At 30.1% G+C, this 114,862-nt stretch carries 121 protein-coding genes and 4 pseudogenes (1 of these 125 cut by a window edge); 77 read left to right on the top strand and 48 right to left on the bottom strand.

What is annotated here, in order from left to right:
- Positions 1–147: the final stretch of an adenosylmethionine--8-amino-7-oxononanoate transaminase gene (locus tag AJ932_RS01285; RefSeq protein ID WP_070233672.1), read on the top strand. The gene continues 1,137 nt to the left of window position 1, outside the view; 147 of the gene's 1,284 nt are visible here — the last part of the coding sequence; its start codon lies off the left edge, out of view; its stop codon occupies positions 145–147.
- Here AJ932_RS01285 and AJ932_RS01280 read toward each other — a convergent pair.
- The 3 genes from AJ932_RS01280 to AJ932_RS01270 are packed head-to-tail and all read right to left on the bottom strand — an operon-like array spanning position 134 to position 1,404.
- Entirely contained in the window at positions 134–739 is a 606-nt protein-coding gene (locus tag AJ932_RS01280) for a dethiobiotin synthase (protein ID WP_070233671.1), read from the bottom strand. The two genes, AJ932_RS01285 and AJ932_RS01280, sit on opposite strands and share 14 nt — an antisense overlap.
- Positions 740–748: 9 nt before the next feature.
- Positions 749–1,063, bottom strand: a complete 315-nt coding sequence (locus AJ932_RS01275) for a DMT family transporter (RefSeq protein WP_002794052.1) — start codon at positions 1,061–1,063, stop codon at positions 749–751.
- A 2-nt stretch (positions 1,064–1,065) separates the two neighbouring features.
- The gene (locus AJ932_RS01270; RefSeq protein ID WP_002892867.1) at positions 1,066–1,404 is read right to left on the bottom strand and encodes a DMT family transporter; all 339 of its coding nucleotides are present in this window, start codon (positions 1,402–1,404) and stop codon (positions 1,066–1,068) included.
- 131 nt (positions 1,405–1,535) lie between these two features.
- Between AJ932_RS01270 and AJ932_RS01265 the strand changes: the two genes are divergently transcribed.
- From AJ932_RS01265 to AJ932_RS01185, 17 genes are all read left to right on the top strand, one after another.
- On the top strand, positions 1,536–2,072 hold the full coding sequence (locus tag AJ932_RS01265; RefSeq protein WP_002791314.1) for a 50S ribosomal protein L25/general stress protein Ctc: 537 nt from the start codon (positions 1,536–1,538) through the stop codon (positions 2,070–2,072).
- The gene (gene pth / locus AJ932_RS01260; RefSeq protein ID WP_002892865.1) at positions 2,069–2,614 is read left to right on the top strand and encodes an aminoacyl-tRNA hydrolase; all 546 of its coding nucleotides are present in this window, start codon (positions 2,069–2,071) and stop codon (positions 2,612–2,614) included. Before AJ932_RS01265 ends, pth begins: the two co-directional genes overlap by 4 nt.
- A gap of 1 nt (position 2,615) precedes the next feature.
- Complete coding sequence (locus AJ932_RS01255; protein ID WP_070239976.1) at positions 2,616–3,674, top strand: LptF/LptG family permease; 1,059 nt, start codon at positions 2,616–2,618, stop codon at positions 3,672–3,674.
- Positions 3,675–3,717: 43 nt separating this feature from the next.
- On the top strand, positions 3,718–4,926 hold the full coding sequence (lysA, locus tag AJ932_RS01250; RefSeq protein ID WP_070278322.1) for a diaminopimelate decarboxylase: 1,209 nt from the start codon (positions 3,718–3,720) through the stop codon (positions 4,924–4,926).
- 1 nt (position 4,927) lies between these two features.
- On the top strand, positions 4,928–5,689 hold the full coding sequence (locus AJ932_RS01245; protein ID WP_070239980.1) for an HAD-IIA family hydrolase: 762 nt from the start codon (positions 4,928–4,930) through the stop codon (positions 5,687–5,689).
- Positions 5,683–6,756, top strand: a complete 1,074-nt coding sequence (gene pheA, locus AJ932_RS01240; RefSeq protein WP_070239982.1) for a prephenate dehydratase — start codon at positions 5,683–5,685, stop codon at positions 6,754–6,756. Before AJ932_RS01245 ends, pheA begins: the two co-directional genes overlap by 7 nt.
- Positions 6,746–7,840 carry a histidinol-phosphate transaminase gene (gene hisC / locus AJ932_RS01235; RefSeq protein WP_002922251.1) on the top strand — a complete coding sequence of 365 codons (1,095 nt, stop codon included), beginning with the start codon at positions 6,746–6,748 and terminating at the stop codon, positions 7,838–7,840. The genes pheA and hisC overlap by 11 nt, the downstream gene beginning before the upstream one ends.
- Before the next feature lie 53 nt (positions 7,841–7,893).
- Positions 7,894–9,576 (top strand): flagellar basal-body MS-ring/collar protein FliF, encoded by a 1,683-nt coding sequence (gene fliF / locus AJ932_RS01230; protein ID WP_002861099.1) that lies wholly within the window; start codon positions 7,894–7,896, stop codon positions 9,574–9,576.
- Positions 9,576–10,604, top strand: coding sequence for a flagellar motor switch protein FliG (gene fliG / locus AJ932_RS01225; RefSeq protein ID WP_002854670.1), 1,029 nt, complete (start codon positions 9,576–9,578; stop codon positions 10,602–10,604). The genes fliF and fliG overlap by 1 nt, the downstream gene beginning before the upstream one ends.
- A 7-nt stretch (positions 10,605–10,611) precedes the next feature.
- Positions 10,612–11,442: a flagellar assembly protein FliH gene (gene fliH / locus AJ932_RS01220; protein WP_070233667.1), complete on the top strand. Its 831-nt coding sequence runs from the start codon at positions 10,612–10,614 to the stop codon at positions 11,440–11,442.
- Complete coding sequence (gene dxs / locus AJ932_RS01215; protein ID WP_070233666.1) at positions 11,435–13,282, top strand: 1-deoxy-D-xylulose-5-phosphate synthase; 1,848 nt, start codon at positions 11,435–11,437, stop codon at positions 13,280–13,282. The genes fliH and dxs overlap by 8 nt, the downstream gene beginning before the upstream one ends.
- 85 nt (positions 13,283–13,367) lie before the next feature.
- The gene (perR, locus tag AJ932_RS01210) at positions 13,368–13,778 is read left to right on the top strand and encodes a peroxide-responsive transcriptional repressor PerR (RefSeq protein ID WP_070233665.1); all 411 of its coding nucleotides are present in this window, start codon (positions 13,368–13,370) and stop codon (positions 13,776–13,778) included.
- Between the two features lie 45 nt (positions 13,779–13,823).
- Complete coding sequence (locus tag AJ932_RS01205; protein ID WP_070233664.1) at positions 13,824–15,020, top strand: hypothetical protein; 1,197 nt, start codon at positions 13,824–13,826, stop codon at positions 15,018–15,020.
- 2 nt (positions 15,021–15,022) lie between these two features.
- On the top strand, positions 15,023–15,730 hold the full coding sequence (gene ubiE, locus AJ932_RS01200) for a bifunctional demethylmenaquinone methyltransferase/2-methoxy-6-polyprenyl-1,4-benzoquinol methylase UbiE (RefSeq protein ID WP_070233663.1): 708 nt from the start codon (positions 15,023–15,025) through the stop codon (positions 15,728–15,730).
- Positions 15,727–16,890, top strand: coding sequence for an exodeoxyribonuclease VII large subunit (xseA, locus tag AJ932_RS01195; RefSeq protein ID WP_002859429.1), 1,164 nt, complete (start codon positions 15,727–15,729; stop codon positions 16,888–16,890). The genes ubiE and xseA overlap by 4 nt, the downstream gene beginning before the upstream one ends.
- 9 nt (positions 16,891–16,899) lie before the next feature.
- A complete protein-coding gene (gene serC / locus AJ932_RS01190) occupies positions 16,900–17,976 on the top strand; it encodes a phosphoserine transaminase (RefSeq protein ID WP_002858670.1) in 1,077 nt (358 codons plus the stop codon).
- A complete protein-coding gene (locus tag AJ932_RS01185; RefSeq protein WP_002854323.1) occupies positions 17,973–18,323 on the top strand; it encodes a RidA family protein in 351 nt (116 codons plus the stop codon). Before serC ends, AJ932_RS01185 begins: the two co-directional genes overlap by 4 nt.
- Here the strand turns inward: AJ932_RS01185 and AJ932_RS01180 are convergent.
- The 6 genes from AJ932_RS01180 to AJ932_RS01155 form a co-directional block, all read right to left on the bottom strand.
- Complete coding sequence (locus AJ932_RS01180) at positions 18,320–19,294, bottom strand: beta-ketoacyl-ACP synthase III (RefSeq protein ID WP_002858639.1); 975 nt, start codon at positions 19,292–19,294, stop codon at positions 18,320–18,322. The genes AJ932_RS01185 and AJ932_RS01180 overlap by 4 nt on opposite strands.
- Positions 19,287–20,273, bottom strand: a complete 987-nt coding sequence (plsX, locus tag AJ932_RS01175; RefSeq protein WP_070233661.1) for a phosphate acyltransferase PlsX — start codon at positions 20,271–20,273, stop codon at positions 19,287–19,289. The genes AJ932_RS01180 and plsX overlap by 8 nt, the downstream gene beginning before the upstream one ends.
- A 5-nt stretch (positions 20,274–20,278) precedes the next feature.
- Positions 20,279–20,425, bottom strand: a complete 147-nt coding sequence (rpmF, locus tag AJ932_RS01170; RefSeq protein ID WP_002858674.1) for a 50S ribosomal protein L32 — start codon at positions 20,423–20,425, stop codon at positions 20,279–20,281.
- Positions 20,426–20,448: 23 nt separating this feature from the next.
- Positions 20,449–20,802: a hypothetical protein gene (locus AJ932_RS01165; protein WP_044780420.1), complete on the bottom strand. Its 354-nt coding sequence runs from the start codon at positions 20,800–20,802 to the stop codon at positions 20,449–20,451.
- On the bottom strand, positions 20,803–21,216 hold the full coding sequence (gene ndk / locus AJ932_RS01160; RefSeq protein WP_044780421.1) for a nucleoside-diphosphate kinase: 414 nt from the start codon (positions 21,214–21,216) through the stop codon (positions 20,803–20,805).
- A 112-nt stretch (positions 21,217–21,328) separates the two neighbouring features.
- Positions 21,329–21,613 (bottom strand): DUF362 domain-containing protein, encoded by a 285-nt coding sequence (locus AJ932_RS01155; RefSeq protein WP_002854354.1) that lies wholly within the window; start codon positions 21,611–21,613, stop codon positions 21,329–21,331.
- Positions 21,614–21,817: 204 nt separating this feature from the next.
- Here AJ932_RS01155 and AJ932_RS01150 point away from each other — a divergent pair, with 204 nt between their 5' ends.
- Together AJ932_RS01150 and flhB are read left to right on the top strand one after the other, a co-directional pair.
- A complete protein-coding gene (locus AJ932_RS01150) occupies positions 21,818–22,414 on the top strand; it encodes a peroxiredoxin (protein ID WP_002854219.1) in 597 nt (198 codons plus the stop codon).
- A 118-nt stretch (positions 22,415–22,532) separates the two neighbouring features.
- On the top strand, positions 22,533–23,621 hold the full coding sequence (gene flhB, locus AJ932_RS01145; RefSeq protein WP_002861110.1) for a flagellar biosynthesis protein FlhB: 1,089 nt from the start codon (positions 22,533–22,535) through the stop codon (positions 23,619–23,621).
- A 5-nt stretch (positions 23,622–23,626) separates the two neighbouring features.
- Here the strand turns inward: flhB and motB are convergent, their stop codons facing one another.
- The 3 genes from motB to polA are packed head-to-tail and all read right to left on the bottom strand — an operon-like array spanning position 23,627 to position 27,805.
- Entirely contained in the window at positions 23,627–24,370 is a 744-nt protein-coding gene (gene motB, locus AJ932_RS01140) for a flagellar motor protein MotB (RefSeq protein ID WP_070278320.1), read from the bottom strand.
- A 2-nt stretch (positions 24,371–24,372) separates the two neighbouring features.
- Positions 24,373–25,149 (bottom strand): flagellar motor stator protein MotA, encoded by a 777-nt coding sequence (gene motA, locus AJ932_RS01135; RefSeq protein WP_002854170.1) that lies wholly within the window; start codon positions 25,147–25,149, stop codon positions 24,373–24,375.
- 16 nt (positions 25,150–25,165) lie between these two features.
- On the bottom strand, positions 25,166–27,805 hold the full coding sequence (gene polA / locus AJ932_RS01130; protein WP_070278318.1) for a DNA polymerase I: 2,640 nt from the start codon (positions 27,803–27,805) through the stop codon (positions 25,166–25,168).
- A gap of 161 nt (positions 27,806–27,966) precedes the next feature.
- On the opposite strand from polA, the pseudogene AJ932_RS01125 reads away from it, so the two are divergent.
- Together AJ932_RS01125 and AJ932_RS01120 are read left to right on the top strand one after the other, a co-directional pair.
- Positions 27,967–29,329, top strand: a pseudogene (locus AJ932_RS01125) (MFS transporter).
- Positions 29,326–30,333 (top strand): nucleoside hydrolase, encoded by a 1,008-nt coding sequence (locus AJ932_RS01120; RefSeq protein WP_070278317.1) that lies wholly within the window; start codon positions 29,326–29,328, stop codon positions 30,331–30,333. Before AJ932_RS01125 ends, AJ932_RS01120 begins: the two are co-directional and overlap by 4 nt.
- Here the strand turns inward: AJ932_RS01120 and AJ932_RS01115 are convergent.
- From AJ932_RS01115 to AJ932_RS01090, 6 genes and pseudogenes are all read right to left on the bottom strand, one after another.
- Positions 30,289–30,732 (bottom strand): YqaA family protein, encoded by a 444-nt coding sequence (locus AJ932_RS01115; RefSeq protein WP_002870753.1) that lies wholly within the window; start codon positions 30,730–30,732, stop codon positions 30,289–30,291. The two genes, AJ932_RS01120 and AJ932_RS01115, sit on opposite strands and share 45 nt — an antisense overlap.
- Entirely contained in the window at positions 30,732–31,325 is a 594-nt protein-coding gene (locus AJ932_RS01110; protein WP_002870754.1) for a hypothetical protein, read from the bottom strand. The genes AJ932_RS01115 and AJ932_RS01110 overlap by 1 nt, the downstream gene beginning before the upstream one ends.
- Positions 31,306–32,018, bottom strand: a pseudogene (locus AJ932_RS01105) (hypothetical protein). Before AJ932_RS01105 ends, AJ932_RS01110 begins: the two are co-directional and overlap by 20 nt.
- Before the next feature lie 19 nt (positions 32,019–32,037).
- The gene (locus AJ932_RS01100) at positions 32,038–32,589 is read right to left on the bottom strand and encodes a hypothetical protein (RefSeq protein ID WP_070278315.1); all 552 of its coding nucleotides are present in this window, start codon (positions 32,587–32,589) and stop codon (positions 32,038–32,040) included.
- Between the two features lies 1 nt (position 32,590).
- The gene (gene uvrA / locus AJ932_RS01095) at positions 32,591–35,413 is read right to left on the bottom strand and encodes an excinuclease ABC subunit UvrA (protein ID WP_070278313.1); all 2,823 of its coding nucleotides are present in this window, start codon (positions 35,411–35,413) and stop codon (positions 32,591–32,593) included.
- A 73-nt stretch (positions 35,414–35,486) separates the two neighbouring features.
- On the bottom strand, positions 35,487–36,272 hold the full coding sequence (locus AJ932_RS01090) for a sulfite exporter TauE/SafE family protein (protein WP_044778483.1): 786 nt from the start codon (positions 36,270–36,272) through the stop codon (positions 35,487–35,489).
- A 123-nt stretch (positions 36,273–36,395) separates the two neighbouring features.
- On the opposite strand from AJ932_RS01090, the gene AJ932_RS01085 reads away from it, so the two are divergent.
- From AJ932_RS01085 to AJ932_RS01045, 9 genes are all read left to right on the top strand, one after another.
- Positions 36,396–36,521 (top strand): hypothetical protein, encoded by a 126-nt coding sequence (locus AJ932_RS01085; RefSeq protein ID WP_044778484.1) that lies wholly within the window; start codon positions 36,396–36,398, stop codon positions 36,519–36,521.
- A 167-nt stretch (positions 36,522–36,688) separates the two neighbouring features.
- Positions 36,689–37,939: an anthranilate synthase component I family protein gene (locus AJ932_RS01080; protein WP_070278311.1), complete on the top strand. Its 1,251-nt coding sequence runs from the start codon at positions 36,689–36,691 to the stop codon at positions 37,937–37,939.
- The gene (gene trpD / locus AJ932_RS01075; protein WP_070278309.1) at positions 37,936–39,537 is read left to right on the top strand and encodes an anthranilate phosphoribosyltransferase; all 1,602 of its coding nucleotides are present in this window, start codon (positions 37,936–37,938) and stop codon (positions 39,535–39,537) included. The genes AJ932_RS01080 and trpD overlap by 4 nt, the downstream gene beginning before the upstream one ends.
- Complete coding sequence (locus tag AJ932_RS01070; protein WP_002854429.1) at positions 39,524–40,123, top strand: phosphoribosylanthranilate isomerase; 600 nt, start codon at positions 39,524–39,526, stop codon at positions 40,121–40,123. Before trpD ends, AJ932_RS01070 begins: the two co-directional genes overlap by 14 nt.
- Positions 40,120–41,298 carry a tryptophan synthase subunit beta gene (gene trpB, locus AJ932_RS01065; RefSeq protein ID WP_070243294.1) on the top strand — a complete coding sequence of 393 codons (1,179 nt, stop codon included), beginning with the start codon at positions 40,120–40,122 and terminating at the stop codon, positions 41,296–41,298. The genes AJ932_RS01070 and trpB overlap by 4 nt, the downstream gene beginning before the upstream one ends.
- Positions 41,291–42,040 carry a tryptophan synthase subunit alpha gene (gene trpA, locus AJ932_RS01060; RefSeq protein ID WP_070233655.1) on the top strand — a complete coding sequence of 250 codons (750 nt, stop codon included), beginning with the start codon at positions 41,291–41,293 and terminating at the stop codon, positions 42,038–42,040. The genes trpB and trpA overlap by 8 nt, the downstream gene beginning before the upstream one ends.
- Before the next feature lie 70 nt (positions 42,041–42,110).
- The gene (locus tag AJ932_RS01055; protein WP_002854524.1) at positions 42,111–42,533 is read left to right on the top strand and encodes a chemotaxis protein CheX; all 423 of its coding nucleotides are present in this window, start codon (positions 42,111–42,113) and stop codon (positions 42,531–42,533) included.
- Positions 42,533–42,841: a flagellar motor switch protein FliN gene (gene fliN, locus AJ932_RS01050; RefSeq protein WP_002824739.1), complete on the top strand. Its 309-nt coding sequence runs from the start codon at positions 42,533–42,535 to the stop codon at positions 42,839–42,841. The genes AJ932_RS01055 and fliN overlap by 1 nt, the downstream gene beginning before the upstream one ends.
- Positions 42,842–43,639, top strand: coding sequence for a hypothetical protein (locus tag AJ932_RS01045; RefSeq protein ID WP_070278307.1), 798 nt, complete (start codon positions 42,842–42,844; stop codon positions 43,637–43,639).
- Here the strand turns inward: AJ932_RS01045 and AJ932_RS01040 are convergent.
- The 5 genes from AJ932_RS01040 to plsY all read right to left on the bottom strand — a co-directional run bounded on the left by AJ932_RS01040 (position 43,636) and on the right by plsY (position 47,114).
- Entirely contained in the window at positions 43,636–45,096 is a 1,461-nt protein-coding gene (locus tag AJ932_RS01040) for a Ppx/GppA phosphatase family protein (protein ID WP_002857605.1), read from the bottom strand. The genes AJ932_RS01045 and AJ932_RS01040 overlap by 4 nt on opposite strands.
- On the bottom strand, positions 45,096–45,341 hold the full coding sequence (locus tag AJ932_RS01035) for a YfhL family 4Fe-4S dicluster ferredoxin (RefSeq protein WP_002854647.1): 246 nt from the start codon (positions 45,339–45,341) through the stop codon (positions 45,096–45,098). Before AJ932_RS01035 ends, AJ932_RS01040 begins: the two co-directional genes overlap by 1 nt.
- Before the next feature lie 112 nt (positions 45,342–45,453).
- The gene (gene hsrA / locus AJ932_RS01030) at positions 45,454–46,125 is read right to left on the bottom strand and encodes a homeostatic response regulator transcription factor HsrA (protein WP_070239998.1); all 672 of its coding nucleotides are present in this window, start codon (positions 46,123–46,125) and stop codon (positions 45,454–45,456) included.
- Positions 46,126–46,203: 78 nt separating this feature from the next.
- The gene (locus AJ932_RS01025; RefSeq protein ID WP_002857609.1) at positions 46,204–46,521 is read right to left on the bottom strand and encodes a dihydroneopterin aldolase; all 318 of its coding nucleotides are present in this window, start codon (positions 46,519–46,521) and stop codon (positions 46,204–46,206) included.
- Positions 46,506–47,114: a glycerol-3-phosphate 1-O-acyltransferase PlsY gene (plsY, locus tag AJ932_RS01020; RefSeq protein ID WP_002860289.1), complete on the bottom strand. Its 609-nt coding sequence runs from the start codon at positions 47,112–47,114 to the stop codon at positions 46,506–46,508. The genes AJ932_RS01025 and plsY overlap by 16 nt, the downstream gene beginning before the upstream one ends.
- A 199-nt stretch (positions 47,115–47,313) precedes the next feature.
- On the opposite strand from plsY, the gene AJ932_RS01015 reads away from it, so the two are divergent.
- The 4 genes from AJ932_RS01015 (at position 47,314) to hemJ (ending at position 50,670) form a co-directional block, all read left to right on the top strand.
- Entirely contained in the window at positions 47,314–48,339 is a 1,026-nt protein-coding gene (locus AJ932_RS01015; protein WP_070278305.1) for a cytochrome-c peroxidase, read from the top strand.
- A gap of 94 nt (positions 48,340–48,433) precedes the next feature.
- Positions 48,434–49,771: a phosphoglucosamine mutase gene (glmM, locus tag AJ932_RS01010; protein WP_070233651.1), complete on the top strand. Its 1,338-nt coding sequence runs from the start codon at positions 48,434–48,436 to the stop codon at positions 49,769–49,771.
- Positions 49,764–50,234, top strand: a complete 471-nt coding sequence (gene lspA, locus AJ932_RS01005; protein WP_070233650.1) for a signal peptidase II — start codon at positions 49,764–49,766, stop codon at positions 50,232–50,234. Before glmM ends, lspA begins: the two co-directional genes overlap by 8 nt.
- Positions 50,218–50,670 carry a protoporphyrinogen oxidase HemJ gene (gene hemJ, locus AJ932_RS01000; protein WP_070233649.1) on the top strand — a complete coding sequence of 151 codons (453 nt, stop codon included), beginning with the start codon at positions 50,218–50,220 and terminating at the stop codon, positions 50,668–50,670. Before lspA ends, hemJ begins: the two co-directional genes overlap by 17 nt.
- Here hemJ and AJ932_RS00995 read toward each other — a convergent pair.
- Positions 50,667–52,013, bottom strand: a complete 1,347-nt coding sequence (locus tag AJ932_RS00995) for a coproporphyrinogen III oxidase family protein (RefSeq protein WP_070278303.1) — start codon at positions 52,011–52,013, stop codon at positions 50,667–50,669. The genes hemJ and AJ932_RS00995 overlap by 4 nt on opposite strands.
- 127 nt (positions 52,014–52,140) lie before the next feature.
- Here AJ932_RS00995 and cmeU point away from each other — a divergent pair, with 127 nt between their 5' ends.
- Positions 52,141–52,392, top strand: a complete 252-nt coding sequence (gene cmeU / locus AJ932_RS00990) for a CmeU family protein (protein ID WP_002861128.1) — start codon at positions 52,141–52,143, stop codon at positions 52,390–52,392.
- Positions 52,393–52,414: 22 nt separating this feature from the next.
- Here the strand turns inward: cmeU and cmeC are convergent, their stop codons facing one another.
- The 5 genes and pseudogenes from cmeC to ccoG all read right to left on the bottom strand — a co-directional run bounded on the left by cmeC (position 52,415) and on the right by ccoG (position 60,202).
- Positions 52,415–53,893, bottom strand: a complete 1,479-nt coding sequence (cmeC, locus tag AJ932_RS00985; protein ID WP_070233647.1) for a multidrug efflux transporter outer membrane subunit CmeC — start codon at positions 53,891–53,893, stop codon at positions 52,415–52,417.
- Positions 53,886–57,008 carry a multidrug efflux RND transporter permease subunit CmeB gene (gene cmeB / locus AJ932_RS00980; protein ID WP_074470127.1) on the bottom strand — a complete coding sequence of 1,041 codons (3,123 nt, stop codon included), beginning with the start codon at positions 57,006–57,008 and terminating at the stop codon, positions 53,886–53,888. Before cmeB ends, cmeC begins: the two co-directional genes overlap by 8 nt.
- Positions 57,008–58,111 carry a multidrug efflux RND transporter periplasmic adaptor subunit CmeA gene (gene cmeA / locus AJ932_RS00975; protein WP_070278299.1) on the bottom strand — a complete coding sequence of 368 codons (1,104 nt, stop codon included), beginning with the start codon at positions 58,109–58,111 and terminating at the stop codon, positions 57,008–57,010. The genes cmeB and cmeA overlap by 1 nt, the downstream gene beginning before the upstream one ends.
- 94 nt (positions 58,112–58,205) lie before the next feature.
- Positions 58,206–58,838 carry a multidrug efflux system transcriptional regulator CmeR gene (gene cmeR, locus AJ932_RS00970; protein WP_002861132.1) on the bottom strand — a complete coding sequence of 211 codons (633 nt, stop codon included), beginning with the start codon at positions 58,836–58,838 and terminating at the stop codon, positions 58,206–58,208.
- A pseudogene (gene ccoG / locus AJ932_RS00965) lies at positions 58,825–60,202 on the bottom strand (cytochrome c oxidase accessory protein CcoG). Before ccoG ends, cmeR begins: the two are co-directional and overlap by 14 nt.
- A 159-nt stretch (positions 60,203–60,361) precedes the next feature.
- On the opposite strand from ccoG, the gene rpsU reads away from it, so the two are divergent.
- The 8 genes from rpsU to AJ932_RS00925 all read left to right on the top strand — a co-directional run bounded on the left by rpsU (position 60,362) and on the right by AJ932_RS00925 (position 66,927).
- Positions 60,362–60,574 carry a 30S ribosomal protein S21 gene (gene rpsU / locus AJ932_RS00960; RefSeq protein WP_002780697.1) on the top strand — a complete coding sequence of 71 codons (213 nt, stop codon included), beginning with the start codon at positions 60,362–60,364 and terminating at the stop codon, positions 60,572–60,574.
- Positions 60,575–60,690: 116 nt separating this feature from the next.
- Positions 60,691–61,296, top strand: a complete 606-nt coding sequence (locus AJ932_RS00955; RefSeq protein ID WP_002870776.1) for a UPF0323 family lipoprotein — start codon at positions 60,691–60,693, stop codon at positions 61,294–61,296.
- A 9-nt stretch (positions 61,297–61,305) separates the two neighbouring features.
- Positions 61,306–62,475 carry a glutathionylspermidine synthase family protein gene (locus AJ932_RS00950; protein ID WP_070278294.1) on the top strand — a complete coding sequence of 390 codons (1,170 nt, stop codon included), beginning with the start codon at positions 61,306–61,308 and terminating at the stop codon, positions 62,473–62,475.
- Between the two features lie 3 nt (positions 62,476–62,478).
- Complete coding sequence (locus AJ932_RS00945) at positions 62,479–63,414, top strand: D-2-hydroxyacid dehydrogenase (RefSeq protein WP_070233642.1); 936 nt, start codon at positions 62,479–62,481, stop codon at positions 63,412–63,414.
- The gene (locus AJ932_RS00940; protein WP_002854188.1) at positions 63,404–63,895 is read left to right on the top strand and encodes a YajQ family cyclic di-GMP-binding protein; all 492 of its coding nucleotides are present in this window, start codon (positions 63,404–63,406) and stop codon (positions 63,893–63,895) included. The genes AJ932_RS00945 and AJ932_RS00940 overlap by 11 nt, the downstream gene beginning before the upstream one ends.
- 8 nt (positions 63,896–63,903) lie before the next feature.
- Positions 63,904–64,380 (top strand): hypothetical protein, encoded by a 477-nt coding sequence (locus AJ932_RS00935; RefSeq protein WP_044778510.1) that lies wholly within the window; start codon positions 63,904–63,906, stop codon positions 64,378–64,380.
- Positions 64,381–64,390: 10 nt separating this feature from the next.
- Positions 64,391–65,215: a hypothetical protein gene (locus AJ932_RS00930; protein WP_044778512.1), complete on the top strand. Its 825-nt coding sequence runs from the start codon at positions 64,391–64,393 to the stop codon at positions 65,213–65,215.
- Positions 65,215–66,927 (top strand): AAA family ATPase, encoded by a 1,713-nt coding sequence (locus tag AJ932_RS00925; RefSeq protein ID WP_044778513.1) that lies wholly within the window; start codon positions 65,215–65,217, stop codon positions 66,925–66,927. Before AJ932_RS00930 ends, AJ932_RS00925 begins: the two co-directional genes overlap by 1 nt.
- On the opposite strand, the gene AJ932_RS00920 is transcribed toward AJ932_RS00925, so the two are convergent.
- From AJ932_RS00920 to AJ932_RS00890, 7 genes and pseudogenes are all read right to left on the bottom strand, one after another.
- On the bottom strand, positions 66,892–67,464 hold the full coding sequence (locus AJ932_RS00920) for a ferric reductase-like transmembrane domain-containing protein (protein WP_044778515.1): 573 nt from the start codon (positions 67,462–67,464) through the stop codon (positions 66,892–66,894). The genes AJ932_RS00925 and AJ932_RS00920 overlap by 36 nt on opposite strands.
- Positions 67,464–68,357 carry a protein-methionine-sulfoxide reductase catalytic subunit MsrP gene (gene msrP, locus AJ932_RS00915; protein WP_044778516.1) on the bottom strand — a complete coding sequence of 298 codons (894 nt, stop codon included), beginning with the start codon at positions 68,355–68,357 and terminating at the stop codon, positions 67,464–67,466. The genes AJ932_RS00920 and msrP overlap by 1 nt, the downstream gene beginning before the upstream one ends.
- Before the next feature lie 57 nt (positions 68,358–68,414).
- Positions 68,415–69,092: pseudogene (gene pyrF, locus AJ932_RS00910) on the bottom strand (orotidine-5'-phosphate decarboxylase); the annotation flags it as partial.
- The gene (gene nusB / locus AJ932_RS00905) at positions 69,089–69,487 is read right to left on the bottom strand and encodes a transcription antitermination factor NusB (protein WP_002854405.1); all 399 of its coding nucleotides are present in this window, start codon (positions 69,485–69,487) and stop codon (positions 69,089–69,091) included. The pseudogene pyrF and the gene nusB, both read right to left, overlap by 4 nt.
- Positions 69,487–69,951 (bottom strand): 6,7-dimethyl-8-ribityllumazine synthase, encoded by a 465-nt coding sequence (gene ribE / locus AJ932_RS00900; protein ID WP_002870785.1) that lies wholly within the window; start codon positions 69,949–69,951, stop codon positions 69,487–69,489. Before ribE ends, nusB begins: the two co-directional genes overlap by 1 nt.
- The gene (gene kdsA, locus AJ932_RS00895) at positions 69,948–70,763 is read right to left on the bottom strand and encodes a 3-deoxy-8-phosphooctulonate synthase (protein ID WP_053872456.1); all 816 of its coding nucleotides are present in this window, start codon (positions 70,761–70,763) and stop codon (positions 69,948–69,950) included. The genes ribE and kdsA overlap by 4 nt, the downstream gene beginning before the upstream one ends.
- A complete protein-coding gene (locus AJ932_RS00890) occupies positions 70,760–71,692 on the bottom strand; it encodes a DMT family transporter (RefSeq protein ID WP_002861143.1) in 933 nt (310 codons plus the stop codon). Before AJ932_RS00890 ends, kdsA begins: the two co-directional genes overlap by 4 nt.
- A 100-nt stretch (positions 71,693–71,792) precedes the next feature.
- Here AJ932_RS00890 and der point away from each other — a divergent pair, with 100 nt between their 5' ends.
- From der to pflB, 5 genes are read left to right on the top strand one after another with little or no spacing between them, the layout of a single operon-like run.
- Positions 71,793–73,175 carry a ribosome biogenesis GTPase Der gene (gene der, locus AJ932_RS00885; RefSeq protein ID WP_002861144.1) on the top strand — a complete coding sequence of 461 codons (1,383 nt, stop codon included), beginning with the start codon at positions 71,793–71,795 and terminating at the stop codon, positions 73,173–73,175.
- Positions 73,162–73,659 carry a shikimate kinase gene (locus tag AJ932_RS00880; protein WP_002861145.1) on the top strand — a complete coding sequence of 166 codons (498 nt, stop codon included), beginning with the start codon at positions 73,162–73,164 and terminating at the stop codon, positions 73,657–73,659. Before der ends, AJ932_RS00880 begins: the two co-directional genes overlap by 14 nt.
- Complete coding sequence (gene trpS / locus AJ932_RS00875; RefSeq protein WP_070233641.1) at positions 73,656–74,615, top strand: tryptophan--tRNA ligase; 960 nt, start codon at positions 73,656–73,658, stop codon at positions 74,613–74,615. Before AJ932_RS00880 ends, trpS begins: the two co-directional genes overlap by 4 nt.
- 10 nt (positions 74,616–74,625) lie before the next feature.
- Positions 74,626–75,861, top strand: a complete 1,236-nt coding sequence (gene serS / locus AJ932_RS00870) for a serine--tRNA ligase (protein WP_070233640.1) — start codon at positions 74,626–74,628, stop codon at positions 75,859–75,861.
- Between the two features lie 9 nt (positions 75,862–75,870).
- Complete coding sequence (pflB, locus tag AJ932_RS00865) at positions 75,871–78,333, top strand: motility protein PflB (RefSeq protein ID WP_070278293.1); 2,463 nt, start codon at positions 75,871–75,873, stop codon at positions 78,331–78,333.
- 30 nt (positions 78,334–78,363) lie between these two features.
- On the opposite strand, the gene AJ932_RS00860 is transcribed toward pflB, so the two are convergent.
- The 7 genes from AJ932_RS00860 to AJ932_RS00830 form a co-directional block, all read right to left on the bottom strand.
- Positions 78,364–78,999, bottom strand: a complete 636-nt coding sequence (locus tag AJ932_RS00860; protein WP_070276415.1) for a hypothetical protein — start codon at positions 78,997–78,999, stop codon at positions 78,364–78,366.
- 97 nt (positions 79,000–79,096) lie between these two features.
- Positions 79,097–80,539, bottom strand: a complete 1,443-nt coding sequence (gene pyk / locus AJ932_RS00855; protein WP_070276417.1) for a pyruvate kinase — start codon at positions 80,537–80,539, stop codon at positions 79,097–79,099.
- A 48-nt stretch (positions 80,540–80,587) separates the two neighbouring features.
- Positions 80,588–81,934, bottom strand: coding sequence for an FAD-dependent oxidoreductase (locus AJ932_RS00850; RefSeq protein WP_070276419.1), 1,347 nt, complete (start codon positions 81,932–81,934; stop codon positions 80,588–80,590).
- A 118-nt stretch (positions 81,935–82,052) separates the two neighbouring features.
- Entirely contained in the window at positions 82,053–82,682 is a 630-nt protein-coding gene (locus AJ932_RS00845; RefSeq protein WP_070276421.1) for a type III pantothenate kinase, read from the bottom strand.
- Positions 82,669–82,959: a hypothetical protein gene (locus tag AJ932_RS00840; protein ID WP_002859475.1), complete on the bottom strand. Its 291-nt coding sequence runs from the start codon at positions 82,957–82,959 to the stop codon at positions 82,669–82,671. The genes AJ932_RS00845 and AJ932_RS00840 overlap by 14 nt, the downstream gene beginning before the upstream one ends.
- A complete protein-coding gene (locus tag AJ932_RS00835; protein WP_002869933.1) occupies positions 82,956–83,954 on the bottom strand; it encodes a hypothetical protein in 999 nt (332 codons plus the stop codon). Before AJ932_RS00835 ends, AJ932_RS00840 begins: the two co-directional genes overlap by 4 nt.
- Complete coding sequence (locus tag AJ932_RS00830; protein WP_002895444.1) at positions 83,951–84,529, bottom strand: hypothetical protein; 579 nt, start codon at positions 84,527–84,529, stop codon at positions 83,951–83,953. The genes AJ932_RS00835 and AJ932_RS00830 overlap by 4 nt, the downstream gene beginning before the upstream one ends.
- 143 nt (positions 84,530–84,672) lie before the next feature.
- Here AJ932_RS00830 and gatC point away from each other — a divergent pair, with 143 nt between their 5' ends.
- The 8 genes from gatC (at position 84,673) to AJ932_RS00790 (ending at position 90,988) form a co-directional block, all read left to right on the top strand.
- Entirely contained in the window at positions 84,673–84,957 is a 285-nt protein-coding gene (gene gatC / locus AJ932_RS00825) for an Asp-tRNA(Asn)/Glu-tRNA(Gln) amidotransferase subunit GatC (RefSeq protein ID WP_002858734.1), read from the top strand.
- Between the two features lie 68 nt (positions 84,958–85,025).
- Positions 85,026–85,589 carry a CvpA family protein gene (locus tag AJ932_RS00820; RefSeq protein WP_002869932.1) on the top strand — a complete coding sequence of 188 codons (564 nt, stop codon included), beginning with the start codon at positions 85,026–85,028 and terminating at the stop codon, positions 85,587–85,589.
- A gap of 1 nt (position 85,590) precedes the next feature.
- Positions 85,591–86,064 (top strand): Fur family transcriptional regulator, encoded by a 474-nt coding sequence (locus tag AJ932_RS00815; RefSeq protein ID WP_002854230.1) that lies wholly within the window; start codon positions 85,591–85,593, stop codon positions 86,062–86,064.
- The gene (lysS, locus tag AJ932_RS00810) at positions 86,065–87,570 is read left to right on the top strand and encodes a lysine--tRNA ligase (protein WP_002869930.1); all 1,506 of its coding nucleotides are present in this window, start codon (positions 86,065–86,067) and stop codon (positions 87,568–87,570) included.
- Complete coding sequence (locus AJ932_RS00805; protein ID WP_002870802.1) at positions 87,567–88,811, top strand: serine hydroxymethyltransferase; 1,245 nt, start codon at positions 87,567–87,569, stop codon at positions 88,809–88,811. The genes lysS and AJ932_RS00805 overlap by 4 nt, the downstream gene beginning before the upstream one ends.
- Positions 88,808–89,353 (top strand): DUF1882 domain-containing protein, encoded by a 546-nt coding sequence (locus tag AJ932_RS00800; protein ID WP_002870803.1) that lies wholly within the window; start codon positions 88,808–88,810, stop codon positions 89,351–89,353. The genes AJ932_RS00805 and AJ932_RS00800 overlap by 4 nt, the downstream gene beginning before the upstream one ends.
- A 13-nt stretch (positions 89,354–89,366) precedes the next feature.
- Positions 89,367–90,203, top strand: coding sequence for an SPOR domain-containing protein (locus tag AJ932_RS00795; protein WP_004313898.1), 837 nt, complete (start codon positions 89,367–89,369; stop codon positions 90,201–90,203).
- Positions 90,200–90,988, top strand: coding sequence for a shikimate dehydrogenase (locus tag AJ932_RS00790; protein WP_070233630.1), 789 nt, complete (start codon positions 90,200–90,202; stop codon positions 90,986–90,988). The genes AJ932_RS00795 and AJ932_RS00790 overlap by 4 nt, the downstream gene beginning before the upstream one ends.
- 51 nt (positions 90,989–91,039) lie before the next feature.
- Here the strand turns inward: AJ932_RS00790 and AJ932_RS00785 are convergent, their stop codons facing one another.
- The gene (locus AJ932_RS00785; protein WP_070233629.1) at positions 91,040–91,939 is read right to left on the bottom strand and encodes a membrane lipoprotein lipid attachment site-containing protein; all 900 of its coding nucleotides are present in this window, start codon (positions 91,937–91,939) and stop codon (positions 91,040–91,042) included.
- An 89-nt stretch (positions 91,940–92,028) separates the two neighbouring features.
- On the opposite strand from AJ932_RS00785, the gene lgt reads away from it, so the two are divergent.
- The 10 genes from lgt to AJ932_RS00735 all read left to right on the top strand — a co-directional run bounded on the left by lgt (position 92,029) and on the right by AJ932_RS00735 (position 104,605).
- Positions 92,029–92,844 (top strand): prolipoprotein diacylglyceryl transferase, encoded by an 816-nt coding sequence (lgt, locus tag AJ932_RS00780; RefSeq protein WP_070233628.1) that lies wholly within the window; start codon positions 92,029–92,031, stop codon positions 92,842–92,844.
- Positions 92,845–92,911: 67 nt separating this feature from the next.
- Positions 92,912–93,694: a fumarate reductase cytochrome b subunit gene (locus AJ932_RS00775; protein WP_002854660.1), complete on the top strand. Its 783-nt coding sequence runs from the start codon at positions 92,912–92,914 to the stop codon at positions 93,692–93,694.
- On the top strand, positions 93,678–95,669 hold the full coding sequence (locus tag AJ932_RS00770) for a fumarate reductase flavoprotein subunit (RefSeq protein WP_002861159.1): 1,992 nt from the start codon (positions 93,678–93,680) through the stop codon (positions 95,667–95,669). Before AJ932_RS00775 ends, AJ932_RS00770 begins: the two co-directional genes overlap by 17 nt.
- On the top strand, positions 95,662–96,387 hold the full coding sequence (locus tag AJ932_RS00765) for a fumarate reductase iron-sulfur subunit (RefSeq protein ID WP_002938180.1): 726 nt from the start codon (positions 95,662–95,664) through the stop codon (positions 96,385–96,387). Before AJ932_RS00770 ends, AJ932_RS00765 begins: the two co-directional genes overlap by 8 nt.
- Before the next feature lie 27 nt (positions 96,388–96,414).
- Positions 96,415–98,601: a dynamin family protein gene (locus AJ932_RS00760; RefSeq protein ID WP_070278291.1), complete on the top strand. Its 2,187-nt coding sequence runs from the start codon at positions 96,415–96,417 to the stop codon at positions 98,599–98,601.
- The gene (locus AJ932_RS00755) at positions 98,591–100,420 is read left to right on the top strand and encodes a dynamin family protein (RefSeq protein ID WP_044780456.1); all 1,830 of its coding nucleotides are present in this window, start codon (positions 98,591–98,593) and stop codon (positions 100,418–100,420) included. Before AJ932_RS00760 ends, AJ932_RS00755 begins: the two co-directional genes overlap by 11 nt.
- The gene (locus AJ932_RS00750; protein WP_044780457.1) at positions 100,420–101,124 is read left to right on the top strand and encodes a tetratricopeptide repeat protein; all 705 of its coding nucleotides are present in this window, start codon (positions 100,420–100,422) and stop codon (positions 101,122–101,124) included. The genes AJ932_RS00755 and AJ932_RS00750 overlap by 1 nt, the downstream gene beginning before the upstream one ends.
- 135 nt (positions 101,125–101,259) lie before the next feature.
- Positions 101,260–101,988 (top strand): gluconate 2-dehydrogenase subunit 3 family protein, encoded by a 729-nt coding sequence (locus AJ932_RS00745; RefSeq protein WP_002857555.1) that lies wholly within the window; start codon positions 101,260–101,262, stop codon positions 101,986–101,988.
- Position 101,989: 1 nt separating this feature from the next.
- A complete protein-coding gene (locus AJ932_RS00740; protein ID WP_044780459.1) occupies positions 101,990–103,711 on the top strand; it encodes a GMC family oxidoreductase in 1,722 nt (573 codons plus the stop codon).
- 207 nt (positions 103,712–103,918) lie between these two features.
- On the top strand, positions 103,919–104,605 hold the full coding sequence (locus AJ932_RS00735) for a hypothetical protein (protein WP_070278289.1): 687 nt from the start codon (positions 103,919–103,921) through the stop codon (positions 104,603–104,605).
- 115 nt (positions 104,606–104,720) lie between these two features.
- Here the strand turns inward: AJ932_RS00735 and AJ932_RS00730 are convergent, their stop codons facing one another.
- A complete protein-coding gene (locus tag AJ932_RS00730; protein ID WP_070278287.1) occupies positions 104,721–105,425 on the bottom strand; it encodes a putative metalloprotease CJM1_0395 family protein in 705 nt (234 codons plus the stop codon).
- A gap of 106 nt (positions 105,426–105,531) precedes the next feature.
- On the opposite strand from AJ932_RS00730, the gene AJ932_RS00725 reads away from it, so the two are divergent.
- On the top strand, positions 105,532–105,894 hold the full coding sequence (locus AJ932_RS00725; RefSeq protein WP_070278285.1) for an HIT family protein: 363 nt from the start codon (positions 105,532–105,534) through the stop codon (positions 105,892–105,894).
- A 74-nt stretch (positions 105,895–105,968) separates the two neighbouring features.
- Positions 105,969–106,541 (top strand): YceI family protein, encoded by a 573-nt coding sequence (locus tag AJ932_RS00720; RefSeq protein ID WP_070278283.1) that lies wholly within the window; start codon positions 105,969–105,971, stop codon positions 106,539–106,541.
- Positions 106,542–106,546: 5 nt separating this feature from the next.
- Here AJ932_RS00720 and AJ932_RS00715 read toward each other — a convergent pair whose 3' ends face one another.
- Together AJ932_RS00715 and AJ932_RS00710 are read right to left on the bottom strand one after the other, a co-directional pair.
- Positions 106,547–107,503: a membrane protein gene (locus AJ932_RS00715; RefSeq protein ID WP_044780463.1), complete on the bottom strand. Its 957-nt coding sequence runs from the start codon at positions 107,501–107,503 to the stop codon at positions 106,547–106,549.
- A gap of 60 nt (positions 107,504–107,563) precedes the next feature.
- A complete protein-coding gene (locus AJ932_RS00710) occupies positions 107,564–107,773 on the bottom strand; it encodes a transcriptional regulator (protein ID WP_002778401.1) in 210 nt (69 codons plus the stop codon).
- Positions 107,774–107,939: 166 nt separating this feature from the next.
- Between AJ932_RS00710 and AJ932_RS00705 the strand changes: the two genes are divergently transcribed.
- From AJ932_RS00705 to AJ932_RS00680, 6 genes are all read left to right on the top strand, one after another.
- Positions 107,940–108,362, top strand: coding sequence for a hypothetical protein (locus AJ932_RS00705; protein WP_044780464.1), 423 nt, complete (start codon positions 107,940–107,942; stop codon positions 108,360–108,362).
- Positions 108,363–108,613: 251 nt separating this feature from the next.
- The gene (locus tag AJ932_RS00700; RefSeq protein WP_002783105.1) at positions 108,614–108,967 is read left to right on the top strand and encodes a hypothetical protein; all 354 of its coding nucleotides are present in this window, start codon (positions 108,614–108,616) and stop codon (positions 108,965–108,967) included.
- Between the two features lie 49 nt (positions 108,968–109,016).
- Positions 109,017–109,484, top strand: coding sequence for a hypothetical protein (locus tag AJ932_RS00695; protein WP_002866020.1), 468 nt, complete (start codon positions 109,017–109,019; stop codon positions 109,482–109,484).
- A 77-nt stretch (positions 109,485–109,561) separates the two neighbouring features.
- Complete coding sequence (locus AJ932_RS00690; protein WP_044780465.1) at positions 109,562–111,139, top strand: ABC-F family ATP-binding cassette domain-containing protein; 1,578 nt, start codon at positions 109,562–109,564, stop codon at positions 111,137–111,139.
- Positions 111,129–111,464 carry a hypothetical protein gene (locus tag AJ932_RS00685; protein WP_002859498.1) on the top strand — a complete coding sequence of 112 codons (336 nt, stop codon included), beginning with the start codon at positions 111,129–111,131 and terminating at the stop codon, positions 111,462–111,464. The genes AJ932_RS00690 and AJ932_RS00685 overlap by 11 nt, the downstream gene beginning before the upstream one ends.
- A 73-nt stretch (positions 111,465–111,537) precedes the next feature.
- Entirely contained in the window at positions 111,538–111,921 is a 384-nt protein-coding gene (locus AJ932_RS00680; protein ID WP_002860258.1) for a hypothetical protein, read from the top strand.
- Between the two features lie 43 nt (positions 111,922–111,964).
- Here AJ932_RS00680 and AJ932_RS00675 read toward each other — a convergent pair whose 3' ends face one another.
- Entirely contained in the window at positions 111,965–112,549 is a 585-nt protein-coding gene (locus tag AJ932_RS00675) for an IMPACT family protein (RefSeq protein WP_070278281.1), read from the bottom strand.
- Positions 112,550–112,676: 127 nt separating this feature from the next.
- Here AJ932_RS00675 and AJ932_RS00670 point away from each other — a divergent pair, with 127 nt between their 5' ends.
- Positions 112,677–113,903: a membrane protein gene (locus tag AJ932_RS00670; protein ID WP_002866017.1), complete on the top strand. Its 1,227-nt coding sequence runs from the start codon at positions 112,677–112,679 to the stop codon at positions 113,901–113,903.
- Positions 113,896–114,633: an ATP-binding protein gene (locus tag AJ932_RS00665; RefSeq protein WP_070278279.1), complete on the top strand. Its 738-nt coding sequence runs from the start codon at positions 113,896–113,898 to the stop codon at positions 114,631–114,633. Before AJ932_RS00670 ends, AJ932_RS00665 begins: the two co-directional genes overlap by 8 nt.
- Positions 114,634–114,862: the final 229 nt, after the last annotated feature.

Here is a 114,862-nt window from a genome sequence, read left to right as displayed (position 1 = left end):
CTTTTTGTATTTCAAAAAGCCTTAGAAAAAGGTTTGCTTTTAAGACCTTTGGCAAATACGATTTATTTTATGCCTCCTTACATCATCACAAAAGAACAAATCGTTTATGTAGTAGAGAGTTTAGAGCAGATTTTTAAGGAATTTTAAGTTGTAAAATTTCTTGCATTTGTTCTTTAAAATCTTTATTTAAAATACTATTTTCATCAAAAAAATCAAGATTGATTATAGGAATTTTTGCATAATTTTTTATAAAATCATCTTGTAAGATATCTTTTTTACCCATCATCACAAGGGCTAAAATATTGATATTTCTTTGCTTTAAAGCTTCAATGCTAAGCAAGATATGATTAATACTTCCAAGATAGTATTTTGCTACTAAAATCGTAGGGTGTTTAAAAATATTCATAAAATCAATCATAGTGTAATTTTCATCCATAGGAGAAAAAAGCCCACCCGCAAGCTCAATAAGTAGGTTTTTGCTTTTTGGTAAAATGATATCTAAGGCTTTATAATCAAGCTTTTCTTTGATTTTTCCAAGATGAGGAGAAGCTGGAGTTTGCAAAAAAATACCTTCTTTAAAAATCTTTGTTTTTGGGCTAAATTTTGCAATAAAATCGCTATCTGTTGGAGTTCCTGCTTGAATGAGTTTAAAATAGTCATAGTTAAAATTCGCGCAAAAAGCTGCACTAAAATGTGTTTTTCCTACATCAGTATGTATTCCACTCACATAAATTTGCACAAAAAATCCTTAAGAAAGAAATTTTAAACCTACTGTACAAGCAATAATCACAGCGATTAAAAAAAGTTTTAAAAAACTTTTACTTTCTTTATAAAAAAGTACTCCTATCATTACCCCACCAGCAGTTCCAGCTCCTGTCCATATAGCATAAGCAACACTCATAGCGATATTTTGCATACTTAAGCTTAAAAAAGTAAAAGAAAATCCAAAACACACAATCAAAGCCAAAAGGTAAAGCTTGTTTTTAGTGCTTACAAGTTCTTTCATGATCACCACACCAAAAATTTCACAAGCAGTAGCTAAAAACAAATAAAACCATTCCATAACTAAGCTTCCTTGCTTACCCATTTAAGGGCTATAATGCTTAAAAGTAAAATCGCTATAAGCACAAGTTTAACTATAGAAACAGCCTCGTTAAAAATAAACATTTCATTTAAAACCACCCCAACAGTGCCAATGCCTACAAAAACACTATAAGTAATACTTACTTCAAGTCTTTCACAAGCTTTTAAAAAGCAAGTAAAAGAAATACAAACCCCAATGGCTGTTAAAATATAGTGCCAAATTTCTGTAGAATACTTAAGTCCGCTTACCCAAAAGCATTCTATAATCCCACCTAAGATTATTAAAAACCAAGCTATATTGATATTGAATTTTTCATTCACATGAAGCCTTAAATTAACATAATTTATAAAACAAATTATATCTTAAAGAAATTAAAAGAAGCTATAAATTTACTTTTCCATAAGCCAAAATTAGATATAATCAAAGCTCATTTTTTAAGAAAGGACAAAAGATGTTAGAAGGTATCGTTAGAGAGAGTATCGGTAGAAAAGCTGCTAAAGCTTTAAAAAGAGATGGTTATCTAATCGCAAACATCTATGGAAAAGGATTAGAAAACATCAATGCCGCTTTTAAAGTAAATGAGTTTATTAAGGAAGTTCGTAAAAAAACTACTTTAATTTTTGATGTAAAAGTAGGTTCTCAAACTTTAAGCGTTGTAGTTGTGGATTATCAAAAAGATCCTGTAACTGCAGAACTTAAACATGTGGATTTAAAAGTTGCACAAAAAGGTGTGATTTCTAAATACATGGTTCCAGTTAAAATCACAGGAACAGCTATAGGTCTTAAAAATAAAGGTGTTTTAATCCAATCAAAAAGAAGATTAAAAGTAAAATGTGCAGCTGAAAATTTGCCAAATTTCTTCGAACTTGATGTAAGTAAGCTTGATGTGGGTGATGCTTTGCTTGTTCGTGATATTGTAGTTCCTGCGGGAGTAACTATGATTGATGCTGATAGAGTAGCGGTTGTAGGTGTAGAAAAAGCTAGATGATTTTAGTCGTAGGGCTTGGCAATATAGGCGTAGAGTATGAAAATACCCGTCATAATGTCGGTTTTATGCTAATTGACTTGCTTTTAAAAGAAAGCAATTTTACAAATCTTACAAACTCTAAATTTAAAGGAGAACTTTTTAAAATAGGTTCTTCTTTGCTTCTTCTTAAACCTAGTACTTATATGAATAATTCAGGACTTAGTGTAAAAGCAGTGAATGATTTTTATAAATGCGAAAGAATGATAGTTATCCATGATGATATAGATATAAATTTAGGAGCCTTGCGCTTTAAAAAAGGCGGTTCAAGTGGTGGACATAATGGGCTTAAAAGCATAGATACTTTATGTGGAAATGATTATGAAAGAGTGCGTATAGGAGTGGGAAAGGGTGAAAATGTGATTTCCCATGTTTTGGGCAAGTTTAAAGCCGAAGAAGAAATAACTTTAAGCAAAGTTTTAGAGCATACAAAAAAAGCTTTGCTTGAGCTTATTGAAAATGATGATTTGTCTGCTATATCATCTAAATACAGCCTAAAGGCTTAAGATGTGGATATTTTTTCGTTTTATTTCAGGGATTTATCTAAAAAATTTTTTTATTATATTTTTTTCTTTACTTGGTTTTTATTGTGGTATTGATTTGCTCTTAAATTTTAAAGATCTACCAAAAGCCGCAAATCTTGATTTGCTTTATATTATGTTTTTATCTTTCTCGGCAGTACCTTATGTATTACCCATTTCTTTGATTTTTGCCTTGGTAGTTTCTTTGATTTCCATGATCAGGGCAAATGAATTTGTAAGTCTTTATGCATTAGGACTGAGCAGAAATTATGTTATTTTATTTCCTTTTTTATGGGCTTTATTTTTTTGTTGTATTTATATAGGATTGAATTTTACTTCTTTTGCTTATGCAAATGATTATAAGAGAAATATTTTAAAAAATGGCACTATTATGAATCAAAGTGGAGAAGTGTTTTTGAAATTTAACAATAATTTTGTTTATATTTCAAAGATAAATCATGGACAAAATAGTGCTCAAAATATAAAAATTTTTAATATCAATGATTTAAATTTAAGCTCTTTTGTAAGTGCTAAAAATGCCCATTTTGAAGGTGAAAGTTGGATTTTGCGAGATGGTAATATTACATTATTACCTAAAAATTATGAACTTGCTAATGATGGTTTAAAGATACAAGATTTCTCCGAGCTTAAATCACTTGAGGGTTTTAAACCAAAGATTATAGAAGGGGTTGCTAGTAATAGTGATTATTCAATATCTGACGCACTTGAAAGTTTTGAGCTTTTTAAGGCGCAAAATGTCAATACAGATGCTCTTAAAATCAATCTTTATAAATTTGTTTTTACTCCTTTTTTTGCACCATTTTTAATGCTTATTATGTATTATTTTTTTCCTGTAATAGCAAGATTTTTTAATCTTGCTTTTGTAACTTTTATAGCTTTTGTAGTGACTTTGATGATTTGGGGAGTCTTGTTTTTGCTTACTAGATTAAGCGAAAATAGTGTGATTGCAAGTGAAATTGGCATTGTAGTGCCTATTATAATTTTGGGTTGTTTAAGTGCTTATATGTATTATAAGCATCGATAAATTAAGCTTTGTGTAGTAAAATTATAAAAATTAAAGGTTAAATATGGATTATAAACAATTAAAGCAAGAATTTAATACTCCTTTTTATATTTACAATTTTGATTTCATAAAAGAGCGTTTTTTAAATCTCAAAGAGGCTTTTAAGGCTAGAAAATCTCAAATTTTTTATGCTGTAAAAGCCAATTCAAATTTAAGTTTGTTGCAAATGCTTGCAAATTTAGATAGTGGATTTGATTGTGTGAGTATAGGCGAGGTAAAGCGTGCCTTAAAAGCAGGGGCAAAAGCTTATAAGATTATTTTTAGTGGAGTAGGAAAAACCAAAGAAGAGTTAAGACAAGCTTTAGAATATGATATTTTATATATTAACCTTGAAAGCGAAGCTGAAATGATGCTTTTAGAAAGTGTGGCTAAAGAACTTAATCTAAAGGCAAGAATTAGTATTCGTGTTAATCCAAATGTTGATGCAAAAACTCATCCTTATATTTCTACAGGATTAAATGAAAATAAATTTGGTGTTGAAATTGATATAGCAAGAAAAATGTATCTTTATACAAAAAATTCATCTTTTTTAGAGCCTGTTGGAGTGCATTTTCATATAGGTTCGCAACTTTTAGATATTTCTCCTATTCATGAAGCAGCAGCCATTGTCGCAAAACTTGTAAGAGAGTTAAAAGCCTTGCAAATCGATCTTAAATTTTTTGATATAGGCGGTGGCTTGGGTGTGGCTTATGAAAAAGATGAGTGTGAAGTTGATCTTTATAATTATGCACAAGGTATATTAGCACAACTTCATGGGCTTGATTTAACCATAGGAATGGAGCCTGGAAGGTATTTAGTTGCTAAAAGTGGAGAATTTGTTTGTTCAGTACTTTATGAAAAACAAAATAAAACCAAGCGTTTTGTTGTAGTAGATGGAGCGATGAATGATCTTATACGCCCAAGTTTATACGAGGCTTATCATGAAATAATCTTACCTTATACTCAAGCCCAAGAGAGTTTATGTGATGTTGTAGGTGGAATTTGTGAGAGTGGAGACTTTTTTGCTAAAGCAAGGTCTTTACCTAGCACTCAAAGTGGTGATATAATGGTTATTAAAAATACTGGAGCTTATGGTTTTAGCATGGGTAGTAACTACAATACTCGTAATAAAGTTTGCGAATTAGCCCTTGAAGAAGGACAGGTAAGATTGATCCGTCAAAGAGAAAATTTTGAAAATCAAATCGTTTTAGAAGAGAAATTTTTAAAGGCTTAAAATGTTTTTTTTAGATGTTCAAGGGACTTTAATTTCTGATCATGATAAGAGTTTAATCCATGGTGCTAAAGAATTGATCGATTTTTTAAATGCAAAAAATCTTCCTTATGTTATTATTACTAACAATACAAAAAAACTTGATTTTTTAGAAAAATTACAGCAAAAAGGATTGGCTATAAAAGAAAATGCTTATATTGATCCTTTTAGCGTTTTAAAACACCTTTTAAAACCTTGTAAAGTTGTGGCTTTTGGTGCAGATGAGTTTGTAAAAAGTCTTGAAAATCTTGGTTTTGAACTTGATTTTGTAAATCCTAGTGCTGTGCTTGTAGCTAGTTATGATGATTTTAAATTTAAAGATTTTGCTAGTATGATAGAATTTGCTAGAAGAGAAGTTAGGTTTATAGCTATGCACGAAACTAGCATTTATAAAAAAGATGGCAGGCCTTATCCTGGTGTAGGTAGCATTATGGCTATGCTTAAAAATGCTATTGATTTTAAATACGAGGTTGTGGGTAAGCCTAGCATTGCTTTTTATAAAGAAGCTTTAAATTTGATAAGAAGACAAAATTCAAAAATCGATTTTGAAGATATTAAAATCATTAGTGATGATTTTAGAGGAGATTTGCTTAAGGCAAAAGAACTCGGCATGAAAACCTTGTTAGTTTTAAGCGGCAAAATAAGCGACACAAAAGGGCTTGATACGGATTTGCTTGATGGAGTTTATCCTAGTGTTTTTGAGTTTTTAAAGGAGCTAAAATGCTAAATTTAGAAGAATTTAGAAATAAAATCGATGCGGTTGATGATAAAATTTTAGAACTTTTAAACGAAAGAATGACTTATGTTAAAAGCATAGGCGAGCTTAAACAAAGTAGCGGGGGAAGTATTTATCGTCCTGAGCGCGAAAGAGCCATTATCAATCGTTTAAAAAATGCAAATTTAGGACTTTTAGATCAAAATGCCATAGAGGCAATTTATCAAGAAATTTTTGCAGTTTCAAGAAATTTAGAAATGCCTCAAACTATAGCTTATTTAGGGCCTGAAGGAACTTATACTCATCAAGCAGCAAGAAGTCGTTTTGGAGCGATGAGTCGTTATATAGCCTTGGCTAATATCGAAGATGTTTTTAAAGAGTTAAGCAACAAAGAAGCAAAATACGGTGTTGTGCCTATAGAAAATAATACCGAAGGTGCAGTAGGTATTACTTTAGATTGTCTAGGTAGGTATAATGAGCTTAAAATTTTTGGTGAAATTTATATGGATATTCATCATTCTTTTGTGGGAATTAATGAAAATTTAAAAGAAATCAAACGTATTTATTCGCATCCACAAGGTTATAATCAATGTCGTAAATTTTTAGAAAGTCATGAACTTAGTGCTATAGAATTTGTTCCTTCAAAATCTACAGCTAATGCGGCTTATCTAGCTTCGCAAGATAAATATGCAGCAGCAATTTGCTCTAAAATAGCGGCTAAGCTTTATAATGTGCCTGTGCTTTTTGATAAAATAGAAGATAATGCAGCCAATAAAACAAGATTTTTAATTTTAAGCGATATTAAAAATCCTAAAATGCCAAATTGTAAAACTTCTATTTTAGCACACACAGCACATAAACCTGGGGGGCTTAGCTTTTTATTAGAGCAGTTTAAAAAAGAAAATATCAATCTTACCAAGCTTGAATCTCGTCCTGTAAAATCAAAAGAATTTTTACACAGTTTTTATATAGATTTTGAAGGGCATATTGATGATGAAAATGTAAAAAAAGCTTTAAAAGATATACAAGAGATTGTTTGGCTTGGATCTTATTTATCAGGAGAGAAAGATGAAATTTAATGAATTTTTAAATCATTTAAGCAATTATGAACCCGGCAAAGATATAGAAGTTATTGCTAAAGAATATGGCGTTAAAGAAGTGATAAAATTAGCAAGTAATGAAAATCCTTTTGGCACGCCACCAAAAGCTATAGAATGTTTAAGACAAAATGCAAACAAAGCCCATCTTTACCCTGATGATAGTATGATAGAACTTAAAAGCACATTGGCTCAAAAATACAAAGTTCAAAATGAAAATATTATTATCGGTGCAGGCAGTGATCAAGTGATTGAATTTGCTATACATGCTAAGTTAAATTCTAAAAATGCTTTTTTGCAAGCTGGAGTTACCTTTGCTATGTATGAAATTTACGCCAAACAATGCGGTGCAAAGTGCTATAAAACTCAAAGCATTACTCATAATTTAGATGAGTTTAAAAAGCTTTATGAAACGCACAAAGATGAAATTAAACTCATTTTCTTATGCTTGCCAAACAATCCTTTAGGCGAGTGTTTGGATGCAAGTGAAGTGACCAAATTTATTAAAGGTGTGGAGGAGGATTGTTTAGTTGTGATTGATGCAGCTTATAATGAATTTGCAAGTTTTAAAGATAGCAAAAAACATTTAGAACCTTGTGAATTGATTAAAGAATTTGACAATGTACTTTATTTGGGAACTTTTTCTAAGCTTTATGGATTAGGAGGCTTACGCATTGGTTATGGCATAGCTGATGCTAGTATTATTAGTGCATTTTACAAGCTTCGTGCGCCTTTTAATGTGAGCAATCTTGCTTTAAAAGCAGCAGTTGCAGCAATGGATGATGATGAATTTACTGAAAAAACTTTAGAGAATAATTTTTCTCAAATGGAGCTTTATAAAGAATTTGCTAAAAAACATAATATCAAAATCATTGATAGTTATACAAATTTCATCACTTATTTTTTTGATGAAAAAAATAGTACAGATTTGTCTGAAAAATTGCTTAAAAAGGGTATAATAATAAGAAATTTAAAAAGCTATGGTTTAAATGCTATACGCATTACTATAGGAACATCTTATGAAAATGAAAGATTTTTTACAGAATTTGATAAGATTTTAAGATAGATATAAATCAAATAAAAATATGTAAAATTCGCCAAACTAAGGGATGAGAATTAATGGATTTTAAAAATATGTTTCATCAAATTGGGCAACTTTATCAAAATTTAACTCGCAAGCAGCGTATAGTGATTGCTGCATCTATTGTAGTGGTGGTTGGGTTTTTGGTTTTTTTAGCTTTATTTCGCGGAAGTGGTAGTAATGCAAATAATGGATATGCAGTTTTAGTTGAAAATGTAAGTCCAAGTTCTTCTGCTGCAATTGTAGCTAAACTTGAACAAAATAATATTCCCTATAAATTAGAAAGTGAAAATAAAATTTTAGTTCCACAAGATCAGGTTTATCGTCAAAGAATGTTTATTGCAAGCGAAGGTCTTATAAAAGATAGTCGCGTGGGTTTTGAAGCTTTTGATACTCAAGCTTTTGGAGCTACAAATGAAGAACAAAAGGTAAAATACCAAAGAGCCATAGAAGGCGAACTTGCAAGAACTATTGAGACTTTAGAACCTATTCGTAGCGCTGTTGTACACATAGCATTTCCTAAAGATAGTGTTTTTACCGAAAGGCAAATTCCGCCTACAGCTTCAGTTGTTGTTAATGTTCGCGAAGGCTTAAAGCTTACTAGAAAACAAATTGATGGTATAAAAAATATTGTTTCAGCGGCGGTTCCAAAACTTACTAAAGAAAATGTTAAGATTAGTGATCAAAGTGGTGTGCCTTTAGATGAGCAAGAAGCATATGAAGATGATTTGGTTCGTGCGCAAATTAAATTTAAAAGTGATCAAGAAAAAGCTTTAGAAGATAAGATTATAGAAAATTTAGCTCCTTTTGCAGGTGGTATGGATAAAGTAAAAGTGAGTGTAAATATAGATTTTGATTTTTCCAAGCAAGAATCTCAAAGTGAAATTTATGATCCAAATCCTATAGTGCGTAGCGAGCAAACTTTAAACGAGGAAAGAACAGGTAGAAAAGATCCAGAAATTCAGGGTGTTCCAGGTGCTGTTTCTAATATAGGTCCTGTTGAAGGACTTGACAATAAGGGTCAAATTGACACTTATAAAAAAAATCAAGTTACTACGAATAATGAACTTTCTAAAACTATTACAAATACCAAAAAACAATTTGCAACAGTTTTACGCACTTCAGCAGCTGTTACTATAGATGGAAAATATCAAGATGTGGTTGATGAAAATGGGGATGTGAAAAGCGAATATGTTCCATTAACCAAAGAAGAGCTTGCAAGTGTTGAGAGTATAGTTAAAAATACTATTAATTTTAGTGCTACTAGAGGTGATAGTGTTGTAGTTCAAAATTTACCATTTCATCGTGAGTCGATTAGAGTTGAGAGTAAAGTTAAAACTTTTTATAATCGTTTTATTGAGCCGTTTATTCCACCGGTTAAGTATTTTATTGCAGCGATTTTACTTTTTATTTTTTACAAAAAAGTTATTACTCCATTTACTCAAAAAATGCTTGAAGATGTCGCAGCGCAAGAAGAAATGCAGCAAGGTCCAAATGCTGTTTTAGATGATGTTGAAGATACTTTGGAAAAAATGAATGCAGCAAGGAAAAAAGTTGAAGAACAACTTGGTTTTGGAGATAATTTCAATGAAGATTCTATCCAGTATGAGGTTTTGCTTGAAAAATTGCGTGGTTTGGTAAGTGATAAAAGCGAGGAAATTGCTGCACTTTTGCAAAATTTAATTCAAAACGATAGTGAATTTGGTGAAAAGGATATGTGATGATAAAGCTAAGTGAAGAACAAAAAATGGTCTATGATGATTTATCGATGCCTGAAAAGGTGGCGATATTTCTTATACAACTTGGCGAAGATGCAACAACTTCTGTGTTTTCACATATGGAAATTGATGTAATTACAGAAATTTCACGTTATATTGCTATGGCTAAAAATGTTGATAGATCCGTAGCTACTGCAGTTTTAGAAGAATTTTACACTCTGCTTCAATCAAATCAATATATTAAAAGCGGTGGTTTGGAATATGCTAAAGAAATACTTTTTCGTACTTTTGGACCAGAGATTGCAAATAAAATTCTTGAAAAACTCACTAAAAGTATGGAGAATAATCAAAATTTTGCTTATTTGGCGCAAATTAAACCACAGCAACTTGCAGACTTTATTACCAAAGAGCACCCACAAACCATCGCTCTTATTTTGGCACACATGGATTCTATTCATGCGGCAGAAACTTTAGAGTATTTTAGTGATGAATTAAGGGCTGAGGTGGTTATAAGAATGGCAAATCTTGGCGATATTTCTCCAAGTATTATTAAAAGAGTTTCTGCAGTGCTAGAAAGCAAGCTTGAAAGTCTTACCTCTTATAAGGTTGAAGTGGGCGGCCCAAGAGCAGTAGCAGAAGTGCTTAATCGTTTGGGTCAAAAAGCAAGCAAATCAACCATTACTTATATTGAACAAAGTGATGAACGCTTAGCAGAGACTATTAAAGAGCTTATGTTCACTTTCGATGATATACAAAAACTTAGTACTCAAGCTATAAGAGAAATTTTAAAAGTAGCTGATAAGCGTGATTTAATGATAGGTTTAAAAGGCGCAAGTGAAGAGTTAAAGCAAAAATTCTTAGCCAATATGTCTACGCGTGCAAGCGAAGCTTTTCTTGAAGAAATGGGTTTTTTGGGTGCTGTGCGTGTTAAAGATGTTGAAGATGCACAAAGAAAGGTTGTTGAAGTGGTGCAAAAACTTGCAGAACAAGGTCTTGTTCAAACAGGCGATGCGGATGAAATGATAGAGTAGGTGAGAGATGGTTAATCGTAGCAATGTAATTTCTGGTGGGGCTTCTGATCAGCATGTTGTTGAAGGATATCGTTTTAAAGTTATTTCAGAATTTGATAATCATATAGGTGAAAAAAAACATACTCAAACTCCAGATGAAGAAAATGCTAATATATCTTTAAATGATGAAAAACCAGTCGAAGAAAATCATGCTATTGCCCCTACGCAAGCTGTTATGGAAACTCAAATTCCAACATTTCAACCAAGTTTTGTTGAAGATTTGCTTAAAAAAACAGATGAAATGTCAAGCAATATTATTAAACTTCAAATGCAAATAGAAAGTCAAGAGAATGAATTTAATAACCGCTTAAATTCAGAACTTGAAAATGCTAAAGAAAAATTTGCCAAAGAAGGTTATGAGAAAGCAAAAGAAGAATTTCAAAAGGAATTGAGTGATTTTAAAGATAAGTATTTAAAAAGTATAGCCAAGCTCGATAATGCTTGTGAAAATCTTGAAAATTTTATAGAAAAAAACGAGAAAGAATTAGCAGATACTGCTATAGATATCGCTAAAGAAGTAATCTTAAAAGAACTTGAACTAAATTCAAGTAAGATAGCTTATGCTTTGGCCAAAGATTTAATCGGCGAGCTTAAGGGTGCTAGTGCAATTGAGCTTAAGGTTAATGCAGAGGATTATGAGTATTTAAAAGAGCAATTTGATCAGAATGCTCATATTAAAATAAGTCTTGATGATGCAATTAGCAAAGGAAGTGTTATTATTATAAGTGACGCAGGCAATATAGAATCCAATCTTAACTCTCGTCTAACTAAAATTAAAAAAATGGTGAATAATGAGTAAAAAATTTGCCCATACTCAAGAAGAGTTAGAAAAGCTAAGTTTAAAAGAATTAGAAAATTTAGCAGCATCTATACGTGAAAAAATCATACAAGTTGTGAGTAAAAATGGTGGACATTTAAGTTCAAATTTGGGTGCTGTAGAACTTAGTATAGCAATGCATTTGGTTTTTGATGCAAAAAAAGATCCTTTTATTTTTGATGTGTCACATCAATCTTATACACACAAGCTTTTAAGCGGAAAAGAAGAAATATTTGATACTTTAAGACAAATCAATGGTTTAAGTGGTTATACAAAACCTAGCGAGGGAGATTATTTTGTAGCAGGGCATTCTAGCACCTCTATTTCTTTGGCAGTAGGTGCTTGTAAGGCCATTGCTTTAAAGGGTGAAAAACGTATTCCTGTTGCTTTGATTGGAGATGGTGCTTTAAGTGCGGGTATGGCCTATGAGGCTTTAAATGAATTGGGTGATTCTAAATTTCCTTGCGTAATACTTTTAAATGATAATGAAATGAGTATTTCAAAACCAATTGGAGCAATTTCAAAGTATCTTTCTCAGGCTATGGCAACGCAGTTTTATCAAAGTTTTAAAAAGCGTATTGCTAAAATGTTGGATATATTGCCTGATAGTGCTACTTATATGGCCAAGCGTTTTGAAGAGAGTTTTAAACTTATTACTCCTGGGCTTTTGTTTGAAGAATTAGGGCTTGAATATATAGGGCCTATTGATGGACATAATTTAGGTGAAATTATTTCTGCATTAAAACAAGCAAAAGCTATGCAAAAGCCTTGTGTGATACATGCTCAAACCATAAAGGGTAAAGGCTATGCTTTAGCTGAAGGAAAACATGCTAAATGGCACGGGGTGGGAGCTTTTGATATAGATAGTGGAGAGAGTGTTAAAAAAAGTGATGCTAAAAAATCTGCTACTGAAATTTTTTCTAAGAATTTGCTTGATTTAGCCTCAAAATATGAAAATATTGTTGGGGTTACGGCGGCTATGCCAAGTGGAACAGGTCTTGATAAGCTTATAGAAAAATATCCAAATCGTTTTTGGGATGTGGCTATTGCAGAACAGCATGCAGTAACTTCTATGGCCGCTATGGCAAAAGAAGGATTTAAACCTTTTATTGCAATATATAGCACCTTTTTACAGCGTGCTTATGATCAAGTGATTCATGATTGTGCGATTATGAATTTAAATGTGGTTTTTGCTATGGATAGAGCAGGGATAGTAGGCGAAGATGGGGAGACGCATCAAGGTGTTTTTGATCTTAGTTTTTTAGCTCCTTTGCCAAATTTCACTCTTTTAGCTCCAAGAGATGAACAAATGATGCAAAATATAATGGAGTATGCTTATTTACATCAAGGACCTATTGCTTTTCGTTATCCTAGAGGGAGTTTTATTTTGGATAAAGAATTTAATCCTTGTGAGATAAAACTTGGTAAGGCGCAATGGCTTGTAAAAAATAGTAGTGAAATTGCTTTTTTAGGTTATGGACAAGGTGTGGCAAAAGCGTGGCAAGTTTTAAGAGCCTTGCAAGAAATGAATAATAATGCTAATTTGATTGATTTAATTTTTGCTAAACCTTTAGATGAAGAGCTTTTGTGTGAGCTTGCTAAAAAAAGTAAAATTTGGTTTATTTTTAGTGAAAATGTTAAAATTGGCGGTATAGAAAGTTTAATTAATAATTTTTTACAAAAATATGATTTGCATGTAAAAGTTATTAGCTTTGAATATGAAGACAAATTTATTGAACATGGAAAAACAAGTGAGGTGGAAAAAAATCTAGAAAAAGATGTCAATAGTTTGTTGACGAAAGTTTTAAAATTTTATCATTAAATAATAAAAAATATTATTTAATATAAACTTCTTTTAATAAAAATTTTATTATTATTTCCACTTAAAAAAGCAAGGAATAAATACAATGGAATTACTACAAATGCTTAAAAAACATGAGTTAAAAGCTACTCCGCAAAGACTATGTGTTTTAAAAATTTTAAAAAGACATGAGCATCCTAATATTGATGAATTATATACAGAAATTAAAAAAGAATACCCTTCAATCTCTTTAGCGACGGTTTATAAAAATCTTAATACTTTACAAGAACAAGGTTTAGTTGTTGAAATCAATGTTTTAAATCAAAAAACTTGTTACGATATCTATGAAGAAGAACATATTCATGTTGTTTGCGCCAAATGTGGTGGTATAGAGGATTTAAGTTTTAAAGATGCTAAGCTTTATGAATATCAAGAGCATTTAGAAAAAAAGATAGGCAATCTCATCAATCATCTGTCCGTTTGTGCTTATGTTGATAGTTGTAAAAAGTGTCATTAAGCAAAATAAGGTTAAAATAACCCATATATTTTAAGGGTTATTTTAATGGTTTATGAAATTCAAAAAAACTTTTTACTATCTGATTGTACTCTTTTAGGGAATTTAAAAAAAGATAATATACCTTTTCGAAATTCTAAATTTGAAACTTTTTATACTCAAATAACTTCAAATCATAGTGTTAAATTTCAAAGTTTTTGCAATGAATTTTATAAAATTACAAAATTTAATAATTCAATTTTAGAACAGAATCAAGAAGAGAAAATTTCTAAAAAAAAATTTGAAAAAGCTCGAAAAAAGATTATAGGAAAGAGTATTAAAAAAGAACGCTTCGAATTTAAATTTTGCTCTTTAAAAAGTTATATTGATATGTATGAAGAGCCTAAAATTTGTATTTTAAAAATATTTTTTCCAACATTGGATAGTTCCAATGAATTTAAAATTCCTAAAGATTTTAAAATTCAAAAAGAATTACATCATGATTTAAATTCTAAACATATCGTTTTATATGGTTTTGAATATCAAAAGTTTGATATAGAGAAATGTTTTAAAATTATAGAAAAAAATCAGAATTTTAGCTTGGATTTTCCAAATTATATTAATGCTTATGATGGATTTAGGATTTTTTTATTTTATTTATTTAAAAAATTAAAATTTTATTGGACTTTATCTTTAGAGAGAAAAGATAAGCAAAGTTTATGTGAATTTTTATTTTGTTCAAGAAGTTTGTATATAGTTTTATCAAGCATGAATACTATTTTAGATAAAAATTTGAGTAATATTTTGGCTTTAAAGTTTAAAGATATAACGAAAAAAACTCAAGATATTTTAGCAAGTGAAAATTCAAATCAAGATTTATTGCTATTTTTAAGCGATGAAAAAATCCAAGATTTGTTTAATGATTTTGATTTTTTCATAAAGGAAAATTCTTTTTATGAAGGCGATTGCAAAGATAGGTTTTTTAAACAACTTGTTGCGTTAGAACTTAGAAAAAAAATTATTTTATTTAGAAAAAATATACTAAAAAATTTTGATTTAGAGCTTTTTGAAAATAGTTTTTTTGAATTGGCAATATTTTTAGAATATTTTTATCGTTTTTTAGAGATAAAAAATTTAAACAAACTTTATGAAAAATATTGCAAAGATAGAGATAAAAATATTTTTTCGAAAATAATCAATAATAAAAATAAATTTTGCAAATTGCTTAAAAAATCAAGTAAAAATTTGAAAATTTACAAAGGATAAAAATGCAAAAACAAGAAAAAATTATAGAAATGTTTAATCAAATTGCACCTACTTATGATAAGGCGAATAGAATTTTAAGCTTTGGAGCTGATGTAGCGTGGCGCAAAAAAGCTTGTCAAAGAGTGATGAGTTTGTATTTAAAAAAAGATTTAAAAATCGCTGATATTGCCTGTGGCACAGGGGATATGATAGAGATTTGGCAAGAGAGTGCTTTAAAAATGGAAAAAAATATTTTAAATATTAAAGGTATTGATCCAAGTAGTGGCATGCTAAATATTGCAAAAGAAAAATTTCCAAATGTCGAATTTATAGAAGCAGGGGCGCAAAATTTACCTTTAGAAAGTCAAAGTTTAGATATTTTAAGCATTAGTTATGGCATTCGCAATGTTGTAGAAAGACAAAAAGCCTTAAGTGAATTTGCTAGAGTACTTCAAAAAGATGGTATTTTGGTAGTTTTGGAATTTACAAAAAGAGAAAAGGGTGGATTTATAGCAGCTTGTAGAGATTTTTATCTTAAAAATATTTTACCAAGTATAGGTGGGATAATCAGTAAAAATAAAAGTGCTTATGAGTATTTGCCAAACTCTATTGAAGGATTTTTAAGTAAGGAAGAGTTCATCTTAGAACTTAAAAATGCTGGTTTTGAAATACTTGATTATAAAAGTTTTAGCTTTGGCGTGAGTTCAATGTTTATAGCAAAAAAACTATGACACCAACAGAATTAAATCTTAAAGCAAAGGCTTTATTAGAAACACATTTTGATGATATAGTTTTAAGTGGAGAAATTTCAAAAATTACTTTGCATGGTTCAGGACATTGGTATTTTGATTTAAAAGATGAAAGATCAAGCATTGCTTGTGCTATGTTTAAAGGAGCTAATTTAAAAGTCGGATTTAAACCAGCTGTGGGGAATTTTTTAGAGCTTTGTGGAAGTGTAAGTTTATATCCTGAAAGTGGTCGTTATCAATTTATCGCTACTAGTATGAAAAAAGCAGGTTTTGGGGATTTGGAAGCACAGTTTTTGGCTTTAAAAGAGCGTTTGCAAAAAGAAGGACTTTTTGATCCACGCTTTAAAAAATCTTTGCCAAAATTTCCTAAAAAAGTAGGCATTATCACTTCAAAAACTTCTGCTGCTTTGCAAGATATGTTAAAACTTATTCACCAAAAAGAATATTTTTTGGCAAAAATTTATATTTTTGATGCTTTAACTCAAGGAAATAATGCTCCTTTTTCTCTTATACAAGCTTTAAAAAAAGCCGATGATATGGATTTAGATGTTCTTATTATAGCACGTGGTGGAGGAAGCAGAGAAGATCTTTTTTGTTTTAATGATGAAAATTTAGCAAGAGAGATTTTTAAAGCAAAAACTCCTATTATTTCAGCCATAGGACATGAGATTGATTATGTTATTAGTGATTTTGTTGCAGATTTTAGAGCTCCAACGCCTTCAGCTGCTATAGATACTTTGTTTTATTCTAAGTTGGATATAGAGCAAAGTTTGGATTTAATGGAAGAAAAATTAATGCAACTTTGGAATTATAAAATACAAAATTATGAAAATTTGCTTTTAAATTTAAGCAAATTTTTCAAATTTAATTCTTTGCCAAAAATAATAGATGAAAAAATAAAACAAAGCCATAATATAGAAAAGCAATTAAATCATCTATTGGCAAATCAAATGCGTTATAATGAATTAAAATTAGATAAATTGCAAAATGCTTATTTGCAACATGAGAATTTTTTTAATAAAAGCAAAAAGTTTATTTGTATCAGAAAAAATGGTAAAATAGCAAATTTAGAAGATCTTAAGAGTGATGATATCGTTATTTTAAGTTCTCAAACTTCTCAAAAAGAAGCAAAAATTTTATAAGGATAGATTATGAGAAAAATCAATTTCAGTGCAGGGCCATCGACTTTACCTTTAGAAATTTTAGAGCAAGCTCAAAAAGAACTCTGTGATTATCAGGGTAGGGGTTATTCTATAATGGAAATTTCTCACCGCACAAAAGTATTTGAAGAAGTGCATTTTGGAGCACAAGAGAAAGCTAAAAAACTTTACGAGTTAAATGATGATTATGAAGTATTATTTTTACAAGGTGGAGCAAGTTTGCAATTTGCTATGATTCCTATGAATTTAGCTTTAAATGGGGTTTGTGAATATGCAAATACAGGAGTTTGGACAAAAAAAGCGATTAAAGAAGCACAAATTTTAGGTGTCAATGTTAAAACCGTAGCAAGTAGTGAGGAAAGTAATTTCGATCATATTCCTAGAGTGGAATTTAGCGATAATGCTGATTATGCTTATATTTGTTCTAACAATACTATTTACGGCACTCAATATCAAAATTATCCTAAAACTAAAACTCCTTTGATTGTGGATGCATCGAGTGATTTTTTTTCTAGAAAAGTAGATTTTTCAAATATTGCTCTTTTTTATGGCGGAGTGCAAAAAAATGCTGGAATTTCGGGTTTAAGTTGTATTTTTATCCGTAAAGATATGTTAGAAAGATCTAAAAATAAACAAATTCCTAGTATGTTAAATTATTTGACTCATGCTGAGAATCAGTCCTTGTTTAACACGCCTCCAACCTTTGCCATTTATATGTTTAATCTTGAAATGGATTGGCTTTTAAATCAAGGTGGGCTTGATAAAGTGCATGAGAAAAATTCTCAAAAAGCTACTATGCTTTATGAATGTATTGATTTAAGTAATGGATTTTATAAAGGACATGCAGATAAAAAGGATAGATCTTTAATGAATGTGAGTTTTAATATTGCTAAAAATAAAGATTTAGAGCCTCTTTTTGTAAAGGAAGCCGAAGAAGCTGGAATGATAGGACTTAAAGGACATAGAATTTTAGGAGGAATTCGTGCAAGTATTTATAATGCGCTTAATTTGGATCAGGTAAAAACCTTGTGTGAATTTATGAAAGAATTTCAAGGAAAATATGCATGATAAAGCGTTTTGATGAGTGCGATAGAATGTCGCAAATTATTGTTTTTGATAAATATTTTAAGACTGCAGGACAAGTGGCTTTTGAACCTAGCGGAGATATTAAAAAACAAACTAAAGAAGCGCTTGCAGAACTTGATGCTTTGTTTGAAAAAATAGGCGCAAACAAAGGAGATTTGATTCAAATTCAAATCTGGTTAGCTAATATGCAAGATTTTGATGCAATGAATGAAATTTATGATGCTTGGATTAAAAATTATCCTAAACCTGTTAGAGCTTGTGTAGGAAGTGCTTTAGCAGAGGGTTATTTGGTAGAAATTCAAGCTTTTGGAAAGCTAAGAGAGAATTAAAAATTCTCTCCTCCAAATTTTAAAAGCGCAGATCCCCAAGTAAAACCACCGCCAAAAGCATCTAGTAAGATCAGATTTCCTTTTTTAAGTCGACCTTCTTCATAGGCATCATTCATTGCCATAGGTATAGAAGCAGCTGAAGTATTGCCATATTTTTGTACAGTGATCACACATTTTTCATCGCTTAGATTGAGTTTTTCTTGGACGGCTTTAATGATGCGTAGATTAGCTTGATGAGGAATAAAAAGATCAATTTCTTGTGCTAAAATGTTATTTTTAGCTAAAATTTCTACAACATCATTACTAAGCGTGTTTACTGCTATTTTAAAAACTTCATTGCCTTTCATTTGCATAGAAAGTGTTTGACATAGGCTTGATTTTTGCGATCTTTGAGTCATTAAAAGATCTCCATAATTACCATTGCTTGCAGTATGTACATCAAGGATATGATTTTCATTATCCAAACTTACAACTCCAGCACCTGCACCGTCTCCAAAGAGTATGCAAATACTTCTGTCATTGTAATCCATAATTGAACTTGTTTTTTCAGCTCCTATGATTAAAACATTTTTTTTCAAACCACTTTCTACTAAGGCTTTAGCTTGTTCAAGCAAATAGATAAAACCAGAACAAGCTGCTGAAATATCAAAAGCGCTAATATTTACAAGTCCTAAATTTGAAGCAATTTTACAAGCCGTTGAAGGCATAGTAAAATAATCAGGACTTAAAGTAGCTACAAGAATCGCATCAATATCTTCAGGTTTTAAATTTGCTCTTTCTATGGCTTTTAATGCAGCTTTTGTGCCCAAATCGCTAGTATTTTCATTTTCACTAGCAATGCGCCTTTCTTTAATACCTGTGCGTCTAGTGATCCATTCATCGGTGGTATCTACCATTTTTTCAAGATCAGCATTGCTTAAAATTTTTTCTGGAATATAAGAAGCTATACTTTTAAGACTGGCTTTAAGCATTGTATTTCCCAAGTTCATTTTCTATAAATTTATTGATATGAGATTGGCTAAAATTTATAGCTTGAAAAATTGCATTTTTAATAGCTCTAGAATCGCTTTTTCCATGACTTATGATCACGCAGCCATTAACTCCAAGAAGGGGTGCTCCGCCATATTCTTGCCAATCTGTGTGTTTTTTTAATTTTTTAAAAGATGGCTTCATAAGTAAAGCACCTATTTTAGAAATAAAAGATTGCTTTACTTCGTTTTTTAGAAGTTGAAAAATAGCTGTTGCCACACCTTCACAAGCCTTTAAGATAACATTTCCATCAAAACCATCGCAGACTAAAACATCTATTTCACCATTGAAAATATCTCTACCTTCAGCATTACCTATAAAATTTGGAATTTTTTTCATAAGCTGATGACTTTCTTTGGTAAGTTCATTACCTTTGCATTCTTCTTCACCATTAGAAAGTAAAGCAAGGCGTGGTTTTTGAATTTGCATAATTTCTTTAGCATAAACTTCACCCATTATGGCAAATTGAAATAAATTTTCAGCTTTACAATCTGTATTAGCTCCAACATCCAAAAGTAAAGTTTTGTTAACGATATTTGGCATTAAAGTGGCAATAGCAGGTCTTGAAATACCTTTAAGTCTTCCAAGCCTTAAGGTAGCCAAAGACATACTTGCTCCACTATGACCCGCTGAAACTACAGCATCTACTTTTTTTTCTTTTAATAAATTAATAGCTTTGTATATGGTTGTTTCTTTATTTTTTAAAGCATCTGTGGCATTTTCATTCATCGAAAAAATTTCACTAGCTTCTTCGTATTGTATATATTGCTCTAATTTTTTTGGTATTAAAGGTTTTAGAATTTTAGAATTTCCCACTAAGATAGCGTTAAAAGGTTTTGCTTCTAGTGCCTTTAAAACGCCTTCTATAATGGGTTTTTCTCCAAAATCACCACCCATTGCATCAATGGCAATGTTAATCATTGATTTTAATATTCCTTAGTTGTTGGATTCGCACGGTGAGGCATTTTGTAGCTTCCATCTTTGTCTTTTATAGGCATAGGAAGACTAACTTTATAGTGAGTTCTGCGTTTAGCTGCACGAGTTTTGCTCACTCTTCTCTTTGGTACTGCCATTTTTTCTCCTTTATAAAATTTAATTAATTATTGCAATTTATGCAATAAAAATAATCACTCAAATAAGCTTCAAGCTCGCTGATAGCAACTTCTATTAAATCAATATGTCCATCGAAAAATTCTATAGTATTGCTCAATTTGTTTGCTTCATCTTTAAAAATACCATCACTTGCAAAAAGTTCTAAATTTTCTTTAATTTCAAGTTCTAACTCAGTTCCACAACTATCACAAGGTCTATAGATAAAACCTTGCATAATAGCATTTATTTTAACAAGCTTAGGATTTATTTTTACTAAATTTCCTTCAAAAATCATATTCTCAAGATTAAGTTTAAAAGGATATTCCTTTATGTTAATCTTAGAAAAAGGGATTTTCATTTAGCAAATTTCGTTTGGTTTAAAGAAAAATTCAACTTCTATTTTTGCATTTTCCAAGCTGTCGCTTCCATGAACAGCATTAGCATCAATACTCTCAGCAAAATCGGCTCTAATTGTTCCTGCTTTAGCTTCTTTAGGATTTGTCGCTCCCATTAAATCTCTATTTTTTAATACGGCACCTTCTCCTTCTAGTACAGAAACAACAACAGGACCGCTAATCATAAATTCAATCAAGTCTTTAAAAAAAGGTCTTTCTTTATGAACAGCATAAAAATTTTCAGCTTGTTCTTTGCTAAGTTGAACTTTTTTCATTGCAGCGATTCTTAATCCATTGCTTTCAAAACGATCTAAAATTTTTCCTATAACACCTTTTTTAACAGCATCAGGTTTAATTATAGATAAAGTTTTTTCCATCTTTGTAATAACTCCTTGTTTTAATAAAGCTTAAAATTATACTTGAATTTGTTTAAAGAAAGTTAAATTAAAAGAAAAAGCTAGAGATTCCTAGCTTTTTCTTTTTTTAAAATTATGCAAAAACTGGAGTGTCCCCACTTCTCATATCAGCGCCAATATTATCACGACTTGGTTGTCCTGATTCTACAGCACTCCAAACTATACATCCATCTGTTGGGCAAGCGCTAGCACAGGCTGGTTGATCATTATGTCCTACGCATTCAACGCATTTGTTTGCATAAACATAATATCTATCTTCACCTTCTGGATTGTTAGCATCATCAACGATAGCACTCACTGGACACTCATCAATACAAGAACCACAAGCAATACATATATCTGTAATTTTTACAGCCATTTTTTCTCCTTTTTAATATTAAGATTTAAATGATTTTAGCATAAAATTCTTAAATAAGGTAAATTTTGATAATCAAAATTTACCTTATTTGATAATAATTATAACTTTCTTAAATTTTTAATATTATTTTGGATATTTAAAAAAAAATAAAGATTTAAACGATATAATTTCGTTATCAATAAAATTTATTATTTAGGAGAAAATATGATAGTTACTAAAAAAGCTTTAGATTTTACTGCTCCAGCGGTATTAGGAAACAATGAAATTGTTCAAGATTTTAATCTTTACAAAAACATAGGCCCAAAAGGAGCGGTAGTATTCTTTTATCCAAAAGATTTTACTTTTGTTTGTCCTTCAGAAATTATAGCTTTTGACAAAAGATATCAAGAATTTAAAAACCGCGGTATTGAAGTAATTGGAATTTCAGGAGATAATGAATTTTCACATTTTGCTTGGAAAAATACTCCAGTAAATCAAGGTGGTATTGGTCAGGTTAAATTTCCGCTTGTTGCTGACTTAACTAAGCAGATTGCTAGAAATTTTGATGTACTTTATGCAGAAGCAGTTGCCCTTCGTGGTTCGTTCTTGCTTGATGCTGATGGAACAGTTCGCCATGCTGTGGTTAATGATTTACCACTAGGTAGAAATATAGATGAAATGTTAAGAATGGTTGATACTATGCTTTTTACAAATGAGCATGGTGAAGTTTGTCCTGCAGGATGGAATAAGGGCGATGAAGGTATGAAAGCTAACCCTAAAGGCGTGGCTGAATATCTTGGTAAAAACGAAGCTAAACTTTAATTTCTTAGTATAAAGCCTCTTCATGAGGCTTTTTCTTCATTTTTATTCTTTAATTGAAATTCATAAATTTTCTACTATAATTTTACACACATATTAAAATTTTTACTTAGGCTAAAATATGGCAGGCGAAGATCAAGAAAAAACAGAAGAACCCACGTCCAAAAAGATAGAAGATGCGCGTAAAGAAGGTAATGTTCCAAAGTCTCAAGATGCGGCAGCTATTGTAACTTTGATAATTGGAGTAACTATAACTTTACTTATGATGAGTTTTATGGGCGAGAGAATTGTAAATTTATATAGATACTATCAAAGTTTTATTGGTGTTGAATTTGATTTGCGTATTATTCAAGCCATTATGATTAAAAGCATTTTTGAGGTTTTAATTATTCTTGCACCTATTGTTTTAAGTATTATGATTGCTGGGGTTTTGGGAAATATTATGCAATTTGGTTTTATTTTTACAACTAAACCTATTATGCCAAATTTAGGAAAAATCAATCCTCTAAAAGGTTTAAAAAACCTTTTTTCATTGAAAAAAATTGTTGAAAGTATAAAAATTATTTTAAAAGTGGGTATTGTTTTTACTATAGCTTTTATAGTTTTACTTAAATTTATGCAAGAGCTTCCAAGAGTTGAGCTTTATACTATGGTTGCACAGCTTACTTGGCTAAGAGACAGAGCTATTGTTTTAGCAGCTATTGTTATAGTTGCTTTTTTAATTATTGCTGTTTTAGATGTTTTTTTGGTGCGTTTTCAGTATTTTAAAGGTTTGCGTATGAGCAAACAAGAAATAAAAGATGAGTATAAACAAATGGAAGGAGATCCTCAGGTTAAAGGTAGAATTCGTAGACTTCAAATGGAAGCTGCGCGTCGTCGTATGGTTCAAGATGTTGCAGGTGCGGATGTGGTGATCACAAACCCAACGCATTATGCCGTAGCTATTCGTTATGATACAAGTAAAGAACAAGCCCCTAGGGTTGTTGCCAAAGGAGTGGATTTTCTCGCTCTTCGCATAAAACAAGTAGCCTATGAAAATAATGTTGTGGTTTATGAAAATCCTCCTTTAGCAAGAGAGCTTTATAAAGCTTGTGATGTTAATGATCTTATTCCTAGGGAAATGTTTAAAGCTGTAGCTGAGGTGCTAGGATTTGTTTATAATACAAATAATAAGAGTCGTTTAGCTGGTCAAGTAAAAAAAGGAAACTAAAACTTTTAAGGTGTTTTAGTTCCTATTTTATTGATAAGTTCAAGAACAGATTTTTGAGTGCTTGTATCTGCTGTATCGACTTTAAAATATATTTCTACTCTATTATTTTCTAAGGCTTGCGGATTTCCATTGATGGGATTATTAAGCCCGTAGCTTTTAATGCTAATATTTTTCAAATTTGCTCCACCTTCTATAAAATATTTTAATACATTTTCTGCTCTTTGGTAGGCGAGTTCATAACTTCTTATAATAGAGTCGCTATTGTCTGTATAGCCTCTAATTTCTATTTTTGCTTGAGGTGGCAAATATGTTGTTAGTTCAGCCATACGTTTTAAATAATCTTGTATATCAGCTGAAACGATTTGAGTGCTACCTCTTTCAAATTCAACTTTGGATGGAAGGTTAAGAGCAACCTGATTGTCGCTTTGATCTAGAGCCGCTTGAAGACGTTTGATGGTTTCTTGCTGTGTCATAGTCATTTGTTTTAACGATTTGAGTTCATCACTTTCTTCTTTTGCTGCACCCTTATATTTTTCTTGGGTTTTGCTCTCTTCTTTGACTGTTTGAGTAGAGGTATAATCAAAGATTTTAACAAATTCGGTTTTTAAAGCCTCTACTTTAGCAGGATTTGTTTTAGAAATTGCCCAAAGAGCAATAAAAAGCGCCAAAAGCAAACTTAGAAAGTCTGCATAAGGTACAGCCCATTTTTCACCTGCAGGACATTCTGGACATTTATGTTTCTTGGCCATTTTTAACCTTTGTCAAATTGTGAAATTTTTGGATCATCGTGACTTAAGAAATTAAAAAGCTTAGCTTCCAAATCTCTAGGATTCGCACCTTCTGCAATTCCTTTTATGGCTTCAGTGATGACAATTTGCTCTTTTACAAGATCCATTCCATTAGCTTTCATTTTTCTTCCCCAAGGTGCAAAAAGCGCATAAGCACCAAAAATCCCAGTAACCGTAGCTGTAAAAGCACCTGAAATACCCGCTGCCATTGCTTGAGGATTGTCTAGCAATTTAAGAGCTAGAATAAGACCAAAAACCGCTCCAACAAGTCCCATGGTAGGGCAAGTTTCTCCAAATACTATCCAATATTCTGCACATTCTTTATAATGCTCTTCAAGTTGTTCGGTTTGTATTTCCATGCTTTCGTGAATTTCTTCAAAGCTTTTACCATCTACAAGCATCATCATAGCATTTTTTAAAAATTCATTTTCAATCTCATTGGTTCTTGATTCTAATGCTAAAAGCCCATCTCTTCTTGCAATAATGGCAAATTCTATTAACTGGGCTATCCTTTCAGGTAGATTTACTCCAGAGCCTTTAAAGACAACTTTGAGTTCTTTATAAGCTGCTTTTACAATTTTTTTATGTGTAGAAGTCATTGCACAAAATGCAGCTGTTGGCATAACTATAAGAAAGGAAGAAAGATGTACAACATGTAAAGGATTACCACCTTCTAGTATATCTCCTACTGAAATACTAGTAACTGCAAGCACCATTCCCAGTATGGTTGAAAGATCCATATAAATATCTCCTTGATTATTTTAAATCGCCCCAATTTTTGGCAATACTTGAGCTTGTTTTTAATTTTATTTTTAATTTTACTATATTTTCCATAATATCTCTAGTTTTTTTTACAAAATTTTCACATAAATCATCTTTTACTTCAAAAATTAATTCATCATGAATTTGCAAAATAAGCTTTTTGTCTTCATTTAATTCTTTATTGATTTCTAGCATTGCAAGTTTGATTACATCTGCTGCTGAACCTTGCAAGATTGAATTAATGCTTTCTCTTTCATACATGGCAATTTGCATAGGTTTTGCATTTTCAAAATCAAAATAACGCTTGCGACCGCTTAAAGTAGTGATAAAACCATTTTGTTTAGCTTCGTTTTTAACTGTTTCAAAATATTTTTTAATGCTAGTAAAATTTTCAAAATATTTTTCTATATAAGATTTGGCTAAATGAGCTTCTATTTTTAAATTTTGACTTAAAGTTTTATAGCCCATGCCATAAATAAGTCCAAAATTTATACTTTTTGCAACACTTCTGGTTTCATAATTGCTTTCTCCAAAAATCATTATAGCTGTTCTTGCATGTGTATCTTCATCGTTAGCAAAAGCATTTAAAAGTTTTTCATCTTCGCTAAAATGTGCAAGCATTCTCAGTTCGATTTGAGAATAATCAAGAGAGATAAAACTAAATCCATCTTTAGCTACAAAGCAAGATTTATAATCTTTTGCGTATTGTCCGTGTGCAGGAATATTTTGCAAATTTGGATCTTTAGATGAAAGGCGACCCGTTGCAGTTCCAGTTTGTAAAAAACTTGAGTAAATGCGTGAATTTTCATCTTTTAACGCTAGTTTTAACAAAGGTTCGCAATAAGTGGAATAAAGTTTGGCAAGTTCTCTATAATCTAAAATTTTGGCAATTACAGGATGTTTATCTAAAAGTGCATTTAAAACTTTTTCATCGGTAGAATATCCTGTTTTTCCTTTTTTTCCACTTGGAAGTTTAAGTTTTTCAAAAAGTATATCACCTACTTGTTTAGGTGAGTTTAGGTTAAATCTATCCTCACAAAGAGTATAAATTTCTTCACTTAAATTTTTGATTTCATTTTCAAATTTTTTCATAAGGGCTTCAAGTGCATTTGTATCAAGCTTTATGCCATTTTCTTCCATCATCATAATGATTTTAATGAAATCAAATTCACAGTTTTTAGCAAGTTCTAATAAAGGAGTTTCAAGATTTTTTAAAAAATAAAGATAAAATCTTAACGTGATATAAGCATCTTCTGCGGCGTATTTGCAAGCTTTTTCAAGTTCTACACTTGCAAAATTTTCTCCTTTTTTAACAAGGCTTTCAAAATGCAAGGTTTCGTAATTAAAAAGTCTTAAGGCTAAATCATCCATATTTACTCTTAAAGAAGGATTTTTAAGCCATGCTAAAATCATTGTATCTGCGTATTTTTGAGGTAAATTTAATCCAAAATTATTTTGAATGATTTTAAAATCATATTTGAGATTGTGCCCTATAACAAAATGATTAAAGATTAGTTCTATGGCTTTTTTGGCATTTTGCAATGAGATTTGCTCACCTACTCCAAGATAATTATGAGTTAAAGGCACATAAAAGGCTTCGTTTTCACTCATACAAAAACTAAAACCAACAATTTTTGCCTCTTTTGTATCAAGTCCTGTAGTTTCGGTATCAAAAGCAATAATACTTTCTTTATCAAGAGTATTTAAAATTTCAAAAAGTTTGTTTTCATCTTGTATTAAAGTGGCTTTAAAACCTAAATTTTTATCTTTATTATCAGGATTTTGACGCAGTTTTTTAAGCAAAGCATTAAGTTCGTAATGTTCTAAAATTTCAAGTATTTTTAAAAGAGGTTCTTCATCAGGATAAGTGGCTTTTTCTATAAGATCTTGCACTTCTAAATTTTCATACAAAGAAGCTAATTTTTTGCTTAAAAATGCATTTTCCTTACCCTCTAAAAGCAAATTACGACTTCTTTCGTTGCGTACTAGGGTTAAATTTTCATAAATTCCTTCTATGCTGCCAAATTCATCAAGTAAGGTTTTGGCTCCTTTTGCGCCTATACCTTTAACGCCTGGAATATTATCAGAACTATCTCCGCAAAGAGCTAAAAAATCTCTGATTTGATGAGGTTTTACTCCGTATTTTTCTAAACACGCTGCTTCATCATAGTCGTTTTTAGAAATAGGGCTATAAATACTTGTTTTACCATCTTTTATGAGTTGATAAAGATCTTTATCTTGAGTGATAATGCGTACAAAAATATCCCTATCTTCACAAGTTTTTACAAAAGAAGCGATGATATCATCGGCTTCATAACCTTCCCTAGAAACGCTTATAAAACCCATTTTTTCTATCATCTCTATGCAAATTGGAATTTGTTCTAGAAGTTCAGGTGGTGGTGGAGTGCGATTTTGTTTATAGTTTGGATCAATTTCGCTACGAAAAGTTTTTCCTTTGGAGTCTAATGCAAAAACAATATAATCACTTTTATGTTCATTTTTTAAGCTATAAATAAAATTTGCAAAACCGCTAATCATTCCACTAGCTTGTCCTTGTGAATTTTTAAAACCTTTTAATGCGTAGTAAAGTCTGAAAAAAAATCCAAAAGTATCGATAATAGTTAAAGTTTTCATAATAATTTCTTCTTTTGATAAAATATATTTTTAAGTTGTATTATTTCAAAATTTTGCTTAAAATGTCTACAATTTAAGATCTTTAAGCAAAAACACTGCAATTTTTAGCCATAATTACAAATTATTTATAAAAAAATATATTAAAATATAAGGATAATGTAATGACAAATCAGCAAATTGATGGAATTGCGGATAAGAATTTTAACACACCTAAAGGTAGGAAAGTTTTTAAAAAGGCAGTTTTTTCTTGCTGGTTGGGAACTGCTATGGAATATGCAGATTTTGCACTTTATGGTTTAGCAGCTGCAACAATTTTTTCAGAAGTGTTTTTTCCTGAGCAAACTCCAGTAATTGCACTTTTGCTTAGTTTTGTAACTTATGGCATAGGTTTTATTGCAAGACCTATTGGGGCTTTGTTTTTTGGCTATTTAGGCGATAAACATGGAAGAAAAAATGTTATGATGGCTACAATAGCTTTAATGGGAATTTCAACTACTCTTATAGGTTTTATCCCAAGCTATGCAGTAATTGGTGTTTGGGCGCCTATTTGTTTAGTTATATTACGTTTTATGCAGGGTTTTGGCGCAGGAGCTGAACTTTCAGGTGGAACAGTTATGCTTGGAGAATATGCTCCTAGCAAGAGAAGAGGGCTTGTTTCTTCTGTGATTGCTTTAGGATCAAATAGCGGAACTTTGCTTGCGTCTTTTGTATGGCTTTTGATGGTACAAATGGATGAAGCAAGTTTTAAAGAATGGGGTTGGAGAGTTCCTTTTATGGGAAGTATTTTAATCGCTCTTTTTGCTGTATATATTCGTTTTCATGTCAAAGAAACCCCTGTTTTTGAAAAGCAAAAAAATGAAATGATGAAATTGCGTCTTAATAACGAAAAGCATATAAAAAAAGATGAAAGAAGTTTTTGGCAAAGAAGTCGTGCTTTTTGGACTATGGTGGGTTTAAGAATAGGCGAAAATGGACCTTCTTATCTTGCGCAAGGTTTTATTGTAGGTTATGTGACTAAAATTTTACTTTTAGACAAATCAAGTTGCTACTACAGCAGTAATGATAGCTTCATTGGTAGGGTTTTTAGTTATTCCTTTGGCGGGTTATTTAAGTGATAAATTTGGAAGACGTATTACTTATAGAATGTTTTGTTTGCTTTTAATGATTTATGCTTTTCCTGCTTTTATACTTTTAGATAGTAAAAATGAAATTATTGTGATTTTAACTATTATTGTAGGTATGTCTTTAGCATCTTTAGGGATTTTTGGTGTGCAAGCGGCTTGGGGTGTGGAGCTTTTTGGGGTGAAAAACCGTTATACAAAAATGGCTTTTGCTAAGGAGCTAGGTTCTATTCTTTCAGGAGGAACAGCGCCTATGGTGGCTTCTGCTTTACTTGCGTATTATGGCACTTGGTGGCCTATTGCAACATATTTTGTATTAACTGCAAGTATAGGTTTTGTGACTACATTTTTTGCGCCAGAAACTAGAGGTAGAGATTTAAATAAAATAGAAGATGCGATATGAGACTTATTTTAGACACGGACATAGGCAATGCTATTGCAGGAGCAAATACTGATGATGGTTTAGCACTTGCTTTGATTTTGTCATCTAAAGAAATCAAACTTGAAATGCTAAGCACAGTTTGCGGTAATGTTCCAAGCCTTGTTGCCTATAGTGTGGCTAAGGATTTATTTAAACGTTTAAATTTAAATATCCCCGTTTATTTGGGAGCGAATGAAGCCTTAAAAGAATCAAGTAAAGCTTGGCGTCAAAGACTTGATGAAAGTGTAAAAAATTTTAAACTTGAATATCTTTGGGAAAATATAAAAAGTCCTGAAATTTTAGAAAATATAAATCCTGATGCGATTTTTAAAATGGGTGAGTTAGTGAGTAAAAATCCTAAAGAAATTTCTATTTGTGCGATAGGACCTTTGACAAATATCGCTATGGCTATGAAAATTTTTAAAGATTTTGATATAAATCTTAAAGAGCTTTTTATTATGGGAGGCAGTTTTGATATGCCTTATTACACTAAAGATACAAATTTTGGTTTTGATCCTGAGGCGGCTAGTATAGTGCTAAATTCAAGAGCTAAAATCACACTCGTACCTTATAATGCAACCATGCAGACTTTATTAACACACGAGGATTTAAAAGAGTTGCAAGGTAAGAATATTTTATGTGATTTTATCGTTGAAACTTTAGGTGTTTGGATTGATTATGCCTCTAAAACACGTGGTACAAAGGGAACTTGGATACATGACGCTTTAACGATAGCTTACGCATTGGATTCTAGTATTGCAGATTTTGATGAGTGTTATGCCGATGTTATTTGTGATAGTTCTTTGGCAAGAGGTATGAGTTGGCGTTGTTTTAAAGAACCAAAAATGAGTATGGGGGTGGATTTAAGCACTAAAAATTGTGTTAAAATTTTAAAAAATGTTAATAATGCAAAGCTTTTAGAGTTGATAAAAATGGGGCTTTTAAAAGGAGTTTGCTATGAAAATTATGAAAGCATAACGACTTAATTTTCCAAGTAAGATAAAAAATATAGTTTTTAAAAAAGAATATTTTGCAAAACCAAGTCCCAAGGCAAAAAGATCTCCTACTAAAGGCAAAAAAGTAAAAAAAGCAAATATACTTCCAAATTTAGCAAAATTAGCATTGAAATTTTCTAATTTTTTCAAGGATTTGCTAAAGTATTTTTCTAAAATTTTTTCTTTTCCAAAATACGCTAAAGCATAAGTACTTAAACTTCCTAAGGTATTACCCAAAGTGGCTACGATAAGTACCAAATTTGGATTAAAATCAAGTTTTATAAAGCCTAAAACAAAGGCTTCACTTGCTAAGGGTAATAGTGTGCTTGAAAGAAAACACACTATAAAAAGTCCTAAATAACTTATATCACTATATAAAAAATCAAACATTAAAACTCTTTTTTACGCATTAAAATAAACAAAATAAAAAGATGGATAGGAAATAAAAAAGATTTGATAATTTCAAAATACAAATTTAAATTTCCAAGATCTAATCTTAAAAAAATAGCACCTACAATGATAAAAATAAAATAAATTTTGAAAAGATGGCTTTGAAAAAATTTATCTAAAAGAAATATATAAATAAAAGAAAGAATAAAAGCTAAATAAATGAAAAATTGCCATAAGTTAGCGTTTTCTAGATGAAAATACATATCAATACAACAAACAAACATTATATAAATAAAACAAAAAGCCAAAGGAAATATCAATTTTTCTTTTCTAAAAAGAAAAAAATAAAATAAATGTATAAAACAAAATAAAATTAGCAGTAAAAAAGTTAAAATAGAATTTAAAAAATGCAAATTTTCTCTTAGATAAAGCTTTTGATCGGCTAAATTTAGCATTTGAAGGTTTTGCGGTGGTAATTCATAAAGGCTATAATCAATGGTTAAATAGTGATTAAAAACAAAAACTAAGGTGATTTGACTTAGGCTTAAAAAGATAACAAATAAAATACTATAGTTAATTATTTTCTTTTTCATTGGATAAAAGCTTTAAATTTGGGATAAATTTGATATTTTGGTTTTTACTAAGTGCGAAAGCAAATAGGGCGTAATAAATGACAAACAATAAACCTGTAAAGAAAAAAACATAAACAAAGTTATGGCTAAAGCAAGTGAAGGCTTGCTATGAATTAAAAAAAACATAAATATAAAAACAATTATCAAAATCATACTTTTAAAAATAAAACATAAGAGAAAATAAATTTGATTTTCACATAAAGCTCTTAGTGTTTTAAAAAATATAAAAGTACAAAAAATGGCTACTATAAGACATAAAAAAGAAAAGCTATATAGAGCAATACGCGATATCTGACTGAGAGGATAAGAAGCACTCATAATAAGAATTAAGTTAAACAAAGTGATAAATTGAGTGCTTGCACCTATAAAAAAACTTATCAACAAAACTTTACTTTTACTTGTAAAATAAAGTTTTAAAATCATAATTGAATAAGAAATTAAAAAAATCACACAAAAAATTATAGTTAGAATGTTAGCGATAGAATCAAAATTATACAATTTTAAATCATAGATAAAATCAAGAACGATAGGTAAAAAATAAAAACAAATTGAAAGTAAAAAACTTATAAAAACTATCCAAGCAAACTTTTTAACGCTTTTAAAATCATTTTGTCTTCGAATTTCAAATATTTGATGAAAGTTTAAATTTGACACTTTTCTTCTTTAAAATATTTCAATCTAGCTTTTTTAAAATTTTATACCTTTCAAAGGCATAAGCAAAACTCAAAAAATGCAAAGTAAGGAAAAGAAATAAAAGGCTTGATTTATAGACAAATATAAAAGATAAAAATGCCAAAAGCATGCACAAAAATGCAAATAAAAAAGACATTTTCACCTCTTTAAAAAGCAAAACAAGGGTAAGTGAAAATAAAAAATAAAAAACGAAAAATAAAGCTAAAAGCCCTAAAAATAAAATTTTATTTTCCAAAAGAAAAAAAGATGCACCAAGGTTTATAATGGCAAGCAAAAAATAAATTAAAATCTTATTAGAAGAAAATAAAAAATGAATTCTGACCACCATAAAAATAAAAGCAAGAACTATGTAAATACAAGAAAAGAAGCATAAAAATATACCGCCAATATAAAGAATTTCGTTCCCAGCTTCATATGAACTTGTCACCCCTTCATAAGAAAAAAAGTAATAAAAATTATATAAAGCACAGAAAAATATATAAACACTTAATCTTTTAATCTTAAAAAATGCAATTTTTTGTTCGTGTATCATTTCAACTCCTTGCGTTTTTAAGCTCTAGATCTAAATAATATCCTGTATAGGATTTTGTTTTCTTATGCTCTTTAGCGACTTTTTCCACGCTTCCTGTGCTTATAACTTTTCCACCTTTAACTCCGCCTTCAGGCCCCATATCGATGATATAATCAGCATTTTTAATCACATCTAAATTATGTTCTATTACAAAAACCGAATTTTTAAGATCAACCAAATGTTGTAAAACTAAGATGAGTTTATTAACATCTTCAAAATGTAGTCCTGTTGTAGGTTCATCAAGTATATAAAGAGTTTTTCCTGTATCGCTACGGCTTAGTTCTTTGGCAAGTTTGATTCTTTGTGCTTCACCCCCGCTTAAGGTGGTGGCATTTTGTCCTAGGGTTAGATAGTCTAAGCCCACTTTTACTAGAGTGTCTAATTTTTGTTTGATTTTAGGAACGGCTGTAAAAAATTCACTCGCTTCTAAAACACTCATATTTAAAATTTCACTGATATTTTTACCCTTATATTTGATTTCTAGCGTGGCGTCATTGTAGCGTTTGCCCCCGCAAGTATCACAAACTACCATAACATCAGGTAAAAAATGCATTTCTATTTTGATTTCTCCATCTCCGCTACATTTCTCACATCTTCCACCCTTGACATTAAAAGAAAAGCGTCCGGCTTTATAACCACGCATTTTGGCTTCTTTAGTGGCGGCAAAAAGATTTCTGATTTCATCCATAGCGCCTGTATAGGTGGCAGGATTTGAACGTGGCGTGCGCCCAATTGGGCTTTGATCAAGATAAATGACTTTATCAAGTTTTTCAAGTCCTTCTATTTGCACCCCACCAAGTTTTTTAACTTTTTTAGCGCGGTTTAATTCCTCTTGCGCAAAAGGAAGTAGGGTTTGAAGTATCAAAGAGCTTTTTCCAGAACCTGAAACTCCTGTTATAGCGACTAAATTTTGCAAAGGAAATTTTACGCTTAAATCTTGGATATTGTTAATATTTACATTTTTAAGCTCTAGCCATTCTTTTTGCTCTCTATTTTTAAGCTGTGAAATTTGTTTTTTACCATTCATATAAAGTGCAGTTTCGCTTTTGCTTTTTAAAAGTTCTTTATAAGTTCCACTAAATACAACCTCACCTCCAAATTTTCCTGCTTTTGGACCAATATCTACAATAAAATCTGCTTCTTCTATGGTCATTTTATCATGCTCTACGACAATTAGGGTATTGCCCTTTTGTTGTAAATTTCTTAAAGTTTTAATCAGTTTTGCAGTATCTCTTTCATGAAGTCCTATGCTAGGCTCATCTAAGACATACATCACTCCGCTTAAACCACTGCCAATTTGTGAAGCTATGCGGATTCTTTGTGCTTCACCCCCACTAATCGTTCTTGCATCGCGCCCTAAAGAAAGATAACCTAGCCCCACATCATACAAGAAAAACAATCTTTCGTTGATTTCTTTTAGGATAGGTTTAGAAATAATTTTTTGTTGCTCGCTTAAATAAGAAAAATTTTTCTCATCTGCAAAAAAGGCCGTGCTATCTTCTGTGCTCATATCTAAAATTTCACCCAAGCCTTTTTTGGCTACTTTCACGGCTAAACTTTCGGGTTTTAAACGATGCCCACCGCAGTCTTTGCAAATTTTTTCACTCATATATTCGGCTAAATCTTTTTCATCTTTTAGCATTTCATAAGCCATTTTAACCACGCCTTCAAAAGTGCGTTTTAGACGATTTCTTTTCCAAAGAAATTCTATAGTTTTGGCATTACCATACAATACAAGGCGTTTTTGCTCTTCGCTTAATTGCATAAAAGGTATTTTGATAGGAATTTCATTTTGTTCGCAAAAGGCGATTAGGAATTTATAATAATAACTTTTGTTAAAACCATACATGATTTTAACAGCACCATTTTCGAGGCTTAAATTTTCATCGATGATTTTTTTCATATCTAAAGTATAACGAATTCCAAGTCCATCACAAGCTTCACATGCTCCTTTTGGAGAATTAAAAGAAAAGCTTAAAGGTTCAAGTGGAACAAAGGAAATTTTACAATCAAAACAAGCTGAATGCTCGCTAAAATGATAGTGTTTATTAAGATTTATTTCTTCATGATTTAAAACTTCTATTTCTATTTCTCCAAAGCTTTCTTGTAAGCCTTTTTCTATATCGCTTGCAAGGCGAGAAAGTAAATCTTCTTGAATTTCAAGTCTATCTATGACAAGTTTAATGGTGTGTTTTTTGGTTTTAGCCAGTTCAATTTCTTCATCAAGTCTTACTAAAACTCCATCAATTTGAGCTCTTACATAGCCTTTGTTGCGCAAATTTTCAAGTAAATCTGCATAAGTTCCTTTTTTTTCTCGTATGAGTGGGGCGTAGATGATGATTTTTGCACCTTTTGGAAATTTTAAAATTTCACTGACTATATCACTTGCACTCATAGATGAGATTTTTTGTCCACATTGATGACAATGTTGAATGCCAACTCTTGCATATAAAAGTCTTAGATAATCATAAATTTCAGTGATGGTTCCCACGGTCGAGCGTGGATTTTTAGAAGTAGTTTTTTGATCTATAGCAATGGCTGGAGTTAAACCTTCGATTTTATCGACATCAGGTTTGCCTACCTTATCTAAAAATTGTCTGGCATAAGCACTTAAACTTTCTATATAACGGCGTTGTCCTTCAGCATAAAGAGTGCCAAAAGCAAGGGTTGATTTTCCACTTCCACTCAGTCCTGTAAAAACAATGAGTTTGTTTTTGGGAATTTCAAGGTGGATATTTTTTAGGTTATTTTCTCTTGCACCAATGATTTTGATGGTATCGTTCATAGTCTTTCCTAAACATTAAAATAAATTTAAGATTTTAGCATAATAATATTAAAAGAACTTGGATAAATCCAAGTTAAAAATTTATAAGATTTAGCTTATTAAGCAAAGAGTGGGTGGTTCCAAGTATTGATAAGGCATATACGCAAAGTAAAATTTTTCTATGAGCTGAAATATGCATTTTTTCTATGATTTTAATTCCTATAAAAACTCCAACCATAGAAGCTATACCTACTAGTATTCCTTTATGAATAACTTCAGAGTCTATAACTCCAGAATTTGAAAAAGATATAATACCAGAGACTGAAGCAAAAATAACAAAAAACAAGGATAAGGAAACAACTTTTTTACTATCATAGCCTAAAAAATAAGCTAAAATTGGAGCAATTAAAAGTCCACCACCAATTCCCAAAGAAATAGCAAAAATACCAGTAAAAGCTCCAGCAATAAATAAAATGATATTCTTTACCCAAACGCTTCTTTGATTTTGCACAATGTTTTCTTTAATTCCAAAAGCATATTTGATAAAAAATATACAACTTACCGCCAAAAATACGCTAGTAAGAGCTACATCGCTTAAAGCTTTTAAAAGCATTCCGCTAAAGCTTGCCCCTATGAGCCCTCCAAAACCTATCATAATACCATCTTTAAGATTTAGATTTTTTTTCTTATAATTAATATAAGAGCCAAAAACTGCTGCAAAAATCATTTGCAATACTGAAATTCCGATAGCATGGTGAGCACTTGCTCCAAGTGCGAACATAGAAGGAACGATAATCATACCTCCACCAATGCCAAAAAGTCCAGAAGCAATACCTGAAATGATTCCTATGATTAGATAAGGTAAATCTGTGATTTCCATAGCTTTTCCTAAAAAATATTAAATATTTCAAATACGGAATAATTTTATCTTATTAAGCTAAGTATTATCTTAGTTTTTTATAACAATAGAATATTTTTTTTGGTAACTTTAAGCATCGTAAAAATGTTTCAAAATATTATAAAATATAAAGATTTTATAATATTTATTTTAAATTTAAAGCAAATTTTATATTTATTGATTAAAATTAATTTAGACTTTAAAAATTTTCATAAAAGTCTTAATTTTTGAAATATTTTATAAGAAAGGTAAAAGATGAGTGAAAATGGTTTTTTTAGTAGTTCTTTGATTTTAAAACTTACACATACTCTTCGCTCTTGGCGTTTCTAAACTTCTTTTTATCTAAATTTTTTCTTTAATGTTATTTTAATTTATTTTAATTTTTAAAAAGGTTTATTATGTTTGTTAAAAATGTAAATTTTTATTACAGACAAATCCTTGAAAAATTTGAAAATTCTTATTTTGCAGAGGATTTGACTAAGGTAATTATAGGGATTGATTGTGATTATTTAGATGCTAATGAATTATCCTTTAGCGAGTTTAAGGCAAAATATTATGAAGCTTTAAGCAAGAATAAAATTTGCGATTTTGCTGGATTTTTTGGAGTTTTTAGTGCAAATTTTGTATCTTTGTTTGAAAAAATTCCACTTTCTTCTAAGAAAAATTATGATTTTCCTTTATTTTTATTCGCCAATGCTAAAGCTTATTTGATTTATGAGAAAAATAGTAAGATGTTTTTTAAATTTGGCGCTTCAAAATATTTTGAATATTTAAAAGATGATATTGAGCCAATAAAAACGAAGCAAAAAAATGATTTTGAAATTTTAAACTCTTTAGAAGATGAAAAAAATGATTTTTTAAAAATGTGTGAAAAAGCTAAAGAATATCTTTTAAGTGGAGATATTTTTCAAGTGGTCTTAAGTAAGCAACTTTGTATCAAGCATCAAGTAAATGCTTTTGATTATTATGAGAGTTTAAGTGTTTTAAATCCAAGCGCTTATATGTTTTATTTTCCAAGTAAATATGGTGTTGTTTTGGGTTCTTCTCCAGAGTTTTTATTAAAAATTAAAAAAAGAGAGATTTATTTAGCCCCTATTGCTGGAACTAGAAATTTGGAAAATAACTGCGATCTTTTGGCTTTAGAAAAAGATCTTTTAAGTGATGAAAAAGAACTTAGTGAACATAAGATGCTTGTAGATTTAGCAAGAAATGATGCTTCTAAATTTGGCACTCAAACAAGGGTGGAAAATCTTTTTTCTATTATTAAAAATAAATTTGTCATGCATATAGTGAGTGAAGTGTATGCCAATATGAAAGAAGATGCGAGTATTTTCGATGTGATTGAAGCAGTTTTTCCAGCGGGAACTTTAAGCGGAGCTCCTAAAATAAGAGCTTTAGAGATCATTAGTGAGCTTGAAGATTGCGATCGTGGAATTTATGGTGGTGCGGTAGGATTTTTAAATTTTAACGAAGACATAACTTTAGCGATTTTAATTCGTTGCGCTTTTTTTACTCAAGATAAGGCTTATTTGGCAAGTGGGGCGGGTATTGTTTTGCAAAGTGAGAGTCAAAAAGAATATGCAGAAATTCGTGCTAAACGCAAGGCGCTTTTGGTAGCTTTTGAAAATTTAAAAAAGGAAAATCAATGATACTTTTAATTGATAATTATGATTCTTTTGTTTTTAATGTTAAAAGCATGTTAGAGCAACTCAGCAATGATGAAATTTTAGTAAGAAGAAATGATGAAATTTCTCTGAGTGAAATTAAAAATTTAAATCCTACTCATATTATTTTAAGTCCTGGTCCAAAGCATCCAAGTCAAAGTGGGATTTGTCTTGAAATTTTTAAAGCAAGGCTTAATATCCCTGTTTTGGGCATTTGCTTAGGACATCAAGCTTTAGCTTTAGCTTTTGATTCTTTAGTGGTTAAAATGCAAGAGCCTATGCATGCAAAAAATTCTTTGATAAAACAATGCAAGGAAAATGAATTATTTTCTAATTTGCCTTCAAATTTTAGCGTAATGCGTTATCATTCTTTAGAGGTTAAACAGCTTGGTGATGAGCTTGAAATTTTAGCCCTTGATGAAAAGGGTGTGATTATGGCTTTGGGACATAAAAATTTACCTTATTATGGCGTGCAATTTCACCCTGAAAGTTATTTTAGTGAATATGGCTTACAACTTTTTTCTAATTTTTTAAAACAAGATATAAAAAAATCACAAAAACAAGAAAATCCTTTAAGTTTTTATTTGCAAAAAATGAGTGAAAATCATTTTTTACAAAGCGATGATTTTGAGCAAATTTGCAAGATTATTATGTCTAAAGATTATGAAATTTTACAAGTGGCGGCTTTGTTGATTTTAATCACGAAAAAGTCTTTAAACGAAAAATCTTTAAGTGCTTTTGTAAGGCAAATTTTAAGATATTCTCAAATTTTTAGTGATGAGAGTGAGATGATTGATATTTGTGGAACAGGTGGAGATGGTTTTAAAAGTATCAATGTTTCTACGACTAGTGCTTTTATTTTAGCAGCTTTAGGAGTAAAAGTAGCCAAACACGGAAACCGTGCTATTTCAAGTTCTAGTGGAAGTACAGATGTGTTAGAAGCTTTAAATATAGCTACTCCAAATACTTTAGAATCGGCTTTAAAACAACTAAACAACCAAGGGCTTAGTTTTTTACATGCTCCATTTTTTCATCCTTTAGTAGGAGAACTTAAAGAGATCAGATCAAGACTTGGAGTAAGAACGGTTTTTAATGTTTTAGGTCCTTTATTGCACCCTAATTTAAAGTTAAAATATCAACTTATGGGAAATTATCACGCACCTGTGCATAGGCTTTTGATAGAGGTTTTAAAAAATTTAGGACGCAAAAAAGCTTTAGTGGTAAGAGGAAATGATGGTATGGATGAGCTTAGTATTTGTGATGAAAGCAAAATTTATGAGCTTTGTGAAGGAGAAATTTTAGAGTATTCTATCTGTCCTGAACAATTTGGTTTTAAAAGAGCTTTTCATAGTGAAATCATAGGATCTAGTGCATATGAAAACGCTAAGGATTTAAAAGATATTTTAAGTGGTAAAATGCAAGGGGCAAAATTTGATTTAGTAGTTTTAAATGCTATGTTTGCACTTTATACAGCCAATAAAGCAAGTTCGCCTTTAGTGGCTAAAGATATGATTTTAGAAGCCATTTATTCAGGTAAAGTTATAGAGTATTTTAAGGAGTATCAAGCTTATGCTAAAGCTTAAAATTTGTGGCATTAAAGATGAAAAAAATGCTAAAGATTTAGCTTTTTTAAATATTGATTTTTTTGGACTTATTTTTGCTAAAAGTCCAAGAAGAGTGAGTTTAGAACAAGCAAGAAATTTAAGTGCAATTTTTCATGAAAAAGATAAAAAAGTTGTCGGTGTTTTTGTAGATGAAAATTTGGAACAAATTTTAAGATGTATTCAAGAAGTTAAGCTTGATGGAGTACAAATTTATCGCACTATTACCAAAGAAGAATTTGAAATTTTAAAGGTGCAAAATGTTTTTGTATGGCAGGTGATAAGTGTGGAAGATAGTTTAGATTTAAAAAGTGAAATTTTTGCTGATTTAGTGCTTTTTGATGCTAAGGGAATTTTAAAGGGCGGTAATGGAATAAGTTTTAATTGGACTTTATTAAGTTCTTATACTAAAGATTTTGTATTAGCTGGAGGCATAGGTTTGGATAATATTCATAAGGCCGTAAAAACAGGAGCTAAAATTTTAGATCTTAATTCGAAGCTTGAAGATGAAAAAGGCTTAAAAGATATCAACAAAATAAAACAAATTTTAAAGGAGCTGAAAAAATGAAAAAAGCATATTATGGGGATTTTGGTGGGCAGTTTTTGCCTGAAAGTGCAATGTTTGCTTTAAATGAGCTAGAAAGTGCTTTTTTGAAATTTTCTAAAGATAAACTCTTTAAAAAAGAATTAAACGAGCTTTTAAAAACTTATGTAGGGCGTCCTACTCCGCTTTATTTTGCTAGAAATTTAAGCAAAAAATATCAGCATGAAATTTATTTAAAACGCGAGGATTTAAATCATACTGGAGCACATAAAATCAATAATGCCATCGCTCAAGCCCTTTTAGCAAAAAAAATGGGAAAGAAAAAAATCATAGCAGAAACAGGAGCAGGTCAACACGGACTTGCAACAGCCACTGCAGCAGCACTTTTAGGACTTGAATGTGAAATTTATATGGGGGCAACTGATATACAAAGACAGGCTTTAAATGTTTATAAAATGGAGCTTTTGGGTGCTAAAATTCATGCAGTACAAAGTGGGCTTAAAACTCTAAAAGAAGCTACTACTGCAGCTATTCAAGCTTGGGTTGGAGATATTAAAAATATTTTTTATGTGGTTGGAAGTGCGGTAGGTCCTTATCCTTATCCTAAAATGGTAACGCATTTTCAAAGCATTATAGGAAAAGAATGCAAAATGCAACTTCAAAAACTCAATAAAAAAGTAGATTATATTATCGCAGCTGTTGGGGGTGGAAGCAATGCAGCTGGGATTTTTTATGATTTTATCAAAGATGAAAATGTTAAACTTATAGGTATTGAAGCAGGGGGGCTTGGCATCGATACACCTTATCATGCAGCGACTTTAAATAAGGGAAAAACAGGCATTATTCACGGTATGAAAACCAAGGTTTTACAAGATGATTTAGGCAATATCTTGCCTGTGCATAGTGTTTCTGCAGGGCTTGATTATCCAGGAATTGGCCCTTTGCATGCTTTTTTATTTGAAAGTAAAAGAGCGCAATATCATGCTATAAGTGATGAAGAATGTATGCAAGCTTTAAAATTACTTTGCAAAGAGGAAGGTATTATTGCAGCGATTGAAAGTTCGCATGCTTTAGCGTTTTTAGAAAAACTTTGTCCAACTTTAAAAAAGAAAAGCGTGATAGTAGTAAATCTTTCAGGTAGGGGAGATAAGGATATGCAAATGATTAGAGATTATAAAAAAGGGGTGATTTATGGTTGATTTTAGAAAATTTTATAAAGAAAATGCAAATGTGGCTTATACGGTTTTAGGTTATCCAAATCTTCAAACAAGTGAAGCTTTTTTGCAAAGATTGGATCAAAGCCCTATTGATATTTTAGAACTTGGTGTTGCTTATAGTGATCCTATTGCCGATGGTGAGATTATTGCAGATGCGGCAAAAATAGCTCTTGATCAAGGTGTAGATATTTACAATGTTTTTGAGCTTTTAGCTAGGGTAAAAACTAAAAAAGCTTTGGTTTTTATGGTTTATTATAATTTAATTTTTTCTTATGGTTTGGAAAAATTTGTGAAAAAAGCAAAATCTTTAGGGATTTGTGCTTTGATTATACCTGAATTAAGTTTTGAAGAAAGTGATGATTTAATTAAAGAGTGTGAAAAATATAATATAGCTTTAATTACACTTGTAAGTGTTACAACCCCTAAAGAAAGGGTTAAAAAGTTAGTAAAACATGCTAAAGGTTTTATTTATTTATTAGCAAGCATAGGTATTACAGGTACTAAAAGTGTCGAAGAAGCAGTCTTACAAGATAAAGTAAAAGAAATCAGATCTTTTACAAATTTGCCTATTTTTGTAGGTTTTGGCATTCAAAATAATCAAGATGTAAAAAGAATGAGAAAAGTTGCTGATGGAGTGATTGTGGGAACTAGCATAGTAAAGTGTTTTAAACAAGGAAATTTGGATATAATAATGAAAGATATTGAAGAAATTTTCAAAAAATAAAATTTTAAAACATATTTTTATTTTATATTTACTATAATTTTAAATTAAGTTTTTTATAAAGGTGGTAGCTATGTTAAAGATTCTTGAGTATTCCATCACTCATTTTTGCGAGCATATCTTAAGACTTCGCATTGAAGCAGCTCAAGATATAAGCGGTGAACTTTATGGAGCGAGTATTCCTATCATGGGCAAAAGCGAAGGAGAATGTAATTTTTATTTATTTTTTCCAAAAGAATTTTTAAAAAAAATTGCAGAAATTTTAATTAATGATGAAAAATTTAAAGAAGATGACTGGTGCGATTTAACTAAAGAATGTGCCAATCAGATTATAGGTTATGCTAAAAATTTGTTAAATGATGCTAAGGGTGATGACGAGTATAAACTTGGAATTCCCGAATATTTAGGAAAAGTTGATTTTTCTGAAATAGTTCTAGATGAAGCTTTAACTTATAAATTTGAAAATTGTTATTTTAGAATAGGATATTGCAAATAATGAGCGATGATATAGAGTTTAACATTCATCATGGGCTTTTACAATCTTATGAAGATATCTTAGATATTACAGTAGATTTTGTAAGCGAGCTCGGAACTACAAATATGAGTGTAGCAGAGCTTTTAAAACTTGAAGTAGGTTCGGTTATTGATCTTGAAAAGCCTGCTGGAGAAAGCGTTGAGCTTTATATCAATAAAAGAATTTTTGGCAAAGGCGAGGTTATGGTTTATGAAAAAAATCTCGCTATAAGAATTAATGAAATTTTGGATTCTAAGACTGTGCTTCAATACTTTAAAAAAGAAATTTAAATGAGATTACTAGTATTATTTTTTTTAATTTTACCTTTATATAGTGTTGAGCTGATTAGTTATAATATCTACGATAGAAATGATCGAGTAGATTTAATGCTTTCTTTTGATAATGCTTATAATGGCAATATTTCTCAAAAAAAAGAAAAAAATTTAACTCTTTTAACTTTTAGTGATTTAACGTATTCTAAAGATGAATTAAAAGAACTTAACTCTCAACTTGTAGATAAAATTAGTATTAGTTCTAAAAATAATAATACCTATATTATGCTACAAAACAAACAAAATATTAATTTAGAACTTAGCTCTATCAATGATAAATTTGGAGTAAGGATACGAGCTATAGAGCAAGGGAAAGCAAATATCGAATCTGCACCTACAACAACTGCGAATAATTCTCAAGAATTAATGCCTAAACCAAAAAGTACAAGTTTAGAAGGGTATGATTATACAAATTATATCTTAGTAATGCTAATTTTAGTTATTTTGTTAATAGTACTTTGGTGGTTTAAAAAGACTATGGTTTATAAAAATAACAATGTTTCTAGAGATTTTACTATGATTTTCCAAAGATTTTTAGATAAAAATAATCAACTTGTTGTTTTTGATCACGCTAATAAACGTTATACAATGATAATAGGTAATTCCAATGTGCTTTTAGAAAGTATTGAAATTCCAGAGGAACAAACAATAAAACATACAGAAAAAACAGAGAAAAATTTTGATTCTTTTTTTGAAGAGAATAAAAAAAGAATTCAAAATCTTATAGAGCAGCGTCAAAAAGGTAAAAAATCTTAAATTTTTTGATTGATTGCTAATGCTATGGTAGCTGGTTTTGCAATTTTTTTGAGCTCATCTTTGGGTAAATTAAGAATTTTGTTTTCTTGATATATATAAAGAGTATTGTTTGCAAAGGCAAAATCAATCTTATCTTCATTTGCGCTTAAAGTTTTAGCTAGGCACAAAATAAAATTAAGCCATGAAATGGTATGAATATTGGGTAAAAGTTGCTTATAGGGTTCAAGATTATAAGGATTAACTTTTTTTCCATTAAGCTTAATAATGCTAGCAATTAAAGCTTTTTCTTTATGTGAAAATCCATAATTTAATCCACCTAGTACAAAATGAGCAGAATGTTCATTAGCAAAATAGAAATTTAAATATTCTCCAATATGGCATAATTTAGCAGCATTTAGTAAAGTATGCTTATAGTTATCGTTAAGTTTATGAAGATTTTTAAGGGTTGTAAAAATTTGCAGAGCAAAATGTGGAGTTTTATTTTTTTGTTTTGATTGTAAAAATTTATCTTGCAAACATTTTAAACTAGGATTGAAATTTGGTGGAAATGTGATTTTAGGACGAAGTAAATCTTGCAAATAAACTCCTTCTCTGATTCCAACCCCACTCGTGATAACTTGTTTGGCTTTTATTTTTTCCGCAATCTTTAAAAAAATAAATATACCCTCTTTAATGGTATCAAAACGATCCTTTTTTATGCCAAAATTGATTAAAGAGTCTAAGTTTGAATTAAAAATTTTTAAAATATGTCCTTTTTCTTCATCTAGCATATAGCGAAAATCATGTAAATTTTTCAGTGGATAGGAATTTTTTTGCATGATGGAATTAGATATTGCTCTTAAGCTTCCACCTATTGCAATAAGGTTTTGATTGCAAAATTCTTTAGGAATTTGTTCTAAAATTGGTTTTATAAATTCTTCTAAAGAATCCATTTTTCCAGTATCATAGAACAATTCTTTTAGCCTAACAGTGCCAATATCAAGAGATATGCAAGAAATAATTCTATTATTTTTTATTAAACACAATTCACTAGAACCACCACCTATGTCTAAAGTGGTTCCATCCTTAAAAGGACTTAATAAATTTAGAGCTGCAAGACCACCTAAGTAACTTTCGCTTTTTCCATCTATACAGCGTATATTTAAAGACAGATTATCTTTGATTCTTTTAATGAAATTTTTTGAATTTGGGGCATCTCTTAAGGCTGATGTGCCTACTATAAATATTTTTTTGCACTTATGCTTTAAAGCGCATTGTTTGAAAAAAGCTAAGGCATCTTCGGCTCTTTGCATGGCTTCTTCTTGGAGAATTTTGCCATTATTATAAGCATTTTCTCCAAGTCTTACTTTGCGTTTGTATTCGCAAGTTGTATAAAAACCATATCTAGAAGTTTTTTCAAAAATCACCATTCTAATGGAGTTTGAGCCAAGATCAACAACGGCTGTTTTTTTTGCCATTAAAATTCTCTATCTCTATGTTTGAGTTTTAATTCTTCTATAGTTTCTACATTATCAGGATCAGGAATGATACATTCATATGGGCAAGCAACAATACAGGCAGGCTCTGAAAAATCATTAACGCACTCTGAACAAAGATCAGGGTCTATTACATAAATTGGACTATTTTCATAAATAGCTTCATCAGGACATTCTTCTCTGCAAGCATCACAACATACGCAGTCTTTTGTAATTAAAAGAGACATCATAACCTTTCAAAAATTTAAAAAATAATTTTAGTTTATACAATAACCAAACTTAAATAAAATATAAAAATAGAAATAAAGATAAATTTTTTGCACCGAAGGTGCAAAATTGTTAAGATTTTTTAGGGAAGCAGAAACGGTATCCTCTACGACGAACTGTTTCTATGGTAGATATATTTAATGGTTTATCCATTTTTTGACGAATTTGATTGATAGCTACTTCGATAACATTTGGAGTTACTAGCTCAGGTTCTTCCCAGATGGCATCTAAAAGTTGTTCTTTGGATACAATTTGATCCGAATGTCTTGCTAAGTGCGTTAAAACTTCAAAAGGTTTTCCTTTAAGTTCTATATCTTGACCTTTATAAGTAATTTTTTCCTCATCTGGATCAATAACTAAGTCTTCAATTTTAATAACATTGGTTCCGCCAAGTCTTAGTCTTGCTTCAATTCTTGCGAGTAGAATATCAAAATCTAAAGGTTTTTTAACAAAATCATCAGCTCCAGCTTTCAAAGCTTTGATTTCTGTTTCTTTGTCTGTTTTTGAAGACATAATCATAACTGAAGTTCTTGGAGATTTATGTTTAATAGTGTTAACAAGTTCCACTCCATCTCCATCAGGTAAAGTCCAGTTTGCTAAAACTAAATCATAATGTCTAATGCCGATAAAGTATTCTCCATCTTTAAAATTTTCAGAAGAATCGGTTTGATAACCAAATTCATTAAGATTGTCTATAATTGTTTTATTTAGGCTAATCTCATCTTCTATAACTAAAATTCTCATTTGTTCTATCCTTATTAAGAAAAATTTAAAGAATTATATCATAGCTTAAGTAAATGTTTAGATATCTTTAAAAAAAAATTAATATTTTTTTTTCAATTTAACCCCAACTGTAGCATTTTTTATTATATGGGGTTTGAAAATTTTTATGTTAAGATTGGTTAAATTAGGAAAATCTTTTTTTAAATTTAAGCTTACAAAGTCTAAAGACTCTTCAAGGGTGTAAAATTCTTCTTTTTTATACCATTTTTTAATTTTGGTAATTACCTCTGCATAATTTAAAAATTCATTTGCTTTAGCTTTAAGCTTGATAATAATTTTTTGTTTTTTCCTTCTTTCGAAATCTAATATACCGATGATACACTTAAAGTGAAATTTTATTTTTATATGACTTTGCATTCTTCTTTAAAAATCAATCTTTTAATATTAGGTAGATGTTTATATACTATAATAAAAGCGATAATGAAAACGGGTGCATGCGTATGAATTTCTAAGTCATAATTAAATATAAAAGAACTTATAACAAAAGCAAGTAACGCTGCTAAAGAAGCTAGCGAAGATATTTTGAAAATTTTTCCAATAACTACCCACACAATAAATGCTGTAAGCACTTCCAATGGAAGCAAAACTATCATAGCACCTGCTCCTGTTGCTATGCCTTTCCCTCCTTCAAATAACAAGTAAATTGAAAAACAGTGTCCAAAAATAGCCAAAACTGCCACGCTCCAAAGCAAAGCTTGATCATAATGAAGAAATTTCAAGATTAGTAAAGGAATAGCTGCTTTTGCAAAATCTAAAATTATTGTAGCAATGGCAAGTTTTTTTGCTAGTTTGGGATTTTTTTCTTTTACTACTCTTAAAACATTGGTTGCCCCTATACTTTTTGAACCTTCTTTTTTGATATCAGTTTTAGCAAAAAATTTAGCTAGGATTAGCCCAAAAGGGATTGAACCTAAAAGATATATAAAAGCGTAAATTATTAAATTTTCCATAATATCCTTTTCAAATCATCTTAAAATTTTAAGATTTATAACTAAAAATTATATCTTATGAAAATAAATAAACAAAAAATAATTTTTAAGATAAAAATAGTATTAATTAATTGTAAATATTTTTTAATAATATTTATTTTTATTTAAGCTCTAAATGATTATTATTTTATTTTAATTTATTTTTAATAGGAGTTTGTAAATGAAAGTAAAATCATTGCTAATCGCATCCTTAGTTGCTTTTTCAAGCTTAAATGCTGCAAGTCTTATAGATGAAGCTAAAAATTCAGGTCTTGTTGCCTTACCAAAAGATCAAAAAGGCGTTGATGAAATTTTGAAACAAAATGGAGTAAAGGCTAGTGAATTTACTCTTGAAAAAGCAGAGCTTGGTAAAAAGCTTTATTTTGAACCACGCCTTTCAAAAAGTGGTATCATTTCTTGTAATACCTGTCATAATGTAGGACTTGGTGGAATAGATGGAATCAGTGCTGCAGTGGGTCATAAATGGACAGCAAATCCCCATCATTTAAATTCACCAACAGTTTATAATGCAGTTTTAAATAATACTCAATTTTGGGATGGTCGTGCAGGAACATTAGCCGATCAAGCTAAAGGTCCAATCCAAGCTGATCCTGAAATGGCAACTCCTGCTAAACTTGCAGTAGAAAAAATTTCATCTTTGCCTGAATATGTGAGTGAGTTTAAAAAAATCTATGGTAAAAGTGGTGTAAATTTTGACAATATTGCTGATGCAATCGCAAATTTTGAAAGAACTTTAATCACGCCATCACGTTTTGATAAATTTTTAGAAGGCGATGAAAAAGCTTTAACAAAAGAAGAGCAACAAGGTTTAAAACTTTTTATAGATAAAGGTTGTGTAGCTTGTCATAATGGTGTGAATTTAGGTGGCAATATGCAAGCGTTCGAAGTTGCTGGTAAATATAAATTTGCAAATTTAGGCGATTTTAAAGGTGATGCAAATGGCATGGTAAAAACTCCAACTTTAAGAAATGTTGCTGAAACTGCTCCATATTTTCATAATGGCGCGATTTGGAATCTAAAAGATGCTATTAAGGAAATGGGTAGTGTGCAACTTGGCATTAAAATTTCTGATAAAGAAGCAAAAAGTATTGAAACTTTCTTAAAATCTTTAACAGGAACAAAACCAGCAATTGTTTATCCACAACTTCCTATTTCTACTGAAAGAACTCCTAAACCTGAACTATAAGGTTCTAAACAAGCTCTATTTTTAGAGCTTGTTTAAATTTCTTTATCTTAGCTTTGTTATAATTGTCTTTAAATTTTTGCTAGAAAGGTTTGCAATGAAACTTTTTGGAACCGATGGAGTTCGTGGAAAAGCGGGTGAATTTTTAGATAGTTTTTTGGCTATGCGTTTAGCAATGGCTGCGGGTATTTATTTTAAAGATAAAAGTATTACTAATAATATCTTAGTAGGAAAAGATACAAGAAGAAGTGGCTATATGATAGAAAATGCTATTGTTTCAGGGCTTACTTCTATAGGATATAATGTTATACAAATTGGTCCTATGCCAACTCCTGCGATTGCGTTCTTAACTGAAGATATGCGTTGTGATGCAGGGATTATGATTTCAGCTTCTCACAATCCTTATTATGACAATGGTATTAAATTTTTTGATGCTCATGGAAATAAACTCAGTGAAGATATAGAGAAAAAAATAGAAGAAATTTATTTTGATGATAAGCTTATACAAGCCTCTAAGGTAGATATGGAAAAAATTGGTCAAGCAAAAAGAATTGATGATGTTATAGGAAGATATATTGTTTCTATTAAAAATTCTTTTCCAAAAGATCTTACTTTAAAGTCTTTGCGTGTGGTTTTAGATGTGGCTCATGGGGCAGCTTATAAGGTAGCACCTACTGTTTTTAAGGAATTAGGCGCTGAAGTTATAGTAATGAGCGATAAACCTAATGGACTTAATATCAATGAAAATTGTGGAGCTTTGCATCCTGCAAACTTAGCTGCTGAGGTAAAGCGTTTGCGTGCAGATGTAGGCTTTGCTTTTGATGGTGATGCAGATCGTTTGGTGGTTGTAGATGAAAAAGGCGAAGTGGCTAATGGAGATAGTTTATTAGGGGTTTTAGCACTTTATCTTAAAGAACAAGGTAAATTACAATCAAGTGTTGTAGTCACTATAATGAGTAATGGTGCTTTAAAAGAATTTTTAAATAAACATGGTATAGAACTTGATACTTGTAATGTGGGCGATAAATATGTGCTTGAAAAATTAAAAGCTAATGGTGGAAATTTTGGTGGAGAGCAAAGTGGGCATATTATTTTTAGTAATTATGCAAAAACTGGAGATGGTTTGATAGCTGCTTTGCAATTTAGTGCTTTAATGCTTTCTAAGAAAAAATCTGCAAGCTCTATTTTGGGTCAAGTCAAACCTTATCCTCAGCTTTTAACCAATCTTAAAATTGCAGAAAAAAAAGATTTAGATAAAATTAAAGGTTTAAAAGAATTAAAAAAAGATTTAGAAAATAAAAATATTAATACCTTATTTCGCTATTCTGGAACAGAAAATTTGATAAGACTTTTGCTAGAAGCTAAAGATATTAAGCTCTTAGAAAAAGAAATGAAAAATGTTGTGGAGTTTTTTAAGAAAGCTTTAAATGGCTAAAACTTTTAAATTTATTTTTTATTTTTGGGGTGTCTTTGTTTTGGTTTTTGCCCTTGATCAATGGGTAAAATCCTTAACTTTAGCAGGACTTAGATGGCAGAGTGAATACTTAGATTTAACTTATGCTCTAAATACAGGCGTAGCTTTTTCAATGTTGAGTTTTTTAGAACATAATTTAAAATATTTACATCTTGCTTTAATTGGCGTGCTTTTTATTTATCTTTTTTGGCAAAAAACACTTTTAAAAACTCATAATATAGCTTTTGGAATGATGCTTGGTGCTGGTGTTTCAAATTTATTGGATCGTTTTATACATGGAGGTGTAGTGGATATGTTTTTTTGGCATAAATGGTTTAATTTTGCTATTTTTAATGTTGCAGATGTCATGATAAATATAAGTGTGGCTTTGATTTTAATACAAGAAATATTTAAAAAAAGGAAAAAAGATGACAGAATGGATTAATGATTATTATTTTTGGATTAAATGGGTGCATTATTTGGCATTTGTTTCTTGGATGGCGGGTCTTTTTTATTTACCTCGTCTTTTTGTGTATCATGCTGAACATAAAGACAATAAAGGTTTTGTCGAGATTGTAAAAATTCAAGAAAGAAAACTTTATTTTTATATACAAACTCCTGCAATGATTGTGACTTTAATCACAGGAAGTTTAATGTTGCATGCTCATAAGGAAGTTTTAATGGTAGGTTCGGGTTTTATGCATGTTAAACTTGCCTGTGTTACACTTTTGATTATTTTCCATATACATAATTATTATTGTTTAAAAGCTTTAGCAAATGATACTTCTGCTAAAAGTGGGAAATATTTTAGAATTTATAATGAATTCCCAACTATAATGTTTATTATTATCGCTTTAATGATGGTTGTTCGCCCCTTTTAGTTTGTCTCCGCTTTAAATTCCATACTAGCGGAGTTAAGCGGATCAATATTTTCTTTCATGATATCGATATAATCTTTATTTTTAAGACGCTTATCATCTCTAAATACTGCACGCACAAGATCCATTCCTATGTAAAAATCTTTCATTAAAACCACAAAAAGATATTGACCAAATTCGGTTGCGATTAAAGCATTTTGATCTTTTATGATGGCACCACTTGTTTTAAGCCCTAAAAGTTCTATGAAAAGTTCTTTTTCGAGGTTGCAATTTAGAGTTTTATTAAATTTATCAATTTCTATTTTCCCTGAAAAAATTTCAGTTAAAAAGACATATTTGATAATCTCTTTTTTATCAAAACAAGCTTTGGCTATATTAGCATTTTGTTTTTCTTGTATAAATTTAGCATAATCATTTAGATTAAATGCATTAATTAAAAGCTCCCCATCTAAAAAGCTAAAAGCCCCGCTGCCTACTCCTAGGTATTCATGATGAGAACTGACATATTCGTCATTAAGCTTGTTTTTTTCTAAAGAAAAACTCCAACCATTGTTTTGGGTATAGTCTTTAAAAAATTCGCATATGATTTGATAATAAGTAAATTCATTATCTTTAATGCTCACTCCTAGACTTTTAGCGATATTATCTTTGGTAAGATTTGATTTCATTAAAGGATAGGTTGTGATTTGTTGTGGGGCTAAATTTGTAGCAATTTCTAAGTCATTTAAAAGTTGTTTTTCGCTTTGTCCTGGAAGATTGAAAATAAGATCTATACTAAAAATAGGTAAAATTCCTAAAGCTTTTGAAATTTTTTCTTGAAGTTCTTTAGATGAACCAAATTTACTATATCTTGCCACTTTTTTTAAAGTTTCATCATCAAAACTTTGAATTCCGCAACTTAAACGATCAATTATACCTTTAAACATAAAAAGCTTATTTGGATCAATATGATTTGGATCACTTTCGCATGAAATTTCTTTTATATTAAATAATTTTTTACAAAGTTCTAAGGTTTTTAATAATTCCTCTTCGTTAATCAGTGTTGTACCACCACCCACATACATGGAAGTAAAATCAAAACCTTTATCTTTCATGATTTTAATTTCTTCTCTAAGATTTTGAAAATACACTTTGGCTAAATTTTCATCATAATAATATTTATGAAAGCTACAATAAGGACAAAAAGTATGGCAAAAAGGTACATGGGCATAAAGCATATAGCTTTTGTCTTGTTTTGGAATTTTTTCTTCGGGTTGTTTTAAAAGTTCGACATTGAAACCTTTTTGGAGGGATTTTTCCATCATAGTATGAGAGTATTTTAAAGCTAAATTTTGAAATAAATTCATAAGTGGCCTATATATTAAAATATTTAAGATATAACTTTATCAATTTTTAGCTAAAATAGGAGTAAATTTTTTATTTCTTAAATAAAAAATGGGATTAAGTTTTTAAATTATTTAAAAAGGATATAAAATGGATAAAGCCAAAATTGTTCAAAATTTAAATGCTTTGTTTAAACAAAGAGCAGAGTTTTACTCTTATTTTGATGAAAATATTGCCAAAATCAATAATACTGAAGTATTTGATTTTAAGAATGCTAAAAATTTAAATCCAGAAGAGGTATATAGGCAATTTTATCATTTTGATTATGCTATAAGAAAATTATTGCCTGCTATTTACAAGGCTTATGAAATTACAGATGCAGATTTAGACAAAGATTTTTAATTTATTTAGAGAATAGAATAAACTATTCTCTAAAAGACATATCTAAATTTTTTGATTCTTCTTTTATATTTTTACTCATATCTTCGCTTTGCTCAAATCCTCCACCAAATGCTTTGATTACATCTACTATGGAATTAGCATAAGAATATTTAGTATTATTAAAAGCAACCGCAGCATTAAGCCAATTTTGACGTGCTTCTAAATAATCTTGCAAAGACATTTCTCCTATATCATAGCGTTCTTTAGCAATTTCATAGATTCTTTTGTAAGATTGTTCGCTTGCTTGTGCATTATCGTATTGTAAGCGTATAGTTTTTCTAGCTACTAAAGCATAGCGAATTTCTCCAAAAGCAGTAATCAAAGTATTTTGATAATTTACAAAAGCTTCATCTTTATTAAGCTTAGCTAAATTTACATTTTGGTAAATTTCACCCCAATGAAAAATAGGCAGAGTAAAGTTTCCACCTATATTCCAAGTCTTAGAACCTCCTTTAACCAAGGTATCTAAATCCCCACTTTCAAATCCTAATAATCCTGTTAAAGAAAGACTAGGTAAGAAAGCCGTGCGAGCTACTCCAACAAGATAATTTTGCTGAGTTAATTTTTCTAAAGAAGAGCCAATATCTGGACGTTGAAGCAAGATGGTACTTGAAATTCCAGTTGGAATGTCAAATTCTTTAAGATTAAAAACTTGATAGTTTTGATTTTTGTAAAGTATGTCATTTAAATCATTTGAAGTTAAAATTTTTAAAGCTTTAAGGTAATTTTCTTTATTTAATTTTGCTTCATTATATTGCAAAGCCATACTTTCTAAGTTGGCTCTTGCTTGAGCAAGTTCATATTCACCTACAGCGCCAACTTGAAATTTTTCATCATTAATCCTATAAATTTCTTTTGCAGATTCATAGGCTTCTTTAAGAGCATTTTCATTTTCATAAGCATTTACAAGATTAAAATAAGTTTGAACCGTATTTGAAATAACAGAAAGTCTTGCAGCTTCATAATCATACTCACTTGCTTTAAAGCCTGATTTTGAGGCGCGATATGTATCGCGATATTTTCCCCAAAGATCGATTTCATAGCTTAAATTAAGCCCCATTTTAAAATCATTACCGTAACTTACTTCCCCGGTTCGATTGCTTGGAGCATTTATAGCTGTTTTTGAACGATTACCGCTTGCGCTACCATCAAATTTTGGCAACAAACTGCTAAAATCTATACCTAATTGAGCAGCAGCTTGTTCCATGTGTATGAAGGCAAGTTTTAAATCATTATTATTTTTAAGTGCTAAATCAACCACTTTATTTAAATTTTCATCATCAAAATCTTTCCACCAATTTTTTGTGATAGAGCTATTGTTTTCTTTTTCCCAGGATAAGGCTCCAAACTTATTATCAATGCTATAGTTTGCTTCGGGAATATTTAAATTTGGACTTAAAGAGCAAGCTGAAATCAAAAGAGTAAAACTTGCTATAGCACTAATTGAAATTATTTTATTCATGAACCTTACCTCTTTTTTTATCTAGCCATTCATTAAAATTTTCTAAAAGATAGAAAAATAAAGGCACAAAGAATATCGCTAAAGTTGATGCTGCGATCATTCCACCAATAAGCCCTGTTCCTAAAGAGTGTCTTGAAGCACTTCCTGCTCCTGTTGCGAAAATCATTGGCAAGACCCCAAAAGTAAATGCCAAAGAAGTCATTATGATAGGACGAAAACGAAGTTTTGCTGCTGCAACAGCTGCTTCAAAAACTCCTTTGCCTTTTTTAAAGCGCTCTTCCATTGCAAATTCTACGATCAAGATAGCATTTTTAGCTGAAAGTCCAATCAAGAGCAAAAGTCCTGTTTGAAAATATATATCATTGCTAAATCCTCTTAAATATACCAATAAAAATGATCCAAATACCGCAAAAGGCACAGCTGTTACAACTGCTAAAGGTATAAGCCATCTTTCATATTGGGCAGCTAGAATTAAGAAGACAAATATCATCCCTAAAGCAAAAGCATAGCTTGCTGTTCCTTTGCTAGAAACTTCTTGATAGGCTGATCCACTCCAAGCTATGGAATAATCATCCCCTAAAGTTTCTTTTGCTACTTGAGCAATCGCTTCTATAGCTTGACCTGAAGTATAACCTGGTGCGGGTTGACCTTGAACTTGTGCCGCTGGGAAAAGGTTGAATCGTTTTACATCATCAGGCCCTGAACTTCTTTGTAAAGTTAAGAAAGAATCAAGTGGTATCATTTTTCCATCGTTTGATCTTACAAAAATATTTTTTAATGCATCTTGTGTATTTCTAAAATCACCTTTTGCACGGATATTTACTTGGAAGTTTTTGCCTAACATAGAAAAATCATTAACATAATAAGTGCCTATAGTTGCATTCATTGTGTTAAAAACATCTTGCATGTTAAGATTGTAGTGTTTTAATTTATCTCTATCAATTATAAGCTTGTATTGAGGGAAAGTTGTATCAAGGGTTGTTCTTACTCTTGATAGTTCTTTTCTTTGGTTGGCTACAGCAACAAGTTTATTTACATCTTTTTGTATTTCATCATAACTTTTTCCACTTTTGTTTTGAACATACATTTCAAAACCACCTGTGATGCTTAATCCAGGTATAGGAGGTAGGCCTATAAATATACTTGAAGCGTTGCGATCAAAAGCAAATTTTTTATTAAGTTCCATGGCGATTTCATCAGCACTCACATTTCTATCTTTCCAATCTTGCAAGCCTATAAACATTGCAGCAGCGTTTTCTTTTAATGAGCTTGTAAAAAGATCAAATCCTATCATAGCCATTGCATCTTTAATTCCATTGGTTTTTAAAACTTCTTGACTTATATGATCAACTTCTGAGATTGTTCTATGAAGTGCTGAAGCCGAAGGAAGATTAATAATGCCAATCATCAAACCTTGATCTTCTTCAGGAACTAAAGAGCTTGGTACAGCTTTATAAAGATAAAAAATTGCCCCAAGCATAATACAAAAAATTAAAACAAAGCGAATGGTTCTTTTTAAAATATATGCTACTCCTGTGCTAAATACAGAAGTACTCCAATCAAAAAAATCATTAAATTTCTTTACAAATTTAAATGGCTCTCCTTCATTACGTCGTAAAAAGAGTGCACATAAAGAAGGTGTTAAAGTAAGAGCAACAAAACCTGATATGGCTACAGATATTGCTAAGGTAAGGGCAAATTGTCTTTGAATTTCTCCAACAAAACCTGATATAAAAGAAACGGGTATAAAAACAGCACAAAGTACAAGAACAATTGAAATAACCGGAGAGCTAACTTCTTGCATCGCTTGGATAGCAGCATCTTTTACGCTTATTTGTTCATTTTCGTGTAAAATCCTATCGATATTTTCTACAACTATAATCGCATCATCTACAACAATCCCTATAGCTAAAATCAAGGCAAAAAGCGTAAGCAAGTTAATACTAAAGCCTAAAACATAAAGTCCAGCAAAAGTTCCTAATAATGAAACAGGTACAGCTATCATAGGAATAAGCGTTGCACGGAAATTCTTTAAGAACATATACATAACAATGATAACTAAAATTAGAGCTTCAACAAAAGTTTTAATTACTTCTTTGATTGATTCTATCACAAATTTTGTTGTGTCGTAAGGAATTTTATATGTTAAACCTTTTGGGAAATTTTTTGAAAGTTCTTGCATTTTAGCCTGGACAAGTTCTGCTGTATGCAATGCGTTTGCCCCTGATTGAAGATTGATTATAATCGGAACTGCATCATTGCCATTTAATCGTCCTTGTGAGCTGTATTGTTGTGATCCTATTTCTACATCAGCTATATCTTTAAGTCTTAAAAATGATCCATCATCATTTGTTCTTAAAATAATATTTTCAAATTCACTAGGATTTTGTAGTCTTCCTTGCATAGTGATTGAATAAACATAAGGGGATTTTTGAGTTACGGGCTCTTCGCCAATTTTACCAATTGCGTATTGAGCATTTTGGTCATTAACCGCAGAAATTACATCAGTAGCTGTGATTCCAAATTTATTTAATAAATCAGGTTTTAGCCAAATTCTTAAAGAATAATTACGATTTCCTATAGCGTTTGCATCCCCAACTCCCGGAACTCTTTTTAACTCATCTAAAACATTTAAAGCGATGTAGTTGTATACATCCACTGCACTCATTGAACCATCATTTGAATACATAGAAATTGCAGCAAGTGTTGCTGAAGAAGTTTTTCTAACAGTTACTCCAAGTTTTTTAACTGCATCTGGCATTTTTGCAGTTGCAGCTGAAATTCTATTATTAACATCTATAGTGGCTTGATCGGGATCTGTGCCGATATCAAAATAGACAGTCAAACTCATAGTTCCTGAAGAACTTGAAGTTGAATCCATATAAATCATATTATCTGCACCATTGATTGCATCTTCGATAGGACTTGCAACCGTTGAAGCAATGGTTTGTGCATCAGCTCCTGTGTAAGTTGCGCTTACCTTAACTGTAGGAGGAGTTAAAGAAGGATATTGTTCTATGGGTAAATTTGTAAGACCGATGACTCCAGCTAAAGAAATGATAATTGCAACAACTGAAGCAAAAACAGGTCTTTCGATAAAAAATTTAGAAAACATTATTGTGCTCCAATTTCTTTAACTTCGCTACCAACTTGAATTTTTTTAAAGTTATCTAAAATGATTTTGTCGCCATTTTGTAATCCTTTGTCAATGATAGCGTATTCATTGTTTTGGTAGCTTATATGTACAGAAGATTTTTCTACTTTTCCATTTTTAACAAGAAGAACATAAACATCATTTTGATCTTGTTTAATAGCTATTTGAGGCACTTTAAAGCCATTTTTTTGTATAAAACCTTCTGAAGTAATTGTTGCAAAAGCACCCGGTAAAAGTGTTGAGTTGTTGTTATCAAATACAGCTTTGGCTTTTACTGTTCCACTATTAGCATCTATAACGGAATCAATAAAATAAAGTTTGCCTTGAACGGTTTCTCCATTAAGATTTAAATTTGCATGAATGCTGTCTAAATCCCATTTTCCGCTTTGAGTATTGCGGACTAAATTTAGTTTATCTGTATCTGAAATAAAGAAATCTGCGTAAATAGGATTTAAATTTGTAACTCTAACTAGTTCAGTTGTTGAAGCACTTACATAATCCCCTATATTAACTAAAGCATCTCCTATAGTACCATTAAAAGGAGCTTTTATTTCGGTATGATCTAGATCAATTCTTGCATTTGCAAGTTGTGCTCTAGCAGTTGTTAGACTAGCTTTTGCATTATTAAATGTAGCAAGAGAAGAGTCGTATTCTTTTTGAGAGATTGCATTTTTGCTAAAAAGAGCCTTCGAACGATTAAAATCCTTGCTCGCGTTTTCAAAAGTTGCCTTAGCCATTAAAGCTTGTCCGTAAGCTGAATCAACGCTAGCTTTAAATTTATCTTGCTCTACAATAAATAATGTCTGTCCTTTTTTTACCTTATCTCCAGCCTTAAAAAGTTTATTTACTATTACGCCACTAACTTGAGGTTTTATAATAACATCATAATCACTGACAAGTTTAGCAGGATAAGTAAAACTAAGTGGCAAATCTTCAGATTTAGCACTCATTGTCGTTACAGGTTGAGGCGGCATTTGTATTTTTGGTGCTTCTTCTTTGCTACAAGCAGTGAGTAAAAGCACAACACTTAAAGCTAAAATAGTATTGTTTTGAAATAATTTCATGGTTTTACCTTGAAAAATTAAATTAAAAATTGTAATATTTATTACAAAAATTTTTGGCTAATTATATCTTAATTTTGGTTAATAAAATTATTTTTTAAGCTTTGGAGCCATTGATCCCATTTAGAAAAACGTTTACAACAAATTCAACATGTTCTTTTTGTTCTTTTTTATTTTTCAAAGGAGCATTAATTAAAACATTAAGATGATGATAAGGTTCTTTTAACATAGTGCAAAAAAGAACAGCAAGTTTTTCTGCGTTTTTTTTCATATAAGAATTATTTTGTTGCTTAAAAAAATCCATAAGTATGTTATAGGAAAAATTTTGTTGATTGTTTTCTATCCAATTAGCAAGGTGTCTATCTTTATCATAAACTTGAGAATAAACAATTTTACCAAAAGCTACAGCTTCTGGTTGATTAAAAATTTCTATAAAAGTTAAACCAAAAGAAGTTAAAATTTCTTTTAAAGTACCATTTTCAATTTCTTGTGTTTTGGAATAAATAAGATGAAAATGTTTTTTACATATGTCATCTAAAATTTCAAAGAATAATCCTTCTTTGCTTTTAAAACTATTATAAATATTAGAATAAGATCCTCCGGATAATTTAATAATATCACTCAAACTTGTTTCTTGGTAACCTTTTGTTAAAAAAAGCTCTAAGGCCACTGCTTTGATTTTCTCTTGTCTAGCTAAAACTTTTTGTGATGGTGTTCTATTTGAGTTCATTTTTTATCCTTTGTAAGAGTGTTTTTGGGGTATACAAATATACTTTTTCTAAAAACCGAAATTTTTTCATTATCTTTTGCATAAGCTTTTATATGTAAAGGAAAGATTACATCTTTTTTATCGTTGTTTGCTAAATTTTTTGTAGCTTTGATAACAACTATTTTTTTAACTTGTTCTCCTGCTTTTAATTTAAAAGGTTTGTTTGGTCTTATGATTTCAATTCCATCATTTATTCCTTCTAAATTTGCTGTAAAATAATATTCATGAGGTTTAGAATCTGTATTTTGAAACAAAAAGGTATAAGCATTTGAAATGACTAATTTACCTTTAACATTTGAAATATTATATAATTCACTACTACGATTGATATTTAAAAGCATGCTTTCTTTTTTGCTTCCCATGATAATTAAAGCCAATAAAGCAATTAAAAGAACTATAAAATATGCTATCGTTCTAAATCTTAAATAATGAACCTTAGAACGCGTTTCAATAGCTTTTGCACTTGTCCAATTGATCAAACTTGGACGATTAAATTTGCTTTGTACCTTAGAACAAGCATCGGCACATTCAAGACAATTAATACATTCAAGTTGCATTCCTTTGCGTATGTCAATATGAGTTGGACAGATGCTAACACAGGCTTCACAACCTATGCATTCTCCTTCAGGCGGTTTTTTATGAAGTTTGATGTGTCCATCATAAATCAAACCCCCGCGTTTTTCATCGTAGATCACTTGCATTGTATCATGATCAAACATTACAGATTGTATTCTTGCATAAGGACAGACATAAATACAAAATTTTTCTTGTAAATAGGTAATATCCAAAGTAAAAAGTAAGCTAGCACAAAATAAAACTCCAAGTAAAAGTAGATGCTCACCAGGATTTTGAATATAATTGAAAAAATCTTCAGGAGGAATAAAGTACCAAAGTAAATTACTAACAGCAACTAAAGATATAAAATAAAAAATTATTACTCCAAGAAATTTTTTAAAATATTGTCCCTCATATTCTTTTTGTTTATTATTAATATTTTTGCGAATTTTAAGAAATTTAGTTTGTATAATATCCCTATATATAACTCTAAAAATCGTTTGTGGACAACTCCAAGCACACCAAATTCTTCCGCCTAAAGTTGTAATAAAAAAAATAAATAAAAAAAGAAATATAAGAATAAAAGGCATGAGATAAAATTCTTGTGTTGAAAAAGAAATAAAAAATAGGTTTAATTTAGAGTGATCAAAACTTAAAAGAAAAAAATGATTTTCATTAATTCTTATGAAAGGTAGAGCAAATATGACAATACTTGCAATTAAATATATAAAATATCGTTTTTTTGTATAGTTTGTAATGTGTCCTTGCATTTTTAGACCTTAATTATAATTTTTAGCACTTTGTAACTAAAGATTATAGCCGATAAAAACTAAAACAATTTTTAAATGCTTTCTAAGTTAGAATTAATAAGAAGTGTTTTATAATTATATTTCACAACAAAAATTTACACATGAAAGGTGGTGAGGACTGTGCCAGGAATCAAGGTGCATCCTAACGAGTCTTTTGATGAAGCGTATCGTAAATTCAAAAAGCAAGTAGATAGAAATCTAGTTGTAACTGAAGTAAGAGCAAGAAGATTTTTCGAGCCTATGACTGAAATTCGCAAAAAACAAAAAATTTCAGCACGCAAAAAAATGCTTAAAAGACTTTATATGCTTAGACGCTACGAGTCAAGACTCTAACCCAAAAGCCCGAAAGGGCTTTTTTTATACCTACAAATCTTCATTCGGTATTAAAAAGTATTTATTATTTTTTGTTAAAATTTCTAATTTAAATTTTCTGTTTTTAGGATAAACTTATGAAAAAAATCAAAAAAATCATTCAAATTGGTATGATAGGTGGTTTAGCAGCTGTTGCTGGAGGTGCTTTAGCAGGTTGTGGAAGTAATAATGACAATGCAGATACTTTAAATCAAGCAGCTAATGTTCAAGGAGCTTTTGTAATTATCGAAGAAACAGCTCCAGGGCAGTATAAAATCAAAGATCAATATCCAAGTGATGAAACAAGGGTAGTTTTAAAAGATCTTAATGGTACAGAAAGAATTTTATCCAAAGAAGAAATGGATGCTTTGATTAAAGAAGAAGCAGCTAAAATTGATAATGGAACTTCAAATTTAACTAAAGACAATGGACAAATCAGTAGTGGAGGATTGAGTTTGGGAGAAACTTTACTCGCAAGTGCTGCAGGCGCTATTTTGGGAAGTTGGATAGGTTCAAAACTTTTCAATAATCAAAATTTTGCCAACCAACAACGCGGTGCTTTTTCAAATCAAAGTGCTTATCAAAGGAGTGTTAATAGTTTTAATAAAGCAGGTACAACAAGCTCCGCTTCAAGTGCTAAAAAATCAGGTTTTTTTAGTGGAGGCTCTAAAGCCACAAGTTCTAGTTCTTCTTTTGGTTCTTAAGGATAAATAATGCAATTATTACAAGTAGACAAACTTCAAAAAGATTATTTAGAAAATATAGGTTTTTCTTGGCATACAGATGAAGATGGAAGTGATTATATTAGCAATAAGTTAGTTTGTGTTAAGGAAAGTGAAGTTAATGCTTATTATGAAGCGGTAAATGAGCTTTATGATATGTTTATTGCTGCAGCGCAAGAAGTGATTGACAATGATCGTTTTGATGAGCTTGGAATCCCTTTTAATCTTATTGATGCGATTAAAATGAGTTGGGAAAATGAGGTTCATTGGCATTTATATGGGCGTTTTGATTTAGCGGGTGGGCTTGATGGTAAGCCTATAAAACTTATAGAATTTAATGCTGATACCCCTACTGCTCTTTTTGAAAGTGCGATTTTACAATGGGCACTTTTAAAACAAAATGGAATGGATGAAAGCGCACAATTTAATAGCATTTATGAAAGTTTGATGGATAATTTTAAAAGACTTATTACCCTTGATGAAAGTGTTGAAGAGTTTGAAGAGCATTACCAAGGGTGGAAAATTCTTTTTTCAAGTGTTGCAGGAAGCAAAGAAGAAGAAATCACTACAAAATTACTTTCCCATATAGCCAATGAAGCAGGTTTTCAAACTAATTTTTCCTTTGTAGATGAGGTAGAATTTAGTGAAGAAGGAATTTTTAAAGAGGGTGAAAATTATGAGTATTGGTTTAAGCTTATTCCTTGGGAGGATATAGCTATAGAAGAGGGTGAACTTGCTATGCTTTTAACTCAGATCATGCGTAATCAAAGAGTGATTATTTTAAATCCTGCTTATACGCTTTTATTTCAATCTAAGGGAATTTTAAAAATTTTATGGGAGCTTTATCCAAATCATCCATTACTTTTAGAAACAAAAGATACTCCTTTAGAGGGTAAAAATTATGTTAAAAAACCTGTTTTTGGTAGAGAAGGTGCAAATATCAGTATAATTAAAGATGGAAAAACTTTGCATGAGAATGTAGGTCCTTACGGGAATAATAAGGCTATTTATCAAGAATATGTAGAGTTTAATTCATGTGAAAACGAATACTATCAAGCAGGTGTTTTCTTTGCTTATGAAGGGTGTGGCTTAGGATTTAGAAAAGGAGGACTTGTGCTTGATAATTATTCTAAATTTGTAGGACATATTATAAAGGATTGAAAAATGAAAATTGTTTGTTTAGATGCGGCAACTTTAGGGGATTATGATTTAAGTGTTTTTGAAAAATTTGGTTCTTTGCAAATTTATACTACAACAAATAAAGAGCAAACCATAGAGCGTTTAAAAGATGCTAATGTCGCCATGACAAACAAGGTTGTAATTGATAAAGATGTGATTGATGCTTGTAAAAATTTAAAACTCATTTTAGAAACTGCTACAGGGGTTAATAATATCGATATTGAGTATGCTAAAGAAAAAGGTATTATTGTAAAAAATGCTGCTGGGTATTCTACCATGAGTGTTGTACAACATACTTTTGCGTTTATGTTTACTTTTTTAAATCAAGTGCTTTATTATGACAAATGGAGCAAAGAGGGTAAATGGTGTGAAAGTTCTATTTTTACAGATTATAGTAGAATTTTAAACACCTTAAGTGGTAAAAAACATGGTATTATAGGTTTAGGAGCTATAGGTAAAGAAGTGGCAAAAATTTCAAAGGCTTTTGGAGCCGAAATTTATTATTATTCTACGAGTGGAGCTAATAAAAACGCAGATTTTGTACATTTGGAATTAAAAGATTTATTGAAAACTTGCGATATTATAAGTATCCATGCACCTTTAAATGAAAAAACTAAAAATTTACTCACCTTTGAAGAATTAAAGCTTTTAAAAGATAATGCGATTTTGATTAATGTAGGAAGAGGTGGGATTATCAATGAAAATGATTTAGCTAAAATCATAGATGAAAAAAATATTCGTGTAGGGCTTGATGTTTTAGAAATTGAACCTATGATGAAAAATCATCCGCTTTTAAGCATTAAAAATAAAGAAAATCTTATTATCACCCCTCATGTTGCATGGGCGAGTAAGGAAGCTTTAAATGCTTTAATGGATATAGTTTATAATAATTTAAAAGAATGGATAGAAAATGGCAAGTGAACATAGTTTTGATATTTCAGCAGCTTTAGATAAGCAAGAGTTAAAAAATGCTTTTGAACAAGCTAAAAAAGAACTTGATAGTCGTTATGATTTAAAAGGAATTAAGTGTGAGATTGATTTAAGCGAAAAAGAGAGTATTTTTAAACTCAGTTCTTCTAGTGAAGGAAAACTTGATGTTCTAAAAGATATAGTGATTTCTAAACTTATCAAAAGAGGAATTAATCCTAATGCTATTAAAGAGCTTTCTCGTGAAAGTGGAGCAATGTTTCGTTTAAATTTGAAAGCAAACGATGCTATTGATAGTGAAAATGCTAAAAAAATCAATAAAGCTATTAAAGATAGCAAGCTTAAAGTTAACTCTTCGATTCGTGGTGAAGAAATTCGTGTTGTAGCAAAACAAATCGATGATTTACAAGCTGTGATGAAGCTTGTAAAAGAGCTTGATTTAGAGTTAAATATCAGTTTTAAAAATCTCAAATAAGGTTAAATTTGAAACATTGTTTAGCTCTATGTTTTGTTTTTTTTCTTTGTGCTTGTAGTGTGAAAAATCAAAATTTTTCAAGTCAAAGCTTGATGGTTTTGATTGCTTCTCCTATGATAAAAATCAATGATGCAGCTTTTTTAAAAAAAGAAAATAATGCTTTAAATTTGGAAGTTTATAAACTAGGGCAAGCTTTTTTTGAACTCAAAATCAAGGATAAAATTTGCATCAATGCAGTGTGTTATGATAAAAAAGTGTTTAATCAAAAATTTTTTAAAAATGTATATTATGATGATATTTTAAGTGATATTTTAAAGGCAAATGCTTTATGGCGGGGTAAAAATTTAGAAAAAACTGATTGTGGTTTTGAGCAAAATTTAAAAGCAAAAAATTATGAAATTTTTTATCAAGTTTGTGATAATAAAGTAAGTTTTTTTGATAAAATTTCACATACTAAAATTATCTTAACGCATATTCAAAATTGAAGGATAGAGTTTGAAATTTTTTTTACTGGTATTTTGCTTTGTCAATCTAGCTTTAGCACAAGTTTATAAAGGTGAATTGTATTTTTATCATTTGCAGGATAAAGAAATTTTTGCCATAGTTTATGATAATGCACCTATGACTCCACTTTTTGACAGGGATAAAAATCAAACAAGTTCTAGTTTTTTAATTATTGATGATATAAATGGAAATTTAGAGATTCCGCTCGTTAAGACAAATGATTTTTGGCAGGATGAGCGTAAAAAATATAAAATCAATTCTTCTAAAATGCTTACATATGATAATAAAAATTTTCAAGGAGAAAATTTAGGAACAACTACTTTAGAACTTGTTGAAACGCAAGATGGCATTCGTATAAAGCGTAGTCTTGATTTTATAGGTTTTAATGATGATTTTAAAGAATTTCATCCTGTTCATAAGGGTGTATTTAGTTTTGAACAAATTCGCCAAAAACCTATTTTTTTACAAGATGGAAAAATTAGTTTTGAAGAATGGTATTATTTTTATGAAGATGGTATGAGTCGTGCTATTTTAGAGTTAAATAATTTTGTTTATGATATTAATGCTCACGCATTTGTAAAACTAAATGATTTGTATAATACTGAAAATAAAAAATTTCAAAATCTTTTACATGAGAAGCTTAAAAATACATGTGATGAGTGTTTTGAAGATCTGCAAAATTTACAATTTAATAATAATTTTTTGCTTAATAATGGAAAACTAAAAATTTGTTATCTACCTTTTGAAGGTCATTTTTTAGATGAAAATATTTGCGTAGAATTTAACGAAGATGAGCTTAAGGAATTTAAAAAATAATGGAAAAATTAAAAAATTTTTTAAGTTTGAAAAATATAGAAGATACCCAAATTTATAAAGAGCTTAAGTGTGCTAAAAATGAGGCTTTGATTCTTAGAGAGCTCTGTAGAAATTATGTCGTTTCTATTTCTTCTATCAATGCCTTTACTTTATTATCGACAGTTTTTGGAAATGATAAGTATCTTTATCTTGATGCTTTGGAGGATTTAAAAAAACTTATCGAAAGAGGTTTTGTAAATCAAAATTCGAGTTTTTTTAAAAGTTTAGAAAATAATAAAACTCAAACATTAACTCTTGCCTTATTGCAAAGCGAGCTTAGTCTAAGTGAATATTTTTTAGAATTTTTAGAAGCAAAACCTCGTTTAAACTTTGAGAAACAAGAGGCTTATGCAGATTATTTAGAATATTTAAAAGATGAATTTGTGCGTATTCAATTATACGAAAGATTAAGTTTTATACAAAAAAGTGCTTATAATAGTGAAATAAAAAATCAAATTAAACTTTATGAAAAACATATCAAAGAAAGACTAAAAAAAAGTAAATTTTATAATGTATTGGCTGATATTTTTAAAGAATACAATCTTGAACATAAAGAACAAATTATTTTTCTAGCACTTTTAAAAGAAGAATACGCCTTAAGTAATGAAAGTTCGATTTCTAGAGAAATGAATTCTTTACTTTCTTTAATCAGTGAAAATGATTTAGAAAGGCATAAAAATAAAAAACTATTACAAGAAAATGCTCCTCTTTTAAACTTAATCGAGTATGATGAATATTTAAATGCTTTTGGAGATATTTCTAAAAGTTTTTTTATTATTGATGAAATTTTACAAAGAATTATAAATTTTGAACCAAAACAAAGTAAAAAAATCAAAATTGAAAGTGTTTTAAAAGATCAGGATATTTTTGAGCTTATAGAACCAAGCACTGATATCAATGATATTATTATGCCTGAAAATACAAAAGAGCTTTTAGAAAATATTTTAAAACAACAAGATAAAAAAGTCCTAGAAAGACTTCATTCTTGGGGTATAAAGAGTAATAAAAATATAGAAGCTAAAATTATTTTTTATGGTCCTGCTGGTACTGGAAAAACTATGTCAGCTTTAGCTATGGCTAAATCAATGAAAAAATCTGTTCTTAGTTTTGACTGTTCTAAAATTTTGAGCAAATGGGTTGGAGAGAGTGAGCAAAATGTAAGAAAAATTTTTGATACCTATAAAAATATCGTGCAAACTTGCAAACAAAGTCCTATTTTACTTCTCAATGAAGCCGATCAGTTTTTAAGTACGCGTGTAGATGGAAGTAGTGGTAGCGATAAAATGCATAATCAAATGCAAAATATATTCTTAGAGCAAATTGAGCGTTTTAGCGGTGTGATTATCGCTACGACAAATTTTTTAGAAAGCTTAGATAGTGCATTTTCAAGAAGATTTGATTATAAGATAGAATTTAAAAAACCTGATTTTAAAGATAGGCTTAAAATTTGGGAAAAATTTCTACCTAAAAAAGCATTATTTGAAAAAGATTTTGATATAAATATTTTATCAAATTATGAATTAAGTGGAGCACAAATTTTAATGGTGGTGAAGAATACAGCTTTGAAAGTAGCTGTATCACAAGATGGGGTTTTTAAAATGCAAGATTTTATAGAAAGCATACAAAAAGAATTAAATTCAAGTTTTGATAAAAGTAAGATTGTTGGATTTTAACTTTTTTAATGTTTTTGTATAGCGAACTATAAAATAAAACAAAGCTACAATTAAAGTACTCCATTCCCAAAACATAGGAACTTTTGGAGTTAAAAAATAATGATAACTTGCCAAAACTAAGCTTAAATATCCTAGTTTTCTAATTTTACTAAGTTTTTTAAAGATTTTAAAAGAACTTAAAAGCATTAAAAATATGATTAAAAATGCGATAAATCCACTTACTTCTAATAAACGATGTGAAATATCATCAAAAAGCCTTAAAATTTGAGCATTTCTATCAAAAATAAAATAATTTAAAAAGTGTAAAATCGCCCAAAAAGTTGCAAAAATACCTAAAATTTTAGGATAATTTTTTGTTTTTTTAAATTTAAGCAAAGAAAATAAAAGACTTAAATTTAAAAAGATCAAAGCAAATATTCCGGTGTAAATATAGGCTTCTTTTACAAAATCAAAGGCTTTTATGATATGATAAAAGCCATAGATTAAACTTATGATAAAGCTAAAATAAGCAAGAAATTTAAAGTATTTTGTTTGCATTAAAAATTCACTTTCAAGTCCATGTTTTTATATAAACTTGCTACTTCTTTTTCATAGCCATTAAACATTAAAGTAGGCTTGGTAAAGAAATCTCCTAAAGTCCTCTCGTTAGCTTGAGACCATCTAGGATGAGAGACATTAGGATTGACATTGGCATAAAAACCATATTCGTTTGGAGCGTAACTTTCCCAAGTGGATTTAGGCTGTTCTTTGGTAAATTCTATTTTAACTATGGATTTAATACTTTTAAAGCCATATTTCCAAGGAACAACAAGGCGTATTGGAGCGCCATTTTGAGGCTTTAAGGCTTTTTTATACATTCCTACTGCAAGCAAGGTAAGAGGATGCATAGCTTCATCCATGCGAAGTCCTTCTACATAAGGATAGTCTATAGTTGGAAATAAAGCGTCTTGATCGGGAAATTGACTCTTATCTAAAAGAGTGGTAAATTTAACAAATTTTGCTTTGCTTGTAGGCTTTGCCATTTCAATCAAACGACGCAATTCAAAGCCTACCCAAGGTACCACCATAGACCAAGTTTCAACACAGCGAAAACGATAAATTCTTTCTTCTAGAGGGAATTTTAAAATATCTTCCATGCTTAGAGTTAAAGGTTTTTCTATTTCTCCACTGATATCGATTTTCCAATTTTGAGTGTTGAAATTTTGTGCTAATGATACAGCCTTTTTTTTGTCTGTTGAAAATTCATAAAAATTAACATAATTTGTAGCCAGTTCTTCATCGCTGATTTCAAGTTTGTTTGGATTAGTATCGTTTGTGAAATTTAAAGCAGATAGTTTAGAAGTAAGCACGCTTGAACTTATTAAAGCACCTGCTCCAAGTTTTAAAAAATCTCTTCTTTTTTTATATAAATTCTCAGGAGTTATAATCATAATTTTTCCTTATTAAAAATTTTTATTATTAAAATATAACAAGGATAATGATTATTAAATTTCTTGTAGAATTTTTTCACAAATTTTTCTAGGGTTATTATCTTTATAAATAGGGCGTCCAACTACTATAAAATCGCTTAAATTTTCTCTAGCCATTGTTAAATTAGCGACGCGTTTTTGATCATCATTTTTCTCTCCAAATGGACGAATTCCTGGAGTGAGAGTTAAGAAATTTCTTTGGGTGTGTTCTTTGATGATTTTACTTTCAAAAACAGAGCATACCATACCATCAAGTCTATTTTCATAGGATATTTTTGAAAAATTAATTACAGCTTCTTCGATTTTTTGTCTATAAATACTAAAGAAATTTTCTTCATCAAAACTCGTAAGAGCAGAAACTGCTAAAACTAATGGTCTTTTTGAAAATTTGCTAAGCCGTGTCATAACTTCTTGCATGGCTATTTTTCCAGCACTTGCGTGGATATTGATCATATCAACACCAAGTTTTGATATTTCTTCGCAAGCATCTGCCATAGTGTTGGGAATATCATGAATTTTAAGATCAAGAAATATTTTAAAATCATCAACTTTTTTAAGTTCTTCTATGAATTTAAAACCATCTCTTAAATATGCTCTTAAACCTACTTTTAACCATATGTCTAAATTTTTTAATTCTTTAGCAAGTTGTAAGCATTCTTCTTTTGTAGAAAGATCAAGTGCGACACAAAGCTTCATTTTTTAGCCTTTATTAAGGCATCTAAAACTCCATTTATAAATTTTGGAGAATTGTCATTAGCAAGTTCTTTGGCAAGTTCTATAGCTTCATTGATAACAATGGCACTAGGAGTATCGGTAAAAAGTAACTCATAAGCTCCAAGTCTTAGTATAGCTCTTTCTACATGTCCTAAAGCTGTAATTTGATTATCATTTAGAAATGAATTTAAGGTTTCATCAATATTGTTTAAATTATCTAAAATTCCATGATATAAATTTAAAGTAAAATTTTTTTGTTCATTGCGTATTTTTTTTTCATCTAAAATTTCATCTACAAAAACGTTGTTTTGAGAATTTAATTCAAAAGCATAAAGTAAGGAGATGACGCTTTGGCGAACTTGATGACGCGTTGCCATTAAAGCTCCTTGCTTAAATTTAACATCTCAATTACAGTTGCCATAGCTTCAAAGCCTTTATTACCTGCCTTGCTTCCAGCTCTTTCTATGGCTTGTTCTATTGTATCTGTAGTTAAAACACCAAAGCTTACAGGGATATTATGATTTAAACTCACATTGGCTATGCCTTTGGTAGTTTCTGCTGAAACATAGTCAAAATGCGGAGTTGAGCCACGAATTACTGCACCTACGCAACAAATTGCATCAAATTTTTTGCTTTCTATAGCTTTTTTTAACGCATACGGAAGCTCAAAAGCACCAGGAACAAGTATAAGGCTTAGATTTTCCTCTTTGCCTCCGTGTCTTAAAAAAGCATCTTTTGCTCCTTCTACAAGGCGATCTGTGATGATATGGTTAAATCTTGCATTAATGATAGCAATTTTTGTATTTGAGTCTAAATTTAATTTTCCTTCAATAATATTCATTTGTTTTCCTTTATGATATTTTGTATTTCTAGTAATGTATTAACGCAATTTTTAAGGCGTGTAAGATCAAGCATATTAGGTCCATCGCATAAAGCCTCGCAAGGATTAATATGTGTTTCAAAGAAAAAGCCATCTATGCCTACGGCTGCTGCCGCTCTTGCTAAAGGTTCTACAAATTCGCTTTTTCCTCCGCTACTTCCACCTGCAGCCCCTGGCATTTGTACACTATGGGTAGCATCAAAAATAACTGGAGCAAATTCACGCATGATAACTAAAGAACGCATATCTACTACTAGATTTCCATAGCCAAAGCTAGCTCCTCTTTCAGCTACAAAAACACCATTTTTTTGAGCAGCTTCATAGCCTTCATCTTCTATGCCACGGGTTTGTAGAATTTTTTTAACGCTGTATTTGATATCGCTTGGGTTTAAAAATTGTCCTTTTTTGATATTAACTTTTGCCTTAGTTTTTGCTGCGGCTACAAGTAAATCGGTTTGACGGCATAAAAAAGCAGGAATTTGCAAGACATTAGCTACTTCACTTACAGGGTTTGCTTGATTGCTTTCGTGTATATCGGTTAAGATTTTCATACCAAATTCATCTTTTACGCTTTGTAAAATTTTTAATCCTTCTTCAAGGCCAGGACCTCGAAAAGAATTAATACTTGTGCGATTGGCCTTATCAAAACTTGATTTGAAATAAAATTCTATATTTGGATTTTCATTAAAATTTTTTAACTGTTCAGCAACTTTAAAAATCAAATCTTTGCTTTCTATGACACAAGGACCAGCAATGAGTATCATTTTTTTCATTTTTTTCCTTTGTTCTTAACTAAAATTAATCCACCAAAAATAATGCCTATTATACCTAAAAAAACCATAGTACTTGGTAAATTATCTCCTAAAATTATCCCAACTATCATACTAAATACTACATCAAGATAACTAACCCCAGCAACCACTCCTGCTTGTTTAGCGATACCATAAGCTTTGGTGACATGAATTTGATAAATGGTACCTAAAGTTCCCATAATGGCAATGATAAGCCAAGCTGTAAGACTTGGCATCACAAAAGGTGCTAGAATGAAATCTAAATGTAAAGAATCAAGATGCTGTGGTTCAAAAAATTCAGCACTGATCATAGAAATTAAAGGCATTAAGGTTCCTAAAAGGATAAAAGAAAAGGCAATTTGTTCTGTAGTGTAAGATTTTCTAAGTTCTCTTACACTTGTAAGAGCTAAAGCGGCTAAAAATCCACTCGTGATACCTATAACTGAATTTTTTAAATCAAAGCCTGAATGATTTAAATTATGAGCCCAAGGCTGAGCGATTAAAAGCACTCCGCCAAATGCTATTAAAATTCCTATCCAGCCTTTGATGCCAATATTTTCTTTAAAAACAACAAAAGCTATTAAAGTAATAAAAATAGGAGCAGTTTTTTGAAAAGCAAAAGCTCCACCTAGTGTAATATTTGAAACATTATAGAAAAACATATATAGTGAAAGCGTGCCTACTACTCCACGAAATACCAAGAGCCAAAAATGTCCCCCTTCTTTATGTGCCTTAGATCGTTTTAAAAGATAGACTATAAAAAAAATTCCTATGATATTTCTAAAAAACATAATTTCTATAGAACTCATTTCCTTGCTAAGAATTTTTGCACAAGCTCCCATAAGTGCAAAATCCAAACATGCTAAAATCATGAAATAAATTCCTAAATTATGCTTGATTATTTTTAGCATTTTTTTCCTTGACTAAAATCTGGGTTAATTCTAGTCTTTTTTTGCTTAATATTAAGCCAAATTTTATATAATTTTAAAAATATAATTTTCTAGGAAAAAAATGCAAAGCATCATACTTATAGGCAAGCCAAATGTGGGAAAATCAAGTCTTTTTAATAGAATGGCAAGACAAAGAATAGCTATTACAAGTGATATTTCAGGCACAACTAGGGATACAAATAAAACAGAAATTCATATTCATTCAAAAAAAGCCATGCTTATTGATAGCGGGGGGCTTGATGAAAGTGATGAACTTTTTAAAAATGTGAAAAAAAACACTTTAAAAGTAGCTAAAGAAAGCGATATCATACTTTATCTAGTTGATGGGAAATTAGCGCCTGATGATGAGGATAGACAGTTTTTTTATTCTTTAAAAAAACTTGGAAAACCTATAGCCTTAGTGATTAATAAAGTAGATAATAAAAAAGATGAAGAAAGGGCTTGGGAGTTTGCAAATTTTGGCGTAAAGGAAATCTTTAATCTTTCAGTAACTCATAATGTAGGCTTAGATGAACTTTATGAATGGCTTGGAAAATTTTTACATGAAGAGTTTTTAATCCCCGATGAAGAAGAAAATTTAGAAGATTTTTTAGAGCATTATGAAGAAGGAAAAGAATTTCAATTTAAAGAAGTTGATCAAAATCATATCAGAGTGGGTATTGTAGGGCGTGTAAATGTTGGAAAATCAAGTCTTTTAAATGCTTTGGTTAAGCAAGAACGCAGTGTTGTAAGTTCTATCGCAGGAACTACTATAGATCCTGTTAATGAAAGTGTAGTTCATAAAGATAAAGTGATAGAATTTGTTGATACTGCAGGTATTAGAAAAAGGGGTAAAATTCAAGGACTAGAACGCTTTGCACTAAATCGCACGGAAAAAATTTTATCTCATTCTCAAATAGCACTTTTGGTTTTAGATGCGCATGAGGGCTTTAACGAGCTTGATGAACGCATTGCTGGGCTTGTGGCTAAGCATTATTTGGGTGTGATTATTGTTTTAAATAAATGGGATAAAAGTGAGATGGATTTTGATAAGACTGTAAAAGAATTGCGTCTTGATCGTTTTAAATTTCTAGCTTACGCACCCGTGATTAGTGTATCAGCTTTAAGTGGAAAAAGGGTGCATGTTTTACTCGATAAAATTTTGCAAATTTTTGAAAATTTTACTCAAAAAATCCAAACTTCTAAGCTTAATACCTTGATAGAAAATGCCACAAGAGCACATCCTTTGCCGCATGATTATGGGAAATTGGTTAAAATTTATTATGCAGTACAATATGACTTAGCACCGCCAAAAATTGCACTTATTATGAATCGTCCTAAGGCCTTGCATTTTAGCTACAAGCGTTATTTGCAAAATCAAATCAGAAAAGAATTTAATTTCGAAGGTGTGCCTTTAGTGATTGCTTCGCGTAAAAAGGGCAGTAAAGAAAATGATGAAAGTTAAAAATATCGTTTTTATAGGATTTATGGGTTCTGGAAAAAGCACTTTAGCAAGAGCTTTAGCTAAGGATTTAGATCTTGTTTTTTTAGATAGTGATTTTTTAATAGAACAAAAATTTAATCAAAAAGTCAGTGAAATTTTTGTGCAAAAAGGGGAGAATTTTTTTAGAGAACAAGAGCAAAAAATGGCTGATTTTTTTAGTTCTTGTGAGAAAACTTGTATTGCTACAGGTGGGGGCTTTGTTAATGTTTCAAATTTAGAAAAAGCAGGTTTTTGTATTTATTTAAAAGCAGATTTTGAATATTTAAAAAAGCGTTTAGATGAAAATGAAATTTCTAAAAGACCTTTATTTTATGATGAAATTAAAGCAAAAAAATTATATAATGAGCGTTTAAGCAAGTATGAACAAAAGGCAAATTTTGTTTTAAATATAGAAAATAAAAATATAGATGAGCTTTTAAGCGAGATTAAAAAGGTGATAAAATGAGAGTATTAACAGGCCTTCAGCCAAGTGGCGATTTGCATATAGGTAATTATTTTGGTGCGATTAAACAAATGGTAGATGCGCAAGAAAAAAGCCAAATGTTTATGTTTATTGCTAATTATCATGCCATGACTTCTTCTCAAGATGGAGAAAAAATTCAACAAAATTCCTTAAAAGCTGCTGCGGCTTTTTTAAGCCTTGGTATAGATCCACAAAAGAGCGTTTTTTGGTTGCAAAGTGATGTTAAGGAAGTTATGGAGCTTTATTGGATTTTATCGCAATTTACTCCTATGGGTTTATTAGAGCGTGCGCATAGTTATAAGGATAAAGTTGCTAAGGGGCTTAGTGCTTCACACGGACTTTTTTCTTATCCTGTTTTAATGGCGGCAGATATTTTGCTTTTTGATACACAAATTGTCCCTGTAGGAAAAGATCAAATCCAGCATGTTGAAATCGCACGCGATATTGCCTTAAAAGTTAATAATGAATGGGGTGAAATTTTTACCCTTCCAGAAGCGAGAGTTAATGAAGAAGTAGCTGTAGTTGTAGGCACTGATGGGGCAAAAATGAGTAAATCTTATCAAAATACTATAGATATTTTTAGCAGTGAAAAAACCTTAAAAAAACAAATTTCTTCCATAGTTACAGATAGTACCGCTTTAGAAGATCCAAAAGATCATGAAAACTGCAATGTTTTTAAAATCGCAAAGCTTTTTTTAGATGAAGCAGAGCAAAAAGAATTGCAAATACGCTATGAAAAAGGTGGCGAGGGTTATGGACATTTTAAAATGTATTTAAACGAGCTTGTAAATGTTTATTTTAAAGAAGCGAGAGAAAAATACAATGAGCTTTTAGAAAAGCCTTCACATTTAAAAGAAATTTTAGATTTTGGTGCAACCAAAGCAAGAAAAATCGCCCAAGAAAAAATGCAAAAAATTTATGAAAAAATCGGACTTTAAGGAGTAGAAAATGCTAGATTTAAAAAATTTGCAAAATAATTTTGATGAAGTGGCTAAAAAGTTAAAAAATAAAAAAGTTGATGAAAATATTTTAAAAAAACTTGCTGAACTGTTTGCAAGTTTAAAAAAAGAAAAAACAGCTTTAGAAGAATTTCAAGCTTTTCAAAATAAATTCAGCAAAGAGCTTGCTACAGCCGAAGATAAAGAAAATTTAAAAGCAAAATTAAGCGAAAATAAAAGCAAAATTAATGAGCAAAGCGCTAAAGTAAATGCTTTAGAAAATGAGCTTGAAGAAATCGCTCATGCCATCCCAAATATCCCTGATGAGTCTGTGCCTGTGGGTGAAGACGAAGATGAAAATGTGGAGCTTAAAAAAGTTTTAAATCCACCTAGCTTTGATTTTACTCCAAAAGAGCATTTTGAATTAGGAGAGAGTTTAAATTGGCTTGATTTTGTGCGTGGGGTGAAAATTTCACAAAGCCGTTTTTGTGTGCTTAAGAACGAAGGAGCTTTATTAAGCCGTGCTTTGGTAAATTATATGATAGATTTTAATAGAAGTCGTGGATTTGAATTTGTTAATGTACCTTTTTTGGTAAATGGTGCTACTATGTTTGGGACAGGTCAGTTGCCAAAATTTAAAGAAGATATGTATAAGGTAGATGATGAGGATTTGTATTTAATCTCAACTTCTGAAATTCCAGTAACCAATCTTTACAGCGGAGAAATTTTAGCTAGTGAAACTTTACCTATAAAAATGACTTGTTATAGCGCTTGTTTTAGAAAAGAAGCAGGCAGTGCAGGGCGTGATACAAGAGGTATTATAAGACAACACCAGTTTGAAAAAGTAGAGCTTGTAAGTATCACTAAACCTGAGCAAAGTGATAGCGTGTTTAATGAAATGCTTGAGTGTGCAAGTGATTTACTCAGTTCTTTAGGTTTAGCGCATAGACATTTGATGCTTTGCACTGGAGATTTGGGTTTTAGTGCGGCAAAAACTGTAGATCTTGAAGTGTGGCTTCCCGGACAAAATAAATATCGTGAGATCAGCTCGGTTTCAAATTGTCGTGATTTTCAAGCAAGACGCGCTAAAATTCGCTATAAAAACGAACAAGGAAAAAATGAACTCGTCCACACTCTTAATGGCTCATCTTTGGCAGTAGGAAGAACCTTGGTAGCGATTATGGAAAATTATCAAGACAAAGAAGGAAAAATTCATATTCCTGATGTTTTGAAAAAATATTTTTAAAGAGTATAGATGGCTGAACAAGAAGATATAATACTAGAAAAACCCGAAGATGGCTTAAATCAACCAAGACTTGATGAGAGTTTAGAGGGATTTAAAGGGCAAGAGGGGCAAGCTCCAGAAGATGAAGAATTTGCATCATTGCCAGAAGAATTACCTCAAGAAAATAGTGAAAGTGGTTTTAAATTTACAAGAGAAAGTGCGCCTGAAGATGTATCAACTTTTGAAGAAGTTGAAAGTCAAGAGCCTACGCCTTGGTATAAAGATCGTAAGTTTATGTCTCTTGTGGGTTTATCTTTGGGGATTATTTGTATTTTAGTTTTTACACTTTTTTATTTAACTTTTAGTGAAGGAAAAATTAAACCAGATATTATAGCTTCTAAGCCTTTAGAACAACCTGTTGTTATGCCTGATGAATCATATAAATACAATGATATGCAAAGAATTGATGGTATGATCCAAAAAGCAAATGCTTTATATTTAAAGGGTGAGGTTGAACAGGCTTTAAAAGTTTATGAGCAAGTTGCCGTATATAATGAATCTTTATCTAATTATAATTTAGGCGTTTCTCAAATGAATGAGAATAAATTCCAAGAAGCTTTTGAAAGCTTCAAGAAAGCTATAGCCAATGGAGAAAATCAAAGTGTAGCTGCTATCAATGCTGCTGTTTGTGCTTTAAAGCTTAATGATAAGGAAAAATTTAGATATTATATTGATTTAGCTCAAGTGTATCTTCCAAAAGAAGGAAAATCAAAATTATATGATTATTATTTAAGCTTGATTAATTATTACAAAGGATATTACCCTGAGGCCTTACAAATGTTGCAAAGAACAGATGTGGAGCCGTATTCTGATGTTGCAAAGTATTTGTCTGCTAAAATTTATGCAAAAATGGACTTTGATTCCAAGGCTATACAGCAATTAAATTCTCAAGGCAATTTTGAATCTAGTTTATCTTTAGGTCTTTTATATGCTAGAATAGGAGAATATGCTAAAGCTAAAGTCGCTTTAAGTACAGCGATGAAAATTGAAAGAGATTTTAATCAGAGTTTGGCGGCTTTGACATTGGTTGATATTAAAACAGGAAATTATCAAGATATGTTAGCACGCTTGCAAAATTCTTATGATAATGATAAAGATAGATATAAGATTTTAGATACTTATAAAATTCAAGTTCGTTTAAATAAGGATCTTTTTAATATAGCAGTTGCTCAAAATTCTTTTTCAAAAGATTTGTTAAAAAAACAAAAAGATCAATTCGATTTACTTTTTTATTTTGCACCTTATCAAGTGTTTGATAGTAAGCAGGCTGCTTTGTATATTAAAAAAGCTAATGTTACAGATTTCGTAGATGATAGTACTGATGCGGGAATTTATCTTAATGCAAGCAAAGCTCTTTCATCTACCAATGTAAAAATTGCCAATATTATTAACTATGCATTAAATCAGAAGTTACGCCTTGCTAACCAAGAATTTCAAAAACTTATCAAGGATTATCCAGAACATAGTATTTTACATTATAATTTGGCTTTAACCTATGCCCAAATGCAAAATTATGAACTTGCTTATAAGCATTTTTCAAGTTCATATCATCTTAATCCTAAAAATTACTTAGCAGGTGCTTTTGCTATGTTTTGTGCAAAATTAATTGATATTGATACAACTAAACTTTACAATGAAATTCTTGATAATATAGCTGCTGATTCTAATTTTAAAGCTAATATGCAAAAAAGTATGTTGTTTTTAGTTAATAATAATTATATTTCTATGCTTCCTTATTTAGATGAAACAAAAAAAGACACGCCTTTGAGTTTGATTTTTGAAGCTATTGTTGCTAAAAATAATAACCTTAATAATCAAGTAGATGTGAAAATTGCTAAATTGCGTTCAGAGTTGCCTGAAGATATTTTGACAAATATTTTGTATTTTAATTCTTTAAATTCAAATTTAAATATTAAAGAATATGCTCAAAATGCTCAAATTCATTTTAAAAATTTAAAACTTGATTATCGTAGTGTTTTTGGTGGGCCAAATATAGCTAGGGAATTTTATGTTAATTTAATGCATATTGCAGGGCTTTTAAATTTAGAAAGACAGAAATTTAAAGAGTTGATTAATGTTTCAGGAGCAAAAGATGAGGGTATTTTACAAACTTTAGCTTATTTGGATATTTTTGCACAGCAATACGAGGAGGCTTATGCGCTTTATAATTCTTTGATTGATGATTATGGAGCTAAAGATACTAAAACTTTATTTTTAGCAGCCGTAGCAGCCGTAGGTGCAAATAATCCAAATTCAGCTATAGCGCTTTTGCAGCTTTCTAAACTTACAGATAAAAATAACAAAGAGAGTAAAGCAGCTCTTGGTATGTTGTATCAAGAAGTAAAGAACTATGAAGCTGCGATATCTCAGTATAAAACTTTACCTAATAATTTTAAGAGTGAATTTTTTACTTTTGATATTAATAACAACTAAAAATGCTTAGAAATTTCTAAGCATTTTTAGTTAAGCTTGAAGATCTAGAGTTTTTCCGCCTAGTTCATCAATGCGATCGCTAACTTTTTTAAGTGCCGCATCTATTGTATTTTGACTGATTTGAGGAAGTTCTCCGCCCCACATTTTTTCTGCTTGCTCAAATCCTTTTTTCATACCTTCAAGACCTTTTTTCAATTTTTCAACATCGTCGCCACCGCCTTTAATAACAAAATCCGCGATGCGATTGGCTGTATTTTCCACTCCAAAAAAACCATTTTCACTTACAAGTTGTTGAAGTTCATCTGTATTCATATCAAGTGGATTTTTGCCACTGTAGCCTAAGGATGCAAAATCAATATTTGTAAGTATAGATTTCGCAGTATCTAAATTGGCACCATTTAAAAGACTATCTAGTCCAGTTTGGGCATTGCTCGAACCTATTACAGCATTCATTGTTTGCTGTTGAAATTGAACTAGGTAAATTTGTGTAATGCCCTTTCCACCAAGTGCATTTAATTTTTCAAGGGTATTTTTATCTACATCCTTGCTAGAATTAGCACTTTGAACATTTTTGTCTTTTGTGTTTTCCTTAGCATCATCTGCCTTCTTATTGCTAACTTGTGTTTGTGCCATGCTAGCGATATTTGAAAAAGTATTCACTTGCATATTTGCTCCTTTGTGTGAGGCTTTAATTTATATCGACTTTTGACTTAAAAAATTTATAAGAACATTAAATTCCTTATTTTCAAAGGAATTTAATGTTTTATTGTAGATAATAAGCAATTTGCTCTTTATTGAGAATGCGGATAAGATTGCTAGTACCTTCTACTCCTGTTGGAAAGCCTGCAGTTAGAAGATAGCATTTGTCTTCATCCATAAAACCTTTTTCAACACTTGATCTTACAGAGTCTTTTAATAATTCTGTAAGTTCATTACTCTTGTTAACCAAAATCGCAGGATTAACTCCCCAAACTATACTTAAAGAGTTTAAGGTTTTTTCAGAATGCCCTACTGCTATGATTTCTATATTTGGGCGATATCTTGCAATCTTAATAGCAGATTTTCCGCTACTTGTTAAAGAAAAAATAGCATCAGAGTTAAGATCTGTTGCAAGATGAGCTGAAGAACGCATGATTTTATCTGTATTGTCTAAATCATTAAAATCATTAAATTTGTTATATGGATAGCGTTTTTCTGTTTCTATTATAGTTTGGCACATTATATCAACAGCGTTTGCAGGATCTATACCAACGGCGCTTTCTTCACTTAGCATTACTGCATCTGTTCCATCTAAAACAGCATTTGCAACATCTGAAATTTCAGCTCTTGTGGCGGTTTTGCTTTTGGCTAATGAAAAAAGCATCTGAGTCGCAGTAATAACAGGCTTAGAGGCATTGTTTGCTTTTTGTATAATTTCTTTTTGGATATTAGGAACTTTATAATAAGGTACTTCAATACCTAAGTCTCCTCTTGCAACCATTATACCATCGCTAGATTTAATAATCTCATCAATATTTTCTACTGCATCAAATTTTTCAATTTTTGCAAAAATAGATATTTTTGCGTTATTTTGTGCTAAAATTTCACGAACTTCATCAATATCGTGCGCATTTTGCACGAAAGATATTGCTAAAAAATCTACTTCATTTTTTATACCCCAAAGTAAATCATTTTTATCTTTTTGTGTAATAACATCAATATTGATTTTAGTATTCGGAAAATTAATACCTTTATTTGAGTTTAAAAAACCATCATTTTCTATAATGGTTTCAATTTTTTGATTATCTATATTTAGTACTTTAGCACGAATTGATCCATCATACAGATAAATATATTCATCAATTTTTAACATATCTAAAATGGATTTTTGATTGATACTGATTTTATAATGATTTTGAGCAATCTTCTCCCCTAAAATTGTTTCACGATAAAAATCAAGTCTATCACCCTTTTTTAATTCAAATGGTTCTTTAAGTTCACCTGTACGAATTTTAGGACCACTAATGTCTTGTAAAATTCCAATACGAGTATGCAATTCTTTAGCTACTCTTCTTATGGTATCTAAGTTTTTTTTATGATACTCATGTGTTCCATGAGAAAAGTTTAAACGGAAAACATTTACACCATTGATAATCATTTGGCGTAGAATTTCTTCCTTTTCACTTGCTGGACCTACTGTGGCTACAATTTTTGTTTTTTTAAGCATGGTAAACTCCTTTTGAAATTATTGTAGCTAAAAATAGAAACAAAATGATTACAATAATTCTGAAGAAAATTTATCTTCGTTAAATTCCATTCCTAGGTAATTACATACAAGCTTTGCATCTCTTTCAGCATTTCCTAGACAACTTGTTGCTCCAGGACTTGGAGTCATATTGAAAATAATACCAGGGGTTTCTGTGATGCTTGCTTCACCTAGCATTAATTCTCCTTTAGTTTTATCAATAACTTGTGGTCTTACGCCTCCAAAACCTTTTGCATAATAAATATCGCTTGCTTTAAGACTTGGGACTATTTTTTTGGCATCTTTAACAAATAAGCTTTTATCAATAAAAGGTAGTTCAAAAAGATAATTATAAAAGATGTAATTTCTAATTGTTGCATCTTTAAACATATTAAAAGTTACTTTTAAAACAGTTTTATCAAGTTTTAGTGCTTCAAAAAATTCTGGAACTGATTTTAGACCATGATAACGTTCTAGTTTTGGAATAACAAGTGCAGTAGGTCCAAAGCGAGTGTTCATATTAGCAAGTAAATCAGGATCTCCATGAAGAGCTGCAAATGGAAGTTTAGGATTTTGCACCATATAAACCTTGCCATTTAAAAGTTTTTGTTTGGTTAAATAAAAACTTCCTGCAACAGGCCAACAAGACTTATCCATACCTAAGTTCATTTTATGTGCTAAATATAAAGAGTGCGCTCCAGCATTGACAACTACGCTTTTGGCATGGTATTCTTGATGATTTGAGGTTTTTAATATAAAAATATCATCCTTTTTTTCTATGTGAATAATTTCTTGATTAAAGGCAACGAAAGTATTTTTATTTTGTTTTTGGGCTTGTTCTATTAGATTTATACTCATTTTCCCAAAATCTACAGTTGTAAAAACCTCGCCGCTTTCAACACCCATGGCGCAGATATTTTCAGGTCTATCTTGATTGCAATCTTCTCCTAAAACAACCTTGGGTTCAATTTGTTTGATTTTTGCTTTATCGAAAAATTTTATATAAGGATAAAGTTCTTTAAATTCTTCATAGCGTTTTTTCATATAATCACATTCTATATCTCCAACAGCTAGAGCCATTTTTTGATGAGAAAACATGAAATTATTTTGCGCATTTTGCATGAGTCCATATTTAACTATCATATCAGCTGTTCTTTTTACTTTTCGCGCTTTTTCTAAAGTATAATTGGTTTCAATATCTCCACAATGAATGGTTTGAGAATTACTCGTTCCCTTAGAATTTAATGTTGCAGCTGTATTATATTTTTCTATCAAAGCAATATTTTTAATATTTGTATATCTTGCAAGCTCGTAAAATAATGCTGCTCCTGAAATTCCAGCTCCGATGACAAGCACATCAAATTCTTGTTGGCTCATTGTTTTTCCTTTTTTTATTTTAATAAACTTTTTTCTAAATAGAAGTTTAATTGAATTTGTTTTACAAAAAGTTAAATTTCATTAAGGTTTGATATCAATGAGAATTTTTGTAACATTTTTAATAAAGTAAATTGGGATTTTCTTTTATAATCTTTTTCATTCCTCGAAAGATTAAAAGTTTATCATAAATTGCGTGATCGAAATAATTTGCTAAAAATTGCCCATCTCCACCAGTGAAATAAAGCTTTTTATTTTGAGCGGTATCTTTTATCAGTAGGTAAATTCCTTTAAAAACACCATAACTTAAAGCATCCATGGTTTTTTGTGGGAATGCATCAAGACTAACTTGAGTGTTAAATTCACTTTTTAATCGTGGTGAAATATGGCTATAAATTTTTTTATAATTTGCAATACCTGGCAAGATAAAACCACCAAGATGTATAGAATTAGAAATAATATCAATTGTAATAGCACTACCTGCATCTACAACAACTCCATCTTCAATAGTATAACAAGCTGCTATGCGATCGATTCCTAATCCTTGATAAATTGTATCAAATAAAAAATAAGGTTCAAGATTGATAAATTTTTTTTGATTTTTTAAATGTTCTTTGAGATGTTCATTGACATTGATATAAAAAATTTTTTGTTCATTTTTAAATTCTAAAAACTGATCTATACTAAGAGTAAAATATTTGTTATCATCTAGGAAATTAGCATTTGAATTCCCAATATCACAGAGCAACATAGATATTAAATCCTTTCATTTCTAGATGATTTTTTGCTTTAGAGCAAAGAGAAGCCATACTAAAAAAATATTTGTTATTTATGTTAATTTGCTGTGCTAGATTTTCTAAAAATAAGGCATCTTTCATTAAAAATTTTGTTTTTCCTGTATACATAAAAAGAATGTTATTTTGATCTTTAGCACAAATATAACTTTTTTTTCTAGTCAACATACTTAAGTCATAGGGCTTTAAATTTAATTTTAAAGACTTTATTGTTTGTTCTAAAATTTTTATCATAGCAAATCTAAAATTTTATCTCCGTAGTAAAATTTACCATTCCCCATGAAAGAAATTTTATCAACAGCTTCTGAAAGTTTAAATACTTGTGTATTATCTAAATTTAGATTCATTTTGATAAGATAGCCTGTTTTTTCAAAAATGTATAAATAATTATTGTATATATTGCTTTTTACAAAAATAGCAAATTCAAATTTTTTTTCTGCAATTTTTCTTAAGTTATAATCAGTTTTAATAATAGTGCCATCTTTTTCTAGTATAAAAATACCATCATCACTAAGTGCAACATCTTTTATGTCAGCGTCAAGATAAAGAGTTCTAGCAGGGCTTACAACAATGATTTTTTTAGCTGTTGCTGCTATAAGTTTATCTCCGATTACACTTAGATGGATTACATTGTTGAAAAAATTTTCTGCTGAAATAACCACATCTTTAATGACTTGAAGATTGTTTCTTGAAAGAATTAAAATTTTGCCATCTAGCGTTGGATATACGATGATATTGTCTAAAAATATAGGATTAGCGGTACGACTGTCTTGAGCTGGAGCTGAGGTTAGGGTTTGACTAAATTTAATACCCAAAGAACGATTTGCAAGAACTATAGTATTGTTTGCAAGTACAAGGGCTAAATCATCTCCATTAGAAGCTACTCCTACAACACTAGCGTCAAATTGAAAATTATAAATTTCATTATAAGAATTGTCAAAAATTTTTAAATTTCCATTATTATCTGCAGTAAAATATTCCCCATCTTGATAAGCTAGAAGCATATAATTTTTAGGAAGTTTAAACTTGTCTATGGAGATATTATTTTTTAAGATAGCTGTATTATTGCTAAGTTTTGCAGAAACTAGATTCCAATCAACGATTTTACTTTTTAAATTGCTATTATGACTTAAATCTCCATCGGTTTGTTTTGGTTCAAAATATTGTCTTTTGGTGCCACAAGCACATAGAAATATTAAACAAAATAGTGTTAAAAATATTTTTTTCATTGTGTAATGCCTTGATAATGTTTGAGGTTTTTAGCTATTTGATTTAAACTTGAATTTTCTTTTATCCGAGAAAGTAAAACATTAGCTTCTTCGATTTTATTTTGCTCTAAAAGTTTGTAAGCTTCTAATAATTTATCATAATTTTTTAAAAATATTGATTTATCTCCTAAAGATAATGCAATAATATTTTTAAGTAAAGTGTTTGTTTGAGCATTATTATAAATTTGTTTTAGTTCATTTTGAAAGGCTGTATTATTAAGATCATTAATATTTTCTTTTAGTAAAAAGATAGTGTAAAGATTAGTATTTTTATTTTTAAGTTGTTCTAAAAGATTTTTATTGCTAGGATCTTGTATTAGATTGGCATAAATTTCATTTGCTTCTTTTGTTTTATAATCGTTTATTTTTGAGATTATAAAATTTCCAGCAAACCAAGCAACTAAAATTATCACAACAGCAGATATATAAAATTTATACTTGCGTATAAATCTCTCTCCTTTGATAAAATTTTCTATAAATCGTTCTTCTGTGTTAAGTTCATTTTTAACAGCTTTTAAATTATCTTTTAGTCCCAAAATTTATCCTTGAAAAAATATTTTTATTTTTGTATAGAAAAATTATGATATTGTATCATATAAATTGCAAAATATCCTAAACAATTTAAAGCTTTTTATGATATAATTTTCAAAATTTTAACTTTTTTATTAAGGTTTAAGAAATGCAAATAGATGAGAAATTATTAAGCAAGCTTGAAAAATTAAGTGCTTTACAAATAACAAAAAACAGAAATGAAACTATTGCACAGTTAAGTGAAATTGTGAATTTTGTTGAAAAATTAAACGAACTTGATTTAGATTCCCAAGAGATTACTGTGAGTACTATAAAAGGTGGAGCTCCTTTGAGGATTGATGAGATAAGAAATAGCAATGTTATTGATGAGGTTTTAGATTGTGCTCCAAAAAAACAAGAACATTTTTTTGTTGTTCCTAAAATCATAGAATGATTAACTTAGCATTTAGTGCTTATTTGTAGAATAAATTTAAAACAAAAAAAAATCAGAGAGTGATTGAAATGAATTTTTATTGGTTTGATGCTTTTATTTTAGGATTTACCTTGCTTTTAGGGCTTAAGGGTATTATCAATGGTTTGATAAAAGAAATTTTTGGACTTTTGGGTATTATTGGTGGTGTTTTTATTGCTTCAAAATATGCAACTCAAGCAGCTGAATTTATACAAAGTACTTTTTATAAGATAGAAAATCAAAGCTTAGCTGGATTTGCTGGATTTTTAGCCATATTAATTATTTTTTGGATAGTTTGTTTATTGGTGGGTAATTTTCTTTCTAGGTTGATTAAATTAAGTGGCCTAGGTTTTTTAGATCGTATTGGTGGCTTTATATTTGGTGGAGCAAAAATCTTTTTAATTTTTGCAATTTTAGTTTTTTGTGTGGCAAGAATTGATTTTTTAAATGATAAATTAGATAATTTTGCTAAAAATAGCTATACTTTAAATTTACTTAAAGAAACGGGATCTTTTATTATGAATCAACCTTTAACAGAAAATAGTCTAGATCATGCTAGTGAAAAGTTGCAAGATATTGTAAGTGATTTAAACAATACTCAAAAAGGGGAGTGATATGCTGATAGAAAATGTGGAATATGATGTTTTACTTGAGAGATTTAAAAAAATATTAAGACAAGGCGGACTTAAATATACCAAGCAAAGAGAAGTACTTTTAAAAACTCTTTATCACAGTGATACTCATTACACACCCGAAAGTTTATATATGGAAATCAAACAAGCTGAACCTGATTTAAATGTAGGAATTGCAACTGTTTATCGTACTTTAAATTTACTTGAAGAAGCAGAAATGGTAACTTCCATTTCTTTTGGTTCAGCAGGTAAAAAATATGAGCTTGCTAATAAACCTCACCATGATCATATGATATGTAAAAATTGCGGAAAAATTATAGAGTTTGAAAATCCTATTATAGAAAGACAGCAAGCCTTGATTGCAAAAGAACATGGTTTTAAACTTACAGGGCATTTGATGCAGCTTTATGGTGTTTGTGGTGATTGTAATAATCAAAAAGCAAAGGTAAAAATATAAATGTTTGATAATATTTTAGAGCAGCAAAGAATAGAAAAAGCTAAAGAGTTAAAAAAATTAGGGATTAATCCTTATCCTCATTTTTTAGAAAAGGAAATGTCTTTAAAGACTTTTAAGGATAAATTTTCTTATATTTTAGAGCAAGTTGAAAAAAGAGATGAAAGTGTCAATGCTGTTGTTGCAGGACGTTTGAAACTTTTGCGTATAGCTGGGAAATCAATTTTTGCAAACATTGAAGATGAGGATACAAATTTACAAATTTATTTTAGTAAAGATAGCGTAGGCGAAGAGCTTTATACGATTTTAAAAAAGAATTTAGAGGTGGGTGATATTGTTTTGGTTAAAGGTTTTCCTTTTGTAACTAAAACAGGTGAATTTAGTTTGCATGCAAGCGAAGTAAAACTCGCTACAAAAGCTATTGTTCCTTTACCTGAAAAATATCATGGATTAACAGATATTGAGCAAAGATATCGTAAACGTTATGTTGATATGATAATGAATGTCGAAGTTAGAAAAGATTTTTTAGTGCGTTCTAAAGTGGTGAGTTTAATCCGTCATTTTTTTGAAAATAAAGGCTTTTTAGAAGTAGAAACTCCTATGATGCATCCGATTGCAGGTGGAGCAAACGCTAAGCCTTTTGTAACTTTTCATAATTCTTTAGGCGTAGAAAGATTTTTAAGAATTGCTCCAGAACTTTATCTTAAAAGACTTATAGTAGGTGGTTTTGAGGCGGTTTTTGAAATCAATCGTTGTTTTAGAAACGAAGGTATGGATTTAACTCATAATCCCGAATTTACAACTATAGAATTTTATTGGGCCTATCATAATTATAAAGATTTAATGGATTTAACCGAAGAACTTTTTGCTTTACTTTTGGATAAACTTAATTTAGGAAAAACAATAGAATTTGATGGAAAAATGATAAATTTTTCCAAACCTTTTGAAAGAATAACCTATAAAGACGCACTTTGTAAGTATGGTGGTTTAGATAGGGATTTAATCGAAGATAAGGAAAAAATTCTTACTAAATTAAAAGCAGATGGTTTTGAAGCGAATGAAAAGCTTGAACTTGGACATTTGCAAGCTGAACTTTTTGACAATTATGTGGAAGAAAAATTGATCAATCCTACTTTTGTGATTGATTTTCCTATTTCCATAAGTCCTTTATCAAGACGTAGCGATGAGGATTCTCAGATTGCTGAGAGATTTGAGTTGTTTATTTGCGGAAGAGAATTGGCAAATGGTTTTAATGAGCTTAATGATCCTCTTGATCAATATGAGAGATTTTTAAAACAAATTGAAGCTAAAAATGCAGGCGATGAAGAGGCTTGTGAAATGGATGAAGATTTTGTAAATGCTTTGGGTTATGGAATGCCTCCAACGGCAGGGCAGGGCATAGGTATAGATAGACTTGTTATGCTTTTGACAAATAAAAAATCCATTCGTGATGTGATATTGTTTCCTGCAATGCGTCCATTAAAATCAGAACTAAAGGAGAAAGAATGAGTTTAGAAATGTTTGATAAAGAAATTTTTGATTTAACAAACAAAGAGTTAGAGCGTCAATGCGAAGGTCTTGAAATGATAGCGAGTGAAAATTTCACTTTACCTGAAGTAATGGAAGTTATGGGAAGTATCTTGACGAACAAATACGCAGAAGGTTATCCGGGTAAAAGATATTATGGTGGTTGTGAATTTGTTGATGAGATTGAAACTCTAGCCATTGAAAGATGTAAAAAACTTTTTAATTGTAAATTTGCTAATGTTCAGCCTAATTCGGGTTCTCAAGCTAATCAAGGTGTTTATGCGGCTTTGATTAATCCAGGTGATAAAATTTTAGGAATGGATTTAAGTCATGGTGGACATTTAACTCATGGCGCAAAAGTAAGTTCTTCAGGTAAAATGTACGAAAGTTGTTTTTACGGTGTAGAACTTGATGGAAGAATTGATTATGAAAAAGTAAGAGAAATTGCTAAAAAAGAAAAGCCAAAACTTATAGTTTGTGGAGCTAGTGCTTATGCAAGAGTGATTGATTTTGCTAAATTTAGAGAAATTGCCGATGAAATAGGTGCTTATCTTTTTGCTGACATAGCTCATATTGCAGGCCTTGTTGTAGCAGGCGAACATCCAAGTCCTTTTCCGCACGCTCATGTAGTGAGCTCAACTACACATAAAACTTTGCGTGGTCCAAGAGGTGGTATTATTATGGCAAATGATGAAGAGCTTGCTAAAAAAATTAATTCTGCGATTTTTCCAGGTATTCAAGGTGGTCCTTTGATGCATGTAATTGCTGCAAAAGCAGTAGGATTTAAATTTAATCTTAGCGATGAGTGGAAAGTTTATGCAAAACAAGTAAGAACCAATGCTCAGGTTTTAGCTAATGTTTTAATGGATAGAAAATTTAAACTTGTTAGCGATGGAACAGATAATCACCTTGTTTTAATGAGTTTTTTAGATCGTGAATTTAGTGGAAAAGATGCAGATTTAGCTCTTGGAAATGCAGGTATTACTGCAAATAAAAATACCGTTCCAGGAGAGATTAGAAGTCCTTTTATCACAAGTGGATTAAGACTCGGAACTCCAGCCCTTACTGCCAGAGGTTTTAAAGAAAAAGAAATGGAAACTGTGTCAAATTATATTGCAGATATTTTAGATGATATTAATAATGAAAAATTACAAGAGAATATTAAACAAGAATTAAAAAAACTTGCAAGTAATTTTATTATTTATGAAAGGGCTATGTTTTGATTTCACCAATGGATATGTCGCTAATTAAAATAATTGGCGATCATTATTATATAAGACGCGATAAAATTGTAAATAAAACTACACATAGAGGTCGCTTATTTTTTGATAAATTTGAAAGAGTTGATGCTCCTTTAAATTTAAATGTCATGAGAGAACACGCTGCTAAAAAAATTGTTGTCGCTCATGATTTAATAACAAAAGATAATAAAGTAGAAAATATTGTCTTTGATTATAATGGTTTTAATGCTGAAAGATTTTATCACCGTGCACAACTTATTTTAAGAGAAGAAGGTTTTATAAATTTCACAGCCTATAAGACTAAAACTCCAGGACATTTACATCTTTATATTCACAAAGGACACACGGCGTTAAACGAAGGTTATTCTTTAGCGTCTAAACTTTCAATGATGTTTGCAAGTAAAATGCCAGTAGAATGGAAGGTGTTTCCTAGTATGGATGTACCTAGAGAATTTAATATTTTAATATTGCCTTATGAGGTTTATCAAAAAGAACGAGGAAGTTCTTGGTCTAAGCACATGTAAGAAAGGACAAATTATGGAAAATCAAAAAAATGAATTTGATGATATTATTTTAGAAAAAAGTAATAAAAGTGAAAAAGTAAAAAAAATTCTTTTACGAGTTATTGCTTTAGTTATTTTGTTTTTAGCTATCATGATAGTTATGAAACTTATTAATGGTAGTGGTGATGAAAATACGCAAAATCAAAGTGTATTACCAAGTGAACCTATAGCAACTCAAGACAATAACAATGATACTTCTTTTGAAAGTATGCCAATTACAGATAATACTTCAGCAGAAGATCAATTTGAGGCATTAAGAAAACAATTTCAAGATGAACAAAATACAACTCAAAATACAACAACCTCTAGTTCAAATAACAATGATACTACAAATTTTGCTATGCCTGATCAAGAAGTTCCAGCAGAACCAACAGCAACTACTTCAGAAAATACCACTCCGCAAGCAAGTGCTCCCAAACAAGAAGTAAAACAAACTGCAAAACCTAAAGAAGAAGTAAAAAAACAAACAGCTGTAAAAAAAGAAAAAGAAAGCACAAAACAAACTCCTAAAAAAGAACAAAATGCAAATGATTTATTTAAAAATGTTGATGCTAAACCTGTACATCCAAGTGGTTTAGCATCGGGTATTTATGTGCAAATTTTCTCAGTAAGTAATTTGGATCAAAAATCAAAAGAACTTGCTTCTGTAAAACAAAAAGGTTATGATTATAAACTTTATAAAACTACAGTTGGAGGTAAAGAAATTACTAAGGTTTTAATAGGACCATTTGAAAAGGCAAATATTGCAGTAGAACTTGCTAAAATCCGTAAGGATATTGCAAAAGATGCTTTTTCTTTTACTTTAAAATGAAATTTTTAGCAGTTATAGGCGATCCTATTTCTCACTCTAAATCGCCTAGAATGCATAATAATGCTATTAAAGCCTTAGGGCTTGATAGTATTTATACACGCTATCATTTAAGAAATGCTAACTGTTTAAGAGAAGATTTTTTTAAATTAGGACTTAGTGGAGCTAATATTACTTTGCCTTTTAAGGAAAAAGCTTTAGATATTGCTGATGTGAAGGATGATTTTGCTAGAAATATTGGCTCTGCAAATACTTTATGCTTAAAAGAAGACAAAATTTACGCTTATAATACTGATGCTTTAGGTTTTTTAGAAGCTATTAAGGATTTTGATAATATAAAAAAAGCTTTGATTTTAGGTGCTGGAGGTACAGCTTTGGCACTTGCTTATACATTAAAACAAAAAGGCATAGAAGTGTATATAGCTAATCGCAGCAAAGAAAGATTTAAAGATTTTTTAGCTTATCGAACTTATCTTTATAAAGACTTGCAAGATTTTGATTTTGATTTGGTTATAAATTCAACTTCTGCTGGATTAAAAGATGAAAATTTACCTTGCGATAGGGAGCTTTTAGATAGAATTTTACCTAAAGCTAAATTTGCTTTTGAGGTAATTTATGGCAGAGAAACACCTTTTTATAGATTGTGTAAAGAGCATCATTTAAAAATTAAAGATGGACTTGATATGCTTTTATGGCAAGGGGTTTTTGCTTTTGAGCTTTTTTTTGAAATACAAGATAAAAGAGAGATGATAAAAAATGCAATGCAACAAGCATTGATTTTAAAGTAGAATGATAGTTATTTTTTTGTATGAGAAAATTTAATTTTCTCACAAGTTTTATCATTCAAATATTTCTACCCCATCTTGATTTTTACTTTGATTATTTTGATTTGTTGAAGATGGATTTGTAAGAATATTTTGCGTAGGTGTGTTTTCAATTGTATTATTTTGATTAAAATTTGTTTGAGGTAAGCTTTCTTCAAAGGTAGCATCGCCATCGAAACTATTAAAACTACTGTTTGTATTAGGTATAGTTTTGCCTATGTCTGTTGCTTTTGGAAGATTGTTATAAAGTGTATTTAATGTATTTTTATAAAAAGCTAAAAAACTTTTATCAATTTCAAAAGCAGGTTGCTCCAAACCTTTATTGAGTTGAGTTGGTACGGTGGAGATAGTAGTTTTAAACATATTAACCCCATCATCATTTTTAATAGGATAGTTAAGCGCAACTAAAGAATCCAGTTTGGTGCTGCTTGAAAGATTGGTTGAATTTTGTGGATTGTGTGCATCTATAAAATCTATTTTACCTTTAAAATTTATACCTAAATTGGATTTTACATAATCTCCACTCATAAAATTGCTTGTTTTTTGTGCATTTTTTTCTTCTGTATAAATACTGATTGAACTTTTAAGAGTGTAGTCTGGATTAGTAGTAACTATTTTATAGCCTTTTAGTTGAGCGATGGTTTTGATCTGCTCTTCTAAATTTTGTTTTAAAAGATCAATTTCTTTTTCTATGCGAATTTTAAGCACTGAATTTTCAAAATAATCAGAATAATTGTTATTTTGTTCTATATTAATAGGCTCAAGAGCAATGCTTACTCCAGAATCAATAGGTTCAACCTTTGTTGGAACTTGGGGTTTAAAATTTGGCATAGAAACATTGACAAAATTACTACTTGTACCCCCACAAGCTGCTAAAATTAACATACTACTAGCAAGTAAAATATATTTTTTCATTTTTTACCTTTATTTAATGTGTTTGTGTTAATTATAGCAAGTTAAAGTTTTTTTGTTATATTTTTATAAAAGAAAATTAGGAAAGATATATGGAATTTTGGCAGCATATTTATTCAAATTTTAATGTTATAGCTTTTAGCATCTTTGGTTTAAAGGTGCATTGGTATGGCATTATGTATGTTATAGCTTTGCTTTTGGCTTTGCTTTTGGCTAAATTTTTTGTAAGAAAATTTCAACTAGACATTAATGAAAAACATTTGGATAGTTATTTTATATGGGTTGAAATAGGGGTTATTTTAGGTGCAAGGCTTGGATATATTTTGATTTATGATGCAAATACTATGTATTATATTACTCATCCTTGGCAAATTTTTAATCCTTATATTAATGGTGAATTTGTAGGTATTCGAGGTATGAGTTATCATGGAGCAATTATAGGATTTTTGATAGCTACTTTATTGTTTTGTAAAAAATATAAAACAAATCCTTGGATTTTTCTTGATTTGGTTGCTTTAAGTGTTCCATTGGCTTATGTTTTTGGTCGTATAGGAAATTTTTTAAATCAAGAGCTTTTTGGTCGCATTACAAATGTGCCTTGGGGAATTTATGTTGATGGAGTATTGCGTCATCCATCGCAACTTTATGAAGCATTTTTAGAAGGTATTGTTGTTTTTATTATAGTTTATTTAGCAAGATTTAAGCAAAGTTTTCAAGGGGAATTGATTCTTGTTTATGCTGGTGCTTATTCATTGGCAAGATTTATATGTGAATTTTATCGCGAGCCTGATTTTGGTATGGGTTTTGTTTTATGGGGTATGAGTATGGGACAAATTTTAAGTTTTATAATGTTTATAACAGCTTTGTTAGTTTATATTTGTATAAAGTTTAAAAAAGTAAATATTTAATCTATCTTAAAGACTTTTGTAATATAATGAAATGGATTTTTTAATTTCTTTTTACAAAGGAGTAAAGATGCGTGAGCTTATCGAAGGTTATTTGGGTAAGAGCATTGAGGGCAAAAAAAGTAAAATGCCTGCGAAATTAGACTTTATCCAAAGCGCCTCAGGGCTTTTTTTAGGTCTTTTTATGTGGGTGCATATGCTTTTTGTTTCTACAATTTTAGTCAGTGAGGATTTTTTTAATTCTGTGGTACATTTTTTAGAATTAAAATTTGTTTACGATAATCCTGTTATGAGTTATCTTACTTCATTTTTGGCTGCCTGTGTTTTAGTGGTTTTTTTCGTTCATGCTTTACTTGCAATGAGAAAATTTCCTATTAATTACCGTCAGTATCAAATACTAAGAACACACAGTAAAAAAATGAATCACAGCGATACTTCGTTATGGTGGGTTCAAGCTTTTACAGGTTTTATTATGTTTTTCTTAGGTTCTGCTCATCTTATTTTTATTGTAACCAATGCAGATAAAATTAGTGGTGATATGTCAGGAGATAGGGTTGTAAGTCATTTTATGTGGCTTTTTTATGCTGTTCTTTTAGTGTGTGTTGAGCTTCATGGAAGTATAGGGCTTTATAGACTTTGTGTTAAATGGGGTTGGTTTGAAGGAAAAAATGTAAAAGAAAGTCGTAAAAAGCTTAAAACTGCTAAATGGATAATCAGTATTTTCTTCCTAGTTTTAGGTGTGTTAAGTCTTGCAGCATTTATAAAGATAGGTTATGAAAACTACCAAAATCAAACCCAAACTACTGCGATGATAAAAAACTACAATGGAGCAAATTATGAATATACAATATAGTGATGCTTTAGTAATAGGCGGAGGATTAGCAGGTCTTAGAGCGGCTATTGAAGTAGCAAAGAGTGGCCAAAGTGTAACACTTTTAAGTATTTGTCCAGTGAAGCGTTCTCACTCTGCAGCGGTGCAAGGAGGTATGCAGGCAAGTTTAGCAAATGGGGCAAAAGGTGAGGGTGATAATGAAGATCTTCACTTTGCAGATACAGTAAAAGGAAGTGATTGGGGCTGTGATCAAGAAGTAGCAAGAATGTTTGCTCAAACTGCGCCAAAAGCAGTGCGTGAGCTTGCGGCTTGGGGTGTGCCTTGGACTAGAGTTACCAAAGGTCCAAGAACTGTTGTAATCAATGCACAAAAAACTGTGATTGAAGAAAAAGAAGAAGCGCACGGGCTTATTAATGCTAGAGATTTTGGTGGAACTAAAAAATGGAGAACTTGCTATATCGCAGATGCAACAGGGCATTGTATGCTTTATGGTGTAGCAAATGAAGCTATTAAACATCAAGTAAAAATTATTGATAGAATGGAAGCAGTAAGAATTATCCATGATGGTAAAAAATGCTTAGGTGTGATCGCTAGAGATTTAACTAATGGACAACTTATTGCTTATATTGCAAGAGGAACCATGATAGCAACAGGGGGCTATGGTAGAATTTATAAGCAAACTACAAATGCAGTAATTTGTGAAGGAACGGGCGCAGCCATTGCTCTTGAAACAGGGCTTTGCAGACTTTCAAATATGGAAGCAGTGCAATTTCATCCAACTCCTATTGTACCAAGCGGTATTTTGCTTACTGAAGGTTGTCGTGGTGATGGTGGAATTTTACGTGACGTGGATGGATATCGTTTTATGCCTGATTATGAACCAGAGAAAAAAGAACTTGCAAGTCGTGATGTGGTAAGTCGTAGAATGATGGAACATATTCGTAAAGGCAAAGGTGTAAAAAGCCCTTATGGGGATCATTTATGGCTTGATATTTCTATATTGGGTCGTGCTCATGTGGAAAAAAATCTCCGTGATGTACAAGATATTTGCAAAACTTTCAATGGTATTGATCCAGCAGATGAAGGTCCAAAAGGTTGGGCGCCAGTTCTTCCAATGCAGCATTATTCTATGGGTGGAATTAGAACTAAACCAACAGGTGAAAGTCAATGGTTAAACGGACTTTTTGCTTGTGGAGAAGCAGCTTGCTGGGATATGCACGGATTTAATCGTTTAGGTGGAAATTCATGTGCTGAAACTGTTGTAGCAGGTATGATAGTGGGAGATTATTTTGCAGATTATTGTAAAAATAATGGTGAAGTAATTGACACAAATGTAGTAAAAGACTTCTTAACTAAAGAGTATCAATATTTAAAATCTTTAGTAGATAAAGAAGGTAAATATAATGTTTTTGAAATCAAAAACAGAATGAAAGAAATCATGTGGGATAAGGTGGCCATCTTTAGAACAGGTGAAGGTTTGAAAGAAGCAGTAGATGAACTTGAAAAACTTTATAAAGATTCTCAAGACGTTAAAGTACATTGTAAAGAACTTGATTGTGCAAATCCAGAGCTTGAAGAAGCGTATAGAGTGCCAAGAATGTTAAAAATAGCACTTTGTGTAGCTTATGGAGCGCTTTTAAGAACAGAAAGTCGTGGGGCGCATTATAGAGAAGATTATCCAAAAAGAGATGATTTAAATTGGATGAAAAGAACCAATACTTTTTGGGTAGAAGGCGAAACCTTACCACGCATAGAATACGAAGAGCTTGATATTATGAAAATGGAAATTCCACCAGCATTCCGTGGATATGGAGCTAAAGGAAATATTATAGAAAATCCTTTAAGTGAAAAACGCCAAGCTGAAGTGGATGCTATCCGTGAAAAAATGGAAGCTGAAGGCAAAGGTCGTTATGAAATTCAAAATGCTTTAATGCCTTATGAATTACAAGCTAAATATAAAGCACCAAACCAAAGAATAGGAGTTGATTATGAGTAGAAAATTGACAATAAAGGCATTTAAATATAATCCTTTAAGCAAAATTTCTAAACCACATTTTGTGACTTATGAGCTTGAAGAAACTCCTTTTATGACGGTTTTTGTATGTTTGACTTTGATTCGTGAAAAAATGGATGCGGATCTGAGTTTTGATTTTGTTTGTCGTGCAGGGATTTGCGGATCTTGTGCGATGATGATTAATGGAGTACCAAAACTTGCTTGTAAAACTTTGACTAAAGATTATCCTGATGGAGTGATAGAGCTTATGCCTATGCCTGCATTTAGACATATTAAAGATTTAAGTGTGAATACAGGCGAGTGGTTTGAAGATATGTGTAAGCGTGTTGAAAGCTGGGTGCATAATGAAAAAGAAACCGATATTTCTAAACTTGAAGAACGTATTGAGCCAGAGGTTGCGGATGAAACTTTTGAACTTGATCGTTGTATAGAGTGTGGAATTTGCGTAGCTTCTTGTGCAACTAAACTTATGCGTCCAAATTTCATAGCTGCTACAGGACTTTTAAGAACAGCTAGATATTTACAAGATCCGCACGATCATAGAACTATAGAAGATTTTTATGAATTAGTAGGCGATGATGATGGTGTTTTTGGTTGTATGTCATTGCTTGCTTGTGAAGATAATTGTCCTAAAGAATTACCTTTGCAAAGTAAAATCGCTTATATGAGAAGACAACTTGTTGCTCAAAGAAATAAATAAATCTTTCCCCTTTTTAAGGGGAAGATTATGAAAGAATTATTCCAAAAAATTTGGCAAAATGAACTCCAATTTTTAAATTTTGATGTTAAATTACAAGATAAAAACAAACTTGATACGGCTGAGTGTGCGATTATTTTAAGTGTCAATAAAGACAATTATGAAAGATATTTTCTCTTAAAAGAATTTCAAGAGCTTTGTAAAAAAATTGATTTAAGAGTGGATATTTTTAGTATACAAAATGCTCAAATTTGTATTTTAAATCTTTTTAAATCAGGTTTTATTTCAAAGCAAGATTTGCTTAAGGCTCTAAAAATTTTAGAAAAAATTTCAAAAAATACCGAAATGCTTGATTTTATTTCACAAGAAAAAGTTCAAAGTATAGATCAAAAAGCTTTATTTCAAAATGATTTTAAAGAATTAAATACCATTAATTTAGAGCTTCAAAAGCTAAGTTTTGATGAAAATTTAAAATCAAGACTTCAAAAAACTTTGGAAAAATTTCAAAATTTAGAGTTTAATATAGCCATCACTGGCGTGATGAATGCAGGAAAATCAAGCCTTTTAAATGCTCTTTTAAAAAAAGATTTTTTAGGCGTTTCAAACATACCTGAAACAGCTAATTTAACAGTATTAAGTTATGGTAAGAGCGAAGAAGCAAAGATATATTTTTGGGATAAGAAAGAATGGCAAAATATACTTGAAAGTTCGCACTTTAATGCAGATTTAAAAGAATTTATTGACAAGCTGGATAAGAGTGTAAATATAGAGGATTTTATCAAAGTTAAACCTTTAATACAAAATATCGCACTTTGTGAGCTTAAAGATTTCAGTTCAGCTAAAAATAAAATTTCAGCTTTAATTAAAAAAATAGAAATTAAAAGTCATTTAGAATTTTTAAAAAATAATATTTCCATAGTTGATACTCCAGGACTTGATGATGTTGTAGTTCAAAGAGAAATTGTTACAAATGAGTATCTTAGAGAAAGTGATTTTTTAATTCATTTAATGAATGCTTCTCAAAGCTTGACTCAAAAAGATGCAGACTTTTTGGTGCATTGTCTTTTAAATTCAAGGCTGAGTAAGTTTTTAATTGTTTTAACTAAAGCGGATTTGTTAAGCAAAAAGGATTTAGAAGAAGTCATTGTTTATACCAAAGAAAGCTTAAAATCAAGACTTGTGGATTTAGATGAAAATTTGGTGGAAAAGATTGATTTTTTATGTGTGAGTGCTAAAATGGCAAGTGATTTTTATAAGGGTTTAGCGCCTAAGGAAAGTTTGCAAAAAAGTGGTATGCAAGAATTTGAAAACTATCTTTTTAACGAGCTTTATGCAGGAGAAAAAAGTAAGATTGCCTTAAGAGCTTACAAAAAAGAATTACATTTAGAGCTTAAAAATATTCTAAGCGAATATGAAATGCAAAATCATCTTATTAAGGAGAATAAACAAGGTGTAAGCGAAGAAAATCAAAAACTTTTACTTGAACTTCAAAAGCAAAATACCTTGTTAAAAGAAGCACAAGATGAAATTTCAAATTCCATTGCAAAACTTAAAAATATAGATAGTGGCATAGATAATCTTGTTTTACTTTTGGCTAAAAAATTAAAAGAACGCTTGATAGATGAGTTTAAATATTTGAAAAATAATGCACAAAAGCTTAATCTTTCTCGTATTTTAAATATAGTTGATATTACTACAAAAGATGGAATTAATGATATTTTAAGAGAAATTAAATTTGAAAATATTAAAAAAATCGAGGAGCTTAAAACAAATTTATCTTTAAAATATGATTTTTTAAAATATGATTTTGACAATGGTTTTGAAGGTTTTAAAGATGGAATTTCAAAAAATATAGATAGTATTTTTCAAAGCGAAAAATTTGCACTTTTAAGATTGAAAATTGAAAAATTAAGCAATCTAAAATCAGATTTATACGAGCTTGAAACGAATTTAGATACGGTTATTTTTGATACTTTTAAAGAATTTAAAATGAGCGAAATTTTAAATTCTTTAAATATCAATGGAGCATTTTTTGAGTTTTTAAATGATAAATTAAAACATTATGAAAAAAATCAAAAATCAAAATTAGAAAGTCTTGAAAAAGTTTTACAGAGTCTGAAAAATCAAGATATTAATATTTTAAATTCTTTTGAAGAAAATTTAGAAAAAATTGAAAAATTAAAACAACTTGAAATGGGGCTTTTAAATGCAGATTAGTCTTTTAAACGATTTTATAAAAGCCTATGAAAATACTTATAGTGTGAGTTTTGATGATAGCTTTAAAGGGCGTATTCAAGAGCTTTGCAAGGAACTTAACGAGCCTTTTATGCACGCAAGTTATGCTTTAGAAAATGAATTAAAAGAGCTTGTGTTTTCTTTAGATAAGAATGTTAATATTGCTATTATAGGACAGTTTTCAAGTGGTAAATCAAGTTTGCTAAATTTGATTTTAGGGCGTGATTGTTTGCCTACGGGTGTTGTTCCTGTTACTTTTAAACCTACTTTTTTACGCTATGCAAAAGAATATTTTTTAAGAGTAGAATTTGAAGATGGAAGTGATATTATCACAAATATAGAAAAATTAGCCTTTTATACGGATCAAAGAAATGAAGTAAAACAAGCAAAAAGTTTGCATATTTTTGCACCCATTCCTTTACTTGAAAAAATCACTCTTGTAGATACTCCAGGTTTAAATGCAAATGAAAATGATACTTTAACAACTCTTGATGAGCTTAAAAATATTCATGGGGCGATTTGGTTAAGTTTGATTGATAATGCAGGTAAAAAAAGTGAAGAAGATGCCATAAAAGCAAATTTAGAACTTTTAGGAGAAAATAGCATTTGTGTATTAAATCAAAAAGATAAATTAAATACAGAAGAGCTAGATAATGTTTTAAATTATGCAAAAAGTGTATTTTTAAAATATTTTGATAAGCTTATTGCCATTTCTTGTAAAGAAGCTAAAGATGAGCAAAGCTATGAAAAATCTAATTTTCAATCTTTACTTGATTTTTTAACTCAGCTAGATACAACAGCTTTAAAAGAAAAATTTGTTAAAAGAAAAATTTTAAATTTATGCGAAATTTTAGAAGATGAAAACCAACTTTTTGTAGGTATTTTTGATCGTTTATTAAATCAATTTCAAAGTTATGAAAAGCATTTACTTTTAGCGTATGAAAATTTTTTAAAAGAGATTGAAATTTTAAACCATCAGATTTTAGAACAGCTTAAAAGCATTAGCGAAAGAATTTCTAGTGAAATTTTTGCAAGTGTTAAGGAAAAAGATGCTTATTTTTACAAAGAAAGCAAAGGATTTTTAAAGAAAGATTTATACACAAGATATGATTATAAAGCGCCTTATATTTCAAGCGACGATGCTTTTTTGGCGATGTTTTATAATAGTGATGTGATGAGTAAAGAGTTTAAAAAAATCAAAAATGAACTTTATAAATCTTTTGAAGAAATCAAGATGAAATTAAAAGATTTTATAAACATACTTGAAAGAGAAATTTTGCTTTTTAAAGCAGAATTTTCAAACATACAAAAAGATCACATTTTCCAAAGTGATAAAAATTTTAGTGAATTAAGAGCTTTTTGTAATGCAAGCGATGAGTACTTTTTGAAAGATTTTAAAGAGCTTTTATTTAAAAGTATTTTAGAGCTTGATTTATTTTTTGAAAAATTAAATCTTAAGGCTTTTACAAATTATGAAAATGCTACAAAACTAAGCCTTGCATTTTTTAGTCGTAAAATCAATGAAAGCCGTGTTCTTTATGAGCTTGATAGTTCTGAATTTGTACTTTTTTATCCTAAAAAAAGCGAAATTTATGAAAGAGTTTTAAATGAATTAAATGTTTATGAGTTTGAAGCTTTGCTTATTAATAAGCCTATTCTGATAAAAATTGCAAAAAATTTCTTAGAACAAAGTCAAAATTTAATCCAAGAAAAAAATAAATTTTTAGATCTTAAAAAAGCAGAACTTCAAAAAAGAAGAGCACAGATTTTAAATGTTAGAGAAAATATAAAGGAAGATTGATGAGAATATTTTTAGCTTTATTTTTATTTTTTAATTCATTATTTGCATTAAGTGAGCTAGAAGAGGGTTTAAAACTTTACGAGGCAAATAAATTTGATAAAGCTTATGAAATTTTTAAGAATCTTTGCGAAAAAGATATTTCTAAAGCTTGTTTTTCTTTAGCTTTTATGCATGAGAGTGCTAAGGGTGTGAGTAAGGATTTAAATCAAGCTTATAAATTTTATGATAAAGCTTGTAAATTGGGTTTAGCAAATGCGTGTTCTAATATGGCTTTGCTTTTGCAAAATCAAGGTTATAAAAATGAAGCTCTTTTGGCTTTTAATAAAGCTTGTGCTTTAGGAGAATCGTTAAGTTGTAATAATATAGCTTTATTTTATGAAAAAGAAAAAGATGGACAAATGGCTTCAAGTTTTTATAAAAGATCTTGTGATTTAAAAAATGCAAGAGCTTGTTATCAGTTAGGATCTTTATATGATAAAGGAGAGCTTGTTAAGGCAAGTGTAAAATCTGCCCTTGCTTTTTATTCTAAATCTTGCACTTTAGGTTTTAGTGAGGCTTGTTATTTGTTAGGACGCTATAATCAACTAGAAAAACAAGATCTAACAAAGGCAAAAAGATATTTTGGTATGGCTTGTGATCAAAAACATCAAGAAGCTTGTGCAGCTTATAAAGAACTTAATTCTAAAGATATAGAGCTTTATTAAAAGTTCTATTTTCATTACTTTCAAAGATATACTTAAATAAAATTAAGAATAACACAAAATTTATCGCTTTTTAAAGTTAAATTTATATTAATAGGACTAATATAGTCTTGTTTAAATTATTATCAAGGAGAAGTAATGCAAGACAATATTATTGATCGCAGAAGCTTTTTTAAACTAGGGCTTCTAGGTGGTTCTGTAGTAGCAGCTAGCACTATAGGTGGCGGTGCTGTTTTAAAGGCAGCAGAACTTACGCATTCGCATCAAGCTTCACAAGGAAAATCAAATAAAATTAGAGGTAGAATGTTTTTTCAAACTCAAACTGAATTTGATACCTTAAGTGCAGCCTGTGAAAGAATTTATCCTAAAGATGAGCAAGGAGAAGGAGCTATAGGTTTAGGCGTGCCTTATTTTATCGATAATCAGCTAGCTAGTGCTTATGGTTATAATGATAGAGAATATATGCAAGGGCCTTTCATGGAGGGCAAAGCCGAACAAGGTTATCAAACCCCTATGCAACGCAAAGATATTTTTTTAGAAGGCGTGCATGCTCTTGAAGAAAATGCTCAAAAGCGTTATAAAAAATCTTTTTCTTTGCTTAAAGGTGGAGATCAGGATAAAATTTTAAGCGATTTTGAAAAAGGAAAAATTCAAACTACAGGTTTTAAATCTTCTTATTTTTTCACACTTTTAAGAGATATGACAGTAGCTGGAGTTTTAGCTGATCCAATTTATGGCGGAAATGATAATAAAAATGGTTGGAGAATGATGCAATATCCAGGCGCACAAATGAGCTATGTGGATAAAATTGCAAGTGATGAATTTTTTAACATTGAACCTATGGGTTTAGCAGATATGGAGAGTTAAAATGGCTGAAGTATTAAAAAAAGTAGATGTGCTAACAGTTGGAGCAGGATGGACTGGAGGTATAGTGGCTGCAGAGCTTACTAAAGCAGGTTTGAATGTACTTAGTTTAGAACGCGGACATATGCAAAGTACTGAAAATTTTAATTTTATCCATGATGAGTGGAGATACGGGATTAATTATGGTTTGATGCAAGATTGCTCAAAAGACACTGTGACTTTTCGCCATGATCCTAGTGGTTTAGCCTTACCTTATCGTAAAATGGGTTCGTTTTTATTGGGTAATAATGTTGGCGGTGCAGGGGTGCATTGGAATGGTTGGACTTTTAGGTTTATGCCTTATGACTTTGAAATTCAAACCCTAAGCAAACAAAGATATGGTAATAAATTAGGTAATGATTATACCTTGCAAGATTGGGGCGTGACTTATAAGGATATGGAGCCTTATTATGATAGATTTGAAAAAACCTGTGGGGTATCAGGTGAACCAAATCCTTTAGCGGAAAAAATGGGAGCTTTTAGATCCAGTCCTTATCCACAAGAACCTCTTGAAAATACTAAAATGCTTAAACGATTTGAAAGTGCAGCAAAAAGTTCAAATTTACACACTTATCGTTTGCCAGCTTCAAATTCTAAAGGTGGCTATACAAACCCTGATGGTCAAGATTTAGCTCCTTGTCAATACTGTGCGTATTGTGAGCGTTTTGGTTGTGAGTATGGCGCAAAAGCAAGTCCTTTAAATACAGTAATTCCAAAGGCTATGAGCACAGGTAAATACACCATACGTACTTATAGCAATGTAACGCAAATTCTTAAAAAAGACGGAAAAGTAACAGGGGTGAAATTTGTCGATACTAGAACGATGAAAGAGTATATCCAGCCTGCTGATATAGTTGTGCTTACAAGTTATATGTTTAACAATGCTAAGCTTTTAATGGTAAGCAACATAGGTGAGCAATACGATCCAAAAACAGGTAAAGGAACTTTAGGTAGAAATTATTGTTACCAAATGAATATGGGTACAACAGCTTTCTTTGATGAGCAATTTAACACCTTCATGGGTTCAGGTGCTTTAGGAACTACGAGTGATGATTTTAACGGAGATAATTTTGATCATTCTAAGGAAAAATTCCTTCATGGAGCTATGATTTATAGCGTTCAGCTTGGAACTCGCCCTATACAATCAGCCCCACTTCCAGCAGGAGCTCCAACTTGGGGTGCTGAATTTAAAAAAGCATTAAACTATAATTTCACAAGAGCTATTACCGTAGCAGGACAAGGTGCTTCTTTGCCTCATAAGAATAATTATTTAAGTCTTGATCCAACTTATAAAGATGCTTTTGGTATGCCACTTTTACGCTTAACTTATAATTTCACCGATCAAGATAGAGCTTTGCATAAATTTATCACAGATAAAACAGCTGAGGTAGCAAAAAGAATGCAAGGAGTAAAATCAATTAAAAAAGGCGCTTATCTTAAGGATTATAGCGTTGTACCTTATCAATCTACTCATAACACAGGTGGAACAACAATGGGTGCAGATAGAGAAACTAGTGTGGTTAATACTTATTTACAACACTGGGATGCGGATAATCTTTTTGTTGTAGGAGCAGGAAATTTCCAACACAATAGTGGATATAATCCAACTGATACTGTGGGAGCTTTGGCTTATCGCTGTGCTGAAGGTATTTTAAAATATCATAAAAGTGGAAAAAGCTTAGCTTGATAATAACTTGAGAGTTTTTGAAAACTCTCAAGATTATAAATTTTTAATTTTCTTCCGATATAGTATATAATATCAAGGAAGGCGAAAATGATTAATGGTACAAATTCTTATTCAAACTATAATTATACAAAAAGGCAAATGTAGTCTGCTCTTGGTGGTTGGAATCCAAGATTATTTTAATAAAATATCATAAAAAAAGGGTTTTCTATGGTAAATTTTGATACTCAATATACAAATATCAATTATCTAAATAATAACACAAGCAATAAAAAAGCTGTGCTTAAAAATGATGATGATGCTTATTATGAATCCATAATAAAAAAATTTGGAGATCTTGAAAAATTTAAAGAAGAAAATGGCTATAATGGATCTGCTGATGTAAAAGAAGTAGAAAACTCTTTATATAAAAGATATATGGAAGATAAACTAAGCAAGGATGAAATAAAAATACTTAATAAATTTGGCACAGACTATCTTACAGAAGGCGTAGATTTGTCCGCACTTCATAGACGAAAAGTTGATCTTTTAAAAACTCTTACAAGTATGAATGAATTTGAGAAAATATGGGGTGCTGAAAGGGCACAAAGGGAAAAACAATTTTTTAATGAACTTGGTAAGCCACTTACTCAAGAAGATATAGATAGGTTCTTAACTAATAAAAACAATCAAAAAGAAGACAAAGAAACTTTCAAACCTATACAAGCAGAAAGTAAAAACAAAGAAACTTACAAAGATGATAGTAAAATGAATGAGCTTGTAAAAAAACTATTAGAAGGTAAATTTAGCACTAGTAAAGAATTAGAACTTCTTTTTGGTGTGAAATTTAGTGATGATGCAGGAGAATTTAACAAAATCCTTTCTTTAAATTCTGCACCAAAAAGTATAGATATTTAAGGCTTGATAATGCAAAAATTTAAATTATAAAAAAGGATAAAAAATGTTAAATATCTTAACATATAAATTCAAGCCATCATTTTCATAAGGAAATTTTTTATTTAAATTAAGAATTTTAAGATGCGATGTTGAATTTAATGTCGTTATTTTGTGAGTTTTGTTGATAAGTTTTGGCTATGAAATTTTTAAAATCTTTATCAAAATTTGAATTTTTATCGTTGTTTTTTGAATCTTTATCTGTTTTTTCTAAGCTATTTTCTGAATTTTTGTCATCTTTTTCTTTATTTTCTTCTTCTTTTTCTTTGGCTTCCTCGGCTTTAAGCTTCATTGCTTCAGCTCTTGCTTCAAATTCCATTTTTGCAGCATTTGCTGCAACTTTATAATCTTGCGGACTAGGATCAGCAGGAGCCATAGCTGCTGCTGCGATTTGTCTTGCATTGGCTATAGTTTCTTCTGGTGTGTTTCCTTTTTGCATGCTGATAGGAACTTCACCCGCTGTAGCATACATTTGATTATCAGGGCCTCTTGTGTAAGTAAAACTTGCGGCACCTGCTAAGCCACCGCCCGCTGCTTGATGTGCAGCTTCATGAGCCTTTACATTTCTATCGATACTTTGGAGTTCGCGAACTTGAGCTACTTCTTTTTGGTTTAGCTCTACGCCATTAACCATTTGGGTTTGTTCGCCATTTTTTTCTTTGTCATCTTTATTTTCACTAAGATTTTTTTCATCTTTTTGAGTAGAATCAGATTGATTTGTTTTATCAAAAGAAGGTTTGCTAGAGTAGTAATCATAAGAGTTATAACTTGAACTAATTTGCATTTATCCTCCTTTTTGTTTTTTAAATTTTAGGAATTTTAACGCATTTTGACTTAAAAATTTGATAAATTTTGTAAAATAATCATAAATACAATTTCAAAGGAATGTAATGATTTATGAAAATGATTTGATTTATATAGAGAAAGAGGAGGCTCAAGTGCCTTGGCTTAAAATTTTTACTAAAGAAATTTATAAAGAATTTAGCGATTGTCCTTTAGAGTTGCAAAAGGAACTTTTTGAAAAAATTTTACTTTGTGAAAAGGCTATGATAGAATTTTACAAACCTGAAAAAATCAATATCGCCTCTTTTGCAAATTATATGCCAAGGGTGCATTTTCATGTTATGGCAAGATTTAAAGAAGATGCGTTTTTTCCAGAGTGTATGTGGGGAAAACAGCAAAGAGAAGCAATAAAGCTTGATTTGCCTAAATTTGAAGAATTTGTAAAATTTTTAAATAGTAAAATTTTTTAATTTTTATTAATGATTTGTTATGTTTTATCTAATAAAATTTTTATATTGAAAATTACTATAAAAAAAGGAAAAAAATGAAAAAAGTTTTATTGAGTTCATTGGTTGCGGTGTCTTTGTTAAGCACAGGTTTGTTTGCTAAAGAATATACTTTAGATAAAGCACATACAGATGTAGGTTTTAAAATCAAACATTTACAAATTAGCAATGTAAAAGGAAATTTCAAAGATTATTCTGCGGTGATTGATTTTGATCCTGCGAGTGCTGAGTTTAAAAAGCTTGATGCAACTATAAAAATCGCATCTGTAAATACAGAAAATCAAACAAGAGATAATCACTTACAACAAGATGATTTTTTCAAAGCAAAAAAATATCCTGATATGACTTTTACAATGAAAAAATATGAAAAAATCGATAATGAAAAAGGCAAAATGATGGGAACTTTAACTATAGCTGGAGTTTCTAAAGATATCGTTTTAGATACTGAAATCGGCGGTGTAGCTAAAGGCAAAGATGGAAAAGAAAAAATAGGCTTTTCTTTAAATGGAAAAATCAAACGCTCTGATTTTAAATTTGCGACAAGTACTTCAACTATTACTTTAAGCGATGATATTAATTTAAATATCGAAGTTGAAGCAAACGAAAAATAATTTTTTTAGTCTAAGAGTCTTGCTCTTAGACTTTGTAAATTTTTATCCAAATTTTCTTCACTTTCTTGCCAAATCAATTTAAAATCTGGTTTAAAATTTTCATTTTCTAAATTAAATTCCGTGTTTTTCAAGGTGGATTCTAAAAAAGCAAGATGATTTAAAGCTTGATTTTTATCATTAAAAATTAAAATAAAATCATTGTCTACGATGAAAATTTTTGCTCTAAAGCGTTTTAAAATTTTTGCAATTTGTTTTAAGATGAGTTTGGCATAGCTTTCTTTAGTATCTTTTAGTTCATTAAAATGAAGCAAGGCAATGATATAGTTGTTTTTTCCCTTTGTAAAGCGTGTAAGGCTTTTTTCATTAGGTAGTTTTGTTAAGGTGTCAAAAAAAGCTAGCTTATAAGCGTGATTTAAAAGATAAAAACAAAAAACCAAACTTGCAAATTCAAAATACCTTATTCCTGCTCCTTCTTGGAATAAAAACTGAAAATATGCAGCAAAAAATGCGATAATAAGATAATATTCTTTAGTTTTAAAGGTTTTGATAAAAATGAGTATTAAGCCGACTAAAAAAAATAAAAATCCTAATTCACTTACAGGTTTAAAAAAATTTAATGCAATAAAATGGAATTCTAAACCAGCGCTATTAAAAGTAGTATTTCTAGGTAAAATGATGCTTAAAACGCCTATAAAAATAAGGGTTGTAATTGAAGCGATATTTTTTTTACTTAAAATTAAAGCATGGTGTTTTCCAAGGCAAAATAGAGTAAAAATCATAGGTAAAAACAAAGCCACAAATAAATTAGCTTGAAAAAAACTTGTATAAAAATAAGGCAACTTAGCTCCTAATAGCACTAAAGTTAAAAAGAAAATTCTTGAATTTTTAAAGTAAAAGGATAATACAAGTGCTGAAATTTCAAAAATAAAACTCAATGATATTAAAAAATCTAATAAAAACATTTCAAATCCTTGATTTTAATAAAAGTGATAATTGTATAGAAAAAAGCTTAAAAGTGGACTTTATTTAAATTTAGCAATCTCATCTTGTATAGTTTGTTCTATATGAAGTAATTCTTCATGAGTTTTTTTACTATTTTCTAAAAGTTCATCAAATTTAAAGCCAAGCATAACAATACGATATAAATTGGGTTTATATTTTCTCCAATTATATAAAGTGCTAACATCAATGTCTAGTTCATATGCCATATCACGCTTGCTCTTTTTTGTCATTTTTTACCTTAAAAATTTAGCCTTTAAAAAATTTTACATTAAAATTTCTTTATTAAAAACACTTGAAATATTCAATCTTTTATATAAAATATATTTAATATTTCAATATTAATTAAGTTATAGTATGGAATAATTCGAGATATTTTTTAATTTTCAAGGAGTAGTTATGGATTTCAATTCGGTTCTTTTCAGCATTGGCGATAAATTGCCAAAAGATGCAACATCTACCGTGATGCTAAAAGAGAAATTTGATCGCTTAAATGAGGATAAACAAAAAGAAGTAGTAGCACAGCTTCCAATGATAAAGCTAAAAAGTCCCGCTCTAGTATTTTGGGTAGGGACTTTTTTATTTGGTGCTTTTGGAGTGGGTCGTTTTATGATAGGAGATTGGGTTTTAGGGCTTATACGCTTGGGAATTACAATTGTAGCTATGATTTGCGGTGTTTTAATGATTACATATAGTGCTTTAGGGATAATATATGGTTTGTTGTGGCTTGTTAATTGGATTTGGTGGATTGTAGATATGTTTTTAGTGGGTAAAAAATTAAGAAAACAAAATTTTGAAAAGATTGCAAATATTATACAATAATTTCGAGTTTTTATGAAAAACAATCAAAAATAAGTTTGCAAAATATTTTTATCAAGTTTTTAGTAAATTTTGTTTTTGTGGCAAGTGAGGTTTAGAATTCTTAAGCAATAAAGAAAATTGCTTTTAAATATTTTGTCTGTTGCTCTAAATATTGCACAGGTTTTTTTAGAGATTACAAGTAAAATGGTGAACTTGGTACAGATGAAGAGAAACTAAAATATTATTTAGGTGAACAAAAAAGGAGGAAATTAATGAAATGTTTTAATGCGAAATTTATGTTTGTTGGAATTTTGGCAGTATTTTTGAGTGCTTGTAGTAGCGGTATTCCAAAATGTAGTGATCAAGATGTACAAAATGTTTTAACTGAGATTATTTTAGAACACAATTTTGGTAGATTTTCTGAGGTTGATCGTAAAAAGTTGAAATTTACTTATAGCGGTTTTATGAGCGATTTAACCGATAAGGAAAGTAAAACACAGTATTGTAAAGCTCAAGTAAAAGCAAATGGAAGTATTGATTCTCGCCCTTACAAATGGGATGCTTGGATCGAGTATTTTGCTAGATATACTGATGATGGCATGGTATATGTAGAAATTACTAGATAACTTTTTAAGGCAAAAATGCCTTAAAAAGTTAATTTTGAGGAGACTGGATATGGACTATAATGTTTTTCTTTTAAATATACAAGATAAAATAAATCAAGAAGATTTTTTCAATTTAAAGCTTAAGTTTGAACAATTACAAAATAAAAAAGAAGCTCTATCAAATTTGGTATTTTTAAGACTTCAAGATCCTATAAAACCTTTAATTATGAGTATGATATGTGGTTTTTTAAGTTTAGGTTGGTTGGCAATCGATAGATTTATGATAAAAGACTATGCATTAGGAATATTGCGTATAATATTATCTTTATTTCCTTGTGTGTTATTTTTGATACTAGGAATTAGCTATGAAAATGATTCTAACTTGGATATTTCTGAAATTTTTTTCGGGTTGTTTGGAATTTTTCTATTATTAGGCATTATTTGGTGGGGAGTAGATTTATTTTTAGTCTATAAAAAAATTAAAAAACAAAATTATAATAAAATTATAGAATTTATTTTTAACTATCAAAAAATTTAATTTTAAAATTAAAAATTCAAGCCTTTTTCGCTACAATTTCTTAAAAATTTTTATAAGTAAAAAATTTAAGGAAAATCATGGTTGAAGTAAAAAATCTTACTATGCGTTTTGCAAATCAGCTTTTATTTGAAAATGTTAATTTAAAGCTTGTTAGAGGACAAAGATATGGACTTATCGGTGCTAATGGTGCGGGAAAATCGACTTTTTTAAAAATTCTTTCAGGAGAAATTGAGTCAAGTAGTGGTGAAATAGTATTTGATGAAGGCTTGAAAATCGCAGTTTTAGGACAGGATCAATTTGCTTTTGAAAACTACACCATCAAAGATGCAGTGATGTGTGCAAATAAGCGTTTATATGAGGCCTTAAAAGAAAAAGAAAAGCTTTATATGAGCGAGGAATTTACCGATGAGATCAATGAGCGTTTAGGTGAGCTTGAGATAATAACGGCTGAAGAAGATCCAAATTATGATTGTGAAACACGTTGTGAAAAAATTTTAAGTTCTTTAAAGATTAAAGATTTTGATGCTTTAATGAGCACCTTACAAAGTGTGGATAAATTTAAAGTCTTACTGGCTCAAGTTTTATTTTTGGGTGCGGATGTGCTTTTTTTAGATGAGCCTACAAATAACCTTGATTTAGAGGCGATTTCTTGGCTTGAAAATGAACTTTTAAGACATGAAGGGACTTTAGTTGTCATCTCTCATGATAGGCATTTTTTAAATAAAATTTGCACAAGAATTTTGGATGTGGATTTTAAACAAATTCGTGATTTTGCGGGAAATTATGATGATTGGTATATGGCTTCAACGCTTTTGGCAAAACAAGCTGAGCTTAAACGCGATAAAACCTTAAAAGAAAGAGAAGAATTAGAAAATTTCATTCGCCGTTTTAGCGCAAATGCTTCTAAGGCAAAACAAGCCACAAGCCGTGCTAAGGCACTTGAAAAACTAGAGCTTGAAGAGATTAAAATTTCAAGCCGTAGAGATCCTAGCATAGTTTTTAGAACCAATCGTGAAATAGGTAATGAAGTTTTAGAATTTAAAGGTATAGGCAAGGCTTATGATAAACAATTGTTTTCAAATTTGGAGCTAAAAATAGAAAAAAATGATAAAATCGCTTTGATTGGGGCAAATGGTGTGGGCAAAAGTACTTTGGCAAAAATCATCGCCCATGCTATAAATCCAGATAGTGGATCTATACATCTTGGGGCAACTATAGAGCTTGGATATTTTCCTCAAGATACAAGTAATTTAATTTGTGAAAATTTGAAACTTTACGAATGGCTTATGAGTGAAAAATTTAAAGATCTAGATGAAATCCGTAAGTGTTTAGGTAGAATGCTTTTTAGTGGCAGTGATCAAGAAAAGATGGCAGCAAGTTTAAGTGGGGGTGAAAAACACCGTTTAATGCTTTCTCGTTTAATGCTAGAGCGTCCAAATTTCTTGCTTTTAGATGAGCCTGATAACCATTTAGATCTTGAAAGTATTATTGCACTAGGTGAAGCTTTGTATAATTTCAAAGGTGTAGTGCTTTGTATCAGCCACGATAGGGAGTTAGTTTCTGCTTTTGCTAATAGAATTTGGCATTTAGAAAATGGTAAGCTTACAGATTTTCGTGGAACTTATCAAGAATTTTTAGGAGAAAATGATGGCTAAATTTAGAATTCAATACAGCGCAGGTTTTGGGCATTATACACAAAATCACAAGGGTTTTGGGCCTACGATTTATATAGAAGAAGTGGTAGAGTTTGATAATGGCAAGGATTATTTTGATTATATAGATTTTTATAAAACTTATTCAAAGAGCGATGATACTTATTTTCATATCAGTTTTTTAGAAGATAGACCTCTAAGCGATAAAGAAATCACCATTCGCAATGAATACCGCAAAATGCGTGATGAAAACTGTAAAAAAGCCAAGGAGGAATTTATAGCCAACAATGAGCTTGATGTGGAGCATTTACCTACTCATCATGATTAAAAAACATTGATTTTACATAAAAAGGAACACTTTTTGCTTGTATAGTTTTTGCATATTTTGAAAGGAGAAAACTATGCAGGTAAATTATAGAACGATTAGCTCGTATGAATACGATGCTATTAGTGGTCAGTATAAACAGGTGGATAAACAGGTTGAAGATTATTCTTCATCTGGAAATTCTGATTTTATGGATATATTAAATAAGGCGGATGAGAAGTCAAGCGGAGATGCTTTAAATTCTAGTAATAGTTTTCAGAGCAATGCGCAAAACTCAAATTCAAATTTAAGTAATTATGCTCAAATGTCAAATGTTTACGCTTATCGTTTTAGACAAAATGAAGGCGAGTTGTCTATGAGAGCTCAAAGTGCTAGCGTTCACAATGATCTTGCGCAACAAGGTGCAAATGAACAAAGTAAGAATAATACTTTGTTAAATGATTTATTGAACGCAATTTAATCAAAAGCTCCATTTTGGAGCTTTTGTATTTACTTGCAAGAATTTATAATTTCTCTATTTCAAAAGGTGTAAAATTTTTACAAAAAATTTCAAATTCTTGCTCCTCTTTTTCATTTAATTTGATATGTAATATAGCTTTGCAATGCTTAAAATCTTTTGTGAAATTAAAAGAATAAGTTTTTAAAAAATGTTCAAAACGATTTAAATTTTTTAAATCAATAGCAATGGATATATTTTTTTTCAATTCGAATGAAAGTAAAGAAGAATTATTAATCACGGCATTTGCTGCATCGCTATAAGCTCTTACAAGTCCCCCTGTACCAAGTTTTATACCGCCAAAATATCTTACAGTGATTAAAGCCGCATTGATAAGATCATAGCCCCTTAGAACATTTAAAGTTGGCATTCCAGAAGTTCCTTTAGGCTCTCCATCATCGCTTTTATCTTCTACAATTTGATTAAAATCATTTAAAACACGATAAGCATAGACAAAATGAACAGCTTTTGGATGCTCTTTTTTTAGCGTTTCTATTAAAAATTTAAAATCTTTAAAAGGGCAAAGAAAAGATAAGAAAATAGATTTTTTAATATCGATTTGTGTTTGAAAAATTTGATCAATAGTTTGCATTTTTGCCTTTTTTTGTTTAAAATTATACTTATAAAAACTAAAATCAATTTGATGTTAATTTTTAAGATATTTGATATTTATATGATTTGCATTGATATTTTAAGTTTAATTTTGTAAAATTTTCATTATGGAAAAAATCAAAAATTATAAACTTATCATCATTTTACTTAGTCTTGATTTGTTGGCTTTGCTTTATGGAATTTCAACACTGAGTATTAGTGCTGATGAAGCTGATATTTATTTTGGTGAGCAGGGTAAATCACTTATTTTTTCCCATAGTTTGCTTTATTATATATCTCATTTTGGAACTTTTATTTTTGGGCAAAATGATTTTGGTTTAAGGCTTCCTTTTTTATTTTTTCATTTTTTAAGTTGTTTGCTTTTGTATTTGCTAGCTTTAAAATATACTAAAACTAAAATTGATGCTTTTTTTTCTTTATTGTTATTTGTTTTATTGCCGGGTACTGTTGCAAGTGCTTTACTGGTTAATGCCGCATCTTTGGTGATTTTTTTAACCCTTGCTATATTATGTGCTTACGAATATGAAAAAAAATGGCTTTTTTATATATTATTGATTATAGTATTATTTGTTGATAAATCTTTTAATATTTTATTTTTAACTTTTTTCTTTTTTGGGATTTATAAAAGAAATGCTATTTTATTTACCTTATCTCTTGTTTTGTTTGGAGCAAGTATCAGTTTTTATGGTTTTGATACAGGTGGTCGTCCAAGAGGTTATTTTTTAGATACCTTAGGAATTTTTGCTGCATGTTTTTCTCCTTTGGTTTTTGTGTATTTTTTTTATACTATTTATCGTTTGACTTTTCAAAAATATAAAAATTTATTATGGTTTTTAATGAGCGTAACATTTGTATTTTGCTTGTTGCTTTCTTTAAGACAAAAACTTTTTTTAGATGATTTTTTGCCTTTTTGTGTTATTTGCACTCCTTTGCTTATAAAAACTTTAATGCAAAGTTATAGAGTGAGATTGCCAGTTTTTCGATTAAGGTATAAAATCTTTATAGAATGTTCTATAATTTTTTTGATATTTTGTTACTTTTTAATCGTCGCTAATCAATTATTGTATTATTTTATAAACAATCCAAATCGTCATTTTGCCAATAATTATCATTTTGCTAAAGAATTGGCGCTAGAATTAAAAAAACAAGATGTTTTAGAGCTTGCAACAGCCCCAAGTTTGCAAAAAAGATTGCGATTTTATGGAATAAAAAATAGCAATAAGTTTTATTTAAAAGCTTTAAAACAAGCCGATAAGCATGATATGGACAAAAAAATTGTTAAAGTAAAACTTGGAAAATATGAAAAAGTATATCAGATTTTAAACTATGATTAAAGCTTTCAGTTTGTTGGAATTTGTGTTTATAATTCTCATTTTAGGTATAGTTTTTAATTTAGGCAGTCTTTACTTAAAAAAAGACAATCTACTAGAAGGTGCAATACAAATTCTTAATGATATCCAATACACCCAAAATTTAGCCATGATGCAAGAAGGTATAAGAGTTGATGAGTTGGCTATCGCAAAAAGAGAGTGGTTTAAAAGTAAATGGCAGATTTATTTTATAAAATCAGCTGCCACGGGTTATGATCAAACATATACTATTTTCTTGGATAAAAATGGCGATGGAAATGCTAATTTAGGTAAAACTGAAATCAATATAGATAGAGAAATTGCTGTTGATGTAATCAATCATAACAAATTAATGAATTCAGGTCAAAGTGGAGTTATTAGTAAAGATGATGAAAAAACTACACAAAGATTTAATCTTACAAAAAGATTTGGAATAGAAAAGGTTGAATTCAAAGGATCTTGTTCAGGATTTACTAGATTAGTATTTGATGAAATGGGCAGAGTGTATTCTCCGTTAAAAAATGCCAATTATGCATATGAAAAAACTTTAGCAAAGAATAATTCAGATTGCATTATACGTTTGTTATCAAAAAAGCATGCTCTTTGTATCGTTATAGATACGCTTAGCGGTTATGCTTATATTCCAGATTTTAAAACACTTAAAAGTCAATTTGTTAATATAAAAAATAAAAATTACGAGCGCTCTAAAATATAACCCCCATTTTTTAACCCACCAAATACTTATATAAATACTTACACAAATATTTATACTATTTAATCCTTTATTTAATCCCCTTTTAAGTTTAATTGGTTATACTTTCATTTCCTTTTTTGAAAAAAAGGACTTAAAATCTTTTAAATTATAAAGTTTCACTAACTGAGTAGATTTTATAAATTAACTTTATTTTAGATTTTTTAAGTTTTTAAATTATTTGAGTTTTTAA

Origin of the sequence: Campylobacter sp. BCW_6873 (assembly GCF_001762365.1) — a bacterium.
Taxonomy (GTDB): Bacteria; Campylobacterota; Campylobacteria; order Campylobacterales; family Campylobacteraceae; genus Campylobacter_D; species Campylobacter_D jejuni.
This window is presented reverse-complemented; position numbering and strand designations above follow the sequence as displayed.

Bases quoted from the DNA above. Each gene is read 5' to 3' on its own strand.
- AJ932_RS00750 (WP_044780457.1), top strand. From the start codon at position 100,420: ATGAGAATATTTTTAGCTTTATTTTTATTTTTTAATTCATTATTTGCA.
- polA (WP_070278318.1), bottom strand. From the start codon at position 27,805: ATGAAAACTTTAACTATTATCGATACTTTTGGATTTTTTTTCAGACTT.
- xseA (WP_002859429.1), top strand. From the start codon at position 15,727: ATGACACCAACAGAATTAAATCTTAAAGCAAAGGCTTTATTAGAAACA.
- trpD (WP_070278309.1), top strand. From the start codon at position 37,936: ATGATACTTTTAATTGATAATTATGATTCTTTTGTTTTTAATGTTAAA.
- cmeU (WP_002861128.1), top strand. From the start codon at position 52,141: ATGGATAAAGCCAAAATTGTTCAAAATTTAAATGCTTTGTTTAAACAA.
- AJ932_RS00700 (WP_002783105.1), top strand. From the start codon at position 108,614: ATGAAATGTTTTAATGCGAAATTTATGTTTGTTGGAATTTTGGCAGTA.
- AJ932_RS01205 (WP_070233664.1), top strand. From the start codon at position 13,824: ATGGTTTATGAAATTCAAAAAAACTTTTTACTATCTGATTGTACTCTT.
- AJ932_RS00940 (WP_002854188.1), top strand. From the start codon at position 63,404: ATGGCAAGTGAACATAGTTTTGATATTTCAGCAGCTTTAGATAAGCAA.
- AJ932_RS00755 (WP_044780456.1), top strand. From the start codon at position 98,591: ATGCAGATTAGTCTTTTAAACGATTTTATAAAAGCCTATGAAAATACT.
- AJ932_RS00735 (WP_070278289.1), top strand. From the start codon at position 103,919: ATGGTAAATTTTGATACTCAATATACAAATATCAATTATCTAAATAAT.
- AJ932_RS01155 (WP_002854354.1), bottom strand. From the start codon at position 21,613: ATGGCTGTAAAAATTACAGATATATGTATTGCTTGTGGTTCTTGTATT.
- AJ932_RS00925 (WP_044778513.1), top strand. From the start codon at position 65,215: ATGGAAAAATTAAAAAATTTTTTAAGTTTGAAAAATATAGAAGATACC.
- AJ932_RS00805 (WP_002870802.1), top strand. From the start codon at position 87,567: ATGAGTTTAGAAATGTTTGATAAAGAAATTTTTGATTTAACAAACAAA.
- AJ932_RS00820 (WP_002869932.1), top strand. From the start codon at position 85,026: ATGAATTTTTATTGGTTTGATGCTTTTATTTTAGGATTTACCTTGCTT.
- AJ932_RS01120 (WP_070278317.1), top strand. From the start codon at position 29,326: ATGAGACTTATTTTAGACACGGACATAGGCAATGCTATTGCAGGAGCA.
- AJ932_RS00945 (WP_070233642.1), top strand. From the start codon at position 62,479: ATGAAAATTGTTTGTTTAGATGCGGCAACTTTAGGGGATTATGATTTA.
- AJ932_RS00725 (WP_070278285.1), top strand. From the start codon at position 105,532: ATGATTTATGAAAATGATTTGATTTATATAGAGAAAGAGGAGGCTCAA.
- plsX (WP_070233661.1), bottom strand. From the start codon at position 20,273: ATGATTAACATTGCCATTGATGCAATGGGTGGTGATTTTGGAGAAAAA.
- AJ932_RS01110 (WP_002870754.1), bottom strand. From the start codon at position 31,325: ATGAAAAAGAAAATAATTAACTATAGTATTTTATTTGTTATCTTTTTA.
- AJ932_RS00720 (WP_070278283.1), top strand. From the start codon at position 105,969: ATGAAAAAAGTTTTATTGAGTTCATTGGTTGCGGTGTCTTTGTTAAGC.
- AJ932_RS00920 (WP_044778515.1), bottom strand. From the start codon at position 67,464: ATGCAAACAAAATACTTTAAATTTCTTGCTTATTTTAGCTTTATCATA.
- AJ932_RS01275 (WP_002794052.1), bottom strand. From the start codon at position 1,063: ATGGAATGGTTTTATTTGTTTTTAGCTACTGCTTGTGAAATTTTTGGT.
- AJ932_RS01025 (WP_002857609.1), bottom strand. From the start codon at position 46,521: ATGCAAAGTCATATAAAAATAAAATTTCACTTTAAGTGTATCATCGGT.
- AJ932_RS00765 (WP_002938180.1), top strand. From the start codon at position 95,662: ATGAGTAGAAAATTGACAATAAAGGCATTTAAATATAATCCTTTAAGC.
- AJ932_RS01055 (WP_002854524.1), top strand. From the start codon at position 42,111: ATGTTAAAGATTCTTGAGTATTCCATCACTCATTTTTGCGAGCATATC.
- msrP (WP_044778516.1), bottom strand. From the start codon at position 68,357: ATGATTATAACTCCTGAGAATTTATATAAAAAAAGAAGAGATTTTTTA.
- AJ932_RS00995 (WP_070278303.1), bottom strand. From the start codon at position 52,013: ATGAATTTATTTCAAAATTTAGCTTTAAAATACTCTCATACTATGATG.
- AJ932_RS00675 (WP_070278281.1), bottom strand. From the start codon at position 112,549: ATGCAAACTATTGATCAAATTTTTCAAACACAAATCGATATTAAAAAA.
- trpS (WP_070233641.1), top strand. From the start codon at position 73,656: ATGAGAGTATTAACAGGCCTTCAGCCAAGTGGCGATTTGCATATAGGT.
- AJ932_RS00715 (WP_044780463.1), bottom strand. From the start codon at position 107,503: ATGTTTTTATTAGATTTTTTAATATCATTGAGTTTTATTTTTGAAATT.
- AJ932_RS00685 (WP_002859498.1), top strand. From the start codon at position 111,129: ATGATGGCTAAATTTAGAATTCAATACAGCGCAGGTTTTGGGCATTAT.
- lysA (WP_070278322.1), top strand. From the start codon at position 3,718: ATGGATTATAAACAATTAAAGCAAGAATTTAATACTCCTTTTTATATT.
- dxs (WP_070233666.1), top strand. From the start codon at position 11,435: ATGAGTAAAAAATTTGCCCATACTCAAGAAGAGTTAGAAAAGCTAAGT.
- AJ932_RS00705 (WP_044780464.1), top strand. From the start codon at position 107,940: ATGGATTTCAATTCGGTTCTTTTCAGCATTGGCGATAAATTGCCAAAA.
- AJ932_RS01090 (WP_044778483.1), bottom strand. From the start codon at position 36,272: ATGGAAATCACAGATTTACCTTATCTAATCATAGGAATCATTTCAGGT.
- AJ932_RS00730 (WP_070278287.1), bottom strand. From the start codon at position 105,425: ATGCAAATTAGTTCAAGTTATAACTCTTATGATTACTACTCTAGCAAA.
- AJ932_RS00665 (WP_070278279.1), top strand. From the start codon at position 113,896: ATGATTAAAGCTTTCAGTTTGTTGGAATTTGTGTTTATAATTCTCATT.
- AJ932_RS00695 (WP_002866020.1), top strand. From the start codon at position 109,017: ATGGACTATAATGTTTTTCTTTTAAATATACAAGATAAAATAAATCAA.
- AJ932_RS00790 (WP_070233630.1), top strand. From the start codon at position 90,200: ATGAAATTTTTAGCAGTTATAGGCGATCCTATTTCTCACTCTAAATCG.
- AJ932_RS01255 (WP_070239976.1), top strand. From the start codon at position 2,616: ATGTGGATATTTTTTCGTTTTATTTCAGGGATTTATCTAAAAAATTTT.
- fliH (WP_070233667.1), top strand. From the start codon at position 10,612: ATGGTTAATCGTAGCAATGTAATTTCTGGTGGGGCTTCTGATCAGCAT.
- AJ932_RS01185 (WP_002854323.1), top strand. From the start codon at position 17,973: ATGATAAAGCGTTTTGATGAGTGCGATAGAATGTCGCAAATTATTGTT.
- hemJ (WP_070233649.1), top strand. From the start codon at position 50,218: ATGACAGAATGGATTAATGATTATTATTTTTGGATTAAATGGGTGCAT.
- AJ932_RS00955 (WP_002870776.1), top strand. From the start codon at position 60,691: ATGAAAAAAATCAAAAAAATCATTCAAATTGGTATGATAGGTGGTTTA.
- AJ932_RS01115 (WP_002870753.1), bottom strand. From the start codon at position 30,732: ATGTTTGATTTTTTATATAGTGATATAAGTTATTTAGGACTTTTTATA.
- trpA (WP_070233655.1), top strand. From the start codon at position 41,291: ATGGTTGATTTTAGAAAATTTTATAAAGAAAATGCAAATGTGGCTTAT.
- AJ932_RS00850 (WP_070276419.1), bottom strand. From the start codon at position 81,934: ATGAGCCAACAAGAATTTGATGTGCTTGTCATCGGAGCTGGAATTTCA.
- AJ932_RS01165 (WP_044780420.1), bottom strand. From the start codon at position 20,802: ATGAAAATCCCTTTTTCTAAGATTAACATAAAGGAATATCCTTTTAAA.
- gatC (WP_002858734.1), top strand. From the start codon at position 84,673: ATGCAAATAGATGAGAAATTATTAAGCAAGCTTGAAAAATTAAGTGCT.
- AJ932_RS01245 (WP_070239980.1), top strand. From the start codon at position 4,928: ATGTTTTTTTTAGATGTTCAAGGGACTTTAATTTCTGATCATGATAAG.
- AJ932_RS01180 (WP_002858639.1), bottom strand. From the start codon at position 19,294: ATGCTTAAAGCCAGTCTTAAAAGTATAGCTTCTTATATTCCAGAAAAA.
- lgt (WP_070233628.1), top strand. From the start codon at position 92,029: ATGGAATTTTGGCAGCATATTTATTCAAATTTTAATGTTATAGCTTTT.
- fliG (WP_002854670.1), top strand. From the start codon at position 9,576: ATGATAAAGCTAAGTGAAGAACAAAAAATGGTCTATGATGATTTATCG.
- cmeA (WP_070278299.1), bottom strand. From the start codon at position 58,111: ATGAAATTATTTCAAAACAATACTATTTTAGCTTTAAGTGTTGTGCTT.
- AJ932_RS00690 (WP_044780465.1), top strand. From the start codon at position 109,562: ATGGTTGAAGTAAAAAATCTTACTATGCGTTTTGCAAATCAGCTTTTA.
- glmM (WP_070233651.1), top strand. From the start codon at position 48,434: ATGAAACTTTTTGGAACCGATGGAGTTCGTGGAAAAGCGGGTGAATTT.
- kdsA (WP_053872456.1), bottom strand. From the start codon at position 70,763: ATGAAAAAAATGATACTCATTGCTGGTCCTTGTGTCATAGAAAGCAAA.
- AJ932_RS00775 (WP_002854660.1), top strand. From the start codon at position 92,912: ATGCGTGAGCTTATCGAAGGTTATTTGGGTAAGAGCATTGAGGGCAAA.
- AJ932_RS00880 (WP_002861145.1), top strand. From the start codon at position 73,162: ATGATGAAAGTTAAAAATATCGTTTTTATAGGATTTATGGGTTCTGGA.
- motA (WP_002854170.1), bottom strand. From the start codon at position 25,149: ATGGATCTTTCAACCATACTGGGAATGGTGCTTGCAGTTACTAGTATT.
- AJ932_RS00845 (WP_070276421.1), bottom strand. From the start codon at position 82,682: ATGTTGCTCTGTGATATTGGGAATTCAAATGCTAATTTCCTAGATGAT.
- AJ932_RS00950 (WP_070278294.1), top strand. From the start codon at position 61,306: ATGCAATTATTACAAGTAGACAAACTTCAAAAAGATTATTTAGAAAAT.
- AJ932_RS01080 (WP_070278311.1), top strand. From the start codon at position 36,689: ATGTTTGTTAAAAATGTAAATTTTTATTACAGACAAATCCTTGAAAAA.
- der (WP_002861144.1), top strand. From the start codon at position 71,793: ATGCAAAGCATCATACTTATAGGCAAGCCAAATGTGGGAAAATCAAGT.
- AJ932_RS01085 (WP_044778484.1), top strand. From the start codon at position 36,396: ATGTTTCAAAATATTATAAAATATAAAGATTTTATAATATTTATTTTA.
- AJ932_RS01150 (WP_002854219.1), top strand. From the start codon at position 21,818: ATGATAGTTACTAAAAAAGCTTTAGATTTTACTGCTCCAGCGGTATTA.
- AJ932_RS00670 (WP_002866017.1), top strand. From the start codon at position 112,677: ATGGAAAAAATCAAAAATTATAAACTTATCATCATTTTACTTAGTCTT.
- AJ932_RS01040 (WP_002857605.1), bottom strand. From the start codon at position 45,096: ATGGCAAAAAAAACAGCCGTTGTTGATCTTGGCTCAAACTCCATTAGA.
- AJ932_RS00890 (WP_002861143.1), bottom strand. From the start codon at position 71,692: ATGCTAAAAATAATCAAGCATAATTTAGGAATTTATTTCATGATTTTA.
- serC (WP_002858670.1), top strand. From the start codon at position 16,900: ATGAGAAAAATCAATTTCAGTGCAGGGCCATCGACTTTACCTTTAGAA.
- AJ932_RS01045 (WP_070278307.1), top strand. From the start codon at position 42,842: ATGAGATTACTAGTATTATTTTTTTTAATTTTACCTTTATATAGTGTT.
- ndk (WP_044780421.1), bottom strand. From the start codon at position 21,216: ATGGAAAAAACTTTATCTATAATTAAACCTGATGCTGTTAAAAAAGGT.
- pheA (WP_070239982.1), top strand. From the start codon at position 5,683: ATGCTAAATTTAGAAGAATTTAGAAATAAAATCGATGCGGTTGATGAT.
- AJ932_RS00770 (WP_002861159.1), top strand. From the start codon at position 93,678: ATGAATATACAATATAGTGATGCTTTAGTAATAGGCGGAGGATTAGCA.
- AJ932_RS00860 (WP_070276415.1), bottom strand. From the start codon at position 78,999: ATGCAAGTGAATACTTTTTCAAATATCGCTAGCATGGCACAAACACAA.
- hsrA (WP_070239998.1), bottom strand. From the start codon at position 46,125: ATGAGAATTTTAGTTATAGAAGATGAGATTAGCCTAAATAAAACAATT.
- AJ932_RS01070 (WP_002854429.1), top strand. From the start codon at position 39,524: ATGCTAAAGCTTAAAATTTGTGGCATTAAAGATGAAAAAAATGCTAAA.
- pyk (WP_070276417.1), bottom strand. From the start codon at position 80,539: ATGCTTAAAAAAACAAAAATTGTAGCCACAGTAGGTCCAGCAAGTGAA.
- AJ932_RS01015 (WP_070278305.1), top strand. From the start codon at position 47,314: ATGAAAGTAAAATCATTGCTAATCGCATCCTTAGTTGCTTTTTCAAGC.
- cmeR (WP_002861132.1), bottom strand. From the start codon at position 58,838: ATGAACTCAAATAGAACACCATCACAAAAAGTTTTAGCTAGACAAGAG.
- AJ932_RS00760 (WP_070278291.1), top strand. From the start codon at position 96,415: ATGAAAGAATTATTCCAAAAAATTTGGCAAAATGAACTCCAATTTTTA.
- uvrA (WP_070278313.1), bottom strand. From the start codon at position 35,413: ATGAACGATACCATCAAAATCATTGGTGCAAGAGAAAATAACCTAAAA.
- cmeB (WP_074470127.1), bottom strand. From the start codon at position 57,008: ATGTTTTCTAAATTTTTTATCGAAAGACCTGTTTTTGCTTCAGTTGTT.
- motB (WP_070278320.1), bottom strand. From the start codon at position 24,370: ATGGCCAAGAAACATAAATGTCCAGAATGTCCTGCAGGTGAAAAATGG.
- AJ932_RS00815 (WP_002854230.1), top strand. From the start codon at position 85,591: ATGCTGATAGAAAATGTGGAATATGATGTTTTACTTGAGAGATTTAAA.
- flhB (WP_002861110.1), top strand. From the start codon at position 22,533: ATGGCAGGCGAAGATCAAGAAAAAACAGAAGAACCCACGTCCAAAAAG.
- perR (WP_070233665.1), top strand. From the start codon at position 13,368: ATGGAATTACTACAAATGCTTAAAAAACATGAGTTAAAAGCTACTCCG.
- AJ932_RS00740 (WP_044780459.1), top strand. From the start codon at position 101,990: ATGGCTGAAGTATTAAAAAAAGTAGATGTGCTAACAGTTGGAGCAGGA.
- AJ932_RS00680 (WP_002860258.1), top strand. From the start codon at position 111,538: ATGCAGGTAAATTATAGAACGATTAGCTCGTATGAATACGATGCTATT.
- AJ932_RS01265 (WP_002791314.1), top strand. From the start codon at position 1,536: ATGTTAGAAGGTATCGTTAGAGAGAGTATCGGTAGAAAAGCTGCTAAA.
- trpB (WP_070243294.1), top strand. From the start codon at position 40,120: ATGAAAAAAGCATATTATGGGGATTTTGGTGGGCAGTTTTTGCCTGAA.
- cmeC (WP_070233647.1), bottom strand. From the start codon at position 53,893: ATGAATAAAATAATTTCAATTAGTGCTATAGCAAGTTTTACTCTTTTG.
- serS (WP_070233640.1), top strand. From the start codon at position 74,626: ATGCTAGATTTAAAAAATTTGCAAAATAATTTTGATGAAGTGGCTAAA.
- pth (WP_002892865.1), top strand. From the start codon at position 2,069: ATGATTTTAGTCGTAGGGCTTGGCAATATAGGCGTAGAGTATGAAAAT.
- nusB (WP_002854405.1), bottom strand. From the start codon at position 69,487: ATGGCAACGCGTCATCAAGTTCGCCAAAGCGTCATCTCCTTACTTTAT.
- pflB (WP_070278293.1), top strand. From the start codon at position 75,871: ATGGCTGAACAAGAAGATATAATACTAGAAAAACCCGAAGATGGCTTA.
- AJ932_RS00745 (WP_002857555.1), top strand. From the start codon at position 101,260: ATGCAAGACAATATTATTGATCGCAGAAGCTTTTTTAAACTAGGGCTT.
- fliN (WP_002824739.1), top strand. From the start codon at position 42,533: ATGAGCGATGATATAGAGTTTAACATTCATCATGGGCTTTTACAATCT.
- AJ932_RS00785 (WP_070233629.1), bottom strand. From the start codon at position 91,939: ATGAAAAAATATATTTTACTTGCTAGTAGTATGTTAATTTTAGCAGCT.
- AJ932_RS00840 (WP_002859475.1), bottom strand. From the start codon at position 82,959: ATGATAAAAATTTTAGAACAAACAATAAAGTCTTTAAAATTAAATTTA.
- plsY (WP_002860289.1), bottom strand. From the start codon at position 47,114: ATGGAAAATTTAATAATTTACGCTTTTATATATCTTTTAGGTTCAATC.
- AJ932_RS00835 (WP_002869933.1), bottom strand. From the start codon at position 83,954: ATGAAAAAAATATTTTTAACACTATTTTGTTTAATATTTCTATGTGCT.
- ribE (WP_002870785.1), bottom strand. From the start codon at position 69,951: ATGAATATTATTGAAGGAAAATTAAATTTAGACTCAAATACAAAAATT.
- lysS (WP_002869930.1), top strand. From the start codon at position 86,065: ATGTTTGATAATATTTTAGAGCAGCAAAGAATAGAAAAAGCTAAAGAG.
- AJ932_RS01035 (WP_002854647.1), bottom strand. From the start codon at position 45,341: ATGTCTCTTTTAATTACAAAAGACTGCGTATGTTGTGATGCTTGCAGA.
- fliF (WP_002861099.1), top strand. From the start codon at position 7,894: ATGGATTTTAAAAATATGTTTCATCAAATTGGGCAACTTTATCAAAAT.
- AJ932_RS00795 (WP_004313898.1), top strand. From the start codon at position 89,367: ATGGAAAATCAAAAAAATGAATTTGATGATATTATTTTAGAAAAAAGT.
- AJ932_RS01100 (WP_070278315.1), bottom strand. From the start codon at position 32,589: ATGATACACGAACAAAAAATTGCATTTTTTAAGATTAAAAGATTAAGT.
- AJ932_RS00710 (WP_002778401.1), bottom strand. From the start codon at position 107,773: ATGACAAAAAAGAGCAAGCGTGATATGGCATATGAACTAGACATTGAT.
- ubiE (WP_070233663.1), top strand. From the start codon at position 15,023: ATGCAAAAACAAGAAAAAATTATAGAAATGTTTAATCAAATTGCACCT.
- rpmF (WP_002858674.1), bottom strand. From the start codon at position 20,425: ATGGCAGTACCAAAGAGAAGAGTGAGCAAAACTCGTGCAGCTAAACGC.
- hisC (WP_002922251.1), top strand. From the start codon at position 6,746: ATGAAATTTAATGAATTTTTAAATCATTTAAGCAATTATGAACCCGGC.
- lspA (WP_070233650.1), top strand. From the start codon at position 49,764: ATGGCTAAAACTTTTAAATTTATTTTTTATTTTTGGGGTGTCTTTGTT.